The sequence below is a fragment of the Allobosea sp. AK1 genome (assembly GCF_006714945.1).
GTDB lineage: Bacteria > Pseudomonadota > Alphaproteobacteria > Rhizobiales > Beijerinckiaceae > Allobosea > Allobosea robiniae.
This window is the reverse complement of record NZ_VFMG01000001.1, coordinates 5,093,092-5,205,233: the sequence shown is the minus strand read 5'-3', so window position 1 is coordinate 5,205,233 and position 112,142 is coordinate 5,093,092. Positions and strand designations below refer to the sequence as shown.

The following is a 112,142-nucleotide window of genomic DNA, read 5'->3' as shown; positions in this document are numbered from 1 at the left end:
CTGGCCACGGCACGCGAGGCCCTTGCCAAGGGCGGCGCGAGCGCTTCGGATATCGCTGGCATCGGCATCACCAACCAGCGCGAGACGACGCTGATCTGGGACCGCCGGACGGGCCGGGCCATACACCGCGCCATCGTCTGGCAGGACCGGCGCACGGCGCAGGCCTGCGCGGCGCTCGTCGCTGCCGGTCATGAAGAGCTTGTCGCGGAGCGGACCGGCCTGCGCATCGATCCCTATTTCTCCGCCACCAAGATCGCCTGGCTGCTCGATAACGTTCCGGGAGCCCGGCGCCGTGCGGAAGCGGGCGAGCTCGCCTTCGGCACGGTCGACTGCTTCCTGCTCTGGCGGCTGACCGGCGGGGCCGTGCATGCGACGGACGCCACCAATGCCGCCCGCACCATGCTGTTCGATATCGGCCGCGGCATCTGGGATTCCGACTTGCTCGACCTGTTCGGCATCCCGGCAGCGCTGCTGCCTGAAGTGCGCGACTGCGCCGCGCATTTCGGCGATACCGCGCCGGAGCTTTTCGGGGCGCCGATCGCTGTGCGCGGCATTGCTGGCGACCAGCAGGCGGCGACGATCGGGCAGGCCTGTTTCTCGCCCGGTATGGTGAAATCGACCTACGGCACTGGCTGTTTCGCCCTGCTCAACACGGGCGACACGCCGGTGCGCTCGAAACATCGCCTGCTCAGCACCGTCGCCTACCAACTCGACGGCCAGCGGACCTATGCGCTGGAAGGCTCGATCTTCATCGCCGGCGCGGCCGTGCAATGGCTGCGCGACGGGCTCGGCATCATCGAAAGGGCGAGCGAGACCGGGCCGTTGGCAGAGGCCGCCGATCCCGAGCAGGACGTCTATCTGGTGCCGGCCTTCGTGGGCTTGGGCGCTCCGCATTGGGACGCGCATGCGCGCGGAGCGCTATTCGGACTGACCCGCAATTCCGGGCCGCGCGAGTTTGCGCGCGCCGCGCTGGAAAGCGTCTGCTATCAGACGCTCGACCTTGTCGAGGCGATGCGGGCCGACTGGCCGGACGCCGGCGCGGGCAAGCAGTCGGTGTTGCGGGTCGACGGCGGCATGGTCGCCTCAGACTGGACGATGCAGCGGCTCGCCGACATCCTCGACCTGCCGGTCGACAGGCCGAATGTGCTGGAGACGACGGCGCTCGGCGCGGCCTATCTCGCCGGGCTCGATGCCGGCCTGCTGCCGGAGCCCGATCGATTCGCCGATATGTGGCGGCTGGAACGGCGCTTCTCGCCGGCCATGGCCGCCAGCGAGCGCAAGCGCAAGGTCGCCGGCTGGCGCGACAGCGTCAGGCGGACGTTGAGTTCAACCTGAGAAGGGCAGCCAGCGCCGCTCAGCCGAGGACGCCACGGCGCATTCGATGAAGCGCACGCCGCGCGCGCCGTCGCCGACCTTCGGATAGTCCGCGTCGAGCGGGTCGGCCTTCATGCCGGCCTTGCGGGCGCGGATATCGGCGAAGACGCCGCGATAGATGTTGGCGAAGGCCTCGATGAAGCCTTCGGGGTGGCCAGCCGGAATGCGCCCGGCGCGGCGGGCGGCTTCGCAGAGCCAGGGCGAGGCGCGCGTGAAGATCTCGGTCGGCCCCTCGCGGCGGTGATGGACGAGCCGGTTCGGCTCCTCCTGCCGCCATTCCAGCGTGCCGTTCTCGCCGGAGACGCGCAGGCGCAGATCGTTCTCCAGCCCGGCATTGATCTGCGAGGCGACGAGGACGCCGCGCGCGCCACCCTTGAAGCGCAGCAGCATGCTGGCATCGTCATCGAGCGCACGGCCGGGCACGAGCGCGCCGAGATCGGCGACCAGTTCCTCGATCTGCAGCCCGGTCACAGACGAGACGAGGTTCTCGGCGTGGGAGCCGATATCGCCGAGCGCTCCCGCGATGCCGCTGCGGGCCGGGTCGGTGCGCCAGCTCGCCTGCTTGTTGCCGGTCGCCTCAAGCGCGGTCGCGAGCCAGCCCTGATTGTACTCGACCACGACCTTGCGGATGCGGCCCAGCGCGCCCGAGCGCACCATCTCGCGTGCCTGCCGGATCATCGGATAGCCGGTGTAGTTGTAGGTGACCCCGAAGATGGTGCCCTGGCTGGCGACCGTCTCGACCAGCGTCCCAGCCTGCTGGCTGGTATGGGTCAGTGGCTTGTCGGAGACGACGTGGAAGCCGGCTTCCGCAAAGGCCTGCGCGATCGGGAAATGCGTGTCGGTCGGCGTGACGACGACGACGAGATCGATGCGCTCGGTTGCGGGGCGGGCGAGCTCGGCTTCGAGCAGGGCCTGCCAGCTTGCGTGGTTATGCGCATCGGCGATGCCCAGCGCGCGGCCGGATTCACGGGCGCGCTCGGGCGTCGAGGAAAGGGCGCCCGCAGCCAGCTCCGCCTGCCCGTCGAGCGCGATGGCATGGCGGTGCACGGCGCCGATGAAGGCATCGCGGCCGCCGCCGATCATGGCATAACGCAGCCTTGGCGCGGGTTCGTCGTTCATCGCGTGACCTGATGTTCTTGGAGATGCGGCCGCCGCCAGAGCGGCGGCCGGAGGGTGCTGCCGCTCAGAACGGCGAGTCGGGGTGGTAGAACTCCTTGGCGTTGCTCTTGTCGATCAGCACCGAGGGGATGATCGTGGTCGCTGGCAGCTTCTCGCCTTTCAGGCGAGCTTCCGCCGTCAACTTGATCGATTCATAGATGAATTTCGGGGAGTAGCTGACATTGGCCTGGATGCGCGGATCCTTGCCGTCGAGGATGATCTTGACCATGTCCTTGGCCCCGGCGCCGCCGAAGATCACCTTGATGTCCTTGCGCCCGGCCTGGTCGATGGCGCGGATCGCGCCGAAGGCCATGTCGTCATCGGCCGCCCAGAAGGCGTCGATATCCTTGAAGCGGGTGAGGAAATCCTGCGTGACCTTGTAGGCGTCGTCGCGGTTCCAGTTGGCGTATTTGGCGTCGAGCAGCTTGATGTCGGGATGGCCCTTCAGCACGGCGTTGAAGGCGTCCATGCGCTCGTTGTCGAGCGTGGTCGGGATGCCGCGGAGCGCCACGACATTGCCTTTGCCGCCGAGCGTCTTGGCGATGTACTCGGCCGGAATCCTGCCGAAGGCGGTGTTGTCGCCGGCGACATAGGCATCCTGCGCCGAGGTGTCGGTCAGGCCGCGGTCGACCACCGTCACATAGGCGCCCTTGGCCTTCACATTGGCGACCGGCCGGGTCAGCGCCGCCGATTCGAAGGGGAAGACGACGAGCGCGTTGATCTTGGTGACCGTGCTCAGGTCCTGGAGCTGGTTGGCCTGCTCGACGGCGTTGGCGGCGGTGCGGATGGTGATCTTGAGGTCCTTGTGCTTGGCCTCGAGATCCTTCTTCGCCTGGTTCGCCCAGTAGTTGATCCCGCCCATGAAGCTGTGCGTCGCGGCGGGAATGGAAACGCCGAGATTGACGGGCTCGGCTGCCGCGCTCGTCGCGGCGAAGGCGAGGCCCGCGGCGGTGGCGAGCATGAGGCTGCGTCTGGTCTGCGTGGACATCGCTTCTCTCCCTGGTTGACCGCCTTCAGCGGCGGCCTTTCTGCAAAAACGCGACGGTGATGATGACGAAGCCCTGCACGGCGGCGTTGAGATAAACGCTGATCAGGCTCGTCAGGTTGAGGATGTTGCTGATCACCGACAGCAGGATCGCGCCAATGACCGTGCCGGTGATGCTGCCATGGCCGCCCTTGAGCGCCGCGCCGCCGACGATGACCGCGGCGATGGCCTCAAGCTCCCAGAGCAGGCCGGTCGTCGGCGAGGCCGAGCCCAGGCGCGGCACATAGAGCAGCGTGGCGACGCCGACGCAGAGGCCAAGCAGCATGTAGGTGAGGATCTTGACGCGCTCGACATCGACGGCTGCGTAGCGGGCCACGGTCTCGTTCGAGCCGATCGCCTGGACATGCCGGCCGAAGATCGTGCGGTTCAGGATGAGCGCACCGAGCAGCGCGACCAGCAGGAAGACCCAGACCGGGATCGGCACGCCGAGGAAGCTGCCATAATAGACCGGCGCGTAGAGATCGGCCAAAGCGTTGTCGAGTGTCAGCGCGCCGCCATCGGCGAAATAGGTGAGGTATGCCCGGTAGATGCCGAGCGTTCCTAAGGTGACGATGAAGGGTTCGATCCGCCCCTTTGCGATCAGGATGCCGTGCAGCAGCCCGAAGATGCCGCCGAGCACGACTGCAAGCGCAGCCCCACCGATCACCGCCATCAGCGGTGAGCCGAAGGCACCGGCCGCCCAATTGATGAAGAGGATGACGCAGCCGGCGATCAGCGCCGCCATCGAGCCGACCGAGAGGTCGATGCCGCCGAGGATGATGACGAAGCACATGCCGACCGCGATGATGCCGATGAAGGCGGTGCGGGTGAGCACGTTCAGCGCGTTGTCGAGCGTGGCGAAATCGCTGTTCAACGTGGCGCCAGCCGCACAGAGCAGCACGAGGCCGATGATCGGCCCGAAAGCGGCGATGCGGTCGCCGAGCGGGACGGTCGCCTCGCGGGCGCGGGCCTCGGCTCGCTCTGCGGTGTCAGGCTGCGACATGGCGGGTCCCTGTGGCATGGGCGATCATCGTCGCTTCGGTCATCTCGTCGCCCTCGACCGTTGCGACCAGCCGGCCCTCGCGCATCACCGCGACGCGATGGGCGAGGCCGATCAGTTCGATCAGCTCCGAGGAGATGACGATGAGGGCAAGGCCCTGGGCCGCGAGCTTCTGGATCAGGAAATAGATCTCGCGCTTGGCGCCGACATCGACGCCGCGCGTCGGCTCGTCGAGGATCAGTACGCGCGGTTCGGGATGCAGCACCTTGGCGAGCGCCAGCTTCTGCTGGTTGCCGCCCGAGAGCGAGGCGGCCTTCATGCCGAGCGAACCGGCGCGGATGCCGAATTCGCCGATGGCGGCTTCCAGCGCTCGCTGTTCGGCCTCGTGGTCGAGCAGTGGTTTCGCGTAGCGTTCCAGCGCCATCAGCGTGAGGTTGGGCCGCAACGGGAAGTCGATATGCAGGCCCTTGCCCTTGCGGTCTTCGCTCAGATAGGCGAGCCCGTGACGGGTGGCGTCGCGCGGCGAACGGAGCTGGATCAGCTTGCCGTCGCGCCTGATCGTGCCGCTGCCCGGCCTCAGACCGAGTATGCCTTCGAACAGCTCCGTGCGCCCGGCGCCGACCAGACCGGCAAAGCCGAGGATTTCGCCCGGCCGCACGGTAAACGAGATGTCGCTGGCCCAGCCCGGCACAGAAAAATTCTCGACCGCCAGAGCCGGCGGCAGCGCGGAATCGGCCGCGATCTTCTCGGGAAAGAGATCGGCGATCTCGCGCCCGACCATCATCGTCGCCATGGCGTGGCGGGTGAGCGAGGCGGTCGGGGCGCGGCCGACGAAGCGGCCGTCGCGCATGACGATGACCTCGTCGGTGATGCGTTCGACCTCGTCGAGCTTGTGCGAGATGTAGATGACGGTGATGCCCTCGGCCCGCATCCGCTCGATCAAGGCGAAGAGCTTTCCGGCCTCCGACGGCGTCAGCGTGGCGGTCGGTTCGTCCATGATCAGCAGGCGGGCTTTGCGCGACAAAGCCTTGGCGATCTCGACGAGCTGCTTCTCGGCGACGATCAGGCGCCGCACCGGCGTATCGGGGGCTCGCGCCAGCCCGACCTGATCAAGGGCGGCCTGTGCCCCGCTGCGCATCGCTTCTTCGTCGAGCAGCCAGCCCTTGCGGCGCTCATGCCCAAGGAAGATGTTGCCGGCGATCGTCAGGTCATCGGCCAGGTTAAATTCCTGATGGATCAGGACGATGCCTTTCGCCTCGGCTTCGCGCGAACCGGCGAAGGCTGCTGGCTCGCCGTCGATCAGGACGAGCCCCTCGCTCGGCTGCTCGTAGCCGGCGAGGATCTTCATCAGTGTCGACTTGCCGGCGCCGTTCTCGCCGAGCAGCCCGTAGACCTTGCCAGGCTCGAGATCGAAGGAGACGCCATGCAGCACCTCGACCGGGCCGAAACGCTTGACGATGCCGTCGAAACCGACAGCGAGGCCTGCGGTAGCGCTCATGCCGGGCCTCCCGCACGGAGCGCCTCGCGCATAGCGAGCACGCCGGCGCCGATCAGCCCGGTCTCAGGGCCGAGCGGGGCGGAGGTGATCTCGAGATGGCGCGTCGAAAGGGCGAGCGAGCGCTGGTTCACGCTCTGGCGGATCGCGGCGAGGAACATCGGGCCGATCGCCGAGACGCCGCCGCCGATGAAGATATGCGACGGGTTGTAGAAATTGACGAGCGCGGCCAGCACCTGGCCGATCAGACGGCCGGAGCGGCGCACGATCGCGTCGGCCTCGGCATCGCCGGCCCGGCTGGCGGCGCCGATATCGGCCGCTTCGAGCTGGCCTTTCGTGACGAGGCGGTCTGCCAAAGCGGGGCTGCGGCCGGCTTGGGCTGCTTCCAGTCCCATCGCGACGATGGCGGGTGCGGCGGCCATGGCCTCGACGCAGCCGCGATTGCCGCAGCGGCAGAGCGGGCCTTCGGGATCGGCGCAGATATGGCCGATATCGCCGGCCGAGCCGTTCGAGCCGCGATAGAGCTCGCCATGGCAGACGATGCCGCAGCCGATACCGGTGCCGACCTTGATGACGAGGAAGTTCTCGATCTGCTTGCGCTGGCGCCAGAGCACGCCGAGCGCCATCAGGTTCACGTCGTTGTCGACGAAGATCGGCGCGTCGGTGATCTCGCGCAGGTCCTCGCGGATGGCGTAGCTGTCCCAGCCCGGCATCAGCGGCGGATTGACGAGCTGGCCGGCGGCGAAATTGACCGGGCCGGGCACGCCGATGCCGACGGCGAGCACGCGATCCGGCGCGATGCTATTCTGGGCGAGCATCGCCGGCAGGAGGGTGCGCAGGCGGGCCATGATCGGGCCGGGGCCGGCCTGGACATCGGCTTCCTGCGCGTGGCGGGCGATGATGCCGAGATCGGGGCGGAGCAGCGCGATATCGAGGCTGGTCGCGCCGATGTCGATGCCGACGAGCACGCCGATGCGGCGATGGACGCAGAGGGTCTCGGGCCGCCGGCCGCCGGTGGAATGCTGCACGCCGGCCTCGTCGAGCAGGCCTTCCTCGATCAGCCCGGCGGCGATCGCATTGGTCTTGCTGCGCGAGAACTGCAGGCTGTCGGCGAGCGCATGGCGGGCGGCGCCCCCGGACCAGAAGGTGGCCTCGAGCAGCGCGAGCTCATCCGGGCTCAGCCTGTGCCAGGGCAGGGCGATCGCAGCCTCCTGTCGTTTCCCGCTCGGCCTTGTGGTGGCCGTTGCGATGCAGGCTATGGGATGGTCTCGAAACAGCTCAAGACCGAACTTCAACCTAATTCAGGCGGAAGTTAAATTGAAGGTGAGACGGAGATCGCGCGAGCGTGATCTGGACGTGCGGTCGATCCTTGGCGAAGCTGCGCCCAATGATGAAGGAGCAGACGATGCCGGCGACGATGCAGGGCCCCGCGATCTTTCTTGCCCAGTTCGCCGGCGACAAGGCGCCGTTCGACAGCTGGACCGGCATCACGGCCTGGGCCGCCGGGCTCGGCTATCGCGGCGTGCAATTGCCCAGCGGCGACAAGCGGTTCTTCGATCTGGAGAAGGCGGCTGCGTCTCAGGACTATTGCGACGAGATCGCCGGTGTGGCGCGCGAGAACGGCGTCGCGATCACCGAGCTTTCGACGCATATCCAGGGCCAACTCGTCGCGGTTCATCCAGCCTATGACGCCGCCTTCGACGTCTTCGCGCCCGTGGAACTGCGCGGCAAGCCGAAGGAGAGGCAGGCCTGGGCGGTGGAGCAGATGAAGCTCGCGGCGAAAGCCTCGCGCCGGCTCGGGCAGTCCGGCTCTGTCAGCTTCACCGGCGCGCTCGCCTGGCCCTTCCTCTATCCCTGGCCGCAGCGCCCGGCGGGGCTCGTCGAGGAAGCCTTCGGCGAATTGGCGCGGCGCTGGCGGCCCATCCTCGATGCCTATGAGGAGCAGGGCGTGGATGTCGGCTTCGAGATCCATCCCGGCGAGGACGTCTTCGACGGCGCCACCTTCGAACTCTTCCTCGACCGGCTCGGCGGGCACAAGCGCTGCCGGATCAATTACGATCCCTCGCATTTCCTGCTGCAGCAGCTCGATTATCTCGCCTTCATCGACATCTACCACGAGCGCATCAGCGCCTTCCATGTGAAGGATGCGGAGTTCCGGCCGGATGGCCGGCAGGGTGTCTATTCCGGCTTCTCGCCCTGGATCGGCCGGGCCGGGCGCTTCCGCTCGCTCGGCGACGGGCAGGTCGATTTCAAGGCGATCTTCTCCAAGCTCGCGCAATACAGCTTCGAGGGCTGGGCCGTGCTCGAATGGGAGTGCGCGCTGAAGCATCCCGAGGACGGCGCGCGCGAGGGCGCCCGCTTCATCGCCGAGCATATCATCCGCGTGACGGAGACCGCCTTCGACGATTTCGCCGGCGGCGGCGATCCGGGGCTGGCGCGGCGGATGCTAGGGCTGAGCTAGGACAGGCGCCGGTCGAGCGTCTCGGCGATCCGCTCGGCGAGCGCGGCATGGTCCGCCAGCAGGTCCTGCAATGGGCCGATCGGGCGGAAGGCGCGGGAATCCTGCGCCTCCTCGCCCTCGCTCTCCCAGGTCTCGATCGCTTCGTCGGCGGCCGTCAGCCAGGCTTCCAGCGACGCGCCTTCGACAGGTGCGCCAGCTTCCAGAGCAAGGCGCTCCGCGATCCGGAGGCGCAGCGCGTCGCGGGCGGTCCGGAGCGCATCGAGTTCGTCGGTATAGCGCATGGTGAGGCGGCGCCCCGTTCAGTGCACGGTGGCGAGGTCGTCGTCGTCGGGATTGATCAGCCGGTCGAGGCCGAGCTGCTCGACACCATCGGTGAACTCGGCGAAGGCGTCGGCATCGGTGGCGAAAGCGTCCTGCCAGACGGTCGAACCGCCATCTTCGTCGATGAGTTCGAGGGTCCAGCCGTCGGTGCCCTCGATCTTGTAGATTTCCACCCGCACGGTCAGGCCGTCATGGGTGAAGGACTGCGACAGAGGCGAGCGAATGATGTGGGGGAATTCAGTCATCGCGTCAGTCTAGAGCATTTTCGAGCGAAGTGGACACCGGTTCGCGTGAAGAAAATGCGGCAGGATAGAGAGCTGGAGGTATTCCGCGATTCGGAGAATTGCGGAATGCCTTCAGCAGCTTCCTCGGAAGGGCGCAGCCGTTGCCGGCCGCGCCCGGTCATTCATTCGGCGGTGGTCACTGCCGCGGGCTCCGTGCGGCGCCAGCGCCGGACAAGGCGCACGACGCCGACATAGAGCAGCGGCACGAAGAACACGCCAAGGACGGTCGCGGCGATCATGCCGCCCATCACGCCGATGCCGATCGCGTTCTGGCTGCCCGAGCCAGCGCCCGTGGCGACTGCCAAAGGCGTCACGCCGAGCACGAAGGCGAGCGAGGTCATCAGGATCGGCCGCAGGCGCTGGCGGGCCGCCTCCAGCGTCGCCTCGACGAGGCCCTTGCCCTTGGCTTCCTGTTCGATCGCGAACTCGACGATGAGGATCGCGTTCTTGGCTGCCAGGCCGATCGTCGTCAGCAGGCCGACCTTGAAATAGACGTCGTTGGTCTGGCCGAAGAGCGTCGCCGCGAGCAGGGCACCGAAGATGCCGATCGGGACCGACAGCATGACGGCGAAGGGAACCGACCAGCTTTCGTAGAGCGCGGCGAGGCAGAGGAACACGACCAGCATCGAGAGGGCGTAGAGCGCCACGGCCTGGCTGCCCGAAAGGCGTTCCTGGAAGGACAGCCCGGTCCATTCATGGCTGAAGCCGTTCGGCAGTTGCGTCATCAGGCGGTCGATCTCGTCCATCGCCGCGCCGGAGCTGACGCCAGCTGCGGCGGCGCCCTGCATCTGGACGGCGGCGGAGCCGTTATAGCGCTCCAGCCGTGGCGAGCCGTAGTCCCAGCGCCCGCTGGAGAAGGCCGAGAACGGCACCATCTCGCCGCCCTGGTTGCGCACATACCACCGCCCGATATCGCCGGGCTGCATGCGGAAGGGGGCATCCGCCTGGACATAGACCGACTTCACCCGGCCACGGTCGATGAAGTCGTTGACATAGGCCGAGCCCCAGGCCGTCGACAGGGTGTTGTTGATGGCGGCGAGCGGCAGGGTCAGCGCGCTCGCCTTCTCCTGGTCGATCTCGACCGCGTATTGCGGCGTATCCTCCTGCCCGTTCGGGCGAGTGCCGGTGAGCTGCTTGCTCTGCGCCGCGAGGCCGAGCAACTGGTTGCGGACCTCCATCAGGCGGGAATGGCCGGCGCCGGCGATATCTTGCAGGTAGAAATCGAAGCCTGCGGTGTTGCCGAAGCCCTGGATCGCCGGCGGAGCCAGTGCGTAGACCGTGCCGTCCTTGATCGAGCGGAACGCACCCATGGCGCGGCCGGCTATGGCCTGGGCCGTCGCCTGCTTGCCGACGCGCTCGGCGAAGGGTTTCAGGCGCACGAAGGCGAGGCCGACATTCTGGCCCTGGCCGCCGAAGCCGAAGCCCGCGACGGTGAGCACGCCCTCGACGAGGTCCTTCTCCTTTTCGAGATAATGCTTCTGGACCTCGTCGAGCACGCGCAGCGTCCGGTCCTGCGTGGCGCCGACGGGCAACTGCACGCTGGTCAGCAGGATGCCCTGGTCCTCGTCGGGCAGGAAGGAGGAGGGCATGCGGGCGAAGAGCCAGACCATGCCGCCGGTGATCACCAGGAAGAGGAGCAGGAAGCGCAGCGGCCGCCCGATCATCCCGGCGACGCCGGAGCGGTAGCCGTTGGTGGTGCGCTCGAAATTGCGATTGAACCAGCCGAAGAAGCCCTTGCGCGGGCCATGATCGCCGACCGGCTTGAGCAGGGTGGCGCACAGCGCAGGCGTCAGCACCAGAGCGACGACGACCGAGAGCGCCATCGCGGTCACGATCGTCACCGAGAACTGCCGGTAGATCACGCCGACCGAACCGCCGAAGAAGGCCATCGGCACGAACACGGCCGAGAGCACGGTGGCGATGCCGACCAGCGCACCGGTGATCTCGCCCATCGACTTGATCGTCGCTTCCTTGGGCGAGAGCTTCTCCTCCTGCATCACGCGCTCGACATTCTCGACCACGACGATGGCGTCGTCGACGAGCAGGCCGATGGCGAGCACCATCGCGAACATCGTCAGCGTGTTGATCGAATAGCCGGCGAGCGCCAGCACGCCGAAGGTGCCGAGCAGCACGACCGGCACCGCCAGCATCGGGATGAAGGTCGCGCGCAGGTTCTGCAGGAAGACGTACATCACGATGAAGACGAGGATGATCGCCTCGAACAGCGTGTGCACGACCTTCTCGATCGAGAGCGTCACGAAGGGCGTGGTGTCGTAGGGGTAGGTGACCTCGACGCCTTCCGGCAGGGTCTGCTTCAGGCGCTCGATCGTCGCGGTCACCGCCTTGGCGGTGTCGATCGCATTGGCGCCGGTCGCGAGGCTGATGGCGAGGCCGGTCGTCGGCTGGCCGTTATAGCGCGAGACGGTGTCGTAGCTCTTGGCGCCGAGCTCGACGCGGGCGACGTCGTTCAGCCGGACAATCGAGCCGGAAGCGCCGCTCTTGAGGATGATGTTCTCGAATTGCGAGACCGTCTGGAGCCGCGACAGTGCGGTCACGGTAGCGTTGAGCTGCTGGCCGCTGACCTGGGGCAGGCCGCCGAGCTGGCCGGCCGACACTTGCGTGTTCTGCGCCTCGATTGCCGCGGCGATGTCGGCGGGCATCAGCGCGTATTTGCGCAGCTTGTCCGGGTCGAGCCAGATGCGCATGGCGTAGCCGGCGCCGAAAAGCTGGGTCGTGCCGACGCCCTCGACGCGCTTCAGCGTGTCGTTGAGGGTCGAGTCGACATAGTCGGCGAGATCCGTCGTCGACATCCGCCCGTCCTTCGAGACGAAGGCGACGACCATCAGGAAGCCGGTGGAGGCCTTGGCGACCGAGATGCCGGTGCTCTGCACCACCGAGGGCAATTGCCGGGTGACGAGCTGCAGCTTGTTCTGCACCTGCATCTGCGCGACGTCGGGATCGGCCTGGCTGTTGAAGGTCAGGGTGATCTGGGCGTTGCCGGTCGAGGTCGACGTCGCCGTCATGTATTGCAGGTTGTCGAGGCCGGTCATGCCCTGCTCGATGACCTTGGTCACCGAGTTCTCGACGGTCTGCGCGTCGGCGCCGGGATAGTTGGCGCTGATCTGGACGGTCGTCGGCGCGATCTGCGGATATTGCGAGATCGGCAGGGTACGCAGGGCGAGCAGGCCCGCCAGCATGATGACGATGGCGACGACCCAGGCGAAGATCGGCCGTTCAATGAAGAAGCGCGACATGGGGTCAGTTCTTCGCCGTGTTGCCGGCCGGCAGTTCGGCCCGGCGATTGGCTGATTTGAGCTCGCCGGTGGCCTCGTCGACGCTGACCTCGTTCGCCGTCACGGTCTGCCCCGGCCGCACGAGCTGGCCGCCCTCGACGATGATGCGTTCGCCGTCCTTGACGCCGCTGTCGACCAGCCAGTTGTTGCCGATATTGCGGCGGGTCACCAGCACGCGTTCCTCGACCTTGCCTTCGGCCGAGACGAATTTCGCGGTCGCCTCGCCCTTGGTGTTGCGCCCGACGGCGCGCTGCGGCAGCAGGAAATTGTTCTCGGCGATACCTTCCTGGATTTCCGCCCGCACGAACATGCCGGGCAGCAGCAGCCGCTCCGGATTGGGGAACTCGGCGCGGACGCTGAAGGTGCCGGTGGTCTCGTTGATGTTCGCCTCGGCGAATTCGAGCTTGCCGGATTGCGCATAGGCGTCGCCGGTATCGAGCTTGAGTTTCACCGCGACATTCGGGCCGGTGAATTTCAAGCGTCCCGAGGCGATGTCGCTGCGGAATTTCAGCAGGTTGGTGCTCGACTGGGTGACGTCGACATTGATCGGGTCGAGCTTGCGGATCGTGGTCAACACCGCCGCCTGGTTGGCGGTGACCAGCGCGCCCTGGGTCAGTGCCGACTTGTCGATGCGCCCGTCGATCGGCGCCGTCACCTTGGTATAGGCGAGGTTGATCCGGGCGGCCTCGACATTGGCTTTGGCGGCCGCGACATCGGCCTGGGCCTGGCCTAGCGTCGCCGCGGCGTCGTCGGCGTCCTGCTTGCTGCCGGCGTTGCGCTGGAGCAATTCGCGATAGCGATCGGCCCGCACCTGCGCATTGGCGACGGCGGCCTCGGCCTTGTGCTGGGCGGCGACGGCGCTGTCGAGAGCGGCCTGATAGGGGGAGGGGTCGATCTCGTAGAGCACGTCGCCGGTCTTGACCTCGCTGCCCTCGCGGAAAAGCCGCGACTTGATGATGCCGTTCACCTGCGGCCGGATCTCGGCGATCAGGCTGGCGGAGACGCGACCGGGCAGCTCGGCCGTGATCGCCACGGGCTGCGGATGCAATGTGACGACGCTGACCTGGATCTGCGGTTGCGGCGGGGGTGCCGCCGCCTTCTCGGAATTGCAGGCGGCCAGCACCGCTGCGAGGAGCAGCGCGCTCGGTAAGGCGTGGCGGGAAGAGGAAGAAGCGCGCTCGGCCGGCATGCGGGATCTCTTTTTGGAAACTGAAGGGTTTCTTATCTCTTGATTTCCGCCGCTGTCAAACCCAAGAATGCGGCTTGATGACGGACATGATCGAGACAAGCTGCGAAATGAGCGAAAAATCCGCGTCGACCCGGGCGCGCGGACGCCCGAAGACGCGTTCCGACGAGGCCGAGCGGCAGCGAATCGTGCAATCCGCCCGCGACCTGTTCCTCGATGCCGGCTATGGCGCCACGACGATGGATGCGGTTGCGGCACGCTGCGGCGTCTCGAAGCGGACGCTCTACCGGCTGTTTCCGGCCAAGACCGACCTCTTCCGCGTGATGGTGGCCGATCACCGGCGCTCGATGCTGGCGCTGCCGCGCGATCCCGACGAGGACCTGCCGCTGCCGGATGCGCTGGCTGCGATCTTCCGGCTCGATATCGACGAGATCGACAATCGCGAGCGGCTGGCCTTCGTCAGGCTCGTCCTTGCCGATTCCGACCGTTTCAGCGAGATCGGGGAGATGATCGTGCAGGAGGGCTCCGAACCGGCCCTGCGGCTTCTGGAGGACTGGCTCGCGGGTCAGCAGGCGAAGGGCAGGCTTCGCGCCTTTCCGGCCGATGCGCTGGCCCGGATGCTGATGGACATGATCTTCTCCGTGCTGATCAAGCGCTTTCCCGGCGACCGGCTGCTGACGGTCGAGGAGCGCGCCCGTCACGCACGGCTTTGCCTCGACGTGTTCCTGGAGGGCGCCGCGGCGACGGTTTCATGACCGGAAGGGAAGCGCCCTACGAACGGTGATCGAGGCACGCCGAAACGCGCCTGTTGACCCGCTTGCAAATGGTGATTTCGGCTTGGCCGAGCCACGCGAGTGGCTGGGGGACTAGGATTCGAACCTAGACAACCAGAGTCAGAGTCTGGGGTCCTACCGTTAGACGATCCCCCAACGACAGGGCGCTTTGGGCCGCGCCGCGTTGGTGAGCCGGGGTCTAATCAATGCGATCCGGCTTGGCAAGAGCAGAATTCATCGTCTCTGCGAAACGATCACCGGAAAAGGGCTTCACGTGTCCGCCTCGGGAGAATTCGCGGGTTTTCGGTTGCGGGCAGCGAGAGGCCATCGCAGGGCTTCCATTGGGGACCTCCGGTCATCGGCCGACGGGGCCAGGTGGAGAGGCTTGCGCCTCCCGCTGCGACCTCGTCCGCCCGCTCGCTACCCCGGCTTGCGTTTCCGGCCTGCGCAAGACGCATGCGAACCGCCTTGCGTGGCAAGGGCTTCTTCGGTGAACATCGCCCCATGAAACAGCAAGATTCCGCCGCCGCGCTCTCCGTCTGGGTCGCGCTCGAAAGTCCCACCAGCCATCCAGCCGGCGTGAACGGCATGATGGACCTTGTCCAGAAAGATGTTGCGGGGCTGCCGATCGCGGTCGAGCGCATTCCCGGCCGCGACGGCCTCGGCGATATGGTCGTGCTGCGCGCCGGGCTCGACAACGGCCAGCCCGCCGTCGCGGTGATGTCGCATCTCGACACGGTGCATCCGGTGGGGACCAGCGCCAAGGAACTGCCCGTCAGGGTCGATGGCGACCGGCTCTACGGTCCCGGCGTCTACGACATGAAGGGCGGCGCCTGGCTCGCCCTGCAGGCCTTCAAGCAGGTCGCGGCTGCCGGCTCGGCCAAGCGGCCGATGGTCTTCCTGTTCACGCCCGACGAGGAGATCGGTTCGCCGACCAGCCGGGGGCTGATCGAGGAGATCGGCCGGGGATCGAAGGCGGTGCTCGTCACCGAGCCGGCTCGTGAGGGCGGCAAGATCGTCACCGCGCGCAAGGGCGTCGGCCGGTTCGACGTCAGGTTGGAAGGCCGGCCGGCCCATGCCGGCTCGCGCCATGCCGATGGGCGCAGCGCCATCCGCGAGGCGGCGCACCAGATTCTCGCCGTCGAGGGCATGACCGATTACGCACGCGGCATCACCACCAGCGTCGCGCTGGTCGGTGGCGGCACGGCGGCCAACGTCATCCCGCAGCATGCCTGGTTCAGCGTCGATTGCCGCGTCACCACGCTCGCCGACGGCACGATGATGGAGAATCGCATCCTCAGCCTGAAGCCGCATGATCCCGATGTCGCGCTGCGCATCACCGGCGGCATGAACCGGCCGCCCTATGAGAAGTCGGCCGCGGTGGCGGAGCTGTTCGCGCTGGCCCGCAAGGTTGCCGCTGACGCCGGCTTCGACCTGCAGGATTGCCCGATGACCGGCGGCGGCTCGGACGGCAACTTCACCGCGGCGCTCGGCGTGCCCACCCTGGACGGGCTCGGCATCGATGGCGATGGCGCGCATACGCTGCAGGAATACGGGCTGATCTCGTCGATCGCGCCGCGCCAGGCGCTGATCAAGGGCTTGCTGGAGACGATCTGAAGCGCCTGGCGCTTTCCAGGAACGCGCTGTCATCCCGGGCGACCGTAGGGAGACCCGGGATCCATGCCTGAACCTTTCCTGGAAGCGCTCCGGCATGGATCCCGGGTCTGCGCTTCGCTCCGCCCGGGATGACCCGCGCTTCAGGTTTGAAGGAACAGCAATGCAAAAAAGCCCCTCGCGATGCGGGGGGCTTTGTCGTTTCGGAACTGCCTGAAGCCTCAGGCTTCCGGCTCGCCCATGCCGCCGGCGGCGAGGAATTTCTCGAGCCAGTGGATGTTGTAGTCGCCGTTGAGGATGTCCGGGTTGCGCACCAGCGTGCGGAACAGCGGCAGCGTCGTGTCGACGCCGTCGACGACGAACTCGTCGAGCGAACGGCGCAGGCGCATCAGGCATTCGTCGCGGTTGCGGCCGTGGACGATCAGCTTGCCGACCAGCGAATCGTAATGCGGCGGGATCGTGTAGCCCTGATAGGCGGCGGAATCGACGCGCACGCCGAGGCCGCCCGGCGTGTGGAACGAGGCGATCTTGCCGGGCGAGGGGCGGAAGGTCGCGTGATGCTCGGCATTGACCCGGCATTCGATGGCATGGCCCTCGATGACGATGTCCGACTGCTTGAGCGAGAGCGGCGCGCCGGCGGCGATGCGGATCTGCTCGTTGACGAGGTCGATCCCGGTGATCATCTCGGTGACCGGATGCTCGACCTGGATGCGTGTGTTCATCTCGATGAAGTAGAACTCGCCGTCTTCGTAGAGGAACTCGATCGTGCCGGCGCCGCGATACTGCAATTCGCGCATCGCCTTGGCACAGACCTCGCCGATGCGGTCGCGCTCGCCCGCATTGAGGGCAGGCGAGGGGCCTTCCTCCCAGACCTTCTGGTGGCGCCGCTGCAGCGAGCAGTCGCGCTCGCCGAGATGGATCGCATGGCCGCGACCGTCGCCGAGCACCTGGATCTCGATATGGCGCGGCTTCTCGAGATATTTCTCGATATAGACGGCGTCGTCGCCGAAATTGGCCTTGGCTTCGCTGCGGGCGGTGGAGAGCAGCACGGACAGTTCATCCTCGCTGCGGACGACCTTCATGCCCTTGCCGCCGCCGCCTGAAGCGGCCTTGATGATCACCGGGAAGCCGATCTCCCGGATGATCTTCAGGGCTTCCTGGTCATCCGCGACGCCGCCTTCGGAGCCCGGCACGCAGGGAATGCCGAGGCGCTTGGCGGTACGCTTGGCCTCGATCTTGTCGCCCATGCTGCGGATATGCTCGGCCTTGGGACCGATGAAGGCGATGTTGTGCTGCTCCAGGATCTCGGCGAAGCGGGCGTTCTCCGAGAGGAAGCCGTAGCCGGGATGGACCGCATCGGCGCCGGTGATCTCGCAGGCCGCGATCAGGGCGGGGATGTTGAGATAGCTCTCGCGGGCCGGCGGCGGGCCGATGCAGACGCTCTCATCGGCGAGGCGCACATGCATGGCGTTGGCGTCGGCGGTGGAATGCACCGCGACGGTCGCGATACCGAGCTCCTTGGCGGCGCGCAGCACGCGCAGCGCGATCTCTCCACGGTTGGCGATCAGGATCTTGTCGAACATCTTGAAACCCAAATCGGACCCGACGGCGCGCGGCGCCACGCTCACTCGATCACCAGCAGCGGCTCACCGTATTCCACCGGCTGGCCGTCCTCGACCATGATGGCCGTGACCTTGCCGGCGCGGGGCGCGACGATGTCGTTGAAGGTCTTCATCGCCTCGACCAGCAGAATGCGCTCACCCTGCTTCACGACGCTGCCGATCTCGACGAAGGGCTTGGCATCGGGCGAGGGGCGGCGATAGGCGGTGCCGACCATCGGGGAGGGCACGGCGCCGGGATGGGCGGCGGTCGGCTTGGCCTCGGCCGAGGCGGACGCCGCGACCGGAGCCGGCATTGCCATCGCCGGAGCGGCGACGGCGGCCGGGACCTGGACGGTCGCGGTGATGTTGCGGGCAACGCGGACGCGCAGATCGCCCTTCTCGACCTCGATCTCGGTGAGATCGGTCTGATTCAGAAGCTCGGCGAGCTCGCGGACAAGTTCGGGGTCGATCGGGCTCTTGGTCGCCATGGCGGGTATCACCGTCTTCTTCGGATATTCGGATGGGAGCGGCGGCCTTAGCCGCCTCCCGTTCAATGGACTTCAGGCGGCTTTCGCCGCCCGCTTTTCCAGCAGCGGCACGATCGCGTCGAAAGCCAGATCGTAGCTCGCGACGCCGAAGCCGCAGATCACGCCGACGCAGACCGGCGCCATGTAGGAATGGTGCCGGAATTCCTCGCGCGCATGCACGTTGGAGATATGGACCTCGATCGCCAGCGCATCGACGCCCTTGATCGCGTCGCGGAGCGCCACCGAGGTGTGGGTGTAGGCGCCCGCGTTGATGATGACGCCGGCGCCGGCCAGGCCCGCCTGTTGGATGAAGGTGACGAGCTCACCCTCGAAATTGGTCTGGCGGAAGGTGAGGTCGACGCCGACCGCCTCGGCCTTGCGGCGTAAGCCTTCCTCGACGCCGGCCAGGGTGACCGCGCCATAGGTTCCGGGCTCGCGGGTTCCGAGCAGGTTGAGGTTGGGTCCGTTCAGGACGTGGACGGCGACCATCGGGGGCGTTGATTCCGGCACCGCGCGCGGGCGGCAGGAGCCGCCCTCATAAACGTTGAAAGCCGGCAGGGGAAGCCTGAAGCACCCTGCCGGCCCACTGGATCATATTGAAATGGCTGATCAGCCGGCGCAGTCGGTCTTGCCGCAGCGGCGCACGGAATCGATCTTCGCCTTGAGGGCGGCCTGGCCGACAGCGCCGAAGACGATCTCGTCGCCGATGATGAAGGCGGGCGTGCCGGTGAGGCCGAGACGGTCACCGAGCGCGACGGTGTCGGCGATCGCGGCCTTGGTGGCGGGCGCCTCGATATCCTTCTTCAACTGGGCGAGATCGGCACCGGCCTCCTTGGCGATCTCGAGTGCCTTGGCGGCGTTGACCTTGCCCTTCACGGCCATCAGCTTGTTGTGGAACTCGAAATATTTCGGGCCCTGGAGCTGATTCTTCGCGGCGACGGCGACGCGGCTGGCCTCGACCGAATCAGGGCCGAGGATCGGGAAGTCCTTGAGCACGACGCGCAGCTTCGGATCGGCCTTGGAGAGCGCGGTGACGTCCTCCATCGCCCTTTTGCAGAAGCCGCAATTGTAATCCATGAACTCGACCAGGGTGATGTCGCCCTCGGGATTGCCGATGATGACCGAGGTCGCGGGATCGGTGATGCGGGCCTTCTCGGCGGCGACCGCATTGCGCTGGGCATCGGCCTGGGCGACCGTGTTGCGCCGCTCCAGCTCGATCAGGGCGTCCTGGATGATCTCGGGGTTCTTCAGGATCGTCTCGCGGATCAGGTCGGTCACCGCCTTGCGCTGATCGGGCGAGAGTGGCTGGCCCTGCGCCATGGCCGGCGCGGCCGAGGCCGCGAGCCAGAGGCTCAGCGCGACGGCGGCAGGCCGCAGGCAGGCGCGTGCCAGGCTGGTCAGGGTCGGGAAAGCCATCTCGTCATCCTTTCAGAGCCGCAGGCCTGGATTACGCCGGCGGAAGCAATGCGTCTGGGCGCGAGCTTGTGGGTCCTCGCGGGGTGAAGGTCAAATCACAGCTCTGCCAGCGGTCGCGGCCGATGGTTGCAGGCCGCCTTCGGCTCGGCTACGCGATCACGCCTCCTCGCGAAACCGGACAAGCCGATGTCGAATCCCCTGATCGTGCCCGCCGCCTTGCCCGCCCTGGCCGAACGCGCCGAGCGCGTCGCGCCCTTCATCGTCATGGATGTGATGAACCAGGCAGCAGCGATCGAGCGCCGCGGTGGCTCGGTTGTGCATATGGAGGTCGGACAGCCCTCGGCGCCGACGCCGGCCACGATCCGCGCTGCCGCCAGCCGGGCGCTGGAACACGGCCGGATCGGATATACGCAGGCGCTCGGCACGGATTCGCTGAGGGATCGCATCGCGCGCCACTATCAGGATGCTTATGGCGTCGCGGTGGCGGCCGAGCGCGTCGTCGTGACGACGGGTTCGTCCGGCGGTTTCATCCTCGCCTTCCTCGCCTGCTTCCAGCCGGGCGCGCGGATCGCGATCACGGCGCCGGGCTATCCGGCCTATCGCAACATCCTGATCGCGCTCGGGCTGGAGCCGGTGGCGATCGAGGTCGGCCCCGAGACGCGCTTCGCCCTGACGCCGGACCTGATCGAGCGCGCCCATCGCGAAAAGCCGCTGGCTGGCGTGCTGACGATGAGCCCGGCCAACCCGACCGGCGTGGTGATGACGCCTGAAGCCATTGCCGATGTCGCGGCCTGCTGCCGCAAGCTCGGGCTCTGGTACATCTCGGACGAGATCTATCACGGGTTGACCTACGAGACGCCGGCGACGACGGCGCTCGCCGCCGATCCGGACGCGATCGTCGTCAACTCCTTCTCCAAGTACTACTGCATGACCGGCTGGCGCGTCGGCTGGCTCGTGGTGCCGCAGCGCCTCGTGCGCACGATCGAACGGCTGCAGCAGAATTTCTCGATCTCGGTGCCGTATCTCAGCCAGGTGGCGGGCGAGGCGGCTTTCGACGCGACCGCGGAATGCGAGGCGATCAAGGCCGGCTATGCCGCGAACCGCAGCTTCCTGCTGAAGGCCTTGCCGGAGATCGGTCTCGGCGATTTCCTGCCGGTGGACGGGGCCTTCTACATCTATCTCGACATCGGCCGGCACTCGAACGATTCCATGGCCTTCTGCCGCAGCGTGCTCGAGGAAGCCGGCGTCGCGATCACGCCCGGGCTCGATTTCGACGAGGCGCGGGGCGCACGCACGATCAGGCTCTCCTTTGCCGGTTCGCTCGGCGAATGCGAGGAGGCGGTGACGCGCATCGGCGCCTGGATGAAAAAGCGCTGACGAGCGGGCCTCTCCGTCGCGCGAACTGCTTGCCAGATTTCGCAAAATCTCAGCATGCTGCATCGTGGGATAGCGCGGAGGCTTGCTATGAACGTCGCTGCATCGGACGGATACCTGCCGCGGCGTAGCGTTGCCCGATTGGCTGCCCTTTTCGGCGGGCTGGCGCTCGCTTTCGCGGCGATGGCCACGGTCTCGCCCGCTCCGGCTCAGGGCCAATCCTCCGTGGTTCTCAACCTGCGCGGCGACGAGACCCCCGAGACGATCCGCAAAATGGTCGATGCCCTGTCCGCTCCTGGACGGCAGGTCGAGATCCGGGTCGGAGGCGCCGCTACGGCCACGCCCGTTACGACAGCGCCAGCGGAGCCCGCCGGCAAGGCAAAGCTCGCCGCTCAGCCCGCGCCGGCGCTGTCGATGGCGGATGAGGAGGGCTTCCAGGCCGAGGTCAGTGCCCTCGTCGACCGCTTTATCGACGGCGTCGAATATGGCGGCGCCTCCATTCCCGCGATCGGCGAATTGCCGGACAGCTGGGGACGTGTCTGGCTGCGCAATCTCAATGGCCGCGAAGGAGCAACCGCCGGCTGGCGCGTCTTCGGAATCATCTGCCTGGCGCTCGCGGTCGCTTTCACCTTCCGGATCGCGAGCGCCCGCTGGTTCGCGCGCAAGATGCAGCCTGCGGGGCCGGAGTTCACGCCCCGCCTCATCGCCTCGTCCTGGGGCCTGCTCCAGGATGTCGCGACCATTCTGATCGCTCTGGCTGTGGCGCGGGTCGCCCGCAATGCCTGGCTCTCGGAGAGTGATCTCGCCAATATCGCCCTCACAACCGGCGCGAACGGTGCGGCGATCGGCGCGCTCTATATGGCCGTCGGCCGCCTCCTGCTCGCACCCGGCGCGCCGGAACGGCGGATCATGCCGCTGCCGCGCGCCGAGGTGCATTTCCGGCGGCTCGTCGTCTACGCGATCCTGACGCCGCTGATCGTGACCGGCATCCTGCTCTCCCATCACGTCAGCGCGGGACCGCGGCCCGTGACGGGGCTGATTGCGCTGACAGGCCTTCTCATCACGCTGTTCAAGATCTGGTGGTTCCATGACGGGCGGCACGATCTAGCCGCGCTGGTCTTGTCGGGTTCCTCCGAACCGGGCCCGATCCGGCGGCTGATCGCGAGCGGTACGGCCTGGTTCTACATCGCCACGACGGCCTTGTTGTGGATGGTCAGCAGCGCCGCCGCGATGATGTCGAATGGCGGGCGCTGGGCCGAGGCCTCGGCGATGACGCAGGTGGCGATCGTCCTGATCCCGATCCTTGCCGTCGGCGTTGCCAGCCTGCTGCGCTGCCATGCGATGCGGCGCGAGGCGGAGCAAGGTGTCACCTCGATGACGCGCGCAAGTGGCGCGGCCCTGCGTGCGGCGGCTGTCGGCGTGCTATGGGCCGCCGGCTTCTTCGTGCTGTCGCGCCTCTGGGCCGGCTTGCTGCTCGGCGTCAGTTCGGCGCAGTTCGCCGCCGTGATGCGCCAGACGGCCGGTGTCGCGATCTTCGCCTTCGTCGGCTGGGTGGCGCTCGTCTTCCTGCATGCATTCTTCGACGCCTATACGCCGCGGCGACACGTCGTCGGACCCGGCGACGAGGACGTTCCGCATGAGGAGAACGTGCCGAGCCGGCTGGCGACGGTGCTGCCGGTTCTGCGCGGCGTCGTTCTGGGCGCGGTGCTCGGCCTCACCATCCTCATCGTGCTGTCGCGGCTGGGCGTCGATATCGGGCCGCTCCTCGCGGGATTCGGCATCCTCGGTCTCGCCCTCTCCTTCGGCTCCCAGGCGCTGGTGCGCGATATCGTCTCGGGCGTGTTCTTCATGCTCGAGGATGCGTTCCGGGTCGGAGAATATGTCGATACCGGCCGGCTCAAGGGCACCGTCGAGAAGATTTCGCTGCGCTCGATGCAGTTGCGCCACCAGAGCGGTCAGATCCACACCGTGCCCTTCGGCCAGGTCCAGTCACTGACCAATGCCAGCCGCGACTGGGCGACCATCAAGTTCAATGTCCGCCTCGACCATTCCGCCGATATCGAGCAGGCCCGCAAGGCGATCAAGAAGACCGGCATCGCGCTGATGGAGGACCCCGAGTACGGGCCGCATTTCATCGCCCCGCTGAAGATGCAGGGCGTCGCCGACATCACCGATAGCGCCATCGTCATCCGCCTGAAATTCACCGGCAAGCCGAACCAGTCATCGATGCTGCAGCGCGAGGCGCTGAAGCGGGTCTACCGCGCACTGAACGATGCTCGCGTGCCTTTTGCCTCGAATGCGGTGACCGTGCGCGGCGGCGAGGGCGGCGCCCAGAGCCACGCGGCTGCGGCGATCTCGACCGTGCCGCCGCCGAGCCCGCTGGTGCCGGCGGCGGGCTGAGCGGATTTGCCGAACCCGTGAAACGGAAAAGCCCGCTGCGCAACGCAGCGGGCTTCTTTCATGCGTTGGAATTCGGCGGCGCGATCAGGAGCGGCCGGCGAGCCTGTTCCACCAGCCGCCACGCTTCGGCCGGTCCGGGTCCGGCTCGGTCAGCACGACTGCGACGGGCTCCTCGGCAGGTGCGCGAACGGGGGCGGGTTCCGGCGCCGGAGCGGGCTCGGCCGGGGCCGCCGCGGTCTCGGGAGCAGCGACCGGCGCCTCGGCCTTGGCCTCAACAGGAGCCGGAGCAGCTTCCGCAGCGGCTTCGCCCCCCTCGGTGATCGGCACGACCTTCTTGCGCGAGCGGCTGCGCTTGGGCTTCTCGGCCTCGATCGGAGCAACCTCGGCGGCTACCGTCTCGGTCTTGGCTTCGGTCTCCTTGGCGGCCTCGGCCTTCGGCTTGCGGGCGCGGCTGCGCTTCGGCTTGGCGGGCTCGGCCGCAGGCTCCTCGACGACCGGTTCCGGGGCGACTTCGGCGGCGGCTTCGGCAGCCGGCTCGGCCGTTGCCGTGGCCGGGATGGCGGCGTCGTCGCCGTCTTCCTCGCTCTCGTCGCCTTCGTCGTCACCCTGCGCGCCGTCGAGCTGCTGGCCCTGCTCGTCACGCTCACCGCCACGCCGGCGGCGGCGACGGCGACGGCGACGGCGTCCATTCTCGCCCTCGCCACGCTCGGACTGGTCCTGGGCCTCGGCGGCGGCGGTCTCGGTGCCGCCGGTTTCGGCGTCGAGGGCGGCCGCTTCCGCCGCGGCATCCAGCGCCTCGTCATCGACATCCGACGCGATCGCCTCGGCCTTGAAGCTGGTCGGGACGACGCGCCCCTCATTGCCGACGAATTCGCCGCGCTCGACCTCGAAATAGCGCGTGCCGAGAAGGTTCGCGTCGGTCGAGATCGTGATCGCGATGGCGAAGCGGGTCTCGAGATCGGCGAGATGGGCACGCTTCTGGTTCAGCACATAGAGCGCCACCTCCGGACGGGTCCGGACGGTGAGATTGTGCGCGGCGCTCTTGATCAGCGTCTCCTCCAGCGCGCGCAGGATCTGCAGCGCGACGGAAGAGGTCGAGCGGATCATGCCGGCGCCAGCGCAGTGCGGGCAGGGCACCGAGGACGATTCGAGCACGCCGGTGCGGATGCGCTGGCGCGACATCTCGAGCAGTCCGAAGGCCGAGATGCGGCCGACCTGGATGCGGGCGCGGTCGTCCTTCAGGCACTCCTTCAGCTTCTTCTCGACGGCGCGGTTGTTGCGGTTCTCCTCCATGTCGATGAAATCGATCACGATGAGGCCGGCGAGATCGCGCAGGCGCAGCTGGCGGGAGATTTCCTCCGCCGCCTCGAGATTGGTCTTGAGGGCGGTGTCCTCGATATTGTGCTCGCGGGTCGAGCGGCCGGAGTTGATGTCGATCGCGACCAGCGCTTCGGTCTGGTTGATGACGATATAGCCGCCGGATTTCAGCGTGACCGTGTTCGAGAACATCGCGTCGAGCTGGCTTTCGACGCCGAAGGAGGCGAAGAGCGGGGTCTGCTCGCGATAGGCCTTCACGCTCTTGGCCTGGCTCGGCATGAGCATGCGCATGAAGTCCTTGGCCTCGCGATAGGCCTCCTCGCCGGCGACGTGAACCTCGTCGATATCCTTGTTGTAGAGGTCGCGGATCGAGCGCTTGACGAGGTTGCCCTCCTCATAGACCAGCGCCGGAGCGACCGAGGCCAGCGTCAGCTCGCGCACGCTCTCCCACATCCGCATCAGGTATTCGTAGTCGCGCCGGATCTCGACCTTGGTGCGCGAGGCGCCGGCCGTGCGCAGGATCAGGCCCATCCCCTCGGGAACCTCGAGCTCGGTCGCGATCTCCTTGAGGCGCTTGCGGTCCTCGGCATTGGTGATCTTGCGCGAGATGCCGCCGCCCTTGCCGGTGTTGGGCATCAGCACCGAATAGCGGCCGGCCAGCGAGAGATAGGTGGTGAGCGCCGCGCCCTTGTTGCCGCGCTCTTCCTTGACGACCTGGACCAGGATGATCTGGCGGCGCTTGATCACCTCCTGGATCTTGTACTGGCGGCGGTGGCTGCGCTGGCGCCGCTCCGGCATGTCGTCGAGGGCGTCGCCGCCGCCGAGCTGTTCGGGAGCCTCTTCGGTCTCCTCGTTGCCGTTCTCGTCGTCGCCGTCGTCCTCGGACGGCTTGCGGGCTTCGGTGTCCGAGCCCTCCGGCTCTTCGACCGAAACCTCGACGGCGTCGACGGAGACGGTCTCGAAGGTCAGCGGCGCAGCGTTCGCAGCGGCGTCCTCGGTGGTCGATTCGGCGACATCCGGCGCGAAATACTCACCGAAGGCAGGCGCGCCCTCATTGACCATGGCGGCTTCCTTGCCGTCGGTCTCGACCTGGACGTCCTCGCCGGTCGCTTCGACTTCCGCCGAAACGGTCTCGTCGGCGGCGGCCTTCTTGGCACGGTTGTCGCGATCGCCGCGGCGGCCACGGTCGCGGCGACCGCGCTTCTCGCGCTTCTCCTCGTCGCGCTCCTCGTCACGCTCGGCGCGGGCTTCGTCGTCGAGCAGCGCCTGCCGGTCGGCGACCGGGATCTGGTAGTAGTCGGGATGGATCTCGGAGAAGGCGAGGAAGCCGTGGCGGTTGCCGCCATACTCGACGAAGGCGGCCTGGAGCGAAGGCTCCACCCGCGTCACCTTGGCGAGATAGATATTGCCGCGCAGCGGCTTGCGGCTGGCGGATTCGAAATCAAATTCTTCGACGCGGGACCCGCGGACCACCACGACCCGGGTCTCCTCCGGGTGGGTGGCATCGATAAGCATCTTGTTGGCCATAAGTCGTTTCCATTGGCGCGGCCGCCAACCAGGGCCGCGCGGCTACGGATGCTAGTCCGCCGCCGCGGGCAGGGGCGCCGCGAAAAGACCGGGATGAGCCGGCATGTTGCAGGAGGGAGAAGGAAGCGGTCGAGACAGGAAGGCGGCTCGGAACAGCCACCCGGGCGCAAAGCCCGGCGCGGTTCCGCAGGTTCGGACGGTTCACCGATGGTGCTAGCGGCGTCTTATGCCCCGTCATCTGTCCTGACCTGCGATGCTCCGGCCGGGCGGCCAGGCGCATCGCGTTTGCACGCTCGCAAGACAGGGCAGGGCGCAGAAAACACGCAATCCCGATGCCAACCGTCTGCGGACGATCCGTTGCGGTCGTCTTGTTGCCGCCACTCCGGTCCGGAGCGGTAGCCCAGCCTGCTTCGGACGCCGACGGATCGCACGATCCGGATGTGTCCCTCGGGCAGGCTGACAAGCAACCTGTTCCATTACAGACAGGTGATAGTGATTTGCAAGTCACATGACGCGTGCATCTCACGCCGCCTTCGGCAGGGCGGTTCACGGTCTCGGGAAGAGATGGTAACGGGCTGTTAGGATTTCAGCCCCGTTATGGTTAAACCCTCGTAACAATAAGCGGGATCTTTCACCTGTTCTCGTGCATCCGCCGCGCCGATTCGAGCCGTTGCGATGCGCCGTGGCGATCCCGGGCGCTGCGGTGCGCGCTCGCCGTCGCTTGCCTGCTGGCGACCGGCTTTTCGTCGGCCTGGGCGGAGACGAAGGCCGAGCCGCGGCCGCAGAGCGAGTATCCGGTCGCGACCGACGCCCGTATCGAGCAGAACGGCGAGACCGTAAGCCTTTCGATGATGCTGTCCTCGGCCGTCGCGGTCGATGCCTGGGTGCAGGTCTCTCCGGACCGCGTCATCGTCGAACTGCCCTCGACCAATTTCCAGATCCGGCCTTCGGTAAAGCGCAGCGCCGGCTTCGTCAGCGGCTATCGCTACGGCCTGTTCACCGCCGACAAGGCCCGAATCATCATCGACCTGTCGCATCCCGCCGTCATCGCGAAGGCCGAGGTGAAGACGGTGCGGGGCGGCTTCGGCGAACTGACGATCGAATTGAAGAAGGTCGCGCGGGCGGAGTTCCTGGCCGAGGCCGACAAGGTGCGCAGGCCGGGACCGGTTGCTCCTGCTACGGCGCCCGCAAAGGCTGCCGGCGAGACGCGCCGCACCATCGTGATCGATCCCGGCCATGGCGGTATCGATCCGGGTGCGACGGTCGCTGCCATCGCCGAGAAGGTGGTGGTTCTCGCCTTCGGCAAGGCACTCAAGGAGCAGCTCGAGGCCAGCGGCCGCTATCGCGTCGTCATGACCCGCGACGACGACCGTTTCGTCTCGCTCGGCGATCGCGTGCAGATCGGGCGCGGCGAGCAGGCCGACCTGTTCGTCTCGATCCATGCCGATTCGCTGACCCAGGCCCAGGAGGTCCGCGGCGCCACCGTCTATACCCGCTCGGAGCGTGCGACGGACGCCGAGGCCGCCCGGCTTGCGGCCAAGGAAAACGAGGCGGATGCCGCCGCAGGACTGGAAACCAGCGAGGAACTGCAGGATGTCGCCGGCATCCTGCAGGATCTCGCCCGGCGCGAGACGCGGACCTTCACCGGTGTCTTCGCGCGCAATCTTGTCGAGAAGCTCGGCGGTTCGATCAAGATGCACAAGGTCCCGCTGCGCTCGGCACGGTTCTGGGTGCTGAGCGCGCCGGATGTGCCGTCGGTGCTGATCGAGCTCGGCTACATGTCGAGCCCGAAGGATGCCGAACTGCTCAATTCGCCGGAATGGCGAGGCAAGGCGGTGACCGCCGTTTCTTCCGCGATCGAGGATTATTTCGCCCGCGAGCGGGCTTCCGTCGGCAAGGCGGCCGAGAACCGGAACTAGCCGCTCCGGTTGCGCCCGGCCGGGATCGGCGGCAGGGATGGGGAAGCGGCCGAATCGTCGGCGGCGTGCCTGCGTAGCGTTCCGAGGACTGCCGGATGGTGCGGAATGTGGTCGCGAAGCCACGGTTCCGCCATCTCCGTCATGTTATAGCTTTGATTTGCGAAGCGCCCCGATCCGGCGCCCGCCGGTGAGAATTACGGGGTCCAGGGCCTGAGATGCGGTTCATTCTGCGAATCTTCGGATGGTTGTTCGCCGCCGGTGCGATCGCTTTCGTGATCGGCGCCGCCATCGCCGGCGGATTGATCTGGCATTACTCGCAGGATCTGCCGGACTATGCCCAGCTCAGGAACTACGAGCCGCCGGTGATGACGCGCGTCCATGCGGGCGACGGCAGCCTGATCGCCGAATATGCGCGCGAACGCCGCCTTTATCTGCCGATCCAGGCCGTGCCGAAGCTGCTCATCGACGCCTATCTCTCGGCCGAGGACAAGAATTTCTACAAGCATATCGGCGTCGATCCGGAAGGTCTGGTTCGTGCCGCCATCTCGAACTTCCGCAACCGAGGCGCGAATCGTCGGCCGCAGGGTGCCTCGACGATTACCCAGCAGGTCGCGAAGAACTTCTTCCTCAGCCCCGAGCAGTCGATCGAACGCAAGATTCGTGAGGCGCTCGTCGCGCTGAAGCTCGAATCGACCTATTCGAAGGACAAGATCCTCGAGCTCTACCTGAACGAGATCTATCTCGGCGCCCCGGCGCCGGGGCAGGGCAGCTATGGCATCGCCGCCGCGGCACTGAACTATTTCGGCAAGTCGGTGCATGAGCTGAACCTGCAGGAAGCGGCTTACCTTGCAGCGCTGCCGAAGGCGCCCTCCGACCTCCATCCCTTCCGCAACCGCGACCGCGCAATCGAGCGCCGCAACTACGTCATCGATCGCATGGTCGAGAACGGCTATGCCAAGCGCGAGGCGGGTGAAGAGGCGAAGAAGCAGCCGCTCGGCGTCAACCCGCGCACGGTTTCGCCCAACAACATCGCCGCCGGCTACTTCGCCGAGGAGATCCGGCGCGAATTGCAGGACCGCTATGGCGAGAAGAAGCTGCTCGAAGGCGGCCTCTCGGTCCGCGCCACCGTCGACCCGAAGACCCAGTTGATGGCCCGCAAGGCGCTGGTCGATGGGCTGGTGCGCTTCGACGAGGCGCGCGGCTGGCGCGGCGCCATCCAGAAGATCGACCTTGGCGGCCAAGACTGGGGTGCCGTGGTCGGCGAACTGCCGGTGCTCGGCGACGTGGCGCCATGGCGGCTCGCGGTGGTGCTCGACGTCAACGGCGACAGCGCCAAGCTCGGCCTGCATCCGCTGCGCGATACCGCCGGTCATCTCAACAAGGAGCGCCAGATCCTGACGCTCGCCGCCGACGGCATCAAATGGACCCGCCGCGGCCGCATCTCGCAGGTCGTTTCCGTCGGCGACGTCGTCTATGTCGAGCCGATGGAGAGCCGGCCGGGTTATGCGCGGCTGCGGCAATTGCCCGAGGTCAACGGCGCCATCGTCGCGATGGACCCGTTCTCGGGCCGCGTGCTCGCGATGGTCGGCGGCTTCAGCCACGATCAGTCGGAGTTCAACCGCGCGACGCAGGCGCTGCGTCAGCCCGGCTCCTCGTTCAAGCCCTTCGTCTACGCGACCGCTCTCGACAACGGCTACACCCCGTCCAGCATCATCCTGGACGCGCCGATCGAGATCGATCAGGGGGCGGGGCTCGGCATGTGGCGCCCGGAGAACTACGACGGCAAATCGACCGGGCCGCGCACGCTGCGCTACGGCATCCAGTTCTCGAAGAATCTGATGACGGTGCGGCTCGCCAAGGATGTCGGCATGCCGCTGATCGCCGAATATGCACGCCGCTTCGGCGTCTATGACGATCTCCAGCCGGTTCTGTCGATGTCGCTGGGCGCCGGCGAGACGACCGTGATGCGGATGACCGCGGGCTATTCGATGCTGGTCAATGGCGGCAAGCGAATCCGGCCGACCCTGATCGACCGCATCCAGGACCGCTCGGGCTCGACGATCTTCCGGCACGACCAGCGGGTCTGCGAGGGCTGCAACGCCGAGAAATGGGCCAACCAGCCGGAGCCGCGCCTGGTCGATAATCGCGAGCAGGTCCTCGACCCGTTGACCGCCTACCAGATGGTCTCGATCCTCGAGGGCGTGGTCAACGCCGGCACGGCAACGGTGGTCAAGTCGGTCGGCAAGCCGCTCGCCGGCAAGACCGGCACGACCAACGATGCCAAGGACGTCTGGTTCGTCGGCTTCTCGCCCGACCTCGCCGTCGGCGTCTATATGGGCTTCGACAAGCCGAAGTCGCTCGGCACCTCGGCGACGGCCGGCCAGTATGCCGCGCCGATCTTCCGCGACTTCATGAGCGCGGCGCTGAAGGACAAGCCGGCGACGCCGTTCCGCGTGCCGGCCGGCATCAAGCTGATCCGCGTCGACCCCCGCACCGGCATGCGCGCCGGCGGCGAGGGCGGCATTCTCGAAGCCTTCAAGCCGGGCACGGCGCCGCCGGACAGCTATTCGGTGATCGGTGCCGCCGGCGACGGCAGCGCGCCGCTCAATGTCGGGCCGGGAGGCGGCGGTCGCGCCGTTGGTTCCGGCACTGGTGGGCTCTACTGAGCTGACAGCAGGTTTTTGACGCCCGGAGATGACTCCGGGCGTTTTTCCTTTCGGGCCGACGATCATAGTCGCCTCGATCCGGCGAGCTGATGATCGCTCGGGCGTTTACAGCGCCGGCTTTCGCCCCTATCTCAGCGCTCAAGTTCAGCCCACAAGGACGTCCAGACGGAATCATGCGCCCCGAAATCCAGACGCAACTCGATAACGCCAAGCAGTCGATCGGACTGCTGAGGAGGCATCTTTGACTGGGATGTCGCTCAACGCCGCCTAGCGGAACTCAACGCCCTCTCCGAGGGACCCGATTTCTGGAACGATGCTGAAACCGCGCAGAAGCTGATGCGCGAACGCACCTCGCTGGAAACCCAGATCGAGGGCATCGGCAAGCTCGAGCGCGAGCTCGACGACGCGCTGACGCTGATCGAACTCGGCGAGATGGAGGGCGACGAGGCCACCGTCACCGAGGGCGAGCAGGCGATCAAGGCCGTGCAGGACGAAGCGGCGCGGCTGCAGGTCGAGACCTTGCTTTCGGGCGAGGCCGACATGCTCGACACCTATGTCGAGATTCATCCCGGCGCGGGTGGCACCGAGAGCCAGGACTGGGCCGAGATGCTGCTGCGCATGTATCGGCGCTGGGGCGAGCGGCGGAAGTTCAAGGTCGAGACGCTCGAGTACCAGGATGGCGATACGGCCGGCATCAAGTCGGCGACGCTGCAGTTCAAGGGTCACAACGCCTATGGCTGGCTGAAGACCGAATCGGGCGTGCACCGGCTGGTGCGCATCTCGCCCTTTGACTCGAATGCCAGGCGGCAGACCTCGTTTGCGTCGATCTGGGTCTATCCGGTCGTCGACGACCGCATCGTCATCGACGTCAATGAATCCGACTGCCGCATCGACACCTATCGCGCGCAGGGAGCCGGTGGCCAGCACATCAACACGACGGATTCGGCGGTGCGCATCACGCATATCCCGACCGGAATCGCGGTGTCCTGCCAGCAGGAGCGTTCGCAGCACAAGAACCGGGCCAAGGCCTGGGACATGCTGCGCGCGCGCCTCTACGAGGTCGAGCTGAAGAAGCGCGAGGACAAGGCCAATGCCGAGCAGGCCTCCAAGACCGATATCGGCTGGGGCCACCAGATCCGCTCCTATGTGCTGCAGCCCTACCAGCTGGTGAAGGACCTGCGCACGGGCGTCAGCTCGACGGCGCCGTCGGAGGTGCTCGATGGCGATCTCGATGCCTTCATGGAGGCGTCGCTGGCACAGCGCGTCTACGGCACCGAGGTGGAAGTCGAGGATATCGACTAGTCTCGGCTGCCAAGGCGAACAAAAAAGGCCGCGCCCGAAGCGCGGCCTTTTTCATTTCGGGCTGGTCCTGTCAGAGCGCTTTCGCGAGCAGCTTGCCGCCGGCACGCAGGAAGCGGGTCGGGTCGACCGGCTCGTCGTTGATGCGGGTTTCGTAATGCAGGTGCGGTCCGGTCGAGCGACCGGTGGTGCCGACCCGGCCGACCACGGTCCCCGCCTTCACCATCTGCCCGGTCGAGACCGAGATCGCTGACATGTGGGCGTAGCGGGTGCTCAGGCCATTGGCGTGCTCGACCTCGACCATGTTGCCGTAGCCGCCATTGTACTCGGCCACCACGACCTTGCCCGGTGCGGTCGCCAGGACGGAGGAGCCGGTCTCGGCCCGGAAATCGACGCCGGTATGCATGGCGAGACCGCGGGTGAAGGGATCGGTGCGGTAGCCGAAATTCGAGGTGAAGTCGTGATCGCCGGCCATCGGCCGGGAAAGTGGCAATTGCTCGATCACGCCGCGCAGGCGCAGGACCGACGCCACGCGCGGCTGGAGGGCGCTGAGCGTGGCCGCGAAAGGGCTCTCCGACGGATCGAGCTTCACCGGCACGAAGGGGCCGCCCATGCCGCCGGCCGAGGCCGCCGGTGCGGCGAGGCGATCGGCGTCAAGCCCGGTTTCGGCGAGCGCGCTGCGCAGGCGCTTCTGCGTCACGGCGAGGGTCTCGTCCATCTCCTTCAGCGTCGAGAGCTGCGCGTTGGACGTCCTGGCCATGGCGCCGTCAAGCTTCGTCAAGGCGGCATCGACACGCTTCGCTGGGGGCTCGGCCGGGGTTTCGCCGGACTGCCAGCCGCTATCGGCGCCGCGCAGCGAAGGTGTCTCCGGTGCGGGCGTCGGCTTGCCCGGCAGGATCGGGGCGAAACTGGTCACGCCGGAGGCGCGGATCGGTTCGCCGGGCTTGATGACCTGCGAGCGCAGCGGCAGCTTCGCGGCCGGCATCAGGCCATTGGATTGCAACGTGTCGGTGAGCGCCGCCACGAGCGACTGGCGCGATTCGATCTCGGCCTGCCGGCTGGCAAGTTCGTCGACGCGCGATTCGACACCGTCCTGATCGAGGAGGGCGCGGCTGGCGTAGCGGTCGATATCGGCCCGCAGCGCGGAGATCCGATCCTCATAGGCGTATTGGCGCGATGTCTCGCGGGCGATCAGCCTCGCGGCAAGATCATCCCTGCTGAGGATGTACCAGCCGGCGCCGCCGCTGCAGGCCGTGCTCAGGGCGAGCCAGGCGAGCCCTGCGAGCATGGTGGAACGGCGCAGCGTATAGGTCTTGTGGGAGACCAGGCCGACGGTCGGGAGGGCGGGAGCTGTCTGGGACTGATGATGCATACGCGGAACCGGTAATCACGCTGCCGATACCCTCATCAGACATTGTTAGGGTTAATCTTTCGCAAATCCCGGCACGCACAACGCTCCTGCGATGCTTCAAAGTTCCTGGGCCGCCGCGAGCACCTCTTCGGCGTGGCCGGCAACCTTCACCTTGCGCCAGATCCGGGCGAGGCGCCCTTCGGCATCGATCAGGAAGGTCGAGCGTTCGACCCCCATGTATTTCCGGCCATACAGGCTCTTCTCGACCCAGATGCCGTAGGCGTTCGCCAGAGCCTGCGTCTCGTCGGCGAGGAGCGGGAAGTCGAGCTCGTACTTGCGTTTGAAATTGCCGTGCTTCTTCACCGAATCGGGCGAAACGCCGATGATCTCGGTGCCGCAGGCCGCGAATTCCCGGCGTAGGCGATTGAAGGCGATGGCCTCCTCGGTGCAGGCGGGGGTGTTGTCCTTGGGGTAGGCGTAGAGCACGACCTTGCGGCCGCGCAGCGCGCTAAGGTCGATCTCGCCACCGCCGTCGCGCGGCAGCGTGAAATCCGGCGCTTTGTCGCCTTCCTGCAATGCCATGGCCGCCGCCTTCCTTTCGTCGCCTTCTCGCTGCATGGAGCGCGTGACCCGGCATGGCGGGACGGCTCGCGGCAAAAACCTGCGAATCGTCGGGTGATTCCGTTTCCGGATTGCCGAATCGCTTCGTCTGACCGCATCGACATGCATGCCGCCTTCAGGGATTGCGGCAAGGGGCGATCGGCCGCACCCTGACACGAGCCGGCGCAGGCGCCGAAGAGGACCCGCGGATTTTGGCAGACCAGGAAGCAAGGGCTGTGGCTGCGGGGCAAGGCGAAGCGCTGCCCGCGAGCGAAGCCTGCGATGTCGCGATCGTGAAGCGGCGCGCCAAGGCGGGTCTCGTCACCATCTGCGTCGCGGTCACGGTCGCCGTGCTGGTGCTGGCGGGGGCGGCGGCGACGCTCATGGTCACGGGCATCGTACCGCTGTCGGGACTGGAAGGGCGCATCACGGCTGCCATCGAGGCGCGCCTGGGACCGGACTGGAAGGTCACGGCAGCCTCGGCCGAGCTCGGGCGCATCGACGGGCATTCGCAACTGCGCGTCCGGCAGGTTTCGTTCCAGCATGTCAGCGGCGCCGTGATCCGGGCGCCGGAAGCGGTTCTCGGCTATGCGCCGCTCGCACTGCTCAGGGGCGAGATCAAGCTCGTCTCGGTCGACCTGCGCGGTGTCAATGTCCGCCTCGGCGTCACCAAGGACGGCGCCCTCGTGGTCAACGCCGATTCGGCGCCGGCCGAGACGCCGCCGCAGCCGAGCGTCCCGGATGCGGCGCAGTGGAACGCCTTCACCGGCATCATGGGAGCGATTTCGACGCTGGCGCGCGGCGACGGCATTCTCGGATCGCTCGAGGAAGCCGGCATGAACGGGGCGCGGCTCTCGCTGGTCGACCCGGAAGGGCGCCAGAAGGCCGGGCTGGAGGATGTCGAGATCAAGCTGACCCGCATCGCCGACCGCGGCACGCGGATGACGATGAAGGGGCGCACCGGCCAACGCTGGAAGGAGCTCGCCATCGACCTGTCGACCGAGGCCGACGGCACGCAGCGCGCCGATATCGACATCCTGCGCTTCGAGCCGGCGGAAGCGGTCGCGCTCGCCTTTGGAAAGGGCGGCGTTCTGGTCGAGGGCCTGCCGCTGCAGGGGCGCGCCATCTTGCGGCAGTCCCCGGACGGCAAGAAGTCGATCACCGCGCGGATCGCGGTTCGGTCCGGCACGTTGCGCTTTCCCGAAAGCCCGGTCTCGTCCTTCGCCCTGGATTCGGCCGATATCGAGATGGCGAGCGGCGCCGACCTGTCCGAGCTCAACATCGTGCGCAGCGAGATCAAGGCCGGGGCGACGCAGCTTTCGGCGACGGGCTCGCTGCGCGAGGATAATGGCGGCTGGCGCATTGCGCTGGATGCCAAGGGCCAGCTTGCCGGCGTCGACGCCGATCCGCCGGTCCAGATCGACAGCTTGAAGGCCGCCGTCAAGCTCGATCCTGCCAATAATGCCGTGACCATCGACTCCGTTTCGTTGCGCGGGCCGCTCGCCACCGTCGACATGTCGGCCATGGTTCAGCGGGTGAACGGCTCGCCATTGCAGCGCTTCGCGATCAAGGCGAGCGATTCCGATCCCCGCGCGCTGCTCGCGATCTGGCCTGCCTTCACTTCGCCCGATGTGCACGGCACGTTGCGGCGGCAGCTCGCAGCGGGCCGCATCAAGTCGCTGTCGGTCGATCTCGACCTGGCACCGGAGGATCACGCCCGCCTGCTCAGGGGCGAGGGCATGCCGGATGCCGCGCTCTCGGTGATGATCGACGCCGACCGCGTCCGCTATCTCCCCGATCCGGGTCTGCCGCCTCTGGTCGATGCGACCGTGTCCGGCCGGGTCGGTGGCAGCACCGTCCAGCTCGCCATCGGCAAGGCAACGGCCGAGCTCGGTGGTGGCCGCAAGCTCGAGTTGAGCGAGGGCAGCTTCGCCATGCCCGACTACCATGTGCACCGCGCACAGGCGCGGATCGGCTTCCGCTCGGTCGGCTCGATGGATGCGCTGGCGGCGCTCTTCGCCTTTCCGGCCTTGAAGGAGTTCAACCCCGGCAAGATCGATCCGGCGGCGATCAAGGGTACGAGCGACCTCAAGGTCGGCATCACCCTGCCGCTTGCCGATGACCTGAAGCCGGACGAGGTCGTCGTGACCGGCACCGGATCGCTCGCGAGCGTCGCTTCCGACACGCTTCTGGGAACCGAGAAGCTCGACGCCGGCAGCTTCGCCGTCAATCTCGATCGCAACGGGCTGTCGCTGCGCGGCGAGGCGCGAGTCGGCGGCGACAAGGCGCAGGTCGAGCTCAAGCAGAACGGCAAGGGGCAGGGCGAAGCGGTCCTGCAGCTCGCGCTCGATGCCGCGGCCCGGCAGCGACGCGGATTCGGCACTGACAGCGGGATTTCCGGGACATTACCGGTGAAAGTGGTCAAGTCGCTCGGCAAGGGCGCGGAGCAGCCGCCGCGCGTCGAGATCGACCTCGCCAAGGTCGCGCTCGACGGTGTCGTTCCCGGGCTGACCAAGCCGTCGGGGCGGCCTGGCAAGGTCAGTTTCGCCTATGTCGCGGATGCGGATGGCCCCGACCTGGAGGATTTCTCGCTCGAGGCGGGCTCGGCCCTGATCAAGGGGCGGATCGAGCTGAACAAGCAGAACGGGCTGGACAGTGCGAGCTTCTCCCAGTTCCGCCTGTCGCCGGGTGACAACCTGAAGGTCGATGCACGGCGGGACGGCAGCGTCGTCAAGCTGACGGTGCGGGGCGCAGTTGCCGACTTGCGCCCCTTCATCAAGGACCTGCAACGCCCGGGATCGTCAGGCAAGGGGGCGAAGTCCGGGGCCAAGGGCGGCGATTACGACGTTGATCTCGACGTGCCGATCCTGACCGGCTTCAACAGCGAGGCGATCACCAGCGGTACGCTGAAACTCGTGAAGCGCGGGGGCGATATCCGCTCCGCGAATTTCCAGGGCCGGATCGGCAAGGCCGATGTTTCCGCCCGGCAGGGCCGCCAGGGCGAGGGCGGGCAACTGGTCGTCCAGTCGGAGAACGGCGGCTCGCTGCTGCGCTTCCTCGACCTCTACAACAAGGCCCATGGCGGCGATCTCGTGCTCACGCTGGGGCCGGGCGAGAACCAGAGCGGCGACCTGCTGTTCCGCAACTTCATGGTCCGGGATGAGCCGGCGCTGCGCCGCGTCGTCGGCGCGCAGTCGTCGCGGGCCTTCGCGGGCGATAGCGCGGCCGAGCAGCGCATCGACGTCAGCGAGGTCGCCTTCACCAAGCTCAAGGCCGAATTCACCCGCTCGGCCAGCAGGCTCGACGTTTCCGACATGGTGATCTGGGGCCAGCAGGTCGGTTTCACCTTGCAGGGGCATGTCGATTATGGCCGCGACCGCGTCGATATCGGCGGGACCTTCGTGCCCGGCTATGCCTTCAACAACGCTTTCGCCCAGGTGCCCGTCGTCGGCGCGCTGCTCGGCGGCGGCAGCCAGTATGGCGGGCTCTTCGCGGTGAACTTCCGCATCTCCGGCGCCGCCAGTGCGCCGACCATGTCGATCAATCCGCTCTCGGCCCTGGCGCCCGGCATCCTGCGCCGCTTCGTCGATCCGCTGGGTGGCGCGCCGGCGCAGAAGCCGAGGCAGACGCAGCCACGCTGAGGCGCCTGTCATCGGGAAGCGCTGTCACCCCGTGCGCGGCGCAGCACGCAGTGGTGCGCCGCGCACGGGACCGCGTGACGAGAGGGCGCCTTATCCTGGGAACGGTCCCGCATCTGCGCAGCAGCACTATCGTGCCGCAGCGCGTGCGGGATGACAGGGGCGCTGCCGGCGCTCCCTTACTCCGGGCGCAGCAGGATGTGCTTCTTCTTGCCGAAGGAGAGCTTGATCACGCCTTCTGACGTCAGATCGCCGAGGCCGAGCAGCGCGCGCTCATCGGTCACGACCACGTCGTTGACGCGCAAGCCTCCGGCCTTGACCTGACGACGGGCCTCGCCGGTCGAGGGCACAAGCCCCGCCTTGACGAAGGCGGTGAGCACGCCGATGCCCGGCTCGACCTCGGCCCGCGCGATCGCGACGCTCGGCAGGTCAGCGGCAAGCCCGCCTTCCTCGAAGGTCTTGCGTGCGGTCTCGGCAGCGGCCTCGGCCGCCTCGCGGCCATGGACGATCGCCGTGATCTCGGTCGCGAGAATCTTCTTCGCCTCGTTCAATTCGGCGCCGCCGAGCGCGGCGAGCCGGGCGATCTCGTCCAGCGGAAGACGCGTGAACACCTTGAGGAAGCGGCCGACATCGGCGTCCTCGGTGTTGCGGAAATACTGCCAGAAATCATAGGGGCTGAAGACGTCGGCATTGAGCCAGACGGCGCCATTGGCGGTCTTGCCCATCTTGGCGCCGGACGAGGTCGTCAATAGCGGCGTCGTAAGGCAGTAGAGCTGCGGGCCGCCCATCCGGTGCGAGAGGTCGACGCCATTGATGATGTTGCCCCACTGGTCGGAGCCGCCCATCTGCAGGCGGCAGCCATAGCGCCGGTTGAGCTCCGTGAAGTCGTAGCCCTGCATGATCATGTAGTTGAATTCGAGGAAGGACAGTGACTGCTCGCGGTCGAGCCTGAGCTTCACCGAGTCGAAGGAGAGCATGCGGTTGACCGAGAAATGCCGGCCGACATCGCGCAGGAACTCGACATAGTTCAGCTTCAGCAGCCAGTCGGCGTTGTTGGCCATCATCGCGTCGGTCGGCCCGTCGCCATAGCGCAGGATGCGGCCGAAGACGCGCTTGATGCTCTCGATGTTGGTGGCGATCTCCTCGACGGTCAGCAGCTTGCGCTGGTCGTCGCGGAAGGAGGGGTCACCGACCATGGAGGTGCCGCCGCCCATCAGCGTGATCGGGCGGTGGCCGGTCTCTTGGAACCAGTAGAGCATCGTCAGCGAGATCAGGTTGCCGATATGAATGCTCGTCGCGGTCGCGTCATAGCCGACATAGGCCGTCTGGGTTCCCTGGCGGCACAGAGCATCGAGGCCTGCCGGATCGGAGACCTGATGGATGAGGCCGCGCTCGTCGAGAACGCGCAGGAAATCGGACTTGTAGGTGGTCATGGCGGCTTGCGATCTGCTGGATGTCGTTCCGCCGTCGTCTAGAGCATCGGGCCGAAAAGTGGAAATCGCTTTTGCGGCAAAGGCGCTCTCAACCTCATCCGGGAATGCGGCCGAGCCAGATATCGGCGGTGTCGTGCGGGTGTGGCAGCTCCACGATGTCGCGCGGGAGGCCGAGGTCGTAGAGCGCGCGGGTATCGAGCGTCGCGAGCCGGTGCTGCGTGCGTTCGGTTTTCCGATGGCGCTGCCAGAGCGTGAGCAGGCCGTGCAGAAGGGACGAGCCGCCGGATGTCTCCAGCGGCGCCGCATGGGAGGCGCAGGTCATGATGGTATCCTCTCGGAGGCGGGCGTTGCCGCCCGCTGATGTGAGGTGAATCTGGGCCAGATGCGGCGCGGCGACAAAGCGGAAGATTGCCACCTGTCATAAAGAGAGCTTATGCTTCGGCATGCCCTCGCATCCGCCGCCGCCCAAGCTTCCGCCTCTTGCCGCGGTCCGCGTCTTCGAGGCTGCGGCACGCCACCAGAACTTCACCCGCGCTGCCGAGGAACTCGGCATGACGCAGGCGGCCGTGAGCTATCAGATCAGGCTGCTGGAGGACCGGGTCGGGGCGCCGCTCTTCCTGCGTCAGCCGCGCCAGGTCGTGCTGACCGCGATAGGCCAGCGCTTGGCCGGCCCGGTCGGCAAGGCGCTTTCCGATATCGGGACGGTGTTCCGCGATATCTGCGAGGAGAACCAGACGGTCCTGACGATCTCCTCGCTGCAGACGATGGCGATCACCTGGTTGTCGCCGCGATTGGCACAGTTCCAGATGGAGAACCCGCAATTCGCGGTGCGCGTCAGGACCTCGCAGCATCTCGTCGACTTCACCACCGAGGCCGTCGACCTTGCCGTGCGCTATGGGCCGGGCTCATGGCCCGGCGTGACGGCGGAGAAGCTGTTCGATTGCCATTACGCGCCGCTCTGCTCGCCGGAACTGCGCGAGCAATTGCAATTGCGCGAGCCGGCCGACCTGCTGCGGGCGCCGCTGCTCAGTGCCGACGAGGGGGCCTGGAAGGACTGGTTCGCCGATCTCGGCCTCGACATGCCCCGGCCGGGCGGGCGGACGATGTCGCTGGAGATGCAGGCGATGAGCGTCCAGGCGGCGATGCGTGGGCATGGTGTCGCGATGGCCGTGCCGGAGCTCTTTGCCTATGACATCGCCGCCGGGCGGCTCGTCTATGCCGTCGAGCATGTCGTGCGCGACGCATGGGCCTATTGGATCGTCTATCCGACGGAGCGTCAGCGCGAGCGCAAGATCAGGCTGTTCCGCGACTGGATCCTGACGGAGGCACGGGCAGCGCAGATGACGCTGCCCGTCATGGCGTCGAGCCGGGGGCTGACCCACCCGTCTCCTTGAGCAGGCAGGCTCAGGCCTGTTCCTGCTCGCTCTTGAGGATTTCGGGGCCGACCTTGCCGTCGAGATAGACGCCGACCTGCTCCATCAGCACGTCGACCTTGCCGTCGAAGAAGTGGTTGGCGCCCTCGACGACCGTGTGCTCGATCTGGATACCCTTCTGGGTCTTCACCTTCTCGATCACCGCCATCACCTCCTTGACCGGGGCGACGCGATCCTCCGAGCCATGGACGAACAGGCCCGAGGACGGGCAGGGCGCCAGGAAGGAGAAATCGTAGCGGTTGGCCATCGCCGCGATCGAGAGGAACCCCTCGATCTCCGGGCGGCGCATCAGGAGCTGCATGCCGATCCAGGCGCCGAAGGAGACGCCGGAGATCCAGCAGCTCTTGGCCTCCGGGTTGAGCGCCTGCATCCAGTCGAGCGCGGCGGCGGCATCCGAGAGCTCACCCGCGCCATGGTCGAAATGACCCTGGCTGCGGCCGACGCCGCGGAAATTGAAGCGCAGCGCCGAGAAGCCGCGATTCACGAAGGTGTAGAACAGGTTGTAGACGATCTGGTTGTTCATCGTCCCGCCGAATTGCGGGTGCGGGTGCAGGATGATCGCGAGCGGTGCACCCCGCTTCTTGGCCGGCTGGTAGCGGCCCTCGATCCGGCCTGCCGGCCCGTTGAAGATAACCTCTGGCATCGTCTCACCGCTTCTTGCGGCAGTGCCGGCGCGGGCGGGCAGAAAGCGGGCGCATGCCTGCTCGAAACCCGGCCACCCTTGACGGCGCCACCATGCGCGCCCTAGATGAAGGGCGCTTAGAATAGTTCTAACAGCCGTGAACAAGTCGAGAACAAAACGGTGGACCGCTTCTGCGAGCCGCGTTTCGACCGTTCCGGCCGGTTCGGATGGGCGGCTATAGCACGGCGCACAGGTGCGATTTCAAGCATTTCGTATCAGTGGGCGCCGATGACGAGGATGGAGCAGGCAGGATCGTGACGGCGGGACGCGCCTATCTCGACCACAACGCCACGACCCCGGTGCGACCCGAGGTGGTGGAAGCGGTCGCGCATGCGCTGACGCTGCCGGGCAATCCGTCCTCCGTCCATGGCGAGGGACGTGCCGCGCGGGCCGCCATGGAGCGGGCGCGCGAGCAGGTCGCGAAGCTCGTCGGCGCCAAGGCCTCGAACATCGTCTTCACCAGCGGCGGCACGGAAGCGAATGTCGCGGTGCTCTCGCCCGGCCTGATGGATTGCGACGGCGGTCGCGACTGCGTGCGGACGCCCGCGACGCTTCTGCTTCACGGCGCCACCGAACATGCCTGCGTGCGCGAGGGGCATCGGTTCCCGCGCGACATGGCGGAAGAAATCCCGGTCGACGGGAACGGGCTGGTCGATCTCGCCTGGCTCGACGCGCGATTGACCCGCTTTGTTGCCGAGAATCCCGGCGCCCGCGCGCTCGTCTCGATCCATCTCGCCAATAACGAAACCGGCGTGATCCAGCCGATCGCCGAGGCGGCCGCCATCGTGCATCGCCATGGCGGCCTGCTGCATAGCGATGCCGTGCAGGCGGCGGGCAAGATCGCCATCGACATCATGTCACTCGGCGCCGATGTGCTGACGCTCTCGGCGCACAAGATTGGCGGCCCGAAGGGCATCGGCGCGATCGTCTTCCGCACCGGCGCGCTCGAACTCGCCGACAAGCCGATGCGCGGCGGCGGGCAGGAGCGCGGCTGGCGTGCCGGAACCGAAAACCTGCCGGGAATCATCGGCTTCGGCGCGGCAGCTGAGATCGCTGGCAAGGTCCTGGCCGAGGAGGCAGTGCGGATTGCCGGCCTGCGTGATCGCCTGGAGGCGGGGCTTGCAGCGCTGTCCCCGGAGACGGCGATCTTCGCTCAGCAAGCGCCGCGCCTGCCCAATACCAGCGCTTTCGCGACGCCGGGCCTCAAGGCTGAAACCGTGCTGATCAGGCTCGATCTCGCCGGGGCGGCTTTGTCCTCGGGCTCGGCCTGTTCCTCGGGCAAGGTCAAGCGCTCGCATGTGCTCGATGCGATGAAAATCGACCCGGCCATGAGCGCGGGGGCCTTGCGGGCGTCGCTCGGATGGACCACCTGCGAGGCAGATATCGATCGCTTTCTCGCGGCCTACGAAAAGCTCGTGGCCACGCAACCCGATCGGAGCGCCAAGGCTGCCGCCTGAAGCGTTCCGCAACACGAAGACCAAACCGGCGGGCCTTGAACCCGCACTGGAGACTGAGAAATGGCAGCGGTCCAGGAGACCATCGATCAGGTCAAGTCGATCGACGTGACCGAGTACAAATACGGCTTCGTCACGGAGCTGGAGGTCGACAAGCCGGCCAAGGGCCTCACCGAGGACACGGTCCGCTACATCTCGGCGCGCAAGAACGAGCCGGAATGGATGCTGGAATGGCGGCTCGACGCCTTCCGTCGCTGGAAGACCATGACCGAGCCGACCTGGTCGCGCGTCAACTATCCGCCGATCGACTACCAGGACCTCTACTACTACGCCGCGCCGAAGAAGGGCGCCTCGCCGCAATCGCTCGACGAGGTCGATCCGGCGATCCTGGAGACCTACAAGAAGCTCGGCATCCCGCTGCGCGAGCAGGAAATCCTGGCCGGCGTCGCGCCGGAGAACCGCGTTGCGGTCGATGCGGTGTTCGACTCCGTCTCGGTGGTCACGACCTTCAAGAAGGAGCTGGCGCAGGCCGGCGTGATCTTCTGCTCGATCTCCGAGGCGATCCAGGAGCATCCCGAGCTGGTGAAGAAGTATCTGGCGACGGTCGTTCCGGTGACGGACAACTATTTTGCGACGCTGAACAGCGCGGTCTTCACCGACGGCTCCTTCGTCTACATTCCCAAGGGCGTTCGCTGCCCGATGGAGCTGTCGACCTATTTCCGCATCAACGAGCAGAATACCGGCCAGTTCGAGCGCACGCTGATCATCGCCGACGAGGGCGCCTATGTCAGCTATCTCGAAGGCTGCACGGCGCCCAAGCGCGACGAGAACCAGCTCCACGCCGCGGTGGTCGAGCTGATCGCGCTCGATGATGCCGAGATCAAGTACTCGACCGTGCAGAACTGGTTCCCCGGCGATGCCGAGGGCAAGGGCGGCATCTACAACTTCGTGACCAAGCGCGGCGATTGTCGCGGCAAGAACTCGAAGATCTCGTGGACGCAGGTCGAGACCGGCTCGGCGATCACCTGGAAATATCCGTCCTGCATCCTGCGCGGCGACGGCTCGCGCGGCGAGTTCTACTCGATCGCGGTGTCGAACGGCATGCAGCAGGTCGATAGCGGCACCAAGATGCTGCATCTCGGCAAGAACACGACCTCCAAGATCATCGCCAAGGGCATCGCCGCCGGCAAGTCGGACTCGACCTATCGCGGCATCGTCTCGGCCCATCGCAAGGCGACCGGCGCGCGCAACTTCACCAACTGCGACTCGCTGCTGATCGGCGACCAGTGCGGCGCGCACACCATTCCCTATATCGAAGCCAAGACCGCGACGGCGATCTTCGAGCACGAGGCGACCACGTCGAAGATCGGCGAGGACCAGATGTTCTACTGCCAGCAGCGCGGCCTCTCCGAGGAGGAGGCGGTGGCGCTGATCGTCAACGGCTTCGTCAAGGAGGTGCTGCAGCAGCTCCCAATGGAATTCGCCGTCGAGGCGCAGAAGCTGATCACGATCTCGCTCGAAGGCTCGGTTGGATAAGGGCGGTCATCCCGTGCGCTGCGGCACGAAAGTGCTGCCGCGCAGATGCGGGACCGTCGTCAGGACCATCACTGGACAAAACGATCCCGCATCAGCGGCGCACAGCCTCGCGCAGCACCGCGCACGGGATGACACAGGAACGAAACGATGCTCGAAATTCGCAATCTGGTCGTCAAGATCGCCGACGAGGACAAGCAGATCCTCAACGGACTGAACCTCACCGTGAACGACGGCGAGGTCGCCGCCATCATGGGGCCGAACGGCTCCGGCAAGTCGACGCTGAGCTATGTCATCGCCGGCAAGGAGGACTATGAGGTCCTCGACGGCGAGATCCTGCTGAACGGCGAGAACGTGCTGGAGATGGAGGCCGATGCCCGCGCCGCCGCCGGCATCTTCCTCGCCTTCCAGTACCCGCTGGAGATCCCTGGCGTCGCCACCATGACCTTCCTGAAGGCGGCCATGAACGCTCAGCGCAAGGCGCGCGGGCAGGACGAGCTTTTGACCCCGGACTTCATCAAGCAGGTCAACGCCGCCGCCGACAAGCTCGGCATCGCCAAGGACATGCTGCGCCGCCCGCTCAATGTCGGCTTCTCCGGCGGTGAGAAGAAGCGCATGGAAATCCTTCAGATGGCGCTGCTTTCGCCGTCCATGTGCATCCTCGACGAGACCGATTCCGGCCTCGATATCGACGCGCTGCGGATCGTCGCCGAGGGCGTCAATGCGCTCCGCGACAAGAACCGCGGCTTCCTCGTCATCACCCACTATCAGCGCCTGCTGGACCATATCGTGCCGGACACCGTCCACGTCATGTCGAAGGGCAGGATCGTGAAGACCGGCGGCAAGGAGCTGGCGCTCGAGCTCGAGAAGTCGGGCTACGCGGCCTATGGGGAGGCGGCGTAATGGCCATCGTCACCCCGCTGAAGACGGCTGCCGAACAGCAGCTCGTCCAGCAATACGCGGACAGCAAGGCCGAGCTGCCGGGCGGCCCGGCCGTGCGCAAGCTGCGCGAGGATGCCTTCGCCGGCTTTGAGGCCAAAGGCCTGCCGCATCGCCGGCTCGAATCCTGGCGCTATACCGACCTGCGCACGCTGCTGCGCGAGGCGCGCCCGCTTGCCGGCGGCGCCGCCGTCACGGCGGCGGTCAAGGCTCGCCTTGCGGAGCTGAAGCTCGACGGCCTGCGCCTCGTGCTGGTCGACGGCATCTTTGCGCCCGAACTCTCCACGCTCGACGCGATCCCCGAGGGCGTCTCGGTGCAGTCGCTCGCCGAGGCGCTGGTGTCGCCGCGCGAGGACCTGACCCGTATCCTCGCCGGCCCCTCGGTCGGCAACGACGATACGGGCCTTGCGCTGAACACAGCGTTGATGCGCGACGGTGTCTTCGTCGAGATCGCCGAGGGCACCGAGTTGGAGCAGCGGATCGTGATCGTCGCGCTCGCTTCCGGCGAGGAAGAGCGTGCGGTGTTCCATCGTTCGGTCGTGCTCGCAGGCAAGGGTGCCAAGGGCACGATCGTCGAGGTCAGCGAAGCGGCGGGTTCCTCTGCGCAGCAGATCAACGGCGCGATCGTCTTCGAGACCGGTGACGAGAGCGAGATCCAGCATGTCCGCATCGTCACCCGCCAGCAGGCGGCGACGGTCGAGGTGCAGAGCCTGCTCGCGACGGTGGGCGCTCACGCGAAGTTCGATTCCTTCGCGCTGATCTGCAATGCCGGCACGGTGCGCCAGCAGCATTTCGTCCGCTATGCCGGCGAGCACACCGAGATCGGCCTGCGCGGCGTCAACCTGCTGCGTGGCTCCGAGCATTCGGACGTGACGCTGATCGTCGACCACGAGGTGCCGCACGGCACCAGCCGCGAATTGTTCAAGACGATCGCCAGCGGTGAGGCCACCGGCGTCTTCCAGGGCAAGGTCATCGTGCGCCAGCACGCGCAGAAGACCGATGGCAGCATGAAGAGCAACGCATTGCTGCTCAACGATGGCGCCTCGATGTACAACAAGCCCGAGCTGGAGATCTTCGCCGACGACGTGGTCTGCGGCCATGGCGCGACGGTCGCGCAGATCGACGGCGACCAGCTCTTCTACCTGATGGCGCGCGGCCTGCCGCGGCCGCAAGCCGAGGCGCTGGTGCTGCAGGCCTTCGCCGGCGAGGCGGTCGAGTTCATCACTGATGAGGATGTGCGCGATCTCGTGATGACCGAGGTCGAAACGTGGCTCAAGGCCCGCGAGGCCGCTTCCGAGGTGAGTACCGTCTGATGCCCTATATCAACGTCCAGATCACCAAGGGCGCGACCCGCGCGCAGAAGGCCGAGATCGTCAAGACCTTCACCGAAACGCTGGTGCGGGTGCTCGGCAAGGACCCGCAGAACACCCATATCGTGATCCAGGAGATCGAGCGCGAGGATTGGGGCCATGGCGGCGTGCTGGTCGCCGACAAGGCCCCGGCCTCGCCCGGAAAGGCCTGAGCCATGAACGCGCTGGCGAAGCCCTACGACGTCCAGGCGATCCGCAAGGATTTCGCGATCCTCAGCCGGGAAGTCTATGGCAAGCCGCTGGTCTATCTCGACAACGCCGCCTCGGCCCAGAAGCCGGAAGCGGTGATCGAGGCGATGACGCGGCTGATGCGGGAGGACTATGCCAATGTCCATCGCGGCCTCCACTATCTCGCCAACGCGTCGACGGAAGCCTATGAGGCGGCTCGCGAAAGTGCGCGCCGCTTCCTGAACGCGGCGCATCTGGAGGAGATCGTGTTCACGCGCTCCTCCACCGGCGCGCTCAACACGGTGGCCTCGTCGCTTGGCCGATACCTGAAGATCCAGGAAGGCGACGAGATCATTCTCTCGATCCTGGAGCACCATTCCAACATCGTGCCCTGGCACTACTGGCGCGAGCGCCATGGCGCCGTGATCAAATGGGCGCCGATCGACGAGGACGGCAATTTCCTCATCGAAGAGTTCGAGAAGCTGATCTCGCCACGCACCAAGGTCGTGTCGCTGACGCAGATGTCGAACGCGATCGGCACGATCATCCCGATCGCCGAGGTTGCTGCGATCTGCCGCTCATACGGCATTCCGCTGGTGGTCGACGGCAGCCAGGGCGCGGTGCATCTGCCGGTCGACGTGCAGGCGCTGGGCTGCGATTTCTACGCCTTCACCGGCCACAAGACCTATGGGCCGACCGGCTCCGGCATTCTCTGGGGCAAGAAGGAATGGCTCGACAAGCTGCCGCCCTACGAGGGGGGCGGCGAGATGATCGTCACCGTCAGTGAAGACGCCGTGACTTATAACGACCCGCCGCACCGCTTCGAATCCGGCACCCCGGCGATCGTCGAGGCGGTGGGGTTGGGCGCCGCGCTCGACTACATGATGGCGCTCGGCCGCGAGAATATCGCAGCGCATGAGGCCAAGCTCGGCGCCTACGCGATGGAGCGGCTCGGCGAGATGAACTCGATCCGCATCTTCGGCAAGGCGCGGGAGAAGGGCGCGATCGTCGCCTTCGAGATGAAGGGCGCCCATGCCCATGATGTCGCGACCGTGATCGACCGTGCCGGTGTCGCAGTCAGGGCCGGCACCCATTGCGCCATGCCGCTTTTGGCACGATATGGAGTGACATCGACCTGCCGCGCCTCCTTCGGGCTCTACAACACGCTCGAAGAAGTGGACAAGCTGGTCGATGCCCTGCGGAAGGCCGAGAGCCTGTTCGCCTGACCGGGATTTTGAAGAGATGACCGACAGCGTCGCTGAAGAGATCAAGCCGAACGCCCCCGCCATGGGCAAGGGCACCGCGTTGCCGCCGGAGGAGATCGACCGGCTGACGGATGATATTATCGCCGCCCTGAAGACGGTCTACGATCCCGAGATTCCCTCGGACATCTACGAACTGGGCCTGATCTACCGCGTCGATATCGCCGACGACCGGCAGATCACGATCGACATGACGCTGACCGCGCCGGGCTGTCCGGTTGCCGGCGAGATGCCGGGCTGGGTCGAGAATGCCGTCAGCACGGTGCCGGGCGTCGCCGGCGTGACGGTCAACATGACCTTCGATCCGCCCTGGGACCAGTCGCGCATGTCCGACGAGGCCCGGGTCGCGCTCGACATGTGGTGAGGCTGGACCCGTCCGCTGCTCTCGCGCATGATGCCTTATGCGCGAGACGAAGTGGGATTATCTGGTCTTTCCCTTCCTGGCCGCCCTGCTGATCGGCGTGTTCTACGCCTCGCTGCGGCTCGTCGGCTTCTTCGGCCTGGGTGTGCTCGGTCTCGTCATCGGCTTCATCACCGTGCGGATGGACCTCGAGCGCGACGGGGCGAGCAGCGATCCCTCGGCATTGGCCGAACAGTTCAAGGCCCGCGAGCGGATGTCGCGCTCGGAACGCGCCGAATTTCAGGCCGCGCAGGCGTTCCGGCTGAAGCCGCTCTTCATCGCGCAGATCGTTGCGACCGGCTTCGTCATTATCGGCTTCGGCCTGCATTTCCTGCTGTGACGGCGGCGGTCGCGCGCGCGTGATCGATCGCATGATCGACCTTCATTATTCCCGGCCGGAGAAGGATGGCATCAAGACGGAGCGCAGGATTGTCGCCACCGGAGCCCGCCATGCCCAGCTTTCCCTACGAAACCGTCGACGTCTTCACCGATCGCGCCTTCGGCGGCAATCCGCTCGCCGTCTTCACCGATGCACGCGGGCTCTCCGATGCCCAGATGCAGGCGCTCGCGGCGGAGATGAACTATAGCGAGACGACCTTCGTCCTGCCGCCGGATGATCCTGCCAATGACGCGCGGGTGCGCATCTTCCATCGCACCGCCGAGATGCCCTTCGCCGGCCACCCCAATGTCGGCACCGCCTGCGTGCTGGCGCGTCATGGCCGCGACCGCAACGGCGTCCTGCGCTTCGAGCAGATGGCCGGGCTGGTCGAGATTGCCGTCGAGCGCGATGCGGCCGGGGCCGTATCGGGCGCCGTCATCGCCGCGCCGCAGGCTCTGTCGCTCGGTGTCGAACTGCCGGCGGACCGGATCGCCGCCTGCGCGGGTCTCTCGCTCTCCGACATCGTCACCAGCGGTCATAAGCCGGTCCAGGCTTCGCTTGGGGTGAAATTCGTGCTGGCAGAGGTCGCGCCCGCCGCGCTGGCCGGTGCCGCACCTGATCTCGCCGCCTTCCGCACGCTTGAGGGCCAGCATGCCGAATTGCAGGGGCGGCTGTCGCTGTTCCTCTATGCCCGCGACGGCAACGCGGTCCGGGCGCGGATGTTCGCGCCGCTGGCCGGCACCTGGGAAGACCCCGCGACCGGCAGCGCCAGCGCCACGCTCGGCGCGTTGCTCCTGTCGCTCGATGGCGGGGGCGAGGCGGCCTACAGCATCACGCAGGGCGTCGAGATGGGGCGGCCGAGCCGCCTGAACGTCACGTCGCGTCGCGCTGCGGACGGCTTCCGCTCGCGGGTCGGCGGTGGCTGCGTGCCGATGTTCCGCGGGGAGGCGCTGCTATAGCCCCAGTTCGGCCCGCGCCCGCTTCGTCAGCCCGGCGGCGATGAGGCGGTGGCTCTCGGCGAGATAGTCCCGCAGGGCATCGTCCGGCATGCTCTCGCCGGTAAGCCACTGGATCCATTTCATGCCGCGCGAGGCGAGATAGGGCGCGGGCCTGAGGCCCGGCTGCTCGCCCAGGATGTCGAAGGCCATCGGCGAGCATTTGAAGGAGACGGCCATCTCGCCGTCCTCCTGCTGCCGGCCGAGGGCGAAGACCTTGCCGCCGACCTTCCAGACATCGCCGCCGCCCCATTGCACGACATGGCTCGTGGCGGGGAGGCTCGCGCAGAAGGCGTTATAGGCCGCAGGCGACATTGCGTTGGTAACTCCTGGCTCAGTAGCTCTCGGCGTCGATACCGTGCTTCGCAGCCGCGGCCACGATCTGCGACCAGGTCTCATCATCGAGCGGGATGCCGGCCGCCTGCCGTTCGATCCTGACCTTGCGCTCCTTGTCGCCGGGCGCCAGCACCGGGTTGGCCGGGTCCTGCGGCTTCGCCGCGCGCACGAAGGCGAGATAGCTCTCGGTGCGGCTGCGGCGCAGCTCCGCGTCCGGCTCCAGCCGCGCCGGATCGATGATGACGCCGAAGAGCGAGTTGATCACCCAGGTCTTCTGCGGCTTCTGGTCGATGCGGGCTGCGCCCATCAAGCCCGCCGAGAGCAGTTCCGCGATCAGCGAGAGGCCGGCACCCTTGTGGTCGCCGAAGGGCAGGAGCGCGCCGAGCGGATGATCGGGACTGGCGAAGACATGGGCGGGATCGGTGGTCGGGCGGCCCTCGCCGTCGATGATGTAGCCGGGCGGCACCTGCTCACCCTTGTTGAGGGCGACGCGCGCCTTGCCATGGGCCATGCGGCTGGTGGCGAAGTCGAGGATCAGGGGCTCGCCGCCGGGGACGGGGATGCCGATGGCATGGGGATTGGTGCCGAAGCGGGCTTCCTTCGCCGCATAGGGCGCGACGATCGGCGGGCGGCCGGCGACATTGACCCAGAAGAACGAGATCAAGCCGGCGGCGGCAGCGACCTCGGCATAATGGCCGATGCGACCGATATGATGGGAATCGAGCAGGTTGACGATGGCGACGCCGCCGGTCTGCGCCATGCCGATCGCCCGGTCGACGGCGTTGCGCGCGTTGGGCTGGCCGAGCGCGATCTTGCCGTCGATGATCAGGAAGGGCGCGGCGTCGACGCGTGTCTGCGGCTGTGAAGCCGGGCTGAGATTGTCGTCGGCCAGCGACTGGAAATAGAGCGGTAGCATCCCGACGCCGTGGCTGTCATGGCCGCTGAGATTGGCGAGGACGAGATGATCGGCCGTCTCCTGCGCCTCCGCTTCGGTCCAGCCGGCCTTCACGACCATGTCGCGGACGAGGGCGTGCAGCGATTCGGGGCGGTGCAGACGGTGCGCCATGGGTTTCCTGCCGTTTGGAAGAGGTCTTGTCGGAAGAGGTCTTGGGGCCTCGGGGGTCTTGAGCGCCAGAGTGCATGAGCGGGGCGGTTCCGCAATGCGTGGGGCGGGCAGGGGGCGGATACGAAGCGCATGGCGCGCTGGCGGCATCTCGACGAAAGCCCTGCCGATCCCTATGTTACTGGGAACAATCTTGCTTCACCGGGCCTTGAACCCGGTCGAGGAGGGACCACGATGTTTTCGATACCGGGCCTGAAGGTCATTTCGCTGACCGACGCCGCGGCCACCCGTATCCGCGAGATCATGGCGCAGTCTGCGGGCGGCGACGCGCCGGCGCTCGGCCTCAGGGTCGGCGTCAAGAAGGGCGGCTGCGCCGGCATGGAGTACACCTTCGAGATCGCCCGTGTGACCAGTAAGGGCGACGAGATCGTGACCGAAAAGGACGCGACGGTCATCGTCGATGCCAAGGCCGTGCTGTTCCTGCTCGGCACCGAACTCGATTTCAAGACCGACCGGTTCTCGTCGACCTTCGTCTTCAACAACCCCAATCAGGTTTCGGCCTGCGGCTGTGGCGAATCGGTCGAGATCAAGCCGCGCAGCGAGAGCGCGCTGGCGGCGTCCTGAGTTCAAGCCCGCTGGAATCCGGCTTGTTCAGGCCACGCGGCTGGCGGTCTCTAGGGCATCCTCGGTGACGGTGCGGTTGCGGCCGTCGCGCTTGGCCTGCATCAGCGACTGGTCGGCCCGGTCGACCAGCGAGCCGGCGGTATCGCCGCGGCGATAGCTGGAGACGCCGAGCGAGATGGTGATGCGGCCGAGATTCTCGTTGGTCGAGCGCTTGATCAATTCGCGGGTCAGCAGCGCCTGACGTACGGTCTCGGCGCCGAACTTGCCGGCGATCAGGTCGGCCTCGGGCAGGATGATGGCGAATTCCTCGCCGCCGAAGCGGGTGATGATCGCCTTGTCCTTGAACTTGTCCTTCATCGTGCGCGCGACGAGGCGCAGCACCTGGTCGCCCGTGAGATGGCCATGGGCGTCGTTGAAGCGCTTGAAGAAGTCGATATCGGCCATGACCAGCGCGAAGGGCTCGCGGCGCAGCGTTGCCTGATCGATCGACTTCTGCAGCATCTCCTCGAAATGGCGGCGATTGGCGAGACCGGTCAGGGGATCGGTCAGGGCCTCGGCGCGGGTCGATTCCAGCGCTTCGCGCAGGTTGCGGATCTCGTTCGAGCTGTTGCGCAGTTCCGCTTCGAGCTGCGCCTTGCGCGAGACTTCCTCGCGGGTCGACATCACCAGCGCCTCGACCCATTCGCGCAGCTTGTGCCGATCCGTCGCCGGCGGCACATCCTCGGACATGGCGCAGAGGCGGCCGTGATAGAGCTCGCTGGAGCCGAGCGCCTTGTCGACCAGCCCCATCATCGCCTCGATCTCGCCGAGAACCTGAAGGCTGGTGCGCTCGGCCTGGCGCGAGAAGCGCTCGGTCGAGATGAAGCGTTCGTAGAGGCTGTCGATATCGGCCGCGGTGACCTGGCCGTCGCTGCCGGTGACGATGGCGCTCATCGCGATGCTGACGGCCGGCATTTCGCCGCTCAGATGGGCGTACCAGACCTCGAAGGCGCGGGGGTAGCTCGGCGAGCCGTGCTGCCGCATCGCCGCGACGACGCGCTCGGCGAGATCATCAGTGCGGGCGGGAACCGAAACCAGGTCGTCCATGCCATCGCCATTCCGGTATGAAGCCGGGTCGCGGCCTTCGGCCACGTCAGCTTCGATCAAGACAATCGAAGCGGGACATCCTGTCCGTATCTACGGCGGCATGCGCCCGTCCGCTGCGAAAGTCAGCCCGTCGCAGCGAAGGGCAATCTAGGTCGACATCGTTAAAAACCGGTTGATGCCGTAACGTTATCCGACACGCGCCGGGCGCAGCAGGAAGGCCGGGACATGATCACCCAGGCCCTTCACCTGCGGACCGTCATCGTCGTCGCGGCCATGCGAGCCGCGCCCGCGGCGGGGGGCATCCTGATTGCGGGCGGCAGGCGGGGGCGCTGCCGTCTCGGAATCCGGCCGGATCGGCACGCGGCGCGGCTTGCGCTGCGTATCGGCCACGGTCTCATCGGCATCCGGCCGCGCGGCGCTGGAATCGGCGCGTGCCCCGCGTTCGGGACGGCCACGGCCGCCGCGCGAGGAGGAGCGCTTGTCGTCCCGGCGGCCGCTGCGACGTTCGTCGCGCGGTTCGCCCGGGGGCAGGGCGTCGAGGCCGGGGCCTTCGAAGGCGATGGTCTGGCCGGTTAGCTTCTCGATCGCCGCGACGAGCTTGTCGTCATGGCGGGTGACGATGGTGAAGGAAGCGCCTTCGCGGCCGGCACGACCGGTGCGGCCGATGCGGTGGACATAGTCCTCGGCATGGGTCGGGACGTCGAAGTTGAAGACATGGCTGACGGCGGGAATATCGAGGCCGCGCGCCGCGACGTCCGAGGCGACGAGGATCGGATTCTCGCCGGTGCGGAAGGATTCGAGCGCCGCCATGCGGGCGTACTGATCCATGTCGCCATGGAGGGCGACCGCCGGAAAGCCATGGCGCTGCAGCGACTTGTGCAGCGTCGCGACATCGCGCTTGCGGTTGCAGAAGACGATCGCGTTCTGCAGGTCGGTCGCGCCTTTGATCAGCTTGCGCAGCGTCTCGCGCTTCTCGAAATCCTGCGCATTGGATGCGATCAGGCGCTGGGTGATCGTCGCGGCCGCCGTGGCGGGGCGGGAGACCTCGACGCGGACCGGGTTGTGCAGGAACTGCTCGGAGATGCGGGTGATCTCCGGCGGCATGGTCGCGGTGAAGAACAGCGTCTGCCGCGTGAAGGGAACCAGCTTGCAGACCCGCTCGATGTCCGGGATGAAGCCCATGTCGAGCATGCGGTCGGCCTCGTCGATGACGAGAAGCTCGACGCCGGTCAGCAGCAGCTTGCCGCGCTCGACATGGTCGAGCAGGCGGCCGGGCGTCGCGATCAGCACATCGACGCCGCGGGTGATCTTGGCATCCTGGTCGCCGAAGGAAACGCCGCCGATCAGGAGCGCGACCGAGAGCTTCTGGTTGACGCCGTAGCGGGTGAAGTTCTCCTCGACCTGCGCCGCGAGCTCGCGCGTCGGCTCCAGGATCAGGGTGCGCGGCATCCGGGCCCGGGCACGGCCGGTTTCCAGGATGGTCAGCATCGGCAAGGTGAAGGCCGCGGTCTTGCCGGTGCCGGTCTGGGCAATGCCCAGAACGTCCTTGCGGGCGAGAACATGCGGAATGGCCTGGGCCTGGATGGGGGTCGGCGTGCTATAGCCTGCGGCGGTGACGGCCGTCAGAACCTTTTCACTCAAGCCGAGTTCGGCAAATGACATCGCGTATGGTGCTTCTTCTGGGTCGGTGAAACACGGCGGGATGACCTGCTCAACCACCGCGTTGGCGCGACGACAGTTCCTGCGCGCCTTCGGACCCGTGTGGAATGCAAAGAAAACGCGGCAAAGTCAATCATCTAGCCTTGAAAGGACTGCTTTAACCTCATGAAGGAGCCGCTTGTTCTCGTTCCCGGCCTGAGTTGCAACGCCGCGCTCTATGCTCCGCAATGGCCTGCGCTTGCCGATGGACGCCCCATCCTGGTCGCCGATCACGCCCGCGATGACACGCTTTCCGCCATCGTCAAGCGCTTGCTCGCGGCCGCTCCGCCGCGTTTCGCGCTCTGCGGCCTGTCGATGGGCGGCTATGTCGCGTTCGAAGTGCTCAGGCAGGCGCCGGAGCGCGTGACGCGGCTGGCCTTGCTCGACACCAGCGCCAAGCCGGCGACGCCCGAGACCAACCTGCCGCGTGAGCAGATGATCGGGTTGGCGGAGAAGGGGGCTTTCGACAACGTCACGACACTGCTCTGGCAGAAACTGGTCGCGCCGGCGCGCCTGACCGATGAGCCGCTGCGCCTGCTGGTGCGCGGGATGGCCGACGACGTCGGAGCCGAAGGTTTCGTGCGCCAGCAAAAGGCGATCATGAAGCGGCCGGACTCGCGGCCGATGCTGGCAGGTCTATCGATTCCGGTGCTGGTGCTGGTGGGCCAGGAGGATGAGATCACGCCCGTTGCCGAAGCGCAGGAAATGGCCGGCCTCGTCGGTGCTCGCGGACGGCTGGCGATCGTGCCCGGCTGCGGTCACCTGTCGACGCTGGAAGTGCCCGAGGTTGTGACGGCGGAACTGTTGCGCTGGCTCGGCTGATACTTGTCATTGCGGGGCGCACCGCAGGCGCGAAGCCGGAATGACAAGGATGATCCTGATCAGCGGGGCAGGGCGCAGGGGTCGAGCTTCGTGTCGCCCGCCGCCCGGGCGATCGAGCCCGTGGTCATCGGGTCGCGCTTGGAGGCGGCGAGGCTGACCTGGGCCAGGCGGTCCTTGTCGAGCGAAGCGGTCTGGCTCGACAGGAAATTCGCGGCGATGACCGACAGGAAGGCGATGGCCGCGCCGGCCTTGGCGATATCGGCGGCGATGGTGCCGCGATTGTTCTTCCAGAACAGTTCGATCAGGCGCATGGCGCACTCTCCACGGCCCGTGACATCACGAGCTTTGCGGCAGCATGCGCCCTCAGCAGTAAAAGGATGGTTAGCCAAGTCTTGCCGGATTGCGGACGAATTTAGCGATCGCCTGCATTCTCGCTGGTTCTGCCGATCAGGCGGGCCTGCTGTTCCTTGAACAGCTTGCGCAGGGCGCTCAGCACCGCGGCGACGCCCGGCCTGCGGCGCGAGACCTCGTGCGAAACCAGGAAGATGTCGTCACCGGTCTGCTCGGGCGGCGGCTGGAGGCGGCGCAAGGTCGGATCGGCATCGCCCATGAAGCAGGGCGCCATCGACAGCGCCCCGGACGAGCGGACGCTTTCGTAGCGCGCAGCCGAATCGCCGACGCGCGCCGCGATCGGGCGGCCAGCGGCATAGGCCATGATGTGGTCGTCGATCCGCGAGGAGGTTTCGCGATTGACCGAGATGATCGGCGCGGTCGCGGGATCGATGTCGCGGCGAACATAGAGCGCCTGCATCAGCCGCCCGACCTTCTGGGCGTAATGGCCGGGCTCACCCGGAACCCTGGTCATGCGGAGCGCGATATCGGCTTCGCCGCGGCTCAGGTCGAGCCGGTTGCGCGTGCTGATGATGACGATCTCGACCCCGCCCGCGGCTTGTGAGATCGCCGTCGCGTTCATGGTCAGGAGCAGGCTGATCGAGGTGGTGGCGGTGATGCGGACAGGCGCGTCGGCTTGCGGGCGAGCCGTGTCCGCGCGGATCGCGAAGCGCCTGGCGGCGGCTTCCACGAGAGCCGCCTCGGTTGCGAGCTCAATGCCGATCGCGGTCGGTACGAGCCGGTTGGCTTCGCGGGTGAAGAGCTGCAATCCGAGCCCGGTCTCGAAGGCCTTCAGCCGGCGCGCGACCGTTGCCTCGCTCAGGCCTAGGCGCGCCGCTGCCACGGCCATCGACCCGCCGACGGCGATGGCGTTGAAGATCCGGATGTCGTCCCAGGATACCTGTCCGGCCGGGGATGCCAGATCGCCGTCGCGTCGAGATGGAGGGGAAGCAGGCTCGCCCATGCGCTCAGTGGCCAGTCCCAGGAGGTATGGTGTCGGCGATCATGGCGGTCCGGAGTGTGGGGAGGGTTCGACATGCGCGAACCCTGCCGGGAAATGTCTGCTCGGGCAGCCCGCCGGGCGTGAGCCCCAGCCCTGCAAGGATGCAGGGCTGGGGCTCACAGGTCGATCAGTTCGCCGGCAAAGGCGGCGCGTTCCTGGATGAAGACGAAGCGCGCTTCCGGCTTGTTGCCCATCAGGCGCTCGACTGTGTCGGAGGTCTCCTCCTTGGCCTCGTGATCGACCATGACCTTGAGCAGGATGCGCTTGCTCGGGTCCATCGTGGTCTCCTTGAGCTGGGCCGGCATCATCTCGCCGAGGCCCTTGAAGCGCGAGATCTCCGGCTTCTTGCCCTTGAAGACGGTCTCGATCAGTTCGTCCTTATGGGCGTCGTTGCGGGCATAGACGCTCTTGCCGCCGTGCTGGAGGCGGTAGAGCGGCGGCACGGCGAGATAGAGATGGCCCTTCTCGATCAGGCGCGGCATCTGGCGCCAGAAGAAGGTGACGAGCAGCGAAGCGATATGGGCGCCGTCGACATCGGCGTCGGTCATGACGATGACCTTCTCGTAGCGCAGGTCATCCTCGCGGAACTGGGTGCCGATGCCGCAGCCGAGCGCCAGGATCAGGTCGGCGAGCTGCTGATTGGCATTGAGCTTCTCGCGCGTGGCATTGGCGACGTTGAGGATCTTGCCGCGCAGGGGCAGGATCGCCTGGTTCGAGCGATTGCGCGCCTGCTTGGCCGAGCCGCCGGCCGAGTCGCCCTCGACGATGAAGAGCTCGGAGCCGGCCGCGCCCGCATTCGAGCAATCGGCGAGCTTGCCGGGCAGGCGCAGCTTTCGCGTTGCGGTCTTGCGCGAGACTTCCTTTTCGAGGCGCCGGCGCAGGCGCTCCTCGGCCCGGTCGACCGACCAGTCGAGCAGGCGCAGCGCCTGCTGGGGCGCGGCGGCGAGCCAATGGTCGAAGGCGTCGCGGATCGCGTTCTCGACGATGCGGTGGGCTTCCTGCGTCGCGAGCTTGTCCTTGGTCTGGCCCTGGAATTCCGGCTCGCGGATGAAGACCGAGAGCATGGCGGCGCAGGTCGCCATCACGTCGTCGGAGGTGACCTGCGCCATGCGCTTGGACTGGCCGATGCGCTCGGCATGGTCGCGCAGGCCGCGCAGCAGGGCGATGCGCAGGCCCTGCTCATGCGTGCCGCCTTCGGGCGTCGGGATCGTGTTGCAATAGGAGGAGGAGAAGCCGTCCTCGCCGGTCGCCAGCCAGGCCACAGCCCATTCGAGCGAGCCGTGGCTGCCTTCCCGGGTGATCTTGCCCGAGAAGATCGGCTCGGCGACGAGGTCCTTGCCCTCGATCTCGCGGCCGAGATAGTCGCGCAAGCCCCCGGGGAAGCGGAACACCGCTTCGGCGGCGACGTCGCCCTCGGGCTTCAGCAGCGACGCTGCGCAGGTCCAGCGGATCTCGACGCCGCCGAAGAGATAGGCCTTGGAGCGTGCCATCCTGAACAGGCGGGCCGGCGAGAAGGCCGCGCCCTCGCCGAAGATCTGCGCGTCGGGGTGGAAGCGCACGCGGGTGCCACGCCGGTTGGCGACGGCGCCGACGGTTTCCAGCGGCCCCTGCGCCAGGCCGCGCGAGAAGATCTGGCGATACAGCGTCTTGCCGCGCGCGACCTCGACCTCCAGCCGGTCCGACAGCGCATTGACCACGGAGACGCCGACGCCATGCAGGCCGCCCGAGGTCTCATAGGCCTTGGAATCGAACTTTCCGCCGGCATGCAGCGTCGTCATGATGACTTCGAGCGCCGACTTGCCCGGAAATTTCGGATGGGGGTCGACCGGGATGCCGCGGCCATTGTCGGTGACGGCGATCGAGCCGTCCTCGAACAATTCGACATCGATGAAGGTGGCGTGGCCGGCCACCGCCTCGTCCATGGCGTTGTCGATCACCTCGGCGAAGAGATGATGCAGGGCGCGTTCGTCGGTGCCGCCGATATACATGCCCGGCCGGCGGCGCACCGGCTCCAGCCCTTCGAGGACCTCGATGGCGGAGGCGTCGTAGCCGGTCTCCGAAAGGGTGCCGTTGCGGGCAGGGGATGCGGGCGGCTGCGGCGCCTTGGGAGCAGCGGCGGGCGAGCGGGCTTCCGGCCTCGGGCTCGCCGCGTCGGGCCGCTCCGGCTCCGCACCGAAAAGATCGCCGTTATCCGCCATTGCCACCAAATGCTTCCTGATTCGCGCCTTCGAACTCTAGCGCATTGCGGTCCGTCATGCCCTGTCAGGGGCAGCTTATAGACGCCTCATTCCCGGATCGAAACCGCCTCGTCTCCAGCGATCGCATGCCTGTCACATCCCTGTCGCCGGCTTGGGCAAGAGCGGGGCGGAACCGAGCCGTTCAGGCCACGTTAACCATCCGTGCCGAGGATGGTCAGCACGTTCAGGCCTATGCGGATTTCCGCAATGCGCTATGATCGGTCTACAGGGGGAGAAGGCCGTGGCTTCGCGTCAGTCAGTGCCGGTTGCGGGTATCGCGGGTTTGCAGCGTGCTGCACGCCTCGCCGGCGAATCCTTCGGTCATGAAGATGTCATCGGCACGCCCCTGGCGGCGAGCGATCCGCATGCTTCGCGCTGGGTCTGGTGGCTTGCGGCGATCGCCGCTTCGGCCGGGCTTGCGGTTCTGCACTTCTCCTGAACGCCGCCCCTCGGGCCGCGCGGAAATATCAACCTTTATGCCCTAGGTCTGTGGCCGGAGGGCAATGGGATGTTTCGCGTCATCGTCACGGATAGCGGATTGGCCGAGAGCGGCGCGCTGCCATGTGCCGCACCGGTTCGCGCGGCCTGAGCGGAGCGTCGCGCCGGTGGGCCAGATCGCCGCTCTTGGAGCCTATGTCTATCAGGCCGTGCTGGCGCTCGTGCTGCTGCTGCTGGTCTCGCGCATACTGCCGGCGCGGGATTTCACGCATTATTCGCTCTTCGTCACGATCAGCCAGTTCGCCAGCATTGCCGTCTTCGAGTGGATCCGGTTCTCCTGCAGCCGGTTCTATCCCGGCGCCGACGAGACGGCGCAGCGCTCGGTCATCGCGTACGCTTTCGCCGTTTGCGCTGCTCTTTGCCTGCTCGCGGGAGCAGGCGTTCTCGCGTCGGGCGCGGTTGCGCCGGGCATCGCCGTCGGTGGAGCCTTTTTTGCGGCGTTCCAGGGCGGCTCGGAGCTGCACCTGACGATGCTGCGCTTCCGGCAGGATTTTCGGCTGTTCTCGATCCTGCAGGCTGCCCGGGCGTCACTCCTGGCGATCGGCACGGTCGGCGGAGCCATGCTCGCCCCGACGCTTTCAGGCGCGGTGGCCGGCATGCTGGCCGGAAGCCTCGCCTATGTCGTGCTGGCGCGGCTTGCCGGGGGGCCGCTGGCGCGAGGGCTCCATCGGCCGCAGCGGCATCTGCTGAAGAAGTACCTCGCCTATGGCGGCGTTTCGGCGGGAGCCTCCGTGGCCAGCCTTCTGGCGCCGCTCGGGCTCAAGGCGCTGATCACGGCGGTGGTCGGCAGTCAGGGCGCGGCCGGCGCGCTGCTAGCGCTCGACCTGCTGCAGCGGCCCTTCATTCTGGTCGTCTCGGCGCTCCATGCGATCCGCTATCCCGAACTGGTCGCGAGCTATGACCGCGAGCCGGGTTCGCCGGCCTTCCGGGAGCGCCTCGGCGGCTACTACGCACAGCTTGCGAACTGCTCGCTGGTAACGGCGGCAGTGATCCTGTGCCTGCTGGCGCCGGCCGCGACCTGGCTGGTCAAGGCCGAACTGCGCGAGACCTTCCTCCTCGCCGCGCCGGCCGTGACGATCCTCGCGCTGCTGCGGGCCTGGGTGCAGAACCTGCTGCCGACGCCTGCGCACCTGACGCAGCGCCTGAGGCCGATCATCGGGCTGGCCGTGACCGACGCCATCCTGCTCAACCTGAGTTCGCTCGCCGGCTGGGCCTTGTCCGGCGGCTCGCTGACCGGGTTGCTTTACAGCGGTGCCGCGGGGGCGGCCGTGGCCATGATCGTGGGGACATCGCTGTTCCTGTCGATGCCGTTCCGATGGCCCGGGCTCACGCTGGGCAGCGCGCTCGCCGCGTTCGCCATCGCCGGGATCGCCAATGCCGGCACGCCGCAGACATCGCTGCCGGTGTCGCTGGCCGTCATGCTGCTGTGCATTCCGCCGACGGCCGCGACCGTCGCCGCGCTGCTCCGGCGCCCGGGTGCTTCACCGGATATCTCGTGACGGGCGTGGTCAGCGCCGCGGCGCAGCCATGTCCGACAGGGTCGACAACAGGGCCTCGGCGCTCTTGTCCCAGGAGAAGCGCGCGAGGTTGGCATGGCCCTTCCCGACCAGCCCGGAGGTATCGCCGCCGGCGCCCATGATCTGGCGCATTGCGTCTTCGAGGCTGGCGCGATCGCGCGGGTCGAAATAGAGCGCCGCCTCGCCGCAGGCTTCGCGGACTGCCGGAATATCCGCAGCCAGGACCGGGCAGCCCTGCGTCATCGCTTCGAGCGGCGGGATGCCGAAACCCTCGTAGAGGCTTGGAAAGACGAAGCCGCGGGCCCGGCGTTCGAGCGCGACGATCTCGGCATCGGTCAGCCGCCCGGTGAAGATGAGGTTCTCGGCGCTCGCCGGCGCATCGGCCTTGAACACGCCGCTCCGGTCGAGAGCGCCCGCGATGACGAGCTTCCAGCCGCGATCGCCGAGAGCATCGAAGGCGCGGATGGCGAAATCGATGTTCTTGTTGGGCTTCAGGGTGCCGAGCATGAAGAAGAAGTTCGTGCCCTCGAGGCCGAGGCGCGGCAGGACGGTTTCGTCCGGAACCAGCCCGGAGAAATGGTCGGTGGCGTTGTAGATCACCGGAATGTTGTCCGGGCGGACACGAAAGATCGTGCCGAGCTCGCCGCGCGAGAAGCGGGAGACCGTCGCGATGCGCGCCGTTCGCGTCAACCCGAAGCCGAGGGCCTTGTGGGTGACGCGGTACGCCCTGCTGAAGGCTTCCGGGTGACGGAAGATGGTGACGTCGTGGATGACGACGAGCTGCCGGCGGTGGAGCAGGGGGCCGCTGCCGCCGAAGCCGACGAGGAGGTCGCCCGCCGCCCGGCGCGCGAGCGCGGTCTGCTCCCAGAGGTGGCCTGAGAACGGCCCGAAGCGTTCGAGCGCGATATGCCGGAATTCATCGGTCCGGGGGACGTCTTCCGGCGCGAGGAGGCGCCAGCGCGCATCCTTGAGCTTTTCGGGAAGCGCGCCTGCGCCGATCCGCCGGTCGAGCGCCCTGGTCAGTTCGAACGCAAAGCGCTGCACGCCGGTCAGCGGCTGGCCGAGAAAGCGCCCGTTGATCGAGATCGTCTGCAAGTTTTGGGCACCGCCATCCAGCAATTCTCCGCCGAACCTGCCCGATCACGCGTGAAGGTGAGGTTACCCGGCTTCGCGACTCCCGCGCCCAACGAAAAGGCCGAGGCGTTGCCACCCCGGCCTTCCATGTCCTGCGGTCTCGGCCGGTGCCTGCGCAGCCGGCCGAAAATCCCTCAGTACGAGTAGTACATCGCGAACTCGACCGGGTGCGGCGTCATCTCGAAACGCGCCACATCCTGCATCTTGAGCTCGATATAGCTCTCGATAAAGTCGTCGGTGAAGACGCCGCCGGCCTTGAGGAAGGCGTTGTCCTTCTTCAGCGATTCCAGCGCTTCGCGCAGCGAGCCGCAGACGGTCGGGATCTTCTTCAGCTCGCGGGGCGGCAGGTCGTAAAGGTCCTTGTCCATCGCCGGGCCGGGATCGATCTTGTTCACGATGCCGTCGAGGCCGGCCATCATCAGGGCCGAGAAGGCGAGATAGGGGTTCGCCATCGGATCGGGGAAGCGGACCTCGACGCGCTTGGCCTTCGGCGAGGTCGTCCACGGAATACGGCAGGAGGCCGAGCGGTTGCGCGCCGAATAGGCGAGCAGCACCGGGGCCTCATAGCCCGGGACGAGGCGCTTGTAGGAGTTGGTCGAGGGGTTGGTGAAGGCGTTCAGCGCCTTGGCATGCTTGATGATGCCGCCGATGTACCAGAGGCACTCCTGCGACAGGTCGGCATATTTGTTGCCGGCGAAGAGCGGCTTGCCGTTCTTCCAGATCGACTGGTGGACGTGCATGCCCGAGCCGTTGTCGCCATAGACCGGCTTCGGCATGAAGGTCGCGGTCTTGCCGTAGCTCTGGGCGACGTTGTGGATGCAGTACTTGTAGGTCTGCAGCTGGTCGGCGGTCTTCACCAGCGTGTCGAACTTCATGCCGAGCTCATGCTGGGCCGAGGCGACCTCGTGGTGGTGCTTCTCGACGGCGACGCCCATCGAGGCCATGGCCGCGAGCATCTCGCCGCGCATGTCCTGCGCCATGTCCTGCGGCGGGACCGGGAAGTAGCCGCCCTTGGTGGCGATGCGGTGGCCGAGATTGCCACCTTCGTAATCGGTCATGCCGTTGGTCGGCAGCTCGGCGGCGTCGAGCTTGAAGCCCGTGTTGTACGGGTCGGCGGCGATCTTGACGTCGTCGAAGATGAAGAACTCGGCCTCGGGGCCGACATAGACGGTGTCGCCGATGCCGGTCGACTTGAGATAAGCCTCGGCCTTCTTGGCGATACCGCGCGGATCGCGGCTATAGGGTTCGCCGGTGGCGGGCTCGAGCACGTCGCAGTTGATGACCATGGTCGGAGCCGCGAAGAACGGATCCATCACGGCCGTGGTCGGATCCGGCATCAGCAGCATGTCGGACTCGTTGATCGCCTTCCAGCCGGCGATCGAGGAGCCGTCGAACATCGTGCCCTCGGCGAAGATGTCCTCGTCGATGATGCTGACGTCGAAGGTCCAGTGCTGCCACTTGCCGCGTGGGTCGGTGAAGCGGAAGTCGACGTATTTGACGTCGTTGTCCTTGATCGCCTTGAGGACATCCTTGGCGCTTTTCATTTCAGCAATTCCTCTTGCCAGCCATGTTCACATTCACGCTGCCGCAACCGGCTCCATCCGGCCTGCGGCTCGTTATCCGATGATGGGGAGACGACCTCAGATCGCGTCCGCGCCGGTCTCGCCGGTGCGGATGCGGATCACCCCCTCGATGCTCGATACAAAAATCTTGCCATCTCCGATCCGGCCGGTCTGGGCGGCCTTCGTGATCGCCTCGATGGCGCGATCCAGCATCTCGTCGGCGAGAACGATCTCGATCTTCACCTTCGGCAGGAAGTCGACGACGTACTCGGCGCCACGATAGAGTTCGGTATGGCCCTTCTGGCGGCCGAAGCCCTTGGCTTCCAGGACCGTGATGCCCTGCAGCCCGACCTCCTGGAGCGCCTCCTTCACTTCGTCCAGCTTGAAGGGCTTGATGATCGCTTCGATCTTCTTCATGCGCCGACCGGCCTCCCTTGCGTCTCGAGATCCGGCCGAGCCGGACTGTAGCTGGCGGAGCCTTCCGGCGCGGGAACGAACCCCGCAGCCCTGAACGCCTGCAGCCTTGCCTCTGCTCATAGCATTGGCGCCGACGCCCCGCCATGCGGCAGCGCCCGCCAACGCGCCCGGCGAAAAGGCAATAAACAGCATAAAAAATGGGCAAGTGCATATCGGTTGATCATAAGCGGCATTCCGCCGCAGCTTGCGGCCTGCCGGACGGCGCCTGAAGATGCGGCATGGACAACAGACGCGCCGACATGAAGGACAGGGCGGAGCTCGCCTTGCTGACCACGCAGCAGATGGCAGCCGCCGATCGCGTGGCCATCGCGGCAGGCACGCCCGGCATCGCGCTCATGGAGCGAGCGGGTCGTGCGGTGGCGGAGGCCGCTCTCAGGCGGGCAGGGGCGGGAGGATCCGTCACGCTGTTCTGCGGGCCGGGTAACAATGGCGGCGACGGCCTCGTCGCGGCGCGGCTTCTGCGCGAACGCGGGCTCAGGGTTCGCGTCGTGCTGCCGGGCGCCGCTGACCGCTTCGTCGGCGATGCCGCGATCGCGCTGGAGCGCTGGGCCGGACCGGTCGAGCCGCTGAACGCGCTTGCCGATAGGCAGGGCGATGTCTTCGTCGATGCGCTGTTCGGGGCCGGGCTGACGCGCCCGCTGGCTGGGGCATTTGCCGAAGCGGTGGCATGTCTCAACGGCGCGGGACGCCCCGTCATTGCCGTCGACATGCCGAGCGGCATATCGGGGGATACCGGCCAGGTGGAAGGCATTGCCGTCAAGGCGAGCGAAACCATCACCTTCTTCCGGCTGAAGCCAGGCCATCTGCTGCAGCCGGGGCGGTCGCTCTGCGGCCCCGTGACGGTCGCCGATATCGGCATTCCGGCTCAGCCTGCGCTCGAAGCGGTCGGGGTTATGGCATTCCGCAACGACCCCCTGCTTTGGCGCCATGCCTGGCCGGAACACCAGGCCGATACACACAAGTTCCGGCGCGGTGCGGTCGCTGTCCTGGCCGGCGGGGTTGCCGGTGTCGGGGCGCCGAGGCTGAGCGCGCGTGCGGCGCTGCGGGTCGGTGCCGGGCTCGCGACCCTGCTCTGCGAGCCCGAGGCCTTGCCGGTTCATGCGGCGCGCGGGCCGGACGCCTTGATGCAGCGGGCCGTCGCCGATCGCGGAGCACTGGAGGCCTTCCTTCGGGATCGCCGGGTTTCCGCTGTCCTGGCCGGTCCGGCGTTGGGGCTCGACCGGCGCGCGGACGATCTGCTGCGAGCCGTGATCGCGGATGACAGGCCGGCGGTGCTCGATGCCGATGCCCTGACCGCGCTTGCAGGACTCCCCGATGGCGGCGTGCGCCTTCTGGGCGGTCGCGGCGGCGACACTGTGCTGACGCCGCATGAGGGCGAGTTCCAGCGCCTGTTCGGCGAAGAGCCCGCCATTGCCGCCGAGCCTTCGAAGCTCGAACGGGCGCGGAAGGCCGCGGCGCTGTCCGGAGCTGTCATCGTCTACAAGGGAGCCGATACGGTCGTCGCGGCGCCTGATGGACGCGGCGCGATCAATGTCACGGGATCGGTTGCGCTGGCGACAGCGGGGTCCGGCGACGTGCTGGCCGGGCTGGTCGCCGGCCTGCTGGCGCAGGGCATGCCCGCCTTCGAAGCCGGTTGCGCAGCCGTCTGGCTCCATGGACTTGCCGGGGAGAAGCTTGGGATGGGGCTGATTGCGGACGATCTGCCAGAGGCCATACCGCCGCTGCTGCAGGATATCGCCGCGGCCTGATGCAGGCAGGACAAGGCCCGCCCCGCTTTCGCGAGGCGGGCCTTTCGAGCTAACCGGCCAGATTCAGGCCGTTGATCCGTCAGGTGCCGGAATAAGTCACGCTCGGAGCCGCCTTGAGCTGGTCCTTGGTCATCGTGATCTTGCCGTGATCCGGATACATCGCCGGCGCCTTCGGGGCTGCCGCGGCCGGCGGAGAGGCCATGCCGCCGCCCGTGCTGCCGGCGCTGCCGGACGGAGCGGGAGCAGGGGCTGCCGCGGCCATCGGCTGGTCGCTCCAGGTCACCTGGTCGAAGGGGACCGCGACATCCTTCGAACCGATACCGAGGAAGCCGCCGACGCCGATCGTGACCATCTCGATCTTGCCGGTCTTGTCGACGATCACCTCGGTGACGTCACCCACCTTCTTGTCGTCAGGGCCGTACACGTCGACGCCGATCAGTTTGCTCGTGCGCCACTTGCCCTGGCCGGCCAGATTGGTCGGGGCCGGGGTGCTGGCGCTCGTCTGCGCGGCCGTCGGCGCGGCGGGCGCTGAGGACGGCGGCGTCGGCGCGCTGGTTTGGGCCATGGCGGCTGTAGCGAGCATCGCGACACCAACGGTCGACAGCATGAAATGATGATGCCTGATCATATCTTCCTCCAAAATGCTTCCGCCAGTAGAGCGGCTCATAATGAGAACAATCGAGCAGCGATTTTGTTCGGATCGGCGGCGAAGGAATTTATGACCTCGGCCGAATGAGCCCGCGCAGAAATTCACGCAGGTGTATCGACCTACCGATCCTGCGGCATTTGCTTGATTGTGCCGGGCGATTGCTTGCCGGACGAAGCCGTGATCCAATGCCGCATTGTTGGAAACGCCGCAGCCGCGACGCTGTTCCAACCTCGGCCGCGCGAGGTGTTCCGATGCCGACACTCCCTGTCACGCTTTCCGTCGACGAGCCACGCTTTCCGTCGACGAGCGCACGCTCGCGGCGCTCGATCGACATGTCGAGCTTCACCGGCAAGGCCGCTCGCGTGCCGATGTGATCGCGGAAATCCTTGTCGTCTGGGCGGCCAGTCCGGAGCGCTCGACGCCGCCGGACGAGGGTCTGCGCCCGGAGGAACTCAATGCGAGCAACGATTCCTGATATTGAGGAATGTGTGCCGTCAGTCGTCGGCGTCGTCACGGCGGAGTTCGAAGGCCAGCATGGCCTCCGCGAGGGCGTGCAGCTCCCGCTCCTTTTCCGCACCGTCAGGCATCGCGTTCAGCTCTTCCACCCGCTGCTGGGCACGGTCGTAGTCTTCTTCGGTGTGGATCACGATGGGCAGCTTCACGGGCGTGTTCTCCTGGGCAGCGAAGCGGGGGCGATGCCACGCTTCCATGACGATCGAACGTCTGCCGATGCCGATCCGAACGCAGGCCGGTCAAGCCGGTTCCGCTCGTTGCAGCCGCATGGCCGCCGCTCATCGGCAGCGGGTCATGTCCGGATGCCTTTTCCGCTTAAGCCTTCGGCAAGGCCGTAGCCGGCATCATGAGCGTTCCCGAGTTCGATGCAAGGCGCCGGAAGGGCAGGCGATGCGTAGGTTTCTGATTCCGGCCGCCCTGTCGGCGGCGATGCTCGCGGCGATCTGCGGGCCGGCATCCGCATTCTGGCAGCGCTCGCAGGTCTCGGCCTGCTCGGATGCCACCACCGATGCGGAGCGCGAGCGCCTGCGCTGCTGGGAGCTCAACGCCTATGCCGATCCGGGTTGGCCGGCGCTCGGGGCAGGCGGCGGCGCCTATCTGCTGCCGGGGCCGGCGAGCCGGCCGGCGCGCCCATACAAGGGTGGCGGCGTAACCCGGCGGCTTGGCTGAAAGATGTGAATCTGCGGGGGCGGCGCTGCACGGCAGCAGCAGCTATCCGGCTGTGGTGAGCGGGGTGGGGATCGAACCCACGACCACATGATTAAAAGTCACGTGCTCTACCACTGAGCTACCCGCCCTCACCGGCGCGGTGAATACGGAGCCGATTGGCCCCGGTCAACTCGTTCCGTGCAGATCGCACGATTTTGCGGTGGGGTTCGTCCGCTTCCGGATGCCCGCGTTAACCCGGCGGAAACCAAGCCGGCCTAGCGTTCCAGTCATGGTTATTCGCCGCGGACTCCGGTCTATCTTCGTGACATTGGCCCTCTACCTGGTCTCGGGGGCGGCCGTGGCCTATTTCATGTTCCACGCCCAGCACGGCGCACGCGGCCTCGAGGCGCGCGGCGCGATCCGGGAGTCGCTGCGCGACATGGAGGGGGAGCTTGCCACCCTCACGGCCGAGCGCAAATCCTGGGAGCAGAGACTCGCTCTGGTGCGCAACGAGGCCGTCGATCGCGATCTCCTGGAAGAGAACGCCCGCGAGATCCTCGGCCGGACCCATAAGAACGACGTCGTCATCATGGGCCGCTGAGGCAAAATACCTCCGCCGCTTAGTCGCAGACGTATCGATTAACTCAATTCCAGTTAAAACGTATCAACCCATGCTTTTCAATGGGTTAGATCATGTTGCATTGCGAGATAGCGTCCTCGCCAAGGTTTTTCCGATCCTCTACAACAATAGTCGGATGACCTTGGAGGACCGCCTATGGCTGTTGCTGCGCGTAAGTCGAAAGCTCCCGCTCAACCCAAAGCCGCTGCAAAGCCGGCAAAGGCCCGTGCGGGCAAGGAAAGCGCCGGCAAGGTCGGGGGAAGCCTCAGCAACACACCGACCTTCACCAAGGAAGAAGACCTCCACGCCTATCGCGAGATGCTGCTGATCCGGCGCTTCGAGGAGAAGGCCGGCCAGATGTACGGCATGGGCCTGATCGGCGGCTTCTGCCACCTCTATATCGGCCAGGAAGCCGTCGTCATCGGCATGCAGATGGCTTCCAAGGATGGCGACCAGGTCATCACCGGCTATCGCGACCACGGCCATATGCTGGCCTGCGGCATGGAATCGCGCGGCGTGATGGCGGAGCTGACCGGCCGGCGCGGCGGCTATTCGCGCGGCAAGGGCGGCTCGATGCACATGTTCAGCCGCGAGAAGAATTTCTATGGCGGCCATGGCATCGTCGGCGGGCAGGTATCGCTCGGGACGGGACTTGCCTTCGCCGACTGGTATCGCGGCGACAACACGGTCTCGATGACCTATTTCGGCGACGGCGCGGCCAACCAGGGCCAGGTCTACGAGAGCTTCAACATGGCCGAGCTCTGGAAGCTGCCGGTCGTGTTCGTGATCGAGAACAACCGCTATGCCATGGGCACCTCGGTCAATCGTGCCTCGGCCCAGACCGATTTCTCCCGCCGCGGCCTCTCCTTCAACATTCCCGGTGAGCAGGTCGACGGCATGGATGTCCGTGCCGTCCGCGAGGCCGGCCAGCGCGCCATCGAGCACGCCCGCTCCGGCAAGGGGCCGTATATCCTTGAGATGCAGACCTATCGCTACCGCGGACACTCGATGTCCGACCCGGCGAAGTACCGCTCCAAGGACGAGGTCCAGCGCATGCGCGAGGAGCACGATCCGATCGAGCAGGTCCGCGCGCGCCTGATCCGCGACTTCAAGATCGCCGAGGACGAACTCAAGGCGATCGACGCCAAGGTGCGCGAGATCGTCAACGATGCCGCCGAGTTCGCGACCCACGATCCCGAGCCGGATCCGTCGGAGCTCTACACCGACATCCTGCTGGAAGCCCCGCGGGGCTGATCGCCCCGCACTACCGGCCTTCATCCTTTTCCCCGCGTCTTAGAATCCGGGTGCGTTCATGCCGATCGACATTCTCATGCCTGCCCTTTCCCCCACCATGGAGGAAGGAAAACTGGCCAAGTGGCTGAAGAAAGAGGGCGATCAGGTCAAGTCCGGCGACATCATCGCCGAGATCGAGACCGACAAGGCGACCATGGAGGTCGAAGCCGTCGACGAGGGCGTGCTCGCCAAGATCCTCGTCGCGGATGGCACCGAGAACGTCGCCGTGAACACGCCGATCGGCGTGATCGCCGCCGAGGGCGAGGATGTTGCGGCTGCGGCCAGCGGTGGTGGCAAGGCTGCTGCGCCTGAAGCCAAGGCCGAGCCGAAAGCCGAAGCCAAGCCGGCGGAGGCCAAGAGCGAGGACGTGCCCGCCGCCAGCAAGCCGGACACCGTCCCGGCTCAGGCGAAGGCCTACGATTCCTCCTCGGAATTCCCCGCCGGCGCCGAGATCGTCAGCACCACGGTCCGCGAAGCGCTGCGCGACGCGATGGCCGAGGAGATGCGCCGCGACAAGGACGTCTTCGTCATGGGCGAGGAGGTCGCCGAGTACCAGGGCGCCTACAAGGTCACGCAAGGGTTGCTGCAGGAATTCGGCGCCAAGCGCGTCATCGATACCCCGATCACCGAGCACGGCTTCGCCGGCATCGGCGTCGGCGCGGCGCTCTCCGGCCTGAAGCCGATCGTCGAGTTCATGACCTTCAACTTCGCCATGCAGGCGATCGACCACCTCATCAACTCCGCCGCCAAGACGCTCTACATGTCCGGCGGCCAGATGGGCTGCCCGATCGTGTTTCGCGGCCCGAACGGCGCGGCTGCCCGCGTCGGCGCCCAGCACAGCCATGACTATGCGGCGTGGTACTCGAACGTGCCGGGTCTCAAGGTCGTGATGCCCTACAGCGCTTCTGACGCGAAGGGCCTGCTGAAGAGTGCGATCCGCGATCCGAACCCGGTGATCTTCCTCGAAAACGAGATCATGTACGGCAAGTCCTTCGACGTGCCGAAGGGCGACGATTTCCTGATCCCGATCGGCAAGGCGAAGGTGGTGCGTCCCGGCACGGACGTGACGATCGTCTCCTTCGGCATCGGCATGACCTATGCGCTCGGCGCCGCCGAGGCGCTGGCCAAGGAGGGCATCGAGGCCGAGGTCATCGACCTGCGCACGATCCGCCCGATGGATATCGAAACCGTCATCGCCTCGGTGCAGAAGACCAATCGCTGCGTCGCGGTCGAGGAGGGCTTCCCTCAGTCCGGCGTCACCGCCGAGATCGGCATGAAGATCATGGAGGCGGCCTTCGATTATCTCGACGCTCCCGTCGCCCGCGTCACCGGCAAGGACGTGCCGATGCCGTATGCGGCCAATCTCGAGAAGCTCGCGCTTCCGAACATCGGCGAGGTCGTCGCGGCGGCCAAGGCCGTCTGCTATCGCTGAGAGGGGCTGACCGATGCCGACCAACATCCTGATGCCCGCGCTCTCTCCCACGATGGAGAAGGGCAATCTCGCCAAATGGCTGAAGAAGGAAGGCGACACGATCAAGTCCGGCGACATCATCGCCGAGATCGAGACCGACAAGGCCACGATGGAGGTCGAGGCGGTCGACGAGGGCGTGCTCGCCAAGATCGTGGTGCCGGAAGGCACGGCCGATGTCGCGGTCAACGAGGTGATCGGCGTGATTGCGGCTGAGGGCGAGGACGCCAAGAGCGTGTCGGCTCCCGCCAAGGGCGACGCGCCGAAGGCGGAAGCTCCCAAGGCCGAACCTGCGAAGGCTGAAGCCGCCCCGGCGGCGGCTGCGTCCGCCAAGGCTGCCGAAGCTCCCGCCACATCCGCTCCGGCGAAGTCCGACGGCAGCCGCGCCTTCGCGTCGCCGCTCGCCCGCCGCATTGCCAAGGATGCCGGGCTCGACCTCAATGCGATCAAGGGCTCCGGCCCGCATGGCCGCATCGTCGAGAAGGATGTCGAGGCCGCCAAGGCCGGCGGGGGCGCCAAGGCTGCTCCGGCTGCGGCTCCCGCCGGGGCTCCGGCCGGCAAGCCTGCGGCTGCACCGCTCGCGAGCGGTCCCTCCGACGAGCAGGTCAAGAAGCTGTTCGCGCCGGATTCCTACGAGGAAGTCCCGCATGACGGCATGCGCAAGACGATTGCGCGCCGCCTGACCGAGGCCAAGCAGACGGTTCCGCATTTCTACGTCACCGTGGATTGTGAGCTCGATGCGCTGCTGAAGCTGCGCGGGGAGCTCAACGCCGCGGCGCCGGAGAAGGACGGCAAGCCGGCCTACAAGCTCTCGGTCAACGACATGGTGATCAAGGCGCTGGCGCTGGCGCTCAGGGCCGTGCCGGATGCCAACGTATCCTGGACCGACAACACCATGCTCAAGCACAAGCATGCCGATGTTGGCGTCGCCGTCTCGATTCCCGGCGGCCTGATCACGCCGATCATCCGCGATGCCTGCCACAAGAGCCTGTCGCAGATCTCCAACGAGATGAAGGACATGGCGGCACGTGCCAAGGCCCGCAAGCTGAAGCCCGAGGAATATCAGGGCGGCACGACGGCGGTTTCCAATCTCGGCATGTTCGGGGTCAAGGACTTCGCCGCGATCGTCAATCCGCCGCATGCGACGATCCTGGCGGTCGGCGCCGGCGAGCAGCGCGTCATCGTCAAGGGCGGCCAGCCGGCCGTCGCGACGGTGATGTCGGTGACGCTCTCGACCGATCACCGCGCCGTCGACGGCGCGCTCGGGGCCGAGCTTCTCGCAGCGTTCAAGGGCTATATCGAAAAGCCCATGGCGATGCTGGTCTGAGCGGCGGGAGAGATACCATGGCTGACTACGACATCATCGTCATCGGCTCCGGCCCCGGCGGCTATATCGCCGCGATCCGGGCGGCGCAGCTCGGCTTCAAGACCGCGATCGTCGAGCGCGAGCATCTTGCCGGCATCTGCTCGAACTGGGGCTGCATCCCGACCAAGGCGCTGCTGCGCTCGGCCGAGATTCTGCATTACGGCCAGCACGCCAAGGACTACGGCCTGACGCTGGAAGGCTCGTTCAAGGCCGATCTGGAGGCGATCGTGAAGCGCTCGCGCGGCATCGCCACGCGGATGAACAACGGCGTCCAGTTCCTGATGAAGAAGAACAAGGTCGACGTGATCTGGGGCGAGGCCAAGCTGACCAAGCCCGGCACGATCGCGGTCGCGCCGACCAAGAAGCCGGCCATGCAGCCGCAGACGCCGCCGCCGAAGAACGCCAAGGGCGAGGGCACCTATACCGCCGACCATATCATCGTCGCGACCGGCGCCCGGCCGCGCGCGCTGCCCGGTCTCGAGCCGGACGGCAAGCTGATCTGGACCTATTTCGAGTCGATGGTTCCGGCGAAGATGCCGAAATCGCTGCTCGTGATGGGCTCCGGCGCCATCGGCATCGAATTCGCCTCGTTCTACCGGACGATGGGCGTCGAGGTTACCGTGGTCGAGGTGCTGCCGCAGGTCGTGCCGGTCGAGGATGCCGAGATCGGCGCCTTTGCGCGCAAGGCCTTCGAGAAGCAGGGCATGAAGATCTTGACCGGAGCCAAGGTCACCAAGGTCGAGAAATCAGCCGACTCCGTCACGGCCCATATCGAGGACGAGAAGGGCGGCAAGCAGACGATCACGGCGGATCGCATGATCTCGGCTGTCGGCGTCGTCGGCAATATCGAGAACCTGGGTCTCGAGACGCTCGGCGTGAAGACGGATCGCGGCTGCATCGTCATCGACGATCTCTGCCGCACCAACGTCAAGGGCGTCTACGCGATCGGCGACGTCGCCGGCCCGCCGATGCTGGCGCACAAGGCCGAGCACGAGGCGGTGATCTGCGTCGAGGCGATCAAGGGCCTGCATCCGCATCCGATGGACAAGCTGATGATCCCGGGCTGCACCTATTGCCACCCGCAGATCGCCAGCGTCGGCCTGACCGAGGCGAAGGCCAAGGCCGCCGGCTACGAGATCAAGGTCGGCCGCTTCAACTTCGTCGCCAACGGCAAGGCCGTGGCGCTCGGCGAGGACAGCGGCCTGGCCAAGACAATCTTCGACGCCAAGACCGGCAAGCTGCTCGGCGCCCATCTCGTCGGCCCGGAAGTGACCGAGCTGATCCAGGGCTTCGTCGTCGCCATGAACCTGGAGACGACCGAGGAAGAGCTGATGCACACGATCTTCCCGCATCCGACCCTGTCGGAGGTGATGAAGGAAAGCGTGCTCGACGCTTACGGCAAGGTGCTGAACGCCTGATTTTTTAGAGCACGTCATGCTCGGGCTTGACCCGAGCATCTCGTGACGAGCGGGCGCCTGAGCCTCATCCGGCAAAGATTCTCGGGTCGTCGCTGTGCGCCGCCCGAGAATGACGACCTTGTTTCAAGAATGACGCCGATGCGCTGTGGCTGCCGCTTGGCGGCAGCCCGCCTGCGCTCCATATTGCGCCGATGCCGCCACGTACCCGCAAATCGCCCAAGCCCGATCGCGTCGTCCGCGACGAGGAGGTCGAGATCCTGCCGCCGCGCCGGACGCTGCCGCTCGACTGGAGCGTCATCGTGCCGACCGTCGCCTTCGGCACCGTCACGGGCTTCGCCGCGAGCCTGATCGTCGGTGGCGGCGGCGTGATCCGCCATGCGGTCGTCGGCGTCCTCGGCATGCTGGTCGGGCAGGGCATCGTACGCCTGACCGGCTGGCGCCTGAATACCGGCTATGGCTTCCTCGACGATGCCGGCATGGCGGTCATCGGCGCCATCCTGATTATCCTGCTGGCGCGTTTCATCGCCTGAGATACCATCACCCGTGGAACCGGCGGCAGCCGACGCCGTTGGGTACGCGCGCATTCGCGCATGGCTAGGGGAATATCCGCGATGGAAAGCTTTGCCGCCACCATGGCCCAGCCGGGCTATGGCTTCTTCATGACGCTGCTGATCGGCCTGCTTGCCGGCTGGATCGCCGAGCGCCTGACCTCGTCCGATCACGGCCTCTTCACCAATATGCTTGTCGGCGTCGCCGGCTCCTTCGTCGGCGCCAAGGTCGCGGAGCTCCTGGAGATTCCGGTCTTCGGCTTCTGGCGGACACTGGTCGCGGCGGTGGCCGGCGCGATCATCGTCATCGTGATCTGGAACGCGGCCCGCGGTCGCAGGTGAAGCTCTGTTGCCGGGGCCGGCAGTTGCGGCAGAGCGCTTTGGGGATTAGCTAGAGGGTGCCGGCTTTGGCCGGCTCCTGCTGTTGAAGCCCGGACCCTGTTATGGCGCTTGTTCTCGACCTGCTGAACCGCGATCCGCGGCCCAATGCCGGCAATCCGAAGGCGCAAGCCGCGGAAGTGCGTCATCCCGAGAAGCAGAAGCGGCCGGAGAACCCGGTGCTGCGCAAGCCGGACTGGATTCGCGTCAAGGCACCGGGCTCGCCGAAATGGGCCGAGACCAAGGCGATCGTGAAGGCCGAGAAGCTGGTCACGGTCTGCGAGGAGGCCGGCTGCCCGAATATCGGCGAGTGCTGGGAAAAGAAGCACGCCACCTTCATGATCATGGGCGACACCTGCACGCGGGCCTGCGCCTTCTGCAACGTGAAGACCGGCGTGCCCCTGCCACTCGATCTCGAAGAACCGCGCAAGGTCGCGGATGCCGTCGCCAAGCTCGGCCTCGAGCATGTCGTCATCACCTCGGTCGACCGCGACGACCTCAAGGATGGCGGCGCCGAGCATTTTGCCCAGGTGATCAAGGCGATCCGCAAGGCCTCGCCCGGCACCACCATCGAGATCCTGACACCGGACTTCCTGCGCAAGCCCGGCGCGCTCGAAGTGGTCGTGGCGGCCAAGCCCGACGTGTTCAACCACAATCTCGAAACCGTTCCAGGCAAGTACCTCAAGGTGCGGCCGGGCGCCCGCTATTTCCATTCGCTGCGCCTGCTGCAGCGGGTGAAGGAGCTCGACCCGACCATCTTCACCAAGTCCGGCATCATGGTCGGCCTGGGCGAGGAGCGGAACGAGGTGCTGCAGTTGATGGACGACCTGCGTTCGGCCGAGGTCGATTTCATGACGATCGGCCAGTACCTCGCGCCTTCGCGCAAGCACCACGCCGTGATCCGCTTCGTCACGCCCGACGAGTTCAAGAGCTTCGAGACCATCGCCTATGCCAAGGGCTTCCTGATGGTGTCCTCGACGCCGCTGACCCGTTCCTCGCATCACGCGGGCGAGGATTTCGCCAAGCTGCGTGCAGCGCGCGATGCCCAGATCGGTATCGGCCATAACAGCCGCGGCTGAGAAGGCGCGCCCTCGATGCCGATGTTCAACAGCACCCGCCGGGTGAGGCACTCGCCCGAGCAGATGTTCGCGCTCGTCGCCGATGTCGAGAAATATCCGCAGTTCCTGCCGCTCTGCGAGGGGCTGACGGTGCGCCGGCGTACACCCCGCGAAGGCGGCGGCGAGGTGCTGCTGGCCGATATGAGCGTCGGCTACAAGGCGATCCGCGAGACCTTCACCAGCCGCGTCACGCTCGATCCGACCAATCTCAAGATCCTCGTCGAATATGTCGACGGACCGTTCCGCTATCTGGAGAACCGCTGGACCTTCAAGCCGCATGAGGCGGGTTGCGAGGTCGGGTTCTTCATCTCCTACGAGTTCGCCAGCCGGATGCTCGGCCTGCTGATGGGCGCGATGTTCGACAAGGCCTTCCGCAAGTTTGCCGAAGCCTTCGAGAAGCGCGCCGATCTGGTCTATGGCCGCGGTACGGCGCCCGTGCTGGGCGCCTGAGCGGTCACGGCCCGGTCAGCACCGTCTCGCGCAGCAGGTCGAGCGCTTCCAACACGCTGAGCCGACGGATTTCGTCACGTGACTGCTCGCCGAAGCGCCGCTCGCGATGGCGCGTCCCGGAGGGGCCGGCGCAGGCGAAATGGACCAGCCCGACCGGCTTCTCGGCGCTGCCGCCACCGGGGCCGGCGACGCCGGTGATCGAGACCGCGAACGTGGCGTCGAGGCGTGTGCGCCCGCCCTCCGCCATCGCGCGCGCCACTGGCTCGCTCACGGCGCCGTGCTGCTCGATCAGGAGGATCGGCACGCCCGCGAGCGCGGCCTTGGCCTCGTTGGCATAGGTGATCAGGCCGCCCTGGACCATCGAGGACGAGCCGGCGATCGCGGTCAGCGCGCCGCAGACGAGACCGCCGGTGCAGGATTCGACCGTGGCGACGGTGAAGCCACGCTCCATGCTCATGTTCAGCAGTTCGGCCGCGAGCGAGCGGATATCGAGATCGAACATGGCTAGTCCTCCTCGGGCAGGCGGATCGTCGCAGTCGCCAGGGCGACGAGGCCTTCGCGTCGCCCGGTGAAGCCCATGCGTTCCGAAGTCGTTGCCTTGATCGCGACCTTGCCGAGGGGGAGGCCGACGATCGCCGCGATCTCGGCGCGGATGGCTTCGCGATGCGGGCCGATCTTCGGGGCCTCGCAGACGACGGTCAGGTCGAGGAAGTCGATCCGCCCGCCGCGCTCGCGGACCCGCGTGGCTGCAAAGGCGAGGAACTGGGCCGATGCCGCGCCGCGCCATTGCGGATCGCTCGGCGGGAAATGTGTGCCGATATCGCCGTCAGCGAGCGCGCCGAGCAGGGCATCGGTCAAGGCGTGGAGCGCGACGTCGCCATCGGAATGGGCGATGACGCCCTGATCATGCCCGATCCGGACGCCGCCAAGCCAGACATGGTCGCCGGGACCGAAGGCATGGACATCATAGCCGGTGCCGACCCGCGTCACGAGGGTTCTGCCGGGGTGCGCCGCGGCCCGCAGGAAATCCGCGGCATGCGTCAGCTTCACATTGGCCGGGTCGCCCTGGAAGGTCGCGACCGGATGGCCGGCCCATTCCATCAGCGCGGCATCGTCGGTGAAGCCGTGCAGCAGCGCAGCCTCGGCTGCTTCATGGGCGTCGAGCAGCGGCTTGAAGCGGAAGGCCTGCGGCGTCTGGACGGTGACGAGCTGGTCGCGCGGCGGGGTTTCGGCGACATGGCCGTCGGCGCTGGTGCGCTTCACGGTGTCGGTTACGGGCAAGGCGGGGATGGCGGCGATCGCACCGGCGCCAAGCCGGTGGATGGCCGCGCTGATCTGTGCGCGAGAGACGAAGGGGCGGGCCGCGTCGTGGACGAGCACGATGCCGTCGAAGCCCTCACGGGCAAGCGCAAGCAGGCCGCGCCGCACCGAGGCCTGGCGCGTCGCGCCGCCGAGCGTCGGGGCCGCAAGCCGGGAGCTGTCGATGCCGGCCATGGCATTGGTGTAGCGCGCCTCGTCGCCCTCGCCGATCACGACGGCGATGCGCGCGATCGAAGGCTCCGCCAGAAAGGGCGTCAGCGCATGGGCGAGAACCGGACGTCCCTCGACGAGGCGATATTGCTTCGGCTCGCCATCGCCGGCCCGCAGGCCGCGGCCAGCCGCGACGAGCAGGGCAGCGACGGGCTGGGGCGCATCGGAGTGACGGAGCACGGTGCTGGATTCTGGCTGCAAGCGGGTCATGGCCGCATGGCATAACCAATTCTGCTGCGATGGGGCAGGGGGTGCGACGCTGTTGCAATGCAGCATTTCTCTCTAGGCGCTTGCGCTCCCGCAGCATTGTCCAATAAATATGCATCCAGAGAAATGCCTTAAAAGCAGGCTGACCCTTTGGACATCGCAGGTATCCCGATCGCGTCCCGCGCCTTCCTGGCGCCGATGTCCGGCGTGACCGATATCGTCATGCGCCGGCTCGCAGCCCGCAGCCATGCCGGAATCGTCATATCCGAGATGGTGGCCTCCGACGAATTCGTGCGCGGCAGCGAGGAAGCGCGCATCCGCGCGGAGGGCGAGGGCGTGTCGCCGCATGTCGTCCAGCTCGCCGGCTGCGACCCTTACTGGATGGGGGAAGCGGCGCGGCTGGCCGAGGCCAACGGCGCCGATATCGTCGACATCAATATGGGCTGCCCGGCCAAGAAGGTGACGGGCGGCTGGGCCGGCTCCGCCCTGATGCGCGATCTCGATCATGCCGTCGCGCTGGTCGAGTCTGCGGTTGCCGCCACCAGCGTGCCGGTGACGGTCAAGATGCGGCTGGGCTGGGACGACGCCTCCCGCAACGCTCCGGAGCTTGCGCGCCGCGCGGTTGCCGCGGGTGCGCGGATGATCACGGTCCATGGCCGGACGCGCCAGCAATTCTACAAAGGCAAGGCGGATTGGCAGGCCATCGCGGCGGTGCGCGCTGCCGGAGATTTCCCCCTGGTGGCCAATGGCGACATCCATGACGTTGCGGATGCGCGGGACTGCCTCGCGCAGTCGGGCGCCGATTTCGTCATGGTCGGGCGCGCTGCGCTTGGCCGGCCCTGGCTGGTCGGCGAGATCGGCGCAGCGCTCGACGGGCGCGCGTTCCGCCGGCCGACGCTGGCCGAGAAGCTGGCGCTGGCCTGCGAGCATTACGAGGGACTGCTTGCCTTGATCGGCGTTGCGCATGGCGTGCGTCATGCCCGCAAGCATCTGGCTGCTTATGCGGATGATGCCGTCGCCGATGGCTGCCAGCCCGATGCCGAGCTGCGCCGCAGCCTTCTGACCTCGGATCAGCCCAAACAGGTCCTCGCGGCTCTGGCGGGGCTGTTTTCGACCGACCGCAATCGTGAAGCCGCTTGAGCCGAGGGGATGAGGCGATGACGGCGATGTTTACCGACAACGGGCCTGGAGGCCGCAGCGCCTATCTGCTCGATCCGATCGAGGTCCAGGCACTCAACGTGCTGCCGATGCCGGTTCTGGTGATCGGAGAGGGCCATGCCGTGCTGTATGCGAATACGGCAGCCGAGGATTTCTTCCAGTCGAGTGCCGCCCTGCTCAAGCGCCAGCGCATCGACGATTTCGTCGCTTTCGGCTCACCCGTGCTGGGGGTGATCGAGGAGGTGCAGCGTCGCGGTGCCAGCGTCAGCGAATACCGCCTCGATCTCGGCACGCCGCGCCTCGGAACCGATCACATCGTCGACGTCTTTGCCTCTCCCTTGCCCAGCCAGGGCGATGCGGTCGTGCTGATGCTGCAGGAACGGACAATTGCCGAAAAAATGGACAGGCAATTGACGCATCGCGGGGCAGCGCGCTCGATCACCGCGCTTGGCGCGATGCTGGCCCATGAGATCAAGAATCCGCTCTCGGGCATCCGGGGCGCCGCGCAACTGCTCGAAGGCTCGATCCCGGATTCCGACCGGATTCTGACGCAACTCATCTGCGACGAGACCGACCGGATCGTGAAGCTGGTCGAGCGCGTCGAATTGTTCGGCGACGAGCGGCCGAGCGAGCGCGACGCGGTCAACGTCCACGACGTGCTCGACCATGTGAAGCGCCTCGCCCATTCCGGCTTCGCCCGGCATATCCGCTTCACGGAGACCTACGATCCCTCGCTGCCGCCGGTCGCCGGCAATCGCGACCAGCTCGTCCAGGTCCTGCTCAATCTCGTCAAGAACGCCGCCGAGGCGATCGGCGAAGATGCCATCGACGGCGAGATCACGCTGACGACGGCCTATCGCCCCGGCATCCGCCTGCAGGTTCCCGGCTCTTCGGAACGGATCGCGCTGCCGCTCGAAATCGGGGTGCGCGACAACGGGCCGGGCGTGCCGGCCGACCTGGTGCAGCACCTGTTCGATCCCTTCGTCACGACCAAGGCCCAGGGAAGTGGCCTTGGACTTGCACTTGTCGCCAAGGTGATCGGCGATCACGGCGGAATCGTCGAATGCGAGTCCGTTCCGCGCCGGACGCATTTCAGGATACTCCTGCCCCTGCACCAACTCCGGTCAGGGCAGGCAACGTAGAGGCCTCAAGCAACCCATGCCGACCGGTCATATCCTCGTCGCCGACGACGACGCCGCGATCCGCACCGTCCTCAACCAGGCGCTCGCCCGGGCGGGCTATGAAGTCAGGACCACCGGCCAGGCCGCGACCCTCTGGACCTGGGCCGCGCAGGGACTGGGCGACCTCATCATCACCGATGTCGTGATGCCGGATGGGAACGCCTTCGACCTGCTGCCGCGCATCAAGCGGGTGCGGCCCGAACTGCCGATCATCGTGATGAGTGCGCAGAACACCTTCATGACGGCGATCAAGGCGTCGGAGCGGGGCGCCTACGAATATCTTCCGAAACCCTTCGACCTGAAGGAACTCGTCGCCATCGTCGGGCGCGCCCTGTCGCGGCCGCGGGGCGAGGCGGCACGTGGGCATGCGGCCGAGCCCGAGGACATCCCGCTGATCGGTCGCTCGCCGGCGATGCAGGACGTCTACCGCGCCCTGGCACGCCTGATGCCGATCGACCTGACCGTGATGATCAACGGCGAATCCGGCACCGGCAAGGAGCTGGTGGCCCGCGCCCTGCACGATTACGGCAAGCGCAAGAACGGCCCCTTCGTGGCGATCAACATGGCCGCGATCCCGAAGGACCTGATCGAATCCGAGCTCTTCGGCCATGAGAAGGGCGCCTTCACCGGGGCGCTGACGCGCTCGTCGGGACGCTTCGAGCAGGCGGAGGGCGGCACGCTGTTCCTCGACGAGATCGGCGACATGCCGATGGAGGCGCAGACCCGTCTGCTGCGGGTGCTCCAGCAGGGCGAATACACCACGGTCGGCGGGCGCACCCCGATCAGGACCAATGTCCGCATCGTCGCAGCGACCAACAAGGACCTGCGCATCTCGATCGCGCAGGGCCTGTTCCGCGAGGACCTGTTCTTCCGGCTGAACGTCGTGCCGATCCGGTTGCCGCCCCTGCGCGAGCGCATCGAGGATATTCCCGACCTCGTCCGCCATTTCTTCACGCTGGTCGAGAAGGAAGGCCTGCCGCGCAAGCAGGTCGATTCGGAAGCGATGGACGTGATGCGGCAGTATCGCTGGCCGGGGAATGTCCGCGAGCTGGAGAACCTGGTCCGGCGCCTGGCGGCGCTCTATCCGCAGGAGACGATCACCGCGCCGATCATCGAGGCGGAGTTGCAGCCTGCAGCGGTGGGGCCGGGATTTACCAATAGCCCGGCGACGTCCGAGCGCACCGAGACGCTGTCCGGTTCGGTCGAGCGCCATCTTGGCCAGTATTTCGGTGGGTTCGGCGACAATATTCCGCCGCCGGGGCTGTATCATCGCATCCTGCGCGAGATCGAGCCGCCACTGATCGCCGCGGCGCTGGCCGCGACCCGCGGCAACCAGATCCGCGCCGCCGAACTCCTCGGCCTCAATCGCAACACGCTTCGCAAGAAGATTCGCGAACTCGACATGCAGGTGGTGCGCTCGCCACGCTGAAACGGGGCCATCCCGCCTTGTGAATGTCATATTTTGACAACACCGTTGCGGCGGCGCATCAGTGGCGCCCGCAGGCGTGATCGGTTTGCGATCCCTGCCCCTATCGGAGTTGTCGCGAAACGTGTCCGCTTCTGTCAACGAAGCCAGAATGATGCCGCGTGGCGAGGAGAAATCCCGCCGCGTCTCGGGCTGGGTCGGCGGAATCGTCGTCGCGCTCGCGCTGATCTCGGCGCTGCTCACCTTCCTCGTGCTGTCCGGTGCGACGCCGATCGCACCCGTGCACGAGGTCGTGGTCGGCGTCTTCGTGCTCAACGCGCTGCTGATTCTGGTTCTGGTCGTCATCGTCGCCTTCGAGGCCGCGGTGCTGATCCGCGCCCGCAAGGCGGGAGCGGCGGCGGCGGGACTGCATGTCCGCATCGTCGGCCTGTTCAGCATCATCGCCGCCCTGCCTGCGGTGCTCGTCGCCATCATCGCCACCGTCACGATCGAGCGCGGGCTGGAGCCATGGTTCTCCGACCGGATGCGCGACGCCGTCTTCAAATCGGTCGAGGTCGCCGACGCTTATGCCGCGAGCCAGTGCCGTTCGCTCGGGCGCGAGATCCGGGTGCTGGCCGACGACCTGAGCCGGGCGAAGCCCGCTTTCGACGTCGATCGCAAATGGTTCGAGAATTTCCTGACCTCCCGCGCGACGGCGCTCGGCCTTCCGGTCGCTGCGGTCATGCAGCCGCCGGACAAGGTGATCGTGCGCGCCAATATCAATGTGCTGCGTGATCCGCCGATGCCGGACCAGGCCGCCTTCGACGATGCGAAATCCGCGCCGGAGCCGATCTGCGTGATCCCGCGGACGGGCACCGTCTTCGGCGCCGTGATGAAGCTGCCGGCCTATGACAACAGCTTCCTGCATGTCGCGCGGGAGGTCGACCCGCTCGCGGTCGAGTTCCCGTCGGTCGCACGCGGCGCCGCCGTCGAATATCTCTCGATCGATGCGCGCCGGAAGGGCGTCCAGATCGCCTTCGCCTCGATGTACGGGTTGATCGCGCTGATTCTGCTGCTCTCGGCGATCTGGCTGGGCCTGAGCTTCGCCAACGGACTCGTCGCGCCGATCCGGCGGATGATCGATGCGACCGACCAGGTGTCGAGCGGCAACTTCTACGTCCAGGTGCCGATCCGACGATCCGAGGGCGACCTTGCCCATCTGGGCGAGACCTTCAACAAGATGACGGCGGAGCTGCGCCGCCAGCGCGACAGCCTGGTCACGGCGAGCGAGGTGATCGACCGGCGCCGGCGCTTCACCGAAACGGTCCTCTCCGGCGTTTCCTCCGGCGTGCTCAGCCTCGATGGCGACGGCCATGTCACGACGATCAACCGCTCGGCCGAGATCCTGCTCGGGACCGGCGGGCGCCTGCTCGGCAAGCCGATCGCCGAGATCGCGCCGGAGGTGGCCGGCTTCGTCGCGGAAGCGCTGCAGAACCGCCAGCGCCAGAGCTCCGGCCAGGTCGCCTTCACGCGCGCCGGGCAGGACCGGATGGTCAATATCCGGGCCGTCAGGGAAGGCGAGGGGATGGGAGCCGGGCTCGTGGTGACGCTCGACGACATCACCGACCTCGTCTCCGCGCAGCGCACCGCCGCCTGGGCCGACGTCGCCCGCCGCATCGCGCATGAGATCAAGAACCCGCTGACGCCGATCCAGCTCTCGGCCGAGCGCATCAAGCGCCGGTTCGGGCGGGTCATCGTCGAGGGCAAGGACGTCTTCGACCAGTGCACCGACACGATCGTGCGGCAGGTCGAGGATATCCGGCGCATGGTCGACGAGTTCTCCTCCTTCGCCCGCATGCCGAAGCCGTCGCTTGCTCGCGAGGACATCGTCGAGACCGTCCGCCAGATCGTCTTCCTCTGGCGGGTCGGCAATCCCGAGACGACGATCGCCGAGACGCTGCCTCCGGACCCCGTGCCGGCGCGCTTCGACCGGCGCCTGATCTCGCAGGCGCTGACCAATGTCATCAAGAATGCGACCGAGGCGATCGAGGCCGTGCCGGCCGATGAGCGCGGGCAGGGGCGCATCGACGTCCAGATGGCCCGCCTTGACGACGGTCGGGTCGTCATCGACGTGATCGACAACGGCAAGGGCCTGCCGGCGGACCAGCGCCAGAAGCTGCTCGAACCCTATATGACGACGCGGGAAGGCGGGACCGGCCTGGGCCTCGCCATCGTCGGCAAGATCCTGGAGGACCATGGCGGCGGCATCGAACTGCTCGACCGGCCGGATGCCGCCAGCGGTGCACGGGGCGCGCGCATCCGCCTCTGGTTCCCCGAAACAGGCCCGGCGCAGGACACGGAGGGCGGCGATGCGGCCGCCCAGCCGGAAAACGGCTCGCGCAACACGGATTCAAGGAATGGGATACGCCTATGAGCGCTGACATCCTGGTAGTGGACGACGAAGTCGATATCCGCGATCTGGTCGCCGGCCTTCTGGAAGACGAGGGCTACCGGACCCGCAAGGCCGGCTCCGCCGACGAGGCGCTCGCCGCGATCGCGTCGCGCCGGCCGAACCTCGTCTTCCTCGATATCTGGCTGCAGGGCAGCCGGCTCGACGGCCTGCAGGTCCTGGAGCTGATCAAGGAGAGCAACCCCGACCTCGCGGTGGTGATGATCTCCGGCCACGGCAACATCGAGACAGCGGTTTCCGCGATCAAGAGTGGCGCCTACGACTTCATCGAGAAGCCGTTCAAGGCCGATCGGCTGGTGCTGGTCGCCGAGCGCGCGCTGGAGGCATCGCGCCTGCGCCGCGAAGTCCGCGAGCTCAAGACCCGCTCGGTCCAGGCGGACCGCATCGTCGGCCGCACCACGGTCGTGAATCAGCTCCGCCAGACGATCGATCGCGTCGCGCCGACCAATGCGCGCGTGCTGATCACCGGCGAGCCCGGCTGCGGCAAGGAACTGGCGGCGCGCACGCTGCACGAGGCCTCGACCCGCTCGAGCGGGCCCTTCGTCGTCATCAACGCGGCGACGATCACGCCCGAGACCATGGAGGAGGAGCTGTTCGGCGTCGAAGGCGGCGACGGGCGGTCGCGCCGGATCGGCGCGCTCGAGGAGGCCCATGGCGGCTCGCTCTATATCGACGAGATCGGCGACATGCCGCGCGAGACGCAAAACCGCATCCTGCGTGTGCTCGTCGACCAGAATTTCCAGCGCGTCGGCGGCGCGACGCGGGTCCATGTCGATGTCCGCGTCATCTCCTCGTCGAGCCGCGACCTGGCACAGCTCATCGCCGACGGGCATTTCCGGGAAGATCTCTATCACCGGCTCGGCGTCGTGCCGATCAAGGTGCCGCCATTGTCGGAACGGCGTGAGGACGTGCCCGAGCTGATCGAGTTCTTCATGGAGCAGATCTCGATCGCGAGCGGCCTGCCGAAGCGCCAGATCGGCAGCGACGCGATGGCCGTGCTGCAATCGCATGAATGGCCGGGCAACGTCCGCGAGCTGCGCAACAATGTCGAACGCCTGATGATCCTGACCAAGGGCGATCCGACGGCCGAGGTGACGATCGAGATGCTGCCGGCCGAAGTCGGCGCGATGGTGCCGACGACGCCCTCGGGCTCGGGCGGCGAGCGCCTGATGAGCCTGCCGTTGCGCGATGCGCGCGAGATCTTCGAGCGCGAATACCTGATCGCGCAGATCGCGCGCTTCTCCGGCAATATCTCGCGCACGGCCGAGTTCATCGGCATGGAGCGCTCGGCGCTGCACCGGAAACTGAAGTCGCTCGGCGTCGGTTGAGACGCGTCAGGCGCGTCACGCATGCCCAGTTGCACGCCACGCAGGCGGCATGCATCTAAAGTCGGCATTGCTGCACTTGCGTTGTGGGCGAAGACGACGATCTAATGGAGCATCGGTGTTCCGACGCTGGTGGAATGCGCCCCCGGCCTGAAACGGAACGAATTGGATCGCTGGATTTAATCCGATCGGCGATCCCAACAACAGGGACTACCCATGGCCGCCGAGCGGGCACAGAACCTCCAGGACACTTTCCTCAACCATGTGCGCAAGCAGAAGATCCCGCTGACGATCTTCCTCGTCAACGGCGTCAAGCTGCAGGGCGTCGTCACCTGGTTCGACAATTTCTGCGTGCTGCTGCGCCGCGACGGTCATTCGCAGCTCGTCTACAAGCACGCGATCTCGACCATCATGCCCGGACATCCGGTGCAATTGTTCGAGCCCGAGGAAACGGACAAGAACTGATTTGGCGACAAGCCACAAGGACGACAAGGATCGGGCGGCCACGCGGGTCACAGGCGCGAAGCCGCTCGACGAAATCGAACGCGACATCGCGGCGAATACGCGCGCCTTTGTCGTCGGACCCTATTCGCAGAAGCGCGGCGTCGCGGTCGATGCCAATCTGCGTTCCTTCGCGGCGCGGCTGGACGAGGCCGTCGGCCTTGCGGCCGCGATCGACCTGACGGTCGTCGAGCCGGTGCAGGTGCTGCTGACAGCGCTCCGGCCTGCGACCTATCTCGGCAAGGGCAAGGTCGAGGAACTGGCCGAGCGCATCAAGCTCGAAGAGATCAGCCTCGTCGTGATGGATTGCGCCCTGTCGCCGGTGCAGCAGCGCAATCTCGAAAAGGCTTTTGGCTGCAAGGTCATCGACCGCACCGGCCTGATCCTCGAAATCTTCGGCCGGCGCGCCCGCACCAAGGAAGGCGCGCTCCAGGTCGAGCTCGCGCATCTCAATTACCAGAAGAGCCGCCTGGTGCGGTCCTGGACCCATCTCGAACGCCAGCGCGGCGGCTTCGGCTTCCTCGGCGGCCCCGGCGAGACCCAGATCGAGGCCGACCGGCGCATCATCCAGGAGCGGATGACCAAGATCGAGCGCGATCTCGACAGCGTGAAGCGCACGCGCTCGCTGCATCGTGCCAGCCGGAAACGCGTGCCTTATCCGATCGTTGCGCTGGTCGGCTACACCAATGCCGGCAAGTCGACGCTGTTCAACCGGCTGACCTCGGCCGAGGTGCTGGCGCAGGACATGCTGTTCGCCACGCTCGACCCGACGGCGCGTGCGATCAAGCTGCCGCACGGGGCGCGGATCATGCTCTCCGACACGGTCGGCTTCATCTCCGACCTGCCGACGCAGCTCGTCGCCGCCTTCCGCGCCACGCTGGAGGACGCGATCGAGGCCGATGTGCTGCTGCATGTCCGCGACGTCGCCCATGAGGACACGCAGGCGCAGGCCGCCGATGTGCAGGCGATCCTGCGCGATCTCGGCATCAATCCGGACGATGGCCAGCGGGTCATCGAGGTCTGGAACAAGGCCGACCTGCTCGATCCCGCCGAGCGCGAACGCCAGCTCGGCATCGCCACGCTCCGGCCGGACGGATCGCGCCCGGTGCTGGTCTCGGCGCTGACCGGGGAGGGCATCGAACGCCTGACACGCGCGATCGAAGCGCGGATCGCGTCGAGCCGCCCGGTCTACACGCTGGATCTCGTGCCCGGAGACGGCAAGTCGCTCGCCTGGCTGCATGCCAATGGCGAAATCCTCCAACGCGAAGATGGCGAGGATGGCGGGCTGAAGCTCGTCGTGCGTCTGCCGCTGGAGCGGGAAGGGGCGTTTGCGGCGCGTTTTCCCGAGGCTGAGCGGCAGGGATAACAAGCGCGGCAGGCGCTAACGGGCGCTCTTCTCCCGCTTCTTTACGGCCTGCCAAAGCGCCTCCATCTCGTCGAGGCTAGCCTCGTTCGCTGTCCGGCCCTCGGCTTCCAGCGCCTCCTCGATGCCCTTGAAACGGCGCTCGAACTTGGCGTTGGCGGCGGCGAGGCAGCCTTCCGGGTCGGCATCGACATGGCGGGCGAGATTGGCGACGACGAAGAGCAGGTCGCCGATCTCCTCCTGGATCGCGGCCTTGTCGCCGCCGGCAAGTGCCTCGTCGATCTCGGCGGTTTCCTCGCGGATCTTGTCGAGCACGAGACGGGCATCGTTCCAGTCGAAGCCCACGGTCGAGGCGCGGGCCTGCAGCTTCCAGGCGCGGGTGAGGGCGGGCAGCGTATGCGGCACGCCGGCGAGCACGCCGCGCTCCTCCGTCTGCGGCGGCAGGCCGGCGGCCTCGCGCGCCGCAGCTTTGGCGGCTTTCTCTTCGGCCTTGATCCGGTGCCAGAGCACTTTCACCTCGGCAGGCGAGAGATCGCGCGCATCGCCGAAGACATGCGGGTGCCGGCGGATCAGCTTGCGGGTGATCGCCTCGACCACGTCGGGGAAGGCGAAAGAGCCCTCCTCCTCGGCCATGCGCGCATGGAACGCGACCTGGAGCAGCAGGTCGCCGAGCTCGTCCTTGAGATCGAGCCTGTCGCCGCGGGCGATCGCATCGGCGACCTCATAGGCCTCTTCGACGGTGTAGGGGGAGACCGAGGCGAAATCCTGCTCCAGATCCCAGGGGCAGCCGGTTCCCGGCGTGCGCAGCGCGGCCATGATCTCGATCAGGCCGGCAATGTCGCGAGAGGGCTTCAACGCTGCATGTCTCCGTGAATTCGGCTACGCTCCTCCCATGATTCAAGCCACCCCGTCCATCGCGATCGACGAGAGCGAGATCGAGGAAAGTTTCGTGCGCGCCTCGGGCCCGGGCGGCCAGCACGTCAACAAGGTGTCGAGCGCGGTGCAGATCCGCTTCGACGCCCGCGGCTCGCCGTCCCTGCCCAACGATGTCGCGATCCGCTTGATGAAGCTCGCCGGCAGCCGGCTGACGCAGGACGGCGTCATCGTCATCGTCGCCCAGGCGCATCGCAGCCAGAAGCGCAATCGCGAGGAGGCGCTGGAGCGGCTGCTGGAGTTGATCCGGGCGGCTGCCGTGCGCCCGCAGGTCCGGCGCGCGACGAAGCCGACCAAGGCCTCGAAGGAACGCCGGCTCGCCTCGAAGGAAAAGCGCTCCGGCGTCAAGGCCGGCCGGCAGAAGCCGGCAAACGATTAGTATGACGGATCAAGGGGATAGGCGAGGGCAGGGTGCCCGCCCCGCCCGAGCACCGCGGCGCATCACACCCGATTACCTCCAGCGCGCGGCGATGCACTATCTCGAACGCTATTCCGCGCCGGCTGCGCAACTGCGCCGGGTGCTGGCGCGCAAGGTCGCACTGAGCTGCCGCCACCATGGCGAGGACCCGGCTGCGCATGCGGCCGCGCTCGATGATGTCGTCTCGCGTTGCATCACCTCCGGGTTGGTCGACGACCGGCGTTTCGCCGAGGCGAGGGCTGCGACGCTCAGGCGCCGTGGCCGTTCCGCGCGCGCCGTCGCCGCCACGCTCGCCGCGAAGGGCGTGGGCCGCGAACTCGCCGAACAGGCCAGCAGCGTCGGCGACGAGGAGGAATTGGCTGCGGCCCGGAAAGCCGCGCGGCGCAAGCGACTCGGCCCGTGGTCGCGCGGTGACCGGGCAGCGAACCGCCAGAAGGATCTCGCGGCGATGGCGCGAGCCGGCTTCACGATCACGGTCGCCCGTACCGTGATCGACGGCACGGGCGACGACGAGACGAACGGCGGCGCGCTTACCTGATAGAACGATGCGCGCGTTGTCTCAGGTCGGGATGCAACGTTGCCTGGTCGCATCCCACACCCCGTCCTGGCAGGGCACGGTCGCGAAGTCTGTGAGGAGGCCCACGGCCAGCAGCGCGGCAAAAGCGGCCAACGCGATCGCCAAGCCGATGACGGCCAGCCTCATCATGCTCCGTCCCTCTCGCATCAGGCCCCTTGTGCGGGTCGATTCAACAAGGGAGGGGTGAGGGCAACCGCCCGGCTCACTCCAGCTTGACCTGCGCCTCCTTGACGACCTTGCCCCAGCGGTCGACTTCGGCCGTGACGAACTTGCCGAAATCGTCGCCGGAGAGGGTCGGCATCGGCGAGCCGCTCTTCTTCCAGGTGGCCTCGATGGCGGGAGTCTTGAGGGCTTTGCCCACCTCGTCGCGCATCCTGGTCACGATCTCCGCGGGCGTGCCCTTGGGCGCCCAGAGAGCATACCAGGTCGAGACCTCGAAGCCTTCCAGGCCGGCCTCCTTTGCCGTCGGCACGTCGGGAACGGCTTCGGAGCGGGTGGGCGCCGCGACCGCGAGCGCCCGCAGTGTGCCGCTCTGGATCTGGGCAGCCGAGGAACCGAGACCGTCGAACAGCAGGTCGACCTGGCCGGCGATCGTGTCCTGCAGCGCGGGCCCGGCGCCGCGATAGGGCACATGGGTCAGCTTCGTCTTGGTCGAGATCTGGAAGAGTTCGCCGGCGAGATGATGCGTCGTGCCGTTGCCGGCTGAGGCGAAGTTCAGCTTCTCCGGGTTCTTCCTGGCGAAGTCGATCAGCTCCGCCAGCGTCTTGGCCTGGACCTTGCCGGGATGGACGACGATGACCTGGGGCGGCTGGGCGATGACCGCGATCGGGATGAAATCGGTCTGGATGCTGTAGTCGAGCTTCGGATAGAGCGCCGGCGCGATGGCGTGATGGGCGGCGCCGACAAAGAAGGTGTAGCCGTCGGGCTTGGCCTTCGCGGCGGCCGATGCGCCGACCGTGCCGCCGGCGCCGCCACGATTTTCGATGATGATGCGCTGGCTGAGCTGCTGGTCGAGCTGGGCGGCGAGCGGCCGTGCGAAGGCATCGGTGCCGCCGCCGGCCGGGAAGGGCACGATGAAGGTGATCGGACGGGCTGGCCAGGTCTCCGCCAGTGCCGGCGCGGCTGCCAGCAGCGCGAAGGCTGCGGTTGCAAGGATCAGGTCTCGTTTCGTCGTCATTGTCGATGCGTCTCCCTGGGTGCGGTGTTCGTCGGCCCCCGCCTTCGAGGCGGGCAGGGTGCGGAAGAACAGGAAGGGATGTCGATCGAACCGCGATGCGGCTTCATGCCAGACGCGGCCGATACAGCCCGAATGAGCGAAAGCAGCCCCGGCCCGGTTCGGGCCGAGGCAAGGTTGGAACGGAAGGCCGGAGAAGCTCCGGCCTCCGGGCAGAGCAGGCCGGACTCAGCTGCGATACCAGGCGGCGAGGTTCCAGGTGGTCACCTCCCAGCCCGAAATATCCGCCGTCAGGTTATTGGCGGCGGCGCCGACGACGGTGCGCGAGATGATCGGCAGGAGCACGTTGGCCTCGCAGAAGATCTCGTTGACCTTGATCAGAAGGGCGGCGCGCTTGGCCGGATCGAGCTCGGTCTGCGCCGCCTTGTAGGCCTTGTCGGCCTCAGGGTCGGTATAGCGCGAGACGTTGCGGCCCAGCCACTTGTTCTCCTTGCTGGCGATTTCCCAGGAGACGCACTGGTTGAGGAAGCGCTCCGGATCGGGCTGCGGCTGCGTCTGGGTATACATCTCCATGTCGACATAGAGCTTGGTGTAGGTGTCGGGATTGGCCACATCCGACGAGAAATAGACCGAGGCCGTGACCGACTTCAGCTCGAGCTCGATGCCGGCACGCTGGCAGGCCTGCTTGATGATGGCCTGGGTTTTCTGGCGCGGGGCGTTGATCGAGGTCTGGAAGACATATTTGAGCTTCTTGCCATCCTTTTCGCGGATGCCGTCGGCGCCCTTCTTCCAGCCGGCCTCGTCGAGGATCTTGTTGGCCTTGTCGATGCTGAACTCGTATTTGAGCTTGGTCGACTTGAACTGCTTGGGCTCGTTGACGAAGCTCGCCGTAGCGGTGCCGCCGCGGCCATAGATGAACTTCTCGATCGAATCGCGGTCGATCAGCAGGTTCAGCGCCGCGCGTACCTTGGGATCGCTCAGGGTCGGGTGCTTGGTCTTCGCGCTGGAACGCTCGCCGTCGACCTCGGTCCACGGATCGGTCGTGTTCAGCGTGATGAACTCCACGTCGCCCGCCGGAACCGCGACCACCTTGCCGCGTCCGCCGGTCTCCATGCGCTTGAGGACCTCATCCTCGACCTGCAGGTTCCAGGCATAATCGTATTCGCCGGTCTGGAGGACGGCGCGGGCCGCCGAGACCGCATCGCCACCGCCCTTGGCCTCGATCGTGTCGAATTGGGGCTGGTTCTTGACGTGATAGTCGGTATTGCGTTCGCCGGTCAGGATATCGCCCGGCTTGAACTCGACAAACTTGTAGGGGCCGGTGCCGACGGGTTTCAGGTTGGCCGGGGCTTCGCGCGACTTGGCGCCCTTGTATTCGGCAAAGAGATGCTTCGGGACCATCATCCCGACCACGCCGACGAACGGGTCGGCCCAGAATGGCGTCGGCTCCTTGAAGATCACCTTGATGGTGTGGGCGTCGACCTTCTCGACCTTGATATCCTTGTAGGAGCCCGTGGTGTAGGCGGCGGTCGCCGGGTCGGCGGCGTATTCCCAGTTGAAGACGACGTCGTCGGCCGTGAACGGCTTGCCGTCATGCCATTTCACGCCCTGCTTCAGCTTCCAGGTCACGGTCTTGCCGTCGGCGGACAGACCGCCATTGGCCTTGCTCGGGATCTCGGCCGCGAGCTGCGGGAAGAGGTTGCCTTCCTTGTCCCAGCCGGCGAGCGGCTCGTAGAACACGCGGCAGGCGATCTGGTCCTTGGTGCCCGCGGCGAAATGCGGATTGAGCAGCGTCGGGGCCTGCCAGAGCAGGATCTTGAGGGCGCCGCCGCCGCCGGCCTTGGTCGGCTTGTACTTGACCGTGGCGTCCGCCATCGCGACGTCGTTCCAGGCGAGGATCTGGCTGGCGATCGGCGCCATGATGCCTACCGCCGCCATTCTCTGCATGAAGGATCGTCGCGACAGCGAGCCGTCCTTCACACCCGCGACCAGGCCGCGAATTTCCTCTTCCTTCATGGGATTCCCTCCACCTTTTCAGCAAAATGGCGCCCGGCGTTGAATGCCGTGTTTTCATTGGCGCGCCAGCAATGCATGGCCGGGCCCGGGCGTCCAGTCGTCGAATGGACCGAGCATGCCGGCAATGCCGGCAAAGCGTATCGCCGTTCGAGCTGGTGGGTGCGGAGGAGGCGCTGGAGCCGGGTGACAGCGGTTCGGCCCGCTGCCCGCGAGGACGTGGCTGCGGGCAGGCTAGGGTCCGGCAAGGACTGTCGCGAACGCCTCACCGGAACGGGGGCGAGTATTGCAGTCCGCCCTCGGTCCAGAGCGCATTGGGGCCGCGCTGGAGCTTCATGGGCGAGCTCATGCCGAGATTGCGCTCGAAGCTTTCGCCGTAATTGCCGATCGCGGCCACGATCCGCACCGCCCAGTCATTGGTCACGCCGAGGCCTTCGCCGTAGTTTCCGTCCTTGCCGAGGAAGCGACGGATTTCAGGATTGGCCGAGGTTTCCGCCAGCTCCTTGACGTTGGCCTTGGTCACGCCGAGCTCCTCGGCATTGATCAGCACGTACAAGGTCCAGCGCACGAGGTTGAACCAGGTATCGTCGCCGCTGCGCACCCAGGGACCCAGCGGCTCCTTCGAGATGACTTCGGGCAGCACGAGATGCTCGCTCGGGTCGCGGAACTTGAGCAGATTGGCCGAAAGCGCCGATACGTCGGTCGTGTAGGCGTCGCAGCGCCCGGATTCATAGGCTTTCAGGGCATCCTCCGCCGTGCCGAAGGCCGCGACCTCGTATTTCATCTTCGTTCGGCGGAAGTAGTCGGCGAGATTGAGTTCGCTCGTCGTGCCCTGCGCGACACAGATTGAGGCGCCGTCGAGCTTGCTTGCGCTGGTGACGCCGAGCTTCTTCGGCACCATGAAGCCCTGGCCGTCGTAATAGTTCACCCCGGTGAAGGTGACGCCCTGGCCGGTATTGCGCGCCAATGTCCATGTCGTCGTGCGCGGCAGCACGTCGACCTCGCCGGCTTGCAGGGCGATCAGGCGGTCCTTCGAGGTCAGCGGCACGAAGGCAGCCTTCTCCGTGTCGTTGAAGATCGCGACCGCCAGCGCACGGCAGATGTCGATATCGAAGCCCTGCCAGCGGCCATTGGCATCCTGGGTGGAGAAGCCGGCGACGCCGGTACTGGTGCCGCAGATGATCTTGCCGCGGTCGCGGATGGCCTTGAGCGTGTCCGCGTCGGCAGGTGCCACGGCGAGACAGGCTGCCGCGAGGGCGCCCAGTCCGGTCAGAACCGTCTTCATGGTATGTCCCCTTCGTTTTTGTGGTTGAGAAGCTGTCTGCGGGCAAAATTCTCCCTTCACGGCGCGAGCCTCGCGCCGTGTCGTCATTGCGGCCTTACGTTTCCCGCCTGTCAGGCGGCCTTGTTCGCAGGCGCCCGCCCGAGCACCGACAGCAGGCGGCTCAGATCGGCCCAGAGCTCGTCCGGTTCTTCGAGCCCGATGCTGATGCGCAGCAATGGGCCTTTCGCGGTCCAGGCGGTCGCGCTCCGGTCCTGCGCGATCGTCTGCGGTGCGACGAGGCTGCGCGTGCCGCCCCAGGAGGCGCCGATGGCGAAGACGCGCAACGCGCTCAACGCCGCGCTCATGGCCTCGTCGTCGACGGGCTTCAGCACGAGGCTGAAGAGGCCGGAGGAACGCCCCATGTCGCGCTTCCAAATGGCGTGGCCCGGGCAGGAGGGCAGGGCCGGATGCAGCACGCGCTCGACCATGGGATGATCGACGAGCCGGCGGGCGAAATCCTCGGAGACCCTGCCCATATGGGCGACGCGCAGGCCCATGGTCTCGATGCCGCGCAGCGCGAGCTGGCATTCGTCCGGCGAGACGCCGATGCCGAAGCCGCGCAGGATCTCCTTCATCTTCTGGCGCAGCGCGATGTCCTTGACGGTGATGGAGCCGAGCAGGAGGTCGGAATGGCCGCCGACATATTTGGTCAGCGCCTCGCAGGCGAAATCGGCGCCGTGGACCAGCGGCTTGAAGATCAGCGGCGTCGCCCAGGTGTTGTCGCAGCCGACAAGGGCGCCCTTCGCCTTGGCGGCCGCCACGATGGCGGGCACGTCCTGCACCTCCATCGTATTGGAGCCGGGCGACTCGACCCAGACCAGCTTGACGGTTTCGTCGATGAGCTCGGCGATGCCCGCTCCGATCAGGGGATCGTAGAAGCCATGGGCGATGCCGCGCGGCGCCAGATACTCGGTGCAGAAGCTGCGGACCGGCGGATAGGCATGATCGGGGATCAGCACCTTGTCGCCGGGCATCAGCACGGAGAGCATGACGGTGGTCACGGCCGCCTGTCCGGATGGCACGAGCACGGTGCGCACGCCGTCGTGCAGGGCCGTCAACTGCGCTTCCAGCGTACGGGTCGTCGGGGTGCCGTGCAGGCCATAGGTATAGCCGTCGAAGCCGCGATATTTGCGGGCCATGAAGCTCGCGCCGTCCGGGTAGACGATGGTCGAGGCGCGGTGCGTCGGCACGGCAAGCGAGGCATAGCCCTCCTCGTCGACGGCCGGATGATGAACGCAAATGGTCTGGTCGTGCATGTCGGGTTCCCTTGTCGGGCTGATACTCAAAGCTTCGAAAACAGGCCGCAATCGGCCCCAGGGCATCGCATGATGCCGGGATGTTATGGGGTGGGGACGTCGTCCTGCAGGGCGCGCCGGGCGACCTCGTGCATCCAGTCGATCGCGGTGGGCAGGATGGCGTCGTTGAAGTCGTAGCGGGCGTTGTGAAGCTCGCCATCCGGTCCCGCCGGGCCGTTGCCGATCCAGACATAGGCGCCGAGCTTGTCCTTGATCAGGAAGGAGAAATCGTCGCCGGTGGTGCTGGGGCGAAGGTCGGTGCGGACCTTCGCGCCGATCGCCTCGCCGGCCGCGACCGCGAGCTTCACCTCGGCCGGGGTGTTGATGATCGACCGGCCGGTGGAGAGGATCTCGACATCGGCGCGCATGCCGTAGGCTTCGCAGGTGCCGGCGATCAGGTTTTCCATGCGCTTGATGACGGCCTCACGCACCTCCTGCCGATAGGTGCGCAACGTGCCGACGAGCGTGACGCTCTCCGGGATCTGGTTGCTGACGACGCCGCCCTGAATCTGGCCGATCGAGAGCACGACGGCATCGCAGGGATCGACATTGCGCGAGATGATGGTGTGAAGACCCATGATCAGATGCGCCGAGGCCAGGATCGGGTCCCGTGTCTGGTGCGGGATCGCGGCGTGGCCGGCGAGCCCGTGCAGCGTCACCTGCCAGCGCCCGCCCGCTGCCATTACCGGCCCGTCATGGACGGCGACGGTGCCGGCCTCGAGCCCCGGCCAGTTATGGAAGGCGAAGACACGCTCCATCGGGAAGCGCTCGAACAGCCCGTCGGCGATCATCGCCCTGGCGCCGGCGCCGTTCTCCTCCGCCGGCTGGAAGATGAACTGGATCGTGCCTTTCCAGTCGGGATCGGCTGCGAGCATCGCGGCTGCGCCCAGCAGGGCGACCGCGTGACCGTCATGGCCGCAGGCATGCATCGCGCCTGGATTCAGCGAGGCATAGGGCACGTCATTGCGCTCCGCGATCGGCAAGGCATCGATATCGCCACGCAGGCCGACCGACCGGTTGGAGCCCGGCCGTGACAGCGTCGCCACGATACCGGCGCCGCCGATGCCGGCCTCGAAGGGGATGCCCAATTCGCGCAGGCGGTCCTGGAGGAAGGCAGAGGTTTTCGTCTCTTGCTCCGAGAGTTCGGGATGAGCGTGGAGATGGCGGCGCCACTCGGTCAGCCGCGGAAGAAGTGTCGTATCCATGATCGGTCCGTCTGCAGGAATCAGCGTTTCGCGGAGAGCAGCAGGTGCTCCTCCAGCCGCCTGACGAGCCAGGCGAGCACGAGGGCGATGGCGAGGAAGATCGCGCCGACGACCACCATCGGCTCGGTGTAGCGGAAGGTGTCGGAGGCGATGTCGAGCGCCGCGCCGAAGGCTTCGTAGACGGCGATGGCGGCGAGGTAGGGCGTCGATTTGAAGATGCCGATGAAGTAGTTGCCCATCGGGGCCGCGATATTGCGCAGCATCTGCGGCGCGATCACCAGGATGACGGTCTGCAACCGCTTCAGGCCGAGCGCGCGCGCCGCCTCGAACTGGCCCGGCTTCACGCCGTCGATGCCGGCCTTGAAGACCTCGGCGAGATAGCCGCTGTAATAGATGCTGATCGCAATGACGCCGATGGCGAGCGCCGGCAGCTTGATGCCGTAGGACGGCAGCACGAAGTAGAAGAAGTAGAGCTGCACGAGCAGCGGCGTCGAGCGGATGAAGTCGATCAGGAAGCGCATCGCATAGCGCATCACGCGGTTGCTGCGCCGCGCGATCTCGAGGCCGAAGCCGAGCAGCGACGCCCCGATGCAGCTCAGCAGCGCGACCAGGATCGAGGTCCAGAGCGCGCCGGCGATCTTCGGCACGAGCGTGAGGGCAAAGCCCGCGTCAAACAGCATGGTCGAGCTTCCGTCCGGCGCCGACCTTGCGCTCGACCCAGCGGCCGATGATCGTCGCGGGGTAGCATAGGATGAAATAGGCCACGAGCAGCGCGAAATAGACCTTCGGCGGATCGTAGAAGAGCTGCGAGATCTCCTTGGCGCGGAAGGTCATGTCGGTCAGCGTCACCAGCGAGACCAGGGCCGTGCCTTTCACCAGCTGGATGAACTGGTTGATGAAGGTCGGGACCATCGCGAGCAGCGCCTGCGGCAGTTCTATCAGCATCAGGATCTGCCAGCCGCGCAGGCCGAGCGAGCGCCCGGCCTCGCTCTGGCCCTTGTCGACCGACTGCAGGGCGCCGCGCACGGCCTGGCTGCCATAGGCGCCGATATGCAGGCCGAGCACCATCGAGCCGACGGTGATCCCCGAGAGCCGCAGGCCGAAGGAGGGCAGCGTGTAGTAGAAGCCGTAGAGCAGGATGACGACCGAGGTCGAACGCCAGAACTCGATCACCGAGGTAATCGCGCCATAGGCGAGGCCACGCCAGCTATGCTGGGCGATGCCGGCGGCGAAGGCGAAGGGCACGGCATAGAGCATGCCGAGCACCGTCACCGTCAGTGTGACGTTCAGCCCCTGGAAGATGCCCGAGAGGACTTCGAGAAAGCTCATGGCGCTGCCTGCGCCGCTCAGCCGTTGCCGGTGCAGATCTGAGCCGTGGTGACCTGGCCGGCATCCTCGTCGGCGGTGAAGTTGTATTTCTCCATGATCGGCTTGAGGCCGCCGCTGGCACGCAGCTTGGCGAGCTGGGCATTGTAGGCGTCGCGAAGCTTGGCGCTGCCCTTCGGGAAGACCGTGCCGGTGTAGAGCTTGGCCGGCTGGCCGTTCGGCTTGATCAAGCCCTTGAACGGCACGGCGCGCTCGATGCCCTCGACCTTCTGCTCGTCGATCACGCCGATCGCGCTGGGGACCGACAGGGTCGTGACATCGGCACGATCGGCGAGGATGGCGCTGACGGCGGCCTCGTTGTTCGGGAACAGCGAGATCTGCGATTCCGGCACGCCCGCCGCGATCGCATTCTTGGTGTTCTCAGAGCCGCGGCCGCCGGCGAGACGCACTTTCGGGTTCTTCGCGATGTCCTCGTAGGAATGCAGCTTGAGCGGGTTGCCCTTCTTGACCAGCAGGCTGTCGCCCACCGCGACATCCGGCTCGCTGAATAGCACCTGCTCGCAGCGCGGCGGGGTGATCGCGACGCCGGACGCGATGATGTCGAAGCGGCCGGCGAGCAGGCCCGGGATCATCGCCCCGAAATCGGAGACGACGAACTCGAAATCCTTGACGCCGAGCGGCGCGAAGACCGCGCGGATCACGTCGGGATGGATGCCGACGACCTTGCTGTCCTTGTCGCGATAGGCCCAGGGCGTGCGGTTATGGATGCCGACGACGAGCTTCTTGCCAGCCCATTCGGAGGATTGGGCCTGTGCCTGCGACGCGCCCGGTCCTGCGAAGCCGGAAAGCACCGTGAGCGCACCGGCGAGGAGGAGGAGGGGAAGATGGCGGCGCGAGGTGGCGGTCATGGCGGTCTCCGGTCGGGAACGATGGGGCTGCACAGTGGAGGATCTGGCTGAGGAAGAGCCTGGTGCGTTCATGCGGGGAGGCCGCGCCTCAGCGCACGCATCGTCGCCTGCAGGCCCGGCAGCCCGCTTCATGGTCGAATTCATCGTTGTCCCTCGCAATCGCGTCTCAGGCGCGTTTCCGGGGAAGGATAGCCGGGGAGGGCCGCCTTACAATTTGTGCCGAGGCATGGCTCGATGCCGGGATGTTATGATCTCAGCGCGCTTCCATGAGGCAGCCGATGAAGTCGCGCACCAGCTCGGATTTCGGCCGGTCCGGCGGCAGGATCAGGAAGCTGCGGCTCTGCACGGGCGGTTCGAACGGCCGCAGCACGATCTGGCTCTGGTCATGGCCTGCGATGGCATAGGGGCTGACCAGCCCCACGCCCACCCCCTCCGCCACCAGCGCGCAGACGGTCGCGGCGTAGATCGTCTCGACCACGACGCGGGGCGGCGCGGCGCCGGCCTCGGACAGGATCATGTCGAAGCGCTGCCGGGCGCGATCCTCCGGGACATAGGCGACGAAATCGACGCCGGAGAGATCATGCGGGCCGATCGTCTCGCGCTCGGCGAGGGGATGGCCCAGCGGGATGGCACAGAGCGCGCGCGGCTGGACGAAGGCCTGATGGACGACCCCGGTCACGTCGATCTCATCGGCGGCGAGGCCGATATCGAAGATGCCGGCCGCCACGCCGTCCCGGACGTCGCGCGACGGCAGCACCATCAGCGTGACGGTCGCGTCCGGCCGCAGCGCGCGGAAGCGCCGCACGGCGCCGGGGATGATCGACGAACTCAGCGCCGACAGCGTGGCGACGCGCAATTGCCCCGCCCCATAGTCGCGGATCCGGGCGGCGCTCGCACGCAGCCGGTCCATGCCGCGGAAATTGGCCTCGACCTCCGCAAAGAAGGTCCTTCCTTCCGGCGTCGGCACGACGCGATTGCGCACCCGGTCGAACAAGGCGAAGCCCAGCGATCGCTCGAGCTCGGCGACCAGGCGACTGACACCGGGCTGCGTGACGCCGAGAATCTCTGCCGCCCGCGAGACGGTTCCCGCTTTCATGACCGCGGCGAAGACTTCGATCTGACGGCTGTTCAATGTCGTCCTGCCCGGTCGATCCAGAAAGAGGAGACGCTAGCGCATTTCGCCTCGCGGGGCGCAGCCCTATTCGCTCGCGTCGCGCCATGTCCGCCTCAGGGCAGGTGTTCCAATCCCCGATCGCTGCACCGGGCGTCCTCGACGATCGTTCGAAGATCATCTCTGTCCTTGCTCCAGCGCAAAGACGCTTCCGGCCGGGCCGCTACATCTCCCTCGACCAAAGGGGGCACATCATGACTTTGTCCGAAGCAACGCGAAACAAAGCGATACTGGCCGTTCTGATTCTGGCCGGGGTCGCTGCGGCGATTGCCGGCGCCGCATTCGGCTCTGGCATCTTCCAGGCCATCCTGTTTTCGGTCTTCGCCCTGTCGGCGGTGATCTTGTCGACGTTCCTGATCGTCGCCCTGAACTAGGCATCCGCATGAAGAGGCCGCACCGTCCCGGCCGGCCGCATGAAACCGCGCCCGCCATGGCGGAGCGGGCGATCATGGTTTGGCAGCTTGCAGAGTTCTCGCGCCGCGAGCGCCTGGAACGACGATATCGGTTCGGCGGCGTGCTGGCGGAAGGGGTGGGATTCGAACCCACGGTGGGCTTGCACCCACGGCGGTTTTCAAGACCGCTGCCTTAAACCACTCGGCCACCCTTCCGTGCGGCCGTTCAATGCCGCCCGGTGAGAGGATTTGCAAGTGGAAGATGGGAATGAAGGATTCGAGGGATGATACCCCGGAAGGCCGGCGGATGCGGGCTGCCAGGCCCTCTGACCGCTCGGTTCCATGCGAGATCCGGACCGGCTCCAGAGCGTGTCCTGTCGGTCACGCTGCACAGAAAAATGGCGGCGGCGATCGCCTCGGGTTGACATGCGTCACTTTTCGAACGTTTCTGTGGCCATCCGACGGCGCAGGGATGGCCTGTTCAGCGGTCCGCTTTCCAGCGGATTTTAGCGACTTAACGATCCCTTAATGGAATTGGCCGAAGACTCGGCTCCTCCGCCTATGGCGGCGAGTCGGCAGACTTGTTTTTGGCGCAGAAGGCGGAACTGGCGGTATGACACGAGACGCTCGCTTTTCGACCCGGGAGACCGCCTCCACGATGTCCAGGTCGATGCCGACGCTCTCCTCTGCTCCTACGGCCGCCCGCCTCGGATGTGTCATCCTTGCCGGCTTGTTCGCCGCAAACTGCGCCGGCAACCAGACGGCCGGGCGCCGCTCCAAGGAGATCGGCGCCTTTTCGCATGCGAAATACGGTACGGCCAGTCCGCGCGTGGTCGCCGAAGGCGAGGACGTGCCGAAGGGCGGCGGACGCCAGCTCGTCGGCAAGGCCTATTCGGTCGCCGGCAAGCGCTACACGCCCTTCCAGAAACCGGTGGGCTATTCGCAGATCGGTACCGCCTCCTGGTATGGCGAGGCATTCCATGGCCGTCGCACCGCCAATGGCGAGGTCTATGACCGTTTCAGCGTCTCGGCCGCGCATCCGACCATGCCGCTGCCGGCCTATGCCCGCGTCACCAATCTGATGAACAATCGCTCGATCATCGTGCGCGTCAATGATCGCGGCCCCTTTCATGGCGGCCGGATGATGGACGTCTCCCAGAAGACCGCCGACGCGCTCGCTTTCCGCCATCTCGGCACGGCGCGGATCAAGATGGAATATCTGGGCCAGGCCTCGCTCGCCGGCTCCGACGACAAGCTTCTCCTGGCGACGCTGCGCACCGATGGCTCGCCCGCGCCGATCCCGGGCACCAGTGCGCGGACGATGGTCGCGAGCGCCGATCCTGTGCCCACCACGCGCACCCGCAGCGTCGATCTCGACGCGCAGCCGGCCGCCGAGCCGGAGCCGGCTCCTGCCGCCCTGCCGCCCGTCGTGCAGGCCTATGCTCCGCAGCAGCCGCGGACGATCACGCCCTCGACGCCGGTCGTCGCGACCCTGGCCTCGGCCGTCTCCACGCCGGTCGACGAAGCGCCTCTGCGCGCCGCGCCGCTGCCGCCCAGCCGGCCGTTCGATCTCGACACCATTGCCAACGCGGCAAAGCCCGTCGTGGTTCCGGCCGCCCTGCGCGCCACCTTGCCGCCGACGCGAGCCAGCGTGGCGAGCCTGTTCGCTGCGCCGGAGAAGGGCGCGGGCGAGCGCCTCGCCAAGACCCATCCGCTCAACAGGCTCGCGCCGCAGACCCTGCAGCCGCTGGCGCGGAACTGATCCCCAGCTTGACCTGATGGCGGGCGCTCTGCTTCACATCGAGGCATGAGCGCCTTTTGCCGTCAGCCAAGGATTGCCGCGCCGCTCCGGATGGCCCGCCGGTTTGCTGCCGGCCTTGTTCTGGCCTTTGGACTGCTCTCGTCAGGCCCTGCCGCCCTGGCCCAGAACTTCCAGTCGCAGGCGCCCTTCGCCGTCCTGCTCGATTCGGATACCGGCGCGGTGCTCTACGAGAAGGCGGCCGACGAACTGATGGTGCCGGCGAGCATGGCCAAGCTCGCGACGGTGCTCGTCGCCTTCCAGGAGCTCAGCGCCGGCCGGCTCTCGCTCGACAGTGAGATCGGCATTTCCGAGAACGCCTGGCGCAAGGGCGGTGCTCCCTCCGGCGGCTCGGCGATGTTCGCCATCATCAACAGCCGGATCAAGCTCTCCGATATCCTGCAGGGCATCATCGTCCAGTCCGGCAACGATGCCTCGATCGCGCTGGCCGAGGCCATCGCCGGCGACGAGGCGACCTTCGCCCGGATCATGACCGAGCGGGTGAGGGGGCTCGGCCTGACGAAATCCGTCTTCCGCAATGCCACCGGCATGCCCGATCCGCAGCAGCGGGTGACGGCGCGCGAGCTCGCTTTGCTCGCCGACCACATCATCAAGACCTACCCCGAGCTCTACAGGATCTTCGGCCAGCGCGAGTTCACCTGGAACAAGATCCGCCAGCAGAACCGCAATCCGCTGCTGGCGATGGATATCGGCGCGGATGGGCTGAAGACCGGCAATATCGATGAATCCGGCTTTGGCCTCGTTGGCTCCGCCGTGCAGAACGGCCAGCGCTTGATCGTGGTGGTCAACGGCCTGAAGACCGGGCGCGACCGGGCGACGGAGGCCCGCAAGCTGCTCGAATGGGGCTTTCGCGCTTTCGAGCGGCGCGAGATCTTCGCCGCCGGCGAGACGGTGGGCGAAGCCAGCGTCTATGGCGGTGCAAAAGGCCGGGTCGCGCTTCGGAGCAAGGGCGCGGTCAGCCTGCTGCTGCCGCGGGGCGGCACGGAGCGGCTCGCGGCTCGGATCGTCTATCGCGGCCCGCTTGCCGTGCCCGTCCAGGAAGGGGCGGAGGTGGCGCGGCTCGTGGTGACGCGCGGCGACATCAAGACGCTGGACATTCCGCTCTACGCGGCCGAGAGCGTGCAGGCCGGCACCTTGCAGAGCCGGGCGCTGGATGCGTTGTTCGAGGCCACGACCGGCTGGGTTCGCAAGGCGCTGAGCCGGAGCTGAGCAGGCCGTCATGGGCAAGGGACATTTCATCACGCTCGAAGGCGGGGAGGGCGCCGGCAAGTCGACGCTGGCGCGCGCGCTGAGCGAACGGCTCGATGCGGCCGGCGTCACAGCCCGGACGACTCGCGAGCCCGGTGGCTCCCCGAAGGCCGAGGCGATCCGCGAGATGATCCTGGCGGGCCAGGCGCGGGATTACGGTTCCTTCGCCGAGGCGCTGCTCTTCTCGGCCGCCCGGATCGACCATATCGACAGCCTGATCCGCCCGGCGTTGGACCGCGGCGAATGGGTGATCTGCGACCGCTTCATCGATTCGACGCGGGTCTATCAGGGCGTGCTCGGCAAGCTCGACAAGGCCGTGTTGGCCGAGCTGGAGGTCGTGACGATCTCGGGTCTGATGCCCGAGCTGACGCTGATCCTCGACCTCGATCCCGAGGTCGGATTGGCTCGTGCCGCCAAGCGCCGCCGGCCGGGCGAGGCGATCGACCGTTTCGAGGGCGAGACGCTGGCCTTCCATCGCAATCTGCGCCAAGCCTATCTCGATATCGCGAGCGCCGAACCGCAGCGCTGCGCCGTGCTCGATGCGACGCTGCCGCCCGAGGCGCTTGCCGAGGCGGCGTGGCATATCCTGCGCGAGCGCCTGCCCATCGACCCGGACACCTGATGCTAGCGACCAGCGACGAACCCGACCGGCTGCCGAGCGCCCCGCATCCACGCGAGACGCTTGGCCTGATCGGCCATGCAGCGCGTGAGCGCACCTTCCTCGATGCGCTGGCGTCGGGCCGCATGCACCATGCCTGGCTGCTCGGCGGGCCGGAGGGCATCGGCAAGGCGAGCTTCGCCTATCGCGCCGCGCGTTTCCTGCTCGCCTCTGGCGATCCGCAGGCGAGGGCTGCCAGCGGCGCCGATCTCTCGATGCCTGAGCACGACCCGGCGACGCGGCGGGTGATGGCGCAGTCCCATCCCGACCTGCATGTGCTGCGCCGCATTCCGAAGCCGGATGGCAAGAGCTACACCAGCAATATCCCGGTCGATTCGATCCGGCGCGTGATCGATCGCTTCGGATCGAGCGCGGCCGAGGGCGGCTGGCGCGTTTGCATCGTCGACTCGGCCGAGGATATGGAGCGTTCCGCCGCCAACGCCTTGCTCAAGCTCCTGGAGGAGCCGCCGCCGCGGGCGCTGTTCCTGATCGTTGCCCATGCGCCGGGACGGATGCTGCCGACGATCCGCTCGCGCTGCCGGCTGCTGACCTTCGATCCGCTCGCCGAGCCCGATGTCGCGGAGGCCGGCCGGCTGGCGCTGGAACGCATGGAGATGCCCTTCGACGACTCGGCTCTGCGCCGGGCGGCGAGCCTGTCGGAAGGCTCGGTGCGGCGCGCGCTGACCTATGTCGATCCCGAGACGCTGGCGCTGGTCGAGGCGGTGAGGGCGCGGCTCGATGCCCTGCCGCAGATCGACCTCACCGCCCTGATGGCGCTGGCCGAGGATGTCGCCGGCAAGGCGGGCGAGCGCGACTTCGCGGTGATGATCGAGACCATACAGGGCTGGATCTCCGACCACCTCCACGCGCATGCTGCGGCGCAACCGGCGCGCCTTGCACCGCTGGCGGAGGTATGGGAAAAGCTTGGACAGCAGGCGCGCGAGGTCGAGACCTATAATCTCGACCGCCGCCCGCTCGTGATGACCCTGTTTCATGATCTGTCGTCTGCGGTGTCCCGCTCGCGCGCAGCGTGAAGCGAAGCTTTCGGACAGACGATGGCCACGGCCCCGAAATTCTACCTGACGACCGCGATCCATTACACCAACGGGCCGCCGCATATCGGCCACGCCTATGAGATGGTGGCGTCGGACGCGATCGCGCGCTTCAAGCGGCTCGACGGCTACGACGTCTTCGCCATGACCGGCACCGACGAGCACGGCCAGAAGGTGCAGCGCACGGCGGCCCAGAACGGCCTCTCGCCGAAGGAATTCGTCGACAAGATCGCGGCGCGCTTCGAGGAGATGGAGCAGCGTCTCGGCTGTTCCTTCGATCGCTTCATCCGCACCACCGATGCCGACCATCTGCCCTCGACCCAGGAACTCTGGCGGCGGATGGAGGCCAATGGCGACATCTATCTCGCCAAATATGCCGGCTGGTACTCGGTGCGCGACGAGGCCTTCTACGGCGAGGAGGAGACCACCCTCCAGCCCGACGGCACGCGCCTGGGCGGGCAGGGCACTCCGGTCGAATGGGTCGAGGAGGAGAGCTATTTCTTCCGCCTCAAGTCCTATCAGGATCGGCTCCTGAAGCTCTACGAGGACGTGCCGGACTTCATCTCGCCGGAGACGCGCAGGAACGAGGTCGTCTCCTTCGTGAAGGGCGGGCTCGAGGACCTCTCGATCAGCCGCACGACCTTCGACTGGGGCTTAGCCGTGCCGGGCGACCCGAAGCACGTCATGTATGTCTGGGTCGACGCGCTCAACAACTATGTCACCGGGACGGGCTTCCCCGATCCGGCGAGCCCGCGCGCGCATTACTGGCCGGCCGATGTCCATATCATCGGCAAGGACATCGTGCGCTTCCATGCGGTCTACTGGCCGGCCTTCCTGATGTCGGCGGGGTTGCCGTTGCCGAAGCGCGTCTTCGGCCACGGCTTCCTGCTGAACAAGGGCACGAAGATGTCGAAGTCGCTCGGCAACGTGGTCGATCCCTTCGCCCTCGCCGAGGCCTATGGTGTCGACCAGTTGCGCTATTTCTTCCTGCGCGAAGTGTCGTTCGGCCAGGACGGCAATTACAGCCACGATGCCATCGTCGGGCGCATCAATGCCGATCTTGCCAATGATCTCGGCAATCTGGCGCAGCGCTCGCTGTCGATGATCGCCAAGAACTGCGAGGGCAGGGTGCCGCCGCGCGGGACGCTGAACGAGGCCGACGAAGCCATGCTCGCCATGGCCGACGCGGCTCTCGCGAAGGCGCGCGAGGCGATGAAGGATTTCGCCCTTCACACCGTGCTGGCCGATCTCTGGGCCGTCGTTGCCGAGGCGAACCGCTATTTCGCCAATAACGAGCCCTGGCGCCTGACCAAGACCGATCCGGCCCGCCGTGACACCATCCTTTATGTCACGATCGAGGTGCTGCGCGAGGTCGCGATCCTGGTGCAGCCGGTGATGCCGGTGGCTGCAGGCAAGCTGCTCGACCTGCTTGGCATAGCACCCGAGGCCCGCAGCTTCGCGGCGCTCGGCGCGGAGCATCGGCTCGTCAGCGGCTCAAGCCTGCCGGCGCCGAGCGCGATCTTCCCGCGCTATGTCGAGCCCGAGGACGGCCAGGCCGCGTGATGCTGATCGATACGCATTGCCATCTCGACTTCCCGGACTTCGCCGAGGAGCTGCCGGCCTATGTCGCGCGGGCCGAGGAAGCCGGCGTCGGCCGGATGGTGACGATCTCGACGCGGGTCGCGCGCTACGCCGAGTACGCCGCGCTGGCGGAACGCTTTCCGTCGGTGTGGTTTTCGGTCGGCACGCATCCGCATCAGGCGCATGAGGAGCTCGACGTCACGGCCGAGCGCCTCGTCGAACTGTCGCGCCATCCGCGCTGCGTCGCCATCGGCGAGGCGGGGCTCGACTATCACTACGATTCGAGTCCGCGCGACGCACAGGCTCAAGGATTGCGCACGCATATCGCCGCGGCGCGGATCACGCAGCTGCCGCTCGTCATCCATTCCCGCGAGGCTGATGACGATATGATCACGATCCTGCGGGAGGAAATGGGGAAGGGCGCCTTCCCCGCCATCCTGCATTGCTTCACCGCTGGCGAAGCGCTGGCGATGGCCGGCGTCGAGCTCGGATTGTACGTTTCGTTCTCCGGAATCCTGACCTTCAAGACCTCGGAGAACCTGCGCCGGATCGCCCGGATGGTCCCGCGCGAGCGCCTGCTGGTCGAGACCGACGCGCCCTATCTGGCGCCGGTGCCGTTCAGGGGCAAGCGCAACCAGCCGGCCTATGTGGTTGAAACAGCGAAGGTTCTCGGCGAAACGATCGGCGTGTCCTTCGACGAGATCGCCCGCATCACCACCGAAAACGCGCGGCGCTGCTACTGGAAGATGGACCACGCCGCGCCGGTCGCGCAGGTGGCTTGATCCGGTGCCATGACGCTCACCGTCACCATCCTCGGCTGCGGATCGTCAGGCGGCGTGCCGCGGCCGGGCTCCGGCTGGGGCGCCTGCGATCCCGCCGAGCCGAAGAACCGGCGCCGCCGCTGCTCGATCCTGGTCGAGCGCATCGGCCCTGACGGCACGACGCGGGTCCTGGTCGATACCTCGCCGGATCTGCGCGAGCAGCTGCTCTCGGCCGAGGTCCCGGCGCTGGACGGCGTGCTGATGACGCATGACCATGCCGACCATACCCACGGCATCGACGATCTGCGCGCGCTCGTCCTGCATATGCGTCAGCGCATCCGGGTCCATGCCGACAAGACGACGCAAGCCTCGCTGCATTCGCGCTTCGGCTATCTCTTCGAGACGCCGCCCGGCAGCTATTACCCGCCGATCCTCGATCTCGACGAGATCAGCGCCGGCCGGCCGCAGACCATTGAAGGCGCCGGCGGGCCAATCACGGCGCTGCCGTTTCGGGTCGAGCACGGGCCGAACTACGAGGCGCTGGGCTTCCGCTTCGGTGATCTCGGCTACCTGCCGGATGTCAGCCTGATCCCGCCGGCCGCCATGGAAGCCATGGCCGATCTCGACGTGCTGATCCTCGACTGCCTGCGCGAGACGCCGCATGTCAGCCATTTCCATCTGGAGCAGTCGCTGGAGGCGATCGCACGCCTGAAGCCCAGCCGCGCGATCCTGACCAATCTCCATGTCGATCTGGATTATGCCAGCCTGAGCAAGCGCTTGGCCGGTATTGCAGAGGTGGCGTTCGACGGGATGACGATTTCGCTCCCAGCGTGAGCTGCCAGCGTTCAGGGCCGCGCTCGCATCAATATTAGTTCCATAATATACCTTATGCGAATCAGTGCTGGACGGATTTCGGCCCTCTTCCTTCACTCTTGAGACTGACATCAGGACCGGCGGCCACGACGCTGCAGCTGCCGTCTTGTTTCTACCTGGCGATATCTGGCCTGCCGACCCTCACACCCTCTCAAGGCCGGTTCGGATCGAAATGCTTGGTCAGCTTGTGGCCGTAGCCGCCATAGTCACGCTGGAGCGAATCCGAGCCGGCGGCGAAGGCCGTGACTTGCTGCGGAAAGCGCGTCTCGAACATGAAGGCCAGCGTGCCCTCGAGCTTGTGCGGCTTCAATTCGACATTGCTCGCCTTCTCGAAGGCGTCGACGTCCGGTCCATGCGGCAGCATCGAGTTGTGCAGCGAGATGCCGCCCGGCACGAAGCCGCCGCCGGTCTTGGCGTCGTAGACGCCGTAGACCAGCCCCATGAACTCGCTCATCACGTTCATATGGTACCAGGGCGGCCGGAAGGTGTTCTCGGCCACAAGCCAGCGGTCCGAGAAGATGACGAAGTCGATATTGGCCGTGCCGGGCGTCTCCGAGGGCGAGGTCAGCACCGTGAAGATCGACGGATCGGCATGGTCGTAAAGGACCGGCCCGACCGGTGAAAAGCGCCTGAGATCATACTTGTACGGGGCGTAGTTGCCATGCCAGGCGACCACGTCGAGCGGTGAATGTTCGATATCGGCGGCCCAGAGATTGCCGCCCCATTTCACATACATCTTCGAGGGCGCGTCGCGGTCCTCGTAGGCCGCCACCGGCGTCAGGAAGTCGCGGGGATTGGCGAGGCAGTTGGCGCCGATCGGCCCGCGTTCCGGCAAGGTGAAGGCGCCGCCATAGTTCTCGCAGATATAGCCCCTCGCCGGCCCGTCCCTGAGCTCGACGCGGATCTTCACGCCGCGCGGGATCACCGCGATCTCGCCGGGCTCGATGTCGATGATGCCGAATTCGGTCCAGAGTCGTAGAGCGCCCTGCTGCGGCACGAACAGCATCTCGCCATCGGCATTGTAGAAATACGCGTCCACCATCGAGCGCGTGATCAGGTAGACATGCGCGCCCATGCCGCCCTGGCTGCCGGCGTCGCCGGCGGTCGTCATGCTGCGGATGCCCTCGACGAAGGAGATCGGCTCCGACGGGATCGGGATCGGGCTCCAGCGCAAGGGCGCGATCGGCATGTCGACCTCGCGGGCCGGCGCCGTGCGCCAGAAGCCGGCATCGACCTTCCGGAATGCGTTCCAATGCGCGACGGTCGGGCGGATGCGATAGAGCCAGGAGCGCTCGTTGGTGGTGCGCGGTGCGGTGAAGGGCGAGCCGGAGAGCTGTTCGGCATAGAGCCCATAGGCGCATTTCTGCGGCGAGTTGCGCCCGAGCGGCAGGGCGCCCGGCAGCGCCTCGGTCTCGAAGCCATTGCCGAAGCCGGACATGTAGCCCGCCTGGATCGCGCTCGGGGCCTTTGAGCCGCCGGCATGGGCCGGGTTCTGAAGGGTCATGGGGCGCCCTCTCCTCGCGACGGCCTTCGCTCAAGATGGTTGCTTTGGTAACTGTCGATTTTGTAACTAACAAGGCATGTCGAAACTCGCGCTCGAGCACTTCCTGCCCTATCGCCTGAACCGCCTGAGTTCGGCGGTCTCGCAGCAGTTCCGGGCGGTCTACGGCCCGCATCACGACCTGACCGTGCCGGAATGGCGGGTGCTGGCCACCCTCGCCCAGTTCGGCACGATGACGGCGAAAGCCATCGGCAAGCACTCTTCCATGCACAAGACCAAGGTCAGCCGGGCCGTGCGGGCGCTGGAGGAGCGGCGCTGGCTGGTCCGGCGCGAGAACGCGCAGGACAGGCGCGAGGAAAGCCTGTCCCTGACGGCGCCCGGGCTGCACGCCTATCGCGAGATCGTGCCGCGCGCGCTGGCTTTCGAGGCCTCGATCCTCACCGCGCTCGGCCCCCATGCCGAGCCTTTGCTGGAAGCGCTCTCGCTGATGGAGGCGCGTTTCCCTGTCGAGTGAGGCACCTCTCCACGCTCTGGCGACAGAGGACGGGCGAGAACTCTCAGCCGGCCGTTTCAGTCGACCAGGCCGCGCTCCAGCGCCATGTCGATGCAGCCATGGATATGGCCGTGCAGCAGCCGCTGAGCCTCGGCTGCGTCGCGGCGCAGGGCGCAATCGAGCAGGGCCTTGTGATCCTCGGTCGAGGTCGGTCCCCAGAAGACGAAGAAGACCATCTGATAGCGCAGATAGCGGTCATAGATACCGGCATGGAGATCGAGCAGCGCCTTGGAGCCGCAAGCCGAGACCAGCGCCTGATGGAATTCGAAATCGTAGCGTTTCCAGGCTTGCGTGCCCGACTCGTCGCCGGCGAGCAGGCGCTGCTCCATCCGGGCAAGCTTGTGATGGGCGGCGACGATGCGCCCTTCCCACTCGACATCCCCGGCCTGGAAGGACTGCGCCAGGGCGTTGCTCTCGATCAGCAGGCGCAGATCCGCCAGTTCCTTGAGGTCCGTCACCGAGCAGGGTGAGACCTGGAAGCCGCGCTGGCCTTCCGCGACCACGAGGCCCTGCGGCGCCAACCGGTTCAGGATCTCGCGCAGTGTACTGATGCCGACGCCATAGACCGATTTCAATCGATCGAGCGGCAGGCGCTGCCCGGGCTGGAGTACGCCGAACACGATGTCGTGCCGGATGCGCTCATAGGCCTGCTCGCCGGTCGACAGCGCCGGGATGTCATCGCTGCCGAGATCGAATGCCGCGTCCGTCATGGTGCTCCGTACCGCCTCGCCGCCTTCCTGCCAGCCGCCGCTGCGGCTTGCAAGCGCGTGGACAGCAGTTTCATAAATCAACTGATGATCGATGAATTATCAGTTGATCTCTGTTTCGTCTTGTATCACGTTTCGCTCAGGAAACGCGAGCGAGGCCAGAGAACCTCGCCCTGGGAGATCGTCATGTCGGAGAAGGAAGGGCCGGCCCGCGCCGCAGCGGGAAGCGCGGCCGCATCGCGCCGCCTCTACATCCTGAACGGCCCAAACCTGAACCTGCTCGGGCAGCGCGAGCCGCATATCTACGGCTCGACCACGCTGGCCGAGATCCGAGAGAGCTGCGAAGCGAAGGCAGGTTCGCTCGGCTTTTCGGTCGACTTTCGACAGACCAATTTCGAGGGCGAACTGGTCGAGAGCGTGCATCAGGCGCGGCTCGAGGCCTGCGGGATCATCATCAACCCGGCCGGCTACACCTTCACCTCGGTTGCGCTGCTCGACGCGCTCAAGATGTTCGACGGCCCGAAGATCGAGCTGCACATCTCGAATGTGCATGCGCGCGAGAGCATCTATCACAACTCGCTGATCTCGCGGACCGCGACCGGCATCATCATCGGGATGGGCGCCGCCGGCTACGAACTTGCCATCCAGGCGATGGCCGGCCTGGTCGCGGCCAGGGCCTGATGGCGATGCCCCTGCCCTCCCGGCCCGGCAAGGCTTCAGGGATGCAGCATGCGCAGGAGCGTGTCGATCGCGGCCGCGCGGCGGCGGGCCAACGCTTCGGGCGCGCCCATGTCGTGGCCGAAGACCTGGCGGATGCTGGCGCGGTTGGAGACGTTATAGAAGGCGAGCGCACTGATCGTCAGGTGGATATCGAGCGCCTCGATCCCCGGCCGGAACAGCCCCGCCGCCACGCCGCGCTCATAGGCCTCGCGGATCATGTCGATGGCCGAAAGGTTGAGCGAAGCGATCCGGTCCGAGCTTGCGAGATGGCGGCCATGGTGGATGTTCTCGACCATGACGAGTCGGACGAAATCCGGGTTCTCGGCGTGATAATCGAAGGTGAAGCCCGCCAGCAACGTCATCGCCTCGACCGGCGGCAGGTTGGCGAGGTCGAGGCTGCGCTCGAAGCCGCGGATGCGCTCGTACATCTCCTCGAGGACGGCGCGGTAGAGCCCCTCCTTGTC

At 66.8% G+C, this 112,142-nt stretch carries 102 protein-coding genes and 3 tRNA genes (2 of these 105 only partly in view); 55 read left to right on the top strand and 50 right to left on the bottom strand.

The window, feature by feature from the left end:
* Positions 1-1,335 carry the 3' portion of a glycerol kinase GlpK gene (gene glpK, locus FHT98_RS24800; protein ID WP_142115623.1) on the top strand. Its footprint begins 168 nt before the window's first position, so only the last 1,335 of its 1,503 coding nucleotides appear in the window; the start codon falls outside the window, past its left edge; it ends in the stop codon at positions 1,333-1,335.
* On the opposite strand, the gene FHT98_RS24795 is transcribed toward glpK, so the two are convergent.
* The 5 genes from FHT98_RS24795 to FHT98_RS24775 all read right to left on the bottom strand — a co-directional run bounded on the left by FHT98_RS24795 (position 1,327) and on the right by FHT98_RS24775 (position 7,346).
* Complete coding sequence (locus FHT98_RS24795; protein WP_142115622.1) at positions 1,327-2,493, bottom strand: Gfo/Idh/MocA family protein; 1,167 nt, start codon at positions 2,491-2,493, stop codon at positions 1,327-1,329. The two genes, glpK and FHT98_RS24795, sit on opposite strands and share 9 nt — an antisense overlap.
* Positions 2,494-2,557: 64 nt before the next feature.
* A complete protein-coding gene (locus FHT98_RS24790; protein WP_142115621.1) occupies positions 2,558-3,520 on the bottom strand; it encodes a substrate-binding domain-containing protein in 963 nt (320 codons plus the stop codon).
* Positions 3,521-3,545: 25 nt separating this feature from the next.
* Positions 3,546-4,559, bottom strand: a complete 1,014-nt coding sequence (locus tag FHT98_RS24785; RefSeq protein ID WP_142115620.1) for an ABC transporter permease — start codon at positions 4,557-4,559, stop codon at positions 3,546-3,548.
* Positions 4,546-6,054 (bottom strand): sugar ABC transporter ATP-binding protein, encoded by a 1,509-nt coding sequence (locus FHT98_RS24780; protein ID WP_142115619.1) that lies wholly within the window; start codon positions 6,052-6,054, stop codon positions 4,546-4,548. The genes FHT98_RS24785 and FHT98_RS24780 overlap by 14 nt, the downstream gene beginning before the upstream one ends.
* Positions 6,051-7,346 (bottom strand): ROK family protein, encoded by a 1,296-nt coding sequence (locus FHT98_RS24775; protein ID WP_210244402.1) that lies wholly within the window; start codon positions 7,344-7,346, stop codon positions 6,051-6,053. Before FHT98_RS24775 ends, FHT98_RS24780 begins: the two co-directional genes overlap by 4 nt.
* Positions 7,347-7,456: 110 nt before the next feature.
* Here FHT98_RS24775 and FHT98_RS24770 point away from each other — a divergent pair, with 110 nt between their 5' ends.
* Positions 7,457-8,512, top strand: coding sequence for a sugar phosphate isomerase/epimerase family protein (locus FHT98_RS24770; protein WP_142115618.1), 1,056 nt, complete (start codon positions 7,457-7,459; stop codon positions 8,510-8,512).
* Here the strand turns inward: FHT98_RS24770 and FHT98_RS24765 are convergent.
* The 4 genes from FHT98_RS24765 to FHT98_RS24750 all read right to left on the bottom strand — a co-directional run bounded on the left by FHT98_RS24765 (position 8,509) and on the right by FHT98_RS24750 (position 13,599).
* Positions 8,509-8,793, bottom strand: coding sequence for a hypothetical protein (locus tag FHT98_RS24765; protein WP_142115617.1), 285 nt, complete (start codon positions 8,791-8,793; stop codon positions 8,509-8,511). The genes FHT98_RS24770 and FHT98_RS24765 overlap by 4 nt on opposite strands.
* Before the next feature lie 18 nt (positions 8,794-8,811).
* Positions 8,812-9,078: a hypothetical protein gene (locus FHT98_RS24760; RefSeq protein ID WP_091859585.1), complete on the bottom strand. Its 267-nt coding sequence runs from the start codon at positions 9,076-9,078 to the stop codon at positions 8,812-8,814.
* Positions 9,079-9,239: 161 nt separating this feature from the next.
* Positions 9,240-12,371 carry an efflux RND transporter permease subunit gene (locus FHT98_RS24755; RefSeq protein WP_142115616.1) on the bottom strand — a complete coding sequence of 1,044 codons (3,132 nt, stop codon included), beginning with the start codon at positions 12,369-12,371 and terminating at the stop codon, positions 9,240-9,242.
* A 4-nt stretch (positions 12,372-12,375) separates the two neighbouring features.
* Entirely contained in the window at positions 12,376-13,599 is a 1,224-nt protein-coding gene (locus FHT98_RS24750; RefSeq protein ID WP_061967737.1) for an efflux RND transporter periplasmic adaptor subunit, read from the bottom strand.
* A 107-nt stretch (positions 13,600-13,706) separates the two neighbouring features.
* Here FHT98_RS24750 and FHT98_RS24745 point away from each other — a divergent pair, with 107 nt between their 5' ends.
* Positions 13,707-14,351, top strand: coding sequence for a TetR/AcrR family transcriptional regulator (locus FHT98_RS24745; protein ID WP_248309306.1), 645 nt, complete (start codon positions 13,707-13,709; stop codon positions 14,349-14,351).
* A gap of 100 nt (positions 14,352-14,451) precedes the next feature.
* On the opposite strand, the gene FHT98_RS24740 is transcribed toward FHT98_RS24745, so the two are convergent.
* A tRNA-Gln gene (locus FHT98_RS24740) sits at positions 14,452-14,525 on the bottom strand.
* 348 nt (positions 14,526-14,873) lie between these two features.
* Between FHT98_RS24740 and FHT98_RS24735 the strand changes: the two genes are divergently transcribed.
* Positions 14,874-15,986, top strand: coding sequence for a M20 family metallopeptidase (locus FHT98_RS24735; RefSeq protein ID WP_061968305.1), 1,113 nt, complete (start codon positions 14,874-14,876; stop codon positions 15,984-15,986).
* Positions 15,987-16,204: 218 nt separating this feature from the next.
* Here FHT98_RS24735 and accC read toward each other — a convergent pair whose 3' ends face one another.
* From accC to FHT98_RS24715, 4 genes are all read right to left on the bottom strand, one after another.
* Entirely contained in the window at positions 16,205-17,566 is a 1,362-nt protein-coding gene (gene accC / locus FHT98_RS24730) for an acetyl-CoA carboxylase biotin carboxylase subunit (RefSeq protein ID WP_061968307.1), read from the bottom strand.
* Between the two features lie 41 nt (positions 17,567-17,607).
* Complete coding sequence (gene accB, locus FHT98_RS24725; protein WP_061967741.1) at positions 17,608-18,072, bottom strand: acetyl-CoA carboxylase biotin carboxyl carrier protein; 465 nt, start codon at positions 18,070-18,072, stop codon at positions 17,608-17,610.
* 72 nt (positions 18,073-18,144) lie between these two features.
* Complete coding sequence (gene aroQ / locus FHT98_RS24720) at positions 18,145-18,600, bottom strand: type II 3-dehydroquinate dehydratase (RefSeq protein WP_142115615.1); 456 nt, start codon at positions 18,598-18,600, stop codon at positions 18,145-18,147.
* A 120-nt stretch (positions 18,601-18,720) separates the two neighbouring features.
* The gene (locus FHT98_RS24715; RefSeq protein WP_142115614.1) at positions 18,721-19,527 is read right to left on the bottom strand and encodes a DsbA family protein; all 807 of its coding nucleotides are present in this window, start codon (positions 19,525-19,527) and stop codon (positions 18,721-18,723) included.
* Between the two features lie 186 nt (positions 19,528-19,713).
* Here FHT98_RS24715 and FHT98_RS24710 point away from each other — a divergent pair, with 186 nt between their 5' ends.
* Both FHT98_RS24710 and FHT98_RS24705 read left to right on the top strand, forming a co-directional pair.
* Positions 19,714-20,904: a pyridoxal phosphate-dependent aminotransferase gene (locus tag FHT98_RS24710; protein ID WP_142115613.1), complete on the top strand. Its 1,191-nt coding sequence runs from the start codon at positions 19,714-19,716 to the stop codon at positions 20,902-20,904.
* A gap of 87 nt (positions 20,905-20,991) precedes the next feature.
* A complete protein-coding gene (locus FHT98_RS24705; RefSeq protein ID WP_185745259.1) occupies positions 20,992-23,301 on the top strand; it encodes a mechanosensitive ion channel family protein in 2,310 nt (769 codons plus the stop codon).
* An 84-nt stretch (positions 23,302-23,385) separates the two neighbouring features.
* Here the strand turns inward: FHT98_RS24705 and FHT98_RS24700 are convergent, their stop codons facing one another.
* Positions 23,386-26,145: an Rne/Rng family ribonuclease gene (locus FHT98_RS24700; RefSeq protein ID WP_142115611.1), complete on the bottom strand. Its 2,760-nt coding sequence runs from the start codon at positions 26,143-26,145 to the stop codon at positions 23,386-23,388.
* A gap of 848 nt (positions 26,146-26,993) precedes the next feature.
* Here FHT98_RS24700 and FHT98_RS24695 point away from each other — a divergent pair.
* The 3 genes from FHT98_RS24695 to prfB all read left to right on the top strand — a co-directional run bounded on the left by FHT98_RS24695 (position 26,994) and on the right by prfB (position 32,032).
* Positions 26,994-28,064: an N-acetylmuramoyl-L-alanine amidase gene (locus FHT98_RS24695; protein WP_082617419.1), complete on the top strand. Its 1,071-nt coding sequence runs from the start codon at positions 26,994-26,996 to the stop codon at positions 28,062-28,064.
* Positions 28,065-28,279: 215 nt separating this feature from the next.
* The gene (locus FHT98_RS24690) at positions 28,280-30,730 is read left to right on the top strand and encodes a penicillin-binding protein 1A (RefSeq protein ID WP_091859561.1); all 2,451 of its coding nucleotides are present in this window, start codon (positions 28,280-28,282) and stop codon (positions 30,728-30,730) included.
* Positions 30,731-30,903: 173 nt separating this feature from the next.
* Positions 30,904-32,032, top strand: a protein-coding gene (gene prfB, locus FHT98_RS24685; protein ID WP_113586906.1) for a peptide chain release factor 2 whose coding sequence is annotated in 2 segments (ribosomal slippage) — positions 30,904-30,972 and positions 30,974-32,032 — 1,128 coding nt in all. Because the reading frame shifts where the segments join, the coding sequence is not laid out codon by codon here.
* A gap of 70 nt (positions 32,033-32,102) precedes the next feature.
* Here the strand turns inward: prfB and FHT98_RS24680 are convergent.
* On the bottom strand, positions 32,103-33,401 hold the full coding sequence (locus FHT98_RS24680; protein WP_142115610.1) for a M23 family metallopeptidase: 1,299 nt from the start codon (positions 33,399-33,401) through the stop codon (positions 32,103-32,105).
* A gap of 96 nt (positions 33,402-33,497) precedes the next feature.
* Entirely contained in the window at positions 33,498-33,962 is a 465-nt protein-coding gene (locus FHT98_RS24675; RefSeq protein ID WP_142115609.1) for a peroxiredoxin, read from the bottom strand.
* A gap of 254 nt (positions 33,963-34,216) precedes the next feature.
* Between FHT98_RS24675 and FHT98_RS24670 the strand changes: the two genes are divergently transcribed.
* Complete coding sequence (locus FHT98_RS24670) at positions 34,217-37,621, top strand: hypothetical protein (protein ID WP_142115608.1); 3,405 nt, start codon at positions 34,217-34,219, stop codon at positions 37,619-37,621.
* Between the two features lie 176 nt (positions 37,622-37,797).
* On the opposite strand, the gene tyrS is transcribed toward FHT98_RS24670, so the two are convergent.
* Entirely contained in the window at positions 37,798-39,051 is a 1,254-nt protein-coding gene (gene tyrS / locus FHT98_RS24665) for a tyrosine--tRNA ligase (RefSeq protein ID WP_142115607.1), read from the bottom strand.
* A gap of 94 nt (positions 39,052-39,145) precedes the next feature.
* Positions 39,146-39,373, bottom strand: coding sequence for a DUF1127 domain-containing protein (locus FHT98_RS24660; protein ID WP_142115606.1), 228 nt, complete (start codon positions 39,371-39,373; stop codon positions 39,146-39,148).
* A 121-nt stretch (positions 39,374-39,494) separates the two neighbouring features.
* Here FHT98_RS24660 and gcvA point away from each other — a divergent pair, with 121 nt between their 5' ends.
* The gene (gene gcvA, locus FHT98_RS24655; RefSeq protein WP_142115605.1) at positions 39,495-40,445 is read left to right on the top strand and encodes a transcriptional regulator GcvA; all 951 of its coding nucleotides are present in this window, start codon (positions 39,495-39,497) and stop codon (positions 40,443-40,445) included.
* A 10-nt stretch (positions 40,446-40,455) separates the two neighbouring features.
* Here gcvA and FHT98_RS24650 read toward each other — a convergent pair whose 3' ends face one another.
* A complete protein-coding gene (locus tag FHT98_RS24650; RefSeq protein WP_061967766.1) occupies positions 40,456-41,127 on the bottom strand; it encodes an alpha/beta hydrolase in 672 nt (223 codons plus the stop codon).
* A gap of 290 nt (positions 41,128-41,417) precedes the next feature.
* On the opposite strand from FHT98_RS24650, the gene FHT98_RS24645 reads away from it, so the two are divergent.
* The 9 genes from FHT98_RS24645 to FHT98_RS24605 all read left to right on the top strand — a co-directional run bounded on the left by FHT98_RS24645 (position 41,418) and on the right by FHT98_RS24605 (position 49,630).
* The gene (locus FHT98_RS24645) at positions 41,418-42,623 is read left to right on the top strand and encodes a cysteine desulfurase family protein (protein ID WP_113586925.1); all 1,206 of its coding nucleotides are present in this window, start codon (positions 41,418-41,420) and stop codon (positions 42,621-42,623) included.
* A 60-nt stretch (positions 42,624-42,683) separates the two neighbouring features.
* On the top strand, positions 42,684-44,156 hold the full coding sequence (gene sufB, locus FHT98_RS24640; RefSeq protein WP_061967767.1) for a Fe-S cluster assembly protein SufB: 1,473 nt from the start codon (positions 42,684-42,686) through the stop codon (positions 44,154-44,156).
* Positions 44,157-44,303: 147 nt separating this feature from the next.
* Positions 44,304-45,056: a Fe-S cluster assembly ATPase SufC gene (sufC, locus tag FHT98_RS24635; protein ID WP_061967769.1), complete on the top strand. Its 753-nt coding sequence runs from the start codon at positions 44,304-44,306 to the stop codon at positions 45,054-45,056.
* Positions 45,056-46,405 carry a Fe-S cluster assembly protein SufD gene (gene sufD, locus FHT98_RS24630; RefSeq protein ID WP_113586913.1) on the top strand — a complete coding sequence of 450 codons (1,350 nt, stop codon included), beginning with the start codon at positions 45,056-45,058 and terminating at the stop codon, positions 46,403-46,405. Before sufC ends, sufD begins: the two co-directional genes overlap by 1 nt.
* Positions 46,405-46,614 carry a tautomerase family protein gene (locus FHT98_RS24625; RefSeq protein WP_061967772.1) on the top strand — a complete coding sequence of 70 codons (210 nt, stop codon included), beginning with the start codon at positions 46,405-46,407 and terminating at the stop codon, positions 46,612-46,614. Before sufD ends, FHT98_RS24625 begins: the two co-directional genes overlap by 1 nt.
* A 3-nt stretch (positions 46,615-46,617) precedes the next feature.
* Positions 46,618-47,856 (top strand): cysteine desulfurase, encoded by a 1,239-nt coding sequence (locus tag FHT98_RS24620; protein WP_113586914.1) that lies wholly within the window; start codon positions 46,618-46,620, stop codon positions 47,854-47,856.
* A 16-nt stretch (positions 47,857-47,872) separates the two neighbouring features.
* Positions 47,873-48,256, top strand: a complete 384-nt coding sequence (locus FHT98_RS24615) for an SUF system Fe-S cluster assembly protein (RefSeq protein ID WP_142115604.1) — start codon at positions 47,873-47,875, stop codon at positions 48,254-48,256.
* 37 nt (positions 48,257-48,293) lie between these two features.
* Positions 48,294-48,632, top strand: coding sequence for a hypothetical protein (locus FHT98_RS24610; protein WP_061967778.1), 339 nt, complete (start codon positions 48,294-48,296; stop codon positions 48,630-48,632).
* Between the two features lie 110 nt (positions 48,633-48,742).
* The gene (locus FHT98_RS24605; protein WP_142115603.1) at positions 48,743-49,630 is read left to right on the top strand and encodes a PhzF family phenazine biosynthesis protein; all 888 of its coding nucleotides are present in this window, start codon (positions 48,743-48,745) and stop codon (positions 49,628-49,630) included.
* On the opposite strand, the gene FHT98_RS24600 is transcribed toward FHT98_RS24605, so the two are convergent.
* Together FHT98_RS24600 and FHT98_RS24595 are read right to left on the bottom strand one after the other, a co-directional pair.
* Positions 49,625-49,981, bottom strand: a complete 357-nt coding sequence (locus FHT98_RS24600) for an MmcQ/YjbR family DNA-binding protein (protein WP_142115602.1) — start codon at positions 49,979-49,981, stop codon at positions 49,625-49,627. The two genes, FHT98_RS24605 and FHT98_RS24600, sit on opposite strands and share 6 nt — an antisense overlap.
* Positions 49,982-50,000: 19 nt before the next feature.
* Positions 50,001-51,068, bottom strand: a complete 1,068-nt coding sequence (locus tag FHT98_RS24595) for a malate/lactate/ureidoglycolate dehydrogenase (RefSeq protein WP_185745258.1) — start codon at positions 51,066-51,068, stop codon at positions 50,001-50,003.
* Positions 51,069-51,299: 231 nt separating this feature from the next.
* Between FHT98_RS24595 and FHT98_RS24590 the strand changes: the two genes are divergently transcribed.
* Positions 51,300-51,689: a HesB/IscA family protein gene (locus tag FHT98_RS24590; RefSeq protein ID WP_142115600.1), complete on the top strand. Its 390-nt coding sequence runs from the start codon at positions 51,300-51,302 to the stop codon at positions 51,687-51,689.
* Positions 51,690-51,716: 27 nt separating this feature from the next.
* Here FHT98_RS24590 and FHT98_RS24585 read toward each other — a convergent pair whose 3' ends face one another.
* Positions 51,717-52,775, bottom strand: a complete 1,059-nt coding sequence (locus FHT98_RS24585; RefSeq protein WP_142115599.1) for a GGDEF domain-containing protein — start codon at positions 52,773-52,775, stop codon at positions 51,717-51,719.
* 186 nt (positions 52,776-52,961) lie between these two features.
* Positions 52,962-54,437, bottom strand: coding sequence for a DEAD/DEAH box helicase (locus FHT98_RS24580; protein WP_142115598.1), 1,476 nt, complete (start codon positions 54,435-54,437; stop codon positions 52,962-52,964).
* A 162-nt stretch (positions 54,438-54,599) separates the two neighbouring features.
* Between FHT98_RS24580 and FHT98_RS24575 the strand changes: the two genes are divergently transcribed.
* A complete protein-coding gene (locus tag FHT98_RS24575) occupies positions 54,600-55,295 on the top strand; it encodes an alpha/beta fold hydrolase (RefSeq protein ID WP_091859514.1) in 696 nt (231 codons plus the stop codon).
* A gap of 59 nt (positions 55,296-55,354) precedes the next feature.
* Here the strand turns inward: FHT98_RS24575 and FHT98_RS24570 are convergent, their stop codons facing one another.
* The 3 genes from FHT98_RS24570 to parE form a co-directional block, all read right to left on the bottom strand.
* Positions 55,355-55,606: a hypothetical protein gene (locus FHT98_RS24570; protein WP_061967792.1), complete on the bottom strand. Its 252-nt coding sequence runs from the start codon at positions 55,604-55,606 to the stop codon at positions 55,355-55,357.
* Between the two features lie 101 nt (positions 55,607-55,707).
* Positions 55,708-56,649 (bottom strand): LysR family transcriptional regulator, encoded by a 942-nt coding sequence (locus tag FHT98_RS24565; protein ID WP_142115597.1) that lies wholly within the window; start codon positions 56,647-56,649, stop codon positions 55,708-55,710.
* A 155-nt stretch (positions 56,650-56,804) separates the two neighbouring features.
* Positions 56,805-58,886 (bottom strand): DNA topoisomerase IV subunit B, encoded by a 2,082-nt coding sequence (gene parE, locus FHT98_RS24560; protein WP_091859509.1) that lies wholly within the window; start codon positions 58,884-58,886, stop codon positions 56,805-56,807.
* A gap of 280 nt (positions 58,887-59,166) precedes the next feature.
* Here parE and FHT98_RS24555 point away from each other — a divergent pair, with 280 nt between their 5' ends.
* Both FHT98_RS24555 and FHT98_RS24550 read left to right on the top strand, forming a co-directional pair.
* Positions 59,167-59,364: a hypothetical protein gene (locus FHT98_RS24555; protein WP_139163581.1), complete on the top strand. Its 198-nt coding sequence runs from the start codon at positions 59,167-59,169 to the stop codon at positions 59,362-59,364.
* A 166-nt stretch (positions 59,365-59,530) separates the two neighbouring features.
* Complete coding sequence (locus FHT98_RS24550) at positions 59,531-60,922, top strand: hypothetical protein (protein WP_113586421.1); 1,392 nt, start codon at positions 59,531-59,533, stop codon at positions 60,920-60,922.
* 9 nt (positions 60,923-60,931) lie between these two features.
* Here the strand turns inward: FHT98_RS24550 and FHT98_RS24545 are convergent, their stop codons facing one another.
* The 3 genes from FHT98_RS24545 to FHT98_RS24535 form a co-directional block, all read right to left on the bottom strand.
* Complete coding sequence (locus FHT98_RS24545) at positions 60,932-62,035, bottom strand: glycosyltransferase family 4 protein (protein ID WP_142115596.1); 1,104 nt, start codon at positions 62,033-62,035, stop codon at positions 60,932-60,934.
* Between the two features lie 173 nt (positions 62,036-62,208).
* Positions 62,209-63,618: a type I glutamate--ammonia ligase gene (glnA, locus tag FHT98_RS24540; protein WP_061967803.1), complete on the bottom strand. Its 1,410-nt coding sequence runs from the start codon at positions 63,616-63,618 to the stop codon at positions 62,209-62,211.
* A gap of 96 nt (positions 63,619-63,714) precedes the next feature.
* The gene (locus tag FHT98_RS24535) at positions 63,715-64,053 is read right to left on the bottom strand and encodes a P-II family nitrogen regulator (protein WP_061967805.1); all 339 of its coding nucleotides are present in this window, start codon (positions 64,051-64,053) and stop codon (positions 63,715-63,717) included.
* A gap of 278 nt (positions 64,054-64,331) precedes the next feature.
* Between FHT98_RS24535 and FHT98_RS24530 the strand changes: the two genes are divergently transcribed.
* Positions 64,332-65,861, top strand: a complete 1,530-nt coding sequence (locus FHT98_RS24530) for an NAD(P)H-hydrate dehydratase (RefSeq protein WP_248309305.1) — start codon at positions 64,332-64,334, stop codon at positions 65,859-65,861.
* A 79-nt stretch (positions 65,862-65,940) separates the two neighbouring features.
* Here FHT98_RS24530 and FHT98_RS24525 read toward each other — a convergent pair whose 3' ends face one another.
* Positions 65,941-66,738: a PRC-barrel domain-containing protein gene (locus FHT98_RS24525; RefSeq protein ID WP_142115595.1), complete on the bottom strand. Its 798-nt coding sequence runs from the start codon at positions 66,736-66,738 to the stop codon at positions 65,941-65,943.
* A gap of 23 nt (positions 66,739-66,761) precedes the next feature.
* Between FHT98_RS24525 and FHT98_RS26690 the strand changes: the two genes are divergently transcribed.
* Entirely contained in the window at positions 66,762-66,884 is a 123-nt protein-coding gene (locus tag FHT98_RS26690) for a hypothetical protein (RefSeq protein ID WP_282568660.1), read from the top strand.
* Between the two features lie 120 nt (positions 66,885-67,004).
* Here the strand turns inward: FHT98_RS26690 and FHT98_RS26310 are convergent, their stop codons facing one another.
* A complete protein-coding gene (locus FHT98_RS26310; RefSeq protein ID WP_156407096.1) occupies positions 67,005-67,172 on the bottom strand; it encodes a hypothetical protein in 168 nt (55 codons plus the stop codon).
* 241 nt (positions 67,173-67,413) lie between these two features.
* Here FHT98_RS26310 and FHT98_RS24520 point away from each other — a divergent pair, with 241 nt between their 5' ends.
* Positions 67,414-67,692: a hypothetical protein gene (locus FHT98_RS24520; protein WP_142115594.1), complete on the top strand. Its 279-nt coding sequence runs from the start codon at positions 67,414-67,416 to the stop codon at positions 67,690-67,692.
* Positions 67,693-67,745: 53 nt separating this feature from the next.
* Here FHT98_RS24520 and FHT98_RS24515 read toward each other — a convergent pair.
* Positions 67,746-67,820, bottom strand: a tRNA-Lys gene (locus FHT98_RS24515).
* Positions 67,821-68,029: 209 nt separating this feature from the next.
* On the opposite strand from FHT98_RS24515, the gene FHT98_RS24510 reads away from it, so the two are divergent.
* The 9 genes from FHT98_RS24510 to FHT98_RS24470 all read left to right on the top strand — a co-directional run bounded on the left by FHT98_RS24510 (position 68,030) and on the right by FHT98_RS24470 (position 76,329).
* On the top strand, positions 68,030-68,272 hold the full coding sequence (locus tag FHT98_RS24510; protein WP_248309304.1) for an FtsB family cell division protein: 243 nt from the start codon (positions 68,030-68,032) through the stop codon (positions 68,270-68,272).
* 174 nt (positions 68,273-68,446) lie between these two features.
* Positions 68,447-69,544 (top strand): pyruvate dehydrogenase (acetyl-transferring) E1 component subunit alpha, encoded by a 1,098-nt coding sequence (gene pdhA / locus FHT98_RS24505; RefSeq protein ID WP_061967814.1) that lies wholly within the window; start codon positions 68,447-68,449, stop codon positions 69,542-69,544.
* A 58-nt stretch (positions 69,545-69,602) separates the two neighbouring features.
* Positions 69,603-71,015: a pyruvate dehydrogenase complex E1 component subunit beta gene (locus FHT98_RS24500; protein WP_142115593.1), complete on the top strand. Its 1,413-nt coding sequence runs from the start codon at positions 69,603-69,605 to the stop codon at positions 71,013-71,015.
* A gap of 13 nt (positions 71,016-71,028) precedes the next feature.
* A complete protein-coding gene (locus FHT98_RS24495; RefSeq protein ID WP_142115592.1) occupies positions 71,029-72,378 on the top strand; it encodes a pyruvate dehydrogenase complex dihydrolipoamide acetyltransferase in 1,350 nt (449 codons plus the stop codon).
* A gap of 17 nt (positions 72,379-72,395) precedes the next feature.
* A complete protein-coding gene (gene lpdA / locus FHT98_RS24490) occupies positions 72,396-73,835 on the top strand; it encodes a dihydrolipoyl dehydrogenase (RefSeq protein WP_142115591.1) in 1,440 nt (479 codons plus the stop codon).
* Positions 73,836-74,026: 191 nt separating this feature from the next.
* Positions 74,027-74,365, top strand: a complete 339-nt coding sequence (locus FHT98_RS24485) for a GlsB/YeaQ/YmgE family stress response membrane protein (RefSeq protein ID WP_142115590.1) — start codon at positions 74,027-74,029, stop codon at positions 74,363-74,365.
* A gap of 81 nt (positions 74,366-74,446) precedes the next feature.
* Positions 74,447-74,725 carry a GlsB/YeaQ/YmgE family stress response membrane protein gene (locus tag FHT98_RS24480; RefSeq protein WP_061967823.1) on the top strand — a complete coding sequence of 93 codons (279 nt, stop codon included), beginning with the start codon at positions 74,447-74,449 and terminating at the stop codon, positions 74,723-74,725.
* Between the two features lie 101 nt (positions 74,726-74,826).
* Positions 74,827-75,840, top strand: a complete 1,014-nt coding sequence (lipA, locus tag FHT98_RS24475; protein WP_113585464.1) for a lipoyl synthase — start codon at positions 74,827-74,829, stop codon at positions 75,838-75,840.
* A gap of 15 nt (positions 75,841-75,855) precedes the next feature.
* Positions 75,856-76,329: a type II toxin-antitoxin system RatA family toxin gene (locus FHT98_RS24470; RefSeq protein ID WP_061967827.1), complete on the top strand. Its 474-nt coding sequence runs from the start codon at positions 75,856-75,858 to the stop codon at positions 76,327-76,329.
* A 4-nt stretch (positions 76,330-76,333) separates the two neighbouring features.
* Here FHT98_RS24470 and FHT98_RS24465 read toward each other — a convergent pair whose 3' ends face one another.
* Together FHT98_RS24465 and FHT98_RS24460 are read right to left on the bottom strand one after the other, a co-directional pair.
* Entirely contained in the window at positions 76,334-76,831 is a 498-nt protein-coding gene (locus tag FHT98_RS24465; RefSeq protein WP_061967828.1) for a CinA family protein, read from the bottom strand.
* A gap of 2 nt (positions 76,832-76,833) precedes the next feature.
* The gene (locus FHT98_RS24460) at positions 76,834-78,069 is read right to left on the bottom strand and encodes a bifunctional 2-C-methyl-D-erythritol 4-phosphate cytidylyltransferase/2-C-methyl-D-erythritol 2,4-cyclodiphosphate synthase (RefSeq protein ID WP_091859472.1); all 1,236 of its coding nucleotides are present in this window, start codon (positions 78,067-78,069) and stop codon (positions 76,834-76,836) included.
* A 147-nt stretch (positions 78,070-78,216) separates the two neighbouring features.
* Between FHT98_RS24460 and dusB the strand changes: the two genes are divergently transcribed.
* From dusB to hflX, 7 genes are all read left to right on the top strand, one after another.
* Positions 78,217-79,206 (top strand): tRNA dihydrouridine synthase DusB, encoded by a 990-nt coding sequence (gene dusB, locus FHT98_RS24455; RefSeq protein WP_282568659.1) that lies wholly within the window; start codon positions 78,217-78,219, stop codon positions 79,204-79,206.
* 26 nt (positions 79,207-79,232) lie between these two features.
* A complete protein-coding gene (locus FHT98_RS24450) occupies positions 79,233-80,366 on the top strand; it encodes an ATP-binding protein (RefSeq protein WP_142115870.1) in 1,134 nt (377 codons plus the stop codon).
* A gap of 16 nt (positions 80,367-80,382) precedes the next feature.
* Complete coding sequence (gene ntrC, locus FHT98_RS24445; protein WP_061967834.1) at positions 80,383-81,834, top strand: nitrogen regulation protein NR(I); 1,452 nt, start codon at positions 80,383-80,385, stop codon at positions 81,832-81,834.
* A 148-nt stretch (positions 81,835-81,982) separates the two neighbouring features.
* Positions 81,983-84,244: a sensor histidine kinase NtrY-like gene (locus FHT98_RS24440; RefSeq protein WP_091859467.1), complete on the top strand. Its 2,262-nt coding sequence runs from the start codon at positions 81,983-81,985 to the stop codon at positions 84,242-84,244.
* Positions 84,241-85,608, top strand: coding sequence for a nitrogen assimilation response regulator NtrX (gene ntrX / locus FHT98_RS24435; protein ID WP_061967836.1), 1,368 nt, complete (start codon positions 84,241-84,243; stop codon positions 85,606-85,608). The genes FHT98_RS24440 and ntrX overlap by 4 nt, the downstream gene beginning before the upstream one ends.
* Before the next feature lie 213 nt (positions 85,609-85,821).
* Positions 85,822-86,070 carry an RNA chaperone Hfq gene (hfq, locus tag FHT98_RS24430; protein ID WP_038365847.1) on the top strand — a complete coding sequence of 83 codons (249 nt, stop codon included), beginning with the start codon at positions 85,822-85,824 and terminating at the stop codon, positions 86,068-86,070.
* Between the two features lie 73 nt (positions 86,071-86,143).
* Complete coding sequence (gene hflX, locus FHT98_RS24425) at positions 86,144-87,472, top strand: GTPase HflX (protein ID WP_185745284.1); 1,329 nt, start codon at positions 86,144-86,146, stop codon at positions 87,470-87,472.
* Positions 87,473-87,487: 15 nt separating this feature from the next.
* Here hflX and mazG read toward each other — a convergent pair whose 3' ends face one another.
* Positions 87,488-88,324 (bottom strand): nucleoside triphosphate pyrophosphohydrolase, encoded by an 837-nt coding sequence (gene mazG / locus FHT98_RS24420; protein WP_142115588.1) that lies wholly within the window; start codon positions 88,322-88,324, stop codon positions 87,488-87,490.
* Positions 88,325-88,361: 37 nt separating this feature from the next.
* On the opposite strand from mazG, the gene arfB reads away from it, so the two are divergent.
* Positions 88,362-88,781 carry an alternative ribosome rescue aminoacyl-tRNA hydrolase ArfB gene (gene arfB / locus FHT98_RS24415; protein WP_061967840.1) on the top strand — a complete coding sequence of 140 codons (420 nt, stop codon included), beginning with the start codon at positions 88,362-88,364 and terminating at the stop codon, positions 88,779-88,781.
* A gap of 91 nt (positions 88,782-88,872) precedes the next feature.
* On the top strand, positions 88,873-89,358 hold the full coding sequence (locus FHT98_RS24410; RefSeq protein WP_248309303.1) for a regulatory protein RecX: 486 nt from the start codon (positions 88,873-88,875) through the stop codon (positions 89,356-89,358).
* 21 nt (positions 89,359-89,379) lie between these two features.
* Here FHT98_RS24410 and FHT98_RS26305 read toward each other — a convergent pair whose 3' ends face one another.
* The 10 genes from FHT98_RS26305 to FHT98_RS24365 form a co-directional block, all read right to left on the bottom strand.
* Positions 89,380-89,526, bottom strand: a complete 147-nt coding sequence (locus tag FHT98_RS26305) for a hypothetical protein (protein ID WP_170843455.1) — start codon at positions 89,524-89,526, stop codon at positions 89,380-89,382.
* Positions 89,527-89,599: 73 nt separating this feature from the next.
* Positions 89,600-90,574, bottom strand: a complete 975-nt coding sequence (locus tag FHT98_RS24405; RefSeq protein ID WP_091859455.1) for a Bug family tripartite tricarboxylate transporter substrate binding protein — start codon at positions 90,572-90,574, stop codon at positions 89,600-89,602.
* 225 nt (positions 90,575-90,799) lie between these two features.
* Positions 90,800-92,587 (bottom strand): peptide ABC transporter substrate-binding protein, encoded by a 1,788-nt coding sequence (locus FHT98_RS24400; RefSeq protein WP_142115586.1) that lies wholly within the window; start codon positions 92,585-92,587, stop codon positions 90,800-90,802.
* Between the two features lie 262 nt (positions 92,588-92,849).
* Positions 92,850-93,869, bottom strand: a complete 1,020-nt coding sequence (locus FHT98_RS24395) for an amino acid ABC transporter substrate-binding protein (protein ID WP_142115585.1) — start codon at positions 93,867-93,869, stop codon at positions 92,850-92,852.
* A gap of 110 nt (positions 93,870-93,979) precedes the next feature.
* Entirely contained in the window at positions 93,980-95,164 is a 1,185-nt protein-coding gene (locus FHT98_RS24390) for a trans-sulfuration enzyme family protein (RefSeq protein WP_142115584.1), read from the bottom strand.
* A gap of 83 nt (positions 95,165-95,247) precedes the next feature.
* Positions 95,248-96,408, bottom strand: coding sequence for an amidohydrolase (locus tag FHT98_RS24385; protein WP_142115583.1), 1,161 nt, complete (start codon positions 96,406-96,408; stop codon positions 95,248-95,250).
* A 20-nt stretch (positions 96,409-96,428) separates the two neighbouring features.
* Complete coding sequence (ehuD, locus tag FHT98_RS24380; protein ID WP_142115582.1) at positions 96,429-97,088, bottom strand: ectoine/hydroxyectoine ABC transporter permease subunit EhuD; 660 nt, start codon at positions 97,086-97,088, stop codon at positions 96,429-96,431.
* Complete coding sequence (locus FHT98_RS24375; RefSeq protein WP_142115581.1) at positions 97,078-97,737, bottom strand: amino acid ABC transporter permease; 660 nt, start codon at positions 97,735-97,737, stop codon at positions 97,078-97,080. Before FHT98_RS24375 ends, ehuD begins: the two co-directional genes overlap by 11 nt.
* A gap of 17 nt (positions 97,738-97,754) precedes the next feature.
* On the bottom strand, positions 97,755-98,642 hold the full coding sequence (ehuB, locus tag FHT98_RS24370) for an ectoine/hydroxyectoine ABC transporter substrate-binding protein EhuB (RefSeq protein WP_142115580.1): 888 nt from the start codon (positions 98,640-98,642) through the stop codon (positions 97,755-97,757).
* A 253-nt stretch (positions 98,643-98,895) separates the two neighbouring features.
* Positions 98,896-99,774, bottom strand: coding sequence for a LysR substrate-binding domain-containing protein (locus FHT98_RS24365; RefSeq protein ID WP_142115579.1), 879 nt, complete (start codon positions 99,772-99,774; stop codon positions 98,896-98,898).
* Positions 99,775-100,007: 233 nt separating this feature from the next.
* Here FHT98_RS24365 and FHT98_RS24360 point away from each other — a divergent pair, with 233 nt between their 5' ends.
* Positions 100,008-100,187 (top strand): hypothetical protein, encoded by a 180-nt coding sequence (locus FHT98_RS24360; RefSeq protein ID WP_142115578.1) that lies wholly within the window; start codon positions 100,008-100,010, stop codon positions 100,185-100,187.
* 144 nt (positions 100,188-100,331) lie between these two features.
* On the opposite strand, the gene FHT98_RS24355 is transcribed toward FHT98_RS24360, so the two are convergent.
* A tRNA-Ser gene (locus FHT98_RS24355) sits at positions 100,332-100,421 on the bottom strand.
* Between the two features lie 442 nt (positions 100,422-100,863).
* On the opposite strand from FHT98_RS24355, the gene FHT98_RS24350 reads away from it, so the two are divergent.
* From FHT98_RS24350 to FHT98_RS24320, 7 genes are all read left to right on the top strand, one after another.
* A complete protein-coding gene (locus FHT98_RS24350) occupies positions 100,864-101,967 on the top strand; it encodes a septal ring lytic transglycosylase RlpA family protein (RefSeq protein WP_142115577.1) in 1,104 nt (367 codons plus the stop codon).
* A gap of 90 nt (positions 101,968-102,057) precedes the next feature.
* Positions 102,058-103,233, top strand: a complete 1,176-nt coding sequence (locus FHT98_RS24345; RefSeq protein ID WP_142115576.1) for a D-alanyl-D-alanine carboxypeptidase family protein — start codon at positions 102,058-102,060, stop codon at positions 103,231-103,233.
* Positions 103,234-103,243: 10 nt separating this feature from the next.
* Positions 103,244-103,894 carry a dTMP kinase gene (gene tmk, locus FHT98_RS24340; RefSeq protein WP_142115575.1) on the top strand — a complete coding sequence of 217 codons (651 nt, stop codon included), beginning with the start codon at positions 103,244-103,246 and terminating at the stop codon, positions 103,892-103,894.
* The gene (locus FHT98_RS24335) at positions 103,894-104,964 is read left to right on the top strand and encodes a DNA polymerase III subunit delta' (RefSeq protein ID WP_142115574.1); all 1,071 of its coding nucleotides are present in this window, start codon (positions 103,894-103,896) and stop codon (positions 104,962-104,964) included. Before tmk ends, FHT98_RS24335 begins: the two co-directional genes overlap by 1 nt.
* Before the next feature lie 21 nt (positions 104,965-104,985).
* A complete protein-coding gene (metG, locus tag FHT98_RS24330) occupies positions 104,986-106,545 on the top strand; it encodes a methionine--tRNA ligase (RefSeq protein ID WP_142115573.1) in 1,560 nt (519 codons plus the stop codon).
* Positions 106,545-107,345, top strand: coding sequence for a TatD family hydrolase (locus FHT98_RS24325; protein ID WP_142115869.1), 801 nt, complete (start codon positions 106,545-106,547; stop codon positions 107,343-107,345). Before metG ends, FHT98_RS24325 begins: the two co-directional genes overlap by 1 nt.
* 9 nt (positions 107,346-107,354) lie before the next feature.
* On the top strand, positions 107,355-108,158 hold the full coding sequence (locus FHT98_RS24320) for an MBL fold metallo-hydrolase (RefSeq protein ID WP_142115572.1): 804 nt from the start codon (positions 107,355-107,357) through the stop codon (positions 108,156-108,158).
* Positions 108,159-108,348: 190 nt separating this feature from the next.
* Here the strand turns inward: FHT98_RS24320 and hmgA are convergent, their stop codons facing one another.
* Positions 108,349-109,701, bottom strand: a complete 1,353-nt coding sequence (gene hmgA, locus FHT98_RS24315) for a homogentisate 1,2-dioxygenase (RefSeq protein WP_142115571.1) — start codon at positions 109,699-109,701, stop codon at positions 108,349-108,351.
* Between the two features lie 76 nt (positions 109,702-109,777).
* Between hmgA and FHT98_RS24310 the strand changes: the two genes are divergently transcribed.
* Positions 109,778-110,212, top strand: coding sequence for a MarR family winged helix-turn-helix transcriptional regulator (locus FHT98_RS24310; protein ID WP_142115570.1), 435 nt, complete (start codon positions 109,778-109,780; stop codon positions 110,210-110,212).
* Between the two features lie 56 nt (positions 110,213-110,268).
* Here the strand turns inward: FHT98_RS24310 and FHT98_RS24305 are convergent, their stop codons facing one another.
* The gene (locus FHT98_RS24305; RefSeq protein ID WP_061967873.1) at positions 110,269-110,961 is read right to left on the bottom strand and encodes a GntR family transcriptional regulator; all 693 of its coding nucleotides are present in this window, start codon (positions 110,959-110,961) and stop codon (positions 110,269-110,271) included.
* 183 nt (positions 110,962-111,144) lie between these two features.
* Between FHT98_RS24305 and FHT98_RS24300 the strand changes: the two genes are divergently transcribed.
* Positions 111,145-111,639 (top strand): type II 3-dehydroquinate dehydratase, encoded by a 495-nt coding sequence (locus tag FHT98_RS24300; protein WP_142115569.1) that lies wholly within the window; start codon positions 111,145-111,147, stop codon positions 111,637-111,639.
* Positions 111,640-111,674: 35 nt separating this feature from the next.
* Here the strand turns inward: FHT98_RS24300 and FHT98_RS24295 are convergent, their stop codons facing one another.
* Positions 111,675-112,142, bottom strand: partial view of a TetR/AcrR family transcriptional regulator gene (locus tag FHT98_RS24295; RefSeq protein WP_142115568.1) — the 3' portion only. The gene runs 198 nt beyond the window's last position; only the last 468 of its 666 coding nucleotides appear in the window; its start codon lies beyond the right edge, outside the window — the gene reads right to left on this strand; its stop codon occupies positions 111,675-111,677.

Bases quoted from the DNA above. Each gene is read 5' to 3' on its own strand.
- lpdA (WP_142115591.1), top strand. From the start codon at position 72,396: ATGGCTGACTACGACATCATCGTCATCGGCTCCGGCCCCGGCGGCTAT.
- hmgA (WP_142115571.1), bottom strand. From the start codon at position 109,701: ATGACCCTTCAGAACCCGGCCCATGCCGGCGGCTCAAAGGCCCCGAGC.
- FHT98_RS24765 (WP_142115617.1), bottom strand. From the start codon at position 8,793: ATGCGCTATACCGACGAACTCGATGCGCTCCGGACCGCCCGCGACGCG.
- FHT98_RS24500 (WP_142115593.1), top strand. From the start codon at position 69,603: ATGCCGATCGACATTCTCATGCCTGCCCTTTCCCCCACCATGGAGGAA.
- lipA (WP_113585464.1), top strand. From the start codon at position 74,827: ATGGCGCTTGTTCTCGACCTGCTGAACCGCGATCCGCGGCCCAATGCC.
- FHT98_RS24345 (WP_142115576.1), top strand. From the start codon at position 102,058: ATGGCCCGCCGGTTTGCTGCCGGCCTTGTTCTGGCCTTTGGACTGCTC.
- FHT98_RS24480 (WP_061967823.1), top strand. From the start codon at position 74,447: ATGGAAAGCTTTGCCGCCACCATGGCCCAGCCGGGCTATGGCTTCTTC.
- FHT98_RS24300 (WP_142115569.1), top strand. From the start codon at position 111,145: ATGTCGGAGAAGGAAGGGCCGGCCCGCGCCGCAGCGGGAAGCGCGGCC.
- FHT98_RS24460 (WP_091859472.1), bottom strand. From the start codon at position 78,069: ATGACCCGCTTGCAGCCAGAATCCAGCACCGTGCTCCGTCACTCCGAT.
- FHT98_RS24375 (WP_142115581.1), bottom strand. From the start codon at position 97,737: ATGAGCTTTCTCGAAGTCCTCTCGGGCATCTTCCAGGGGCTGAACGTC.
- FHT98_RS24735 (WP_061968305.1), top strand. From the start codon at position 14,874: ATGAAACAGCAAGATTCCGCCGCCGCGCTCTCCGTCTGGGTCGCGCTC.
- FHT98_RS24795 (WP_142115622.1), bottom strand. From the start codon at position 2,493: ATGAACGACGAACCCGCGCCAAGGCTGCGTTATGCCATGATCGGCGGC.
- FHT98_RS24565 (WP_142115597.1), bottom strand. From the start codon at position 56,649: ATGGGCGAGCCTGCTTCCCCTCCATCTCGACGCGACGGCGATCTGGCA.
- gcvA (WP_142115605.1), top strand. From the start codon at position 39,495: ATGCCCTCGCATCCGCCGCCGCCCAAGCTTCCGCCTCTTGCCGCGGTC.
- sufB (WP_061967767.1), top strand. From the start codon at position 42,684: ATGGCAGCGGTCCAGGAGACCATCGATCAGGTCAAGTCGATCGACGTG.
- FHT98_RS24320 (WP_142115572.1), top strand. From the start codon at position 107,355: ATGACGCTCACCGTCACCATCCTCGGCTGCGGATCGTCAGGCGGCGTG.
- aroQ (WP_142115615.1), bottom strand. From the start codon at position 18,600: ATGGTCGCCGTCCACGTCCTGAACGGACCCAACCTCAACCTGCTCGGA.
- FHT98_RS24310 (WP_142115570.1), top strand. From the start codon at position 109,778: ATGTCGAAACTCGCGCTCGAGCACTTCCTGCCCTATCGCCTGAACCGC.
- FHT98_RS24385 (WP_142115583.1), bottom strand. From the start codon at position 96,408: ATGGATACGACACTTCTTCCGCGGCTGACCGAGTGGCGCCGCCATCTC.
- FHT98_RS24410 (WP_248309303.1), top strand. From the start codon at position 88,873: ATGCACTATCTCGAACGCTATTCCGCGCCGGCTGCGCAACTGCGCCGG.
- tmk (WP_142115575.1), top strand. From the start codon at position 103,244: ATGGGCAAGGGACATTTCATCACGCTCGAAGGCGGGGAGGGCGCCGGC.
- FHT98_RS24350 (WP_142115577.1), top strand. From the start codon at position 100,864: ATGTCCAGGTCGATGCCGACGCTCTCCTCTGCTCCTACGGCCGCCCGC.
- FHT98_RS24360 (WP_142115578.1), top strand. From the start codon at position 100,008: ATGACTTTGTCCGAAGCAACGCGAAACAAAGCGATACTGGCCGTTCTG.
- FHT98_RS24450 (WP_142115870.1), top strand. From the start codon at position 79,233: ATGTTTACCGACAACGGGCCTGGAGGCCGCAGCGCCTATCTGCTCGAT.
- FHT98_RS24395 (WP_142115585.1), bottom strand. From the start codon at position 93,869: ATGAAGACGGTTCTGACCGGACTGGGCGCCCTCGCGGCAGCCTGTCTC.
- FHT98_RS24760 (WP_091859585.1), bottom strand. From the start codon at position 9,078: ATGACTGAATTCCCCCACATCATTCGCTCGCCTCTGTCGCAGTCCTTC.
- sufD (WP_113586913.1), top strand. From the start codon at position 45,056: ATGGCCATCGTCACCCCGCTGAAGACGGCTGCCGAACAGCAGCTCGTC.
- FHT98_RS24440 (WP_091859467.1), top strand. From the start codon at position 81,983: ATGATGCCGCGTGGCGAGGAGAAATCCCGCCGCGTCTCGGGCTGGGTC.
- ntrC (WP_061967834.1), top strand. From the start codon at position 80,383: ATGCCGACCGGTCATATCCTCGTCGCCGACGACGACGCCGCGATCCGC.
- FHT98_RS24755 (WP_142115616.1), bottom strand. From the start codon at position 12,371: ATGTCGCGCTTCTTCATTGAACGGCCGATCTTCGCCTGGGTCGTCGCC.
- FHT98_RS24485 (WP_142115590.1), top strand. From the start codon at position 74,027: ATGCCGCCACGTACCCGCAAATCGCCCAAGCCCGATCGCGTCGTCCGC.
- FHT98_RS24695 (WP_082617419.1), top strand. From the start codon at position 26,994: ATGATGCTGTCCTCGGCCGTCGCGGTCGATGCCTGGGTGCAGGTCTCT.
- FHT98_RS24650 (WP_061967766.1), bottom strand. From the start codon at position 41,127: ATGCCAGAGGTTATCTTCAACGGGCCGGCAGGCCGGATCGAGGGCCGC.
- FHT98_RS24660 (WP_142115606.1), bottom strand. From the start codon at position 39,373: ATGACCTGCGCCTCCCATGCGGCGCCGCTGGAGACATCCGGCGGCTCG.
- FHT98_RS24710 (WP_142115613.1), top strand. From the start codon at position 19,714: ATGTCGAATCCCCTGATCGTGCCCGCCGCCTTGCCCGCCCTGGCCGAA.
- FHT98_RS24600 (WP_142115602.1), bottom strand. From the start codon at position 49,981: ATGTCGCCTGCGGCCTATAACGCCTTCTGCGCGAGCCTCCCCGCCACG.
- FHT98_RS26305 (WP_170843455.1), bottom strand. From the start codon at position 89,526: ATGATGAGGCTGGCCGTCATCGGCTTGGCGATCGCGTTGGCCGCTTTT.
- FHT98_RS26690 (WP_282568660.1), top strand. From the start codon at position 66,762: ATGCCGACACTCCCTGTCACGCTTTCCGTCGACGAGCCACGCTTTCCG.
- FHT98_RS24705 (WP_185745259.1), top strand. From the start codon at position 20,992: ATGAACGTCGCTGCATCGGACGGATACCTGCCGCGGCGTAGCGTTGCC.
- FHT98_RS24535 (WP_061967805.1), bottom strand. From the start codon at position 64,053: ATGAAGAAGATCGAAGCGATCATCAAGCCCTTCAAGCTGGACGAAGTG.
- FHT98_RS24390 (WP_142115584.1), bottom strand. From the start codon at position 95,164: ATGCACGACCAGACCATTTGCGTTCATCATCCGGCCGTCGACGAGGAG.
- FHT98_RS24715 (WP_142115614.1), bottom strand. From the start codon at position 19,527: ATGGCTTTCCCGACCCTGACCAGCCTGGCACGCGCCTGCCTGCGGCCT.
- accB (WP_061967741.1), bottom strand. From the start codon at position 18,072: ATGGCGACCAAGAGCCCGATCGACCCCGAACTTGTCCGCGAGCTCGCC.
- metG (WP_142115573.1), top strand. From the start codon at position 104,986: ATGGCCACGGCCCCGAAATTCTACCTGACGACCGCGATCCATTACACC.
- FHT98_RS24590 (WP_142115600.1), top strand. From the start codon at position 51,300: ATGTTTTCGATACCGGGCCTGAAGGTCATTTCGCTGACCGACGCCGCG.
- tyrS (WP_142115607.1), bottom strand. From the start codon at position 39,051: ATGACCACCTACAAGTCCGATTTCCTGCGCGTTCTCGACGAGCGCGGC.
- hfq (WP_038365847.1), top strand. From the start codon at position 85,822: ATGGCCGCCGAGCGGGCACAGAACCTCCAGGACACTTTCCTCAACCAT.
- FHT98_RS24305 (WP_061967873.1), bottom strand. From the start codon at position 110,961: ATGACGGACGCGGCATTCGATCTCGGCAGCGATGACATCCCGGCGCTG.
- FHT98_RS24625 (WP_061967772.1), top strand. From the start codon at position 46,405: ATGCCCTATATCAACGTCCAGATCACCAAGGGCGCGACCCGCGCGCAG.
- accC (WP_061968307.1), bottom strand. From the start codon at position 17,566: ATGTTCGACAAGATCCTGATCGCCAACCGTGGAGAGATCGCGCTGCGC.
- glnA (WP_061967803.1), bottom strand. From the start codon at position 63,618: ATGAAAAGCGCCAAGGATGTCCTCAAGGCGATCAAGGACAACGACGTC.
- FHT98_RS24745 (WP_248309306.1), top strand. From the start codon at position 13,707: ATGAGCGAAAAATCCGCGTCGACCCGGGCGCGCGGACGCCCGAAGACG.
- FHT98_RS24580 (WP_142115598.1), bottom strand. From the start codon at position 54,437: ATGTCATTTGCCGAACTCGGCTTGAGTGAAAAGGTTCTGACGGCCGTC.
- arfB (WP_061967840.1), top strand. From the start codon at position 88,362: ATGATTCAAGCCACCCCGTCCATCGCGATCGACGAGAGCGAGATCGAG.
- FHT98_RS24495 (WP_142115592.1), top strand. From the start codon at position 71,029: ATGCCGACCAACATCCTGATGCCCGCGCTCTCTCCCACGATGGAGAAG.
- FHT98_RS24400 (WP_142115586.1), bottom strand. From the start codon at position 92,587: ATGAAGGAAGAGGAAATTCGCGGCCTGGTCGCGGGTGTGAAGGACGGC.
- FHT98_RS24470 (WP_061967827.1), top strand. From the start codon at position 75,856: ATGCCGATGTTCAACAGCACCCGCCGGGTGAGGCACTCGCCCGAGCAG.
- parE (WP_091859509.1), bottom strand. From the start codon at position 58,886: ATGGCGGATAACGGCGATCTTTTCGGTGCGGAGCCGGAGCGGCCCGAC.
- FHT98_RS24785 (WP_142115620.1), bottom strand. From the start codon at position 4,559: ATGTCGCAGCCTGACACCGCAGAGCGAGCCGAGGCCCGCGCCCGCGAG.
- FHT98_RS24770 (WP_142115618.1), top strand. From the start codon at position 7,457: ATGCCGGCGACGATGCAGGGCCCCGCGATCTTTCTTGCCCAGTTCGCC.
- ehuB (WP_142115580.1), bottom strand. From the start codon at position 98,642: ATGACCGCCACCTCGCGCCGCCATCTTCCCCTCCTCCTCCTCGCCGGT.
- ntrX (WP_061967836.1), top strand. From the start codon at position 84,241: ATGAGCGCTGACATCCTGGTAGTGGACGACGAAGTCGATATCCGCGAT.
- FHT98_RS24780 (WP_142115619.1), bottom strand. From the start codon at position 6,054: ATGAGCGCTACCGCAGGCCTCGCTGTCGGTTTCGACGGCATCGTCAAG.
- FHT98_RS24605 (WP_142115603.1), top strand. From the start codon at position 48,743: ATGCCCAGCTTTCCCTACGAAACCGTCGACGTCTTCACCGATCGCGCC.
- FHT98_RS24405 (WP_091859455.1), bottom strand. From the start codon at position 90,574: ATGACGACGAAACGAGACCTGATCCTTGCAACCGCAGCCTTCGCGCTG.
- FHT98_RS24570 (WP_061967792.1), bottom strand. From the start codon at position 55,606: ATGCGCCTGATCGAACTGTTCTGGAAGAACAATCGCGGCACCATCGCC.
- FHT98_RS24575 (WP_091859514.1), top strand. From the start codon at position 54,600: ATGAAGGAGCCGCTTGTTCTCGTTCCCGGCCTGAGTTGCAACGCCGCG.
- FHT98_RS24750 (WP_061967737.1), bottom strand. From the start codon at position 13,599: ATGCCGGCCGAGCGCGCTTCTTCCTCTTCCCGCCACGCCTTACCGAGC.
- FHT98_RS24790 (WP_142115621.1), bottom strand. From the start codon at position 3,520: ATGTCCACGCAGACCAGACGCAGCCTCATGCTCGCCACCGCCGCGGGC.
- FHT98_RS24675 (WP_142115609.1), bottom strand. From the start codon at position 33,962: ATGGCATTGCAGGAAGGCGACAAAGCGCCGGATTTCACGCTGCCGCGC.
- FHT98_RS24530 (WP_248309305.1), top strand. From the start codon at position 64,332: ATGGACAACAGACGCGCCGACATGAAGGACAGGGCGGAGCTCGCCTTG.
- FHT98_RS24465 (WP_061967828.1), bottom strand. From the start codon at position 76,831: ATGTTCGATCTCGATATCCGCTCGCTCGCGGCCGAACTGCTGAACATG.
- FHT98_RS24520 (WP_142115594.1), top strand. From the start codon at position 67,414: ATGCGTAGGTTTCTGATTCCGGCCGCCCTGTCGGCGGCGATGCTCGCG.
- FHT98_RS24690 (WP_091859561.1), top strand. From the start codon at position 28,280: ATGCGGTTCATTCTGCGAATCTTCGGATGGTTGTTCGCCGCCGGTGCG.
- ehuD (WP_142115582.1), bottom strand. From the start codon at position 97,088: ATGCTGTTTGACGCGGGCTTTGCCCTCACGCTCGTGCCGAAGATCGCC.
- FHT98_RS24325 (WP_142115869.1), top strand. From the start codon at position 106,545: ATGCTGATCGATACGCATTGCCATCTCGACTTCCCGGACTTCGCCGAG.
- pdhA (WP_061967814.1), top strand. From the start codon at position 68,447: ATGGCTGTTGCTGCGCGTAAGTCGAAAGCTCCCGCTCAACCCAAAGCC.
- FHT98_RS24620 (WP_113586914.1), top strand. From the start codon at position 46,618: ATGAACGCGCTGGCGAAGCCCTACGACGTCCAGGCGATCCGCAAGGAT.
- FHT98_RS24680 (WP_142115610.1), bottom strand. From the start codon at position 33,401: ATGCATCATCAGTCCCAGACAGCTCCCGCCCTCCCGACCGTCGGCCTG.
- FHT98_RS24615 (WP_142115604.1), top strand. From the start codon at position 47,873: ATGACCGACAGCGTCGCTGAAGAGATCAAGCCGAACGCCCCCGCCATG.
- FHT98_RS24700 (WP_142115611.1), bottom strand. From the start codon at position 26,145: ATGGCCAACAAGATGCTTATCGATGCCACCCACCCGGAGGAGACCCGG.
- FHT98_RS24585 (WP_142115599.1), bottom strand. From the start codon at position 52,775: ATGGACGACCTGGTTTCGGTTCCCGCCCGCACTGATGATCTCGCCGAG.
- FHT98_RS24335 (WP_142115574.1), top strand. From the start codon at position 103,894: ATGCTAGCGACCAGCGACGAACCCGACCGGCTGCCGAGCGCCCCGCAT.
- FHT98_RS24595 (WP_185745258.1), bottom strand. From the start codon at position 51,068: ATGGCGCACCGTCTGCACCGCCCCGAATCGCTGCACGCCCTCGTCCGC.
- sufC (WP_061967769.1), top strand. From the start codon at position 44,304: ATGCTCGAAATTCGCAATCTGGTCGTCAAGATCGCCGACGAGGACAAG.
- FHT98_RS24610 (WP_061967778.1), top strand. From the start codon at position 48,294: ATGCGCGAGACGAAGTGGGATTATCTGGTCTTTCCCTTCCTGGCCGCC.